A 113674-nucleotide genomic window follows, 5' to 3' on the forward strand; every position below is an offset into this window, starting at 1 on the left:
GCGACTGCCAGGGCAGCGGATAATGGTCGTTGCCGAGACCGAGAATGCCGCCGAAACCAAGCACGGCGTAAGACACCCGCCCGCTCTTCTTGTCGATCATCACCCGTTCGATCGAGCCGATCTTGCGCTCGTCGGAGCCATAGACCGCGGTGCCCTCGACCTTGTCGCTGCCGATCAGGTTTCCGACCTCCTTCTCGTCCATCGCCATGTCAATTCTCCATTGATCCTTCGACGCCAACGGTCGACCCGGGTCATCGTTCCTGCCGCATTGCCGCGATTGCTGCAGAGCGGAACGACGTTCAGCCCGTTGGAGGATCGCCGCGGTCGTCCGATGTCATGCCGGATCCCGGCGTCTTGTCGGCATCGTTCAATTTCGGATCACGCGTCGCTTCGCGCGCATTCGACTTTCGCGGGTCGGTCTTATGCGCGGCCTGCGCGCGCTGCTTGTCGGCCGGCTGCTCCTGCCCCTTGTTGTCTTTCACGATGCCCTGATTGGAATGTGCCATTGCTTATGTCCTTCTTGTTTCCTTGGCTGCCTTGCTGGAAGACATGAGGGCCCCGGCGATCAAATTCGCCGAGGCCCGTCACCGGAGTGGTCCACCGCCTTTCGGGGAGCAAAGCAGCGAACGCACGGGTGTTACGCAGAGCGCCGAAGATCGTTCCTGCGATCTTCGCGATCCCAGGTCGCGATCTTGGGTCGCGATTTCGGGGCGCGCGGTTTTTCAATTCGACCGATGTCATGGGTTAACGACGGCGTCCGGGGAACAAGCCTAGTATTGCTGTTCCAGCTCGGAGACGGCATGATCAAGAAGAAGCGCAACAGGTCGCGGCCTCCCGGATCGTTCGAAAACCGCTTGCAGAAATTCGCCGAAGATTCGCGCATTGCGGCGCGCAAGCTGCCGCCGGGACGGGAACGCGAAATGCTGATGAAGAAGGCCAGACAGACCGAGACTGTGATGGAAGTCAGCGAATGGCTGACGTTCCGCAAGTAGCCGCGAGTCGCAAAGGAGAGCTGCGATGATCGAGGAACGGTTTGACTCACGCACGCTCTTCGCCATGAACGCTGCGCTCGATCGCGTTTGCGCAGACGCAGCTCACGGCGAGGAACATGACACCCGCCGCCGCGTTGCCAGATACATCATCAAATGCGCCAAGAGCGGCAGGACGACGCTCTCCGAGCTGACCGAAGCCGGACAGCAGGCGCTGGCCAAGGCCACCGCCGCGGCGGGATAACCGGCGCAGCTGCCCTGTTGCCCTCGGCCCTCAGCAGAGGCAGCTACGCATGCGCATTGCGATCAGCATCGGCCTGCTGGCCTTTTTGGCCGCCGTCGGCGCCTACGCCTATGAAGGCCTGACTGTGGACGTCCCGGTGCCGACCTACGGCATCGTGGTGTTCACGATCGGCATTGCGGTTCTGGCTGCTGTTTGCATCGGCCTGATGGGCCTGTTGTTCTATTCCAGCCGCCGCGGCTACGACGAGCCGCCGCACATCAAGCGGTAGGTGTTCTCCGCTTGCGGCGCTATGGGTTGCTTCGCTTCGCGCGCAATGACGCGGGAGCTATCACCGTCACCTTGAGGAGGCCGCAAGGCGGCCGTCTCGAAGGGCGAGGGCCTGTCTGTGGCCGTGCATCCTTCGAGGCTCGCCCAGCGGCGCAATTGCGCCGCAAGGCTCGCACCTCCAGCGACAAAGGCTTCGCCTTTGCGCGGGGATGACGGGTCCAGCACTGAAAATCCCGTTCAATGCGAGCCAACCGCCGGTGCCCGGGCGCGGATCTCCGCGATCTTGCGCTTCAGCGCTGCCTGCCGCGGATCGGGCATGGTGGCGGCGCGCGCTTCCGCAATGGCGCCGGCAAGATCGGGAAGCACGAGCACGCCGTCGAAGGTCGGCTTGGCGAGCCCGTCGATGATCACGTGCCAGTCCGCGATGCCCTGGCGGTAGGGATCGCCGTAACCCTGGATCATGGTCGCGGTCTGCACGACCGCCGGGGCGGCGCCCGGCTGCTTGGTCAGGCTGCGGTCGATCATGTGCAGCCAGCGCTCGACCCAGACGCGCTCCCTGGCATAGCGTCCCGAGAACAGCCGCCAGCGCTTCAGGCCCGCCTCGATCCTGAGCCGGCGAACGCTGAAGCGGTTGTTGGCGCTGAAGCGAATCGAGACCCGGCGACGCCGCCAGCCGAATTGTTCCAGCACGCCGAGCACCGGATCGGCGACCACCGCCGGCAGGGCGTCGATCAACTCGTCAAGGCGAAACTTCTTGACGTCATCGGCCGAGCGCGCCGCAAGGCCGCCCACCGCATTGACTTCGCCGAGCTTGAGCTGCGCGATGCGGATCGCGTCCTCATACGCCATGCGCGCCGCCATCAGGCGGGCGATCTCGGCAAGCAGGGCGTCGTCGACGCCGCGGCGGCCGACGAAGCGCTTGAGCCGGTCGATATAGAGCTGGGCGTAGCTCGTGCCCTGATAGGCGATCAACAAGTCGATGGCCTTGGTGACGGGCGGCCCGAGATGGTCCGGGCAGGCGTCGGGCAGCACCGGCGGCCCCTCGTCCTCATCGCCGATGATGTCGGCAAAGAGGTAACGGAGCGAAGCCAGGAGACCGTCGTCATCCGGCACTGCGGCGCCTCCAGAACTCGTCACGGGGCTCATGCAGGTTTTGGCTCCGCAACCTGTGGGGTCGTGTGCTGTGCAAGTTGCTGCTCGAGCGTCGAGATATTCTGGAACAGACGGGCGCTGGCGAGGCGCAGAAAGTAGAAGCCGAAGGCCGGGTTCTGGACGTAAAGCTGCTCGACCTGGTCATAGGTCACTGACAGCACCATGCCGGTCTCGACGCACTCCAGCGTCTGGGTTCGCGTGTTCGACGGCGACAGCATGCCGAACTCGCCGACGAGGGCGCCGACCGGCAGCTCGATCCCCGATTCGACCAGGCGGAAGCGGCCGCTGACAATGTAGAACATGCTGTCGGCCTTCTCGTCCTTGTAGAACAGGACTTCCCCCGCGGTGCATTTGCGCTCCGTCGTGAACGGCCTGAGCCAATCCATCGACAGGTCGCTGTTGACCGATCTTTTCACGTTGCGGACAAGTTGCAGCATCTGGTGCAGCCGATAGGTGTTCACCGGCAGCAGCACGGCATGCAGAATCAGCGTCGCGTAATTGTGCGTCGGGATCGCGGTCGCGATCAGGATGATGTTGGTCAGGATGGCGAAGACGCGCAACGGGATCATGGTGCGCATTGACAGCGTGGCGACCACGAAAATCGAAGCGAAGAGACTCCCGGCGGCGCCGGCGTGCTGCGCGAGATGTGAGGTATCCATCGGAAACCAGCCAATTCTCAAGAAGTGAATAAGATCGTCTTATTAGTCGCTTCATTCCTGCCCTGGTTTGCCTGCCCGAATCGCCTGCCTAGTCACACAGGAGTCGCAGCGGCGAACCAGCATCCCTGATATACGGGGAAAAAGCGACGTTTTGTCCGATTTCTCACATTCGCGGGCGCAAAATCGGGCCAACATGGTTAGGCCTTTCGTCCAACTGATGGGTCTTTCGCCGCGAGCATCCCGCCACGGCCTGCGCGTTGACGGCCTCAACCGGGAGAGGCACGTTGTGACATCGGCTCCGCCGTTCGCAGGGCCTCAATTCCAGCAGTTCATCGACAGGCAAGCTCCGTTCCGATGTCCAAGCGGCTCGTCCTTCCGGCCTTGACGCGCTTCGTTTCCGCCACCGCCGGCCGCAACATGACCACGGCGGCCTATGTCGCCGTCGCGGCCGGTGTCGCGATGATGACGCTGCTGACGGTCGCGCCGGCCCATGAGGCGGCGCCGCGCTGGGTCGATGCGCTGCTGTGGGCCTGCCTTGCCTATTTCGTATTCGAATGGCTGGTGCGGCTGCGCCACATGGGGCGGCAGGGCAAATTCTGGTTCTACGCGCTGTCGAGCGCCGGCGTGGTCGACGCGATCGGCGCGCTGGCCGTGCCGGTCGCCTTGCTGTCCGGCGTCGAGCCGAAGACCGCCTGGCTGCTCGGCGTGCTCTGGGTGCTCAAGGTGGTGCCGGGCATTCCCGGCCTGCGCCAGCTCCGGCGCGTGCTGGTGGTGGAATCCGGGCCGCTGCTCAGCGTGCTCGTGATCTTCCTGATGGTGGTGTTCCTGGCCTCCGTCGCGGAATATTTCCTGGAGCGGGACGTCCAGCCGCAGACCTTCGGCAGCGTGCCGGCGGCGCTGTGGTGGGCGGTGGTGACGCTGACCACGACCGGCTATGGCGACGTGGTGCCGATCACCCCGCTCGGCCGCGTGGTCGCCGCCATGGTGATGATCTCGGGCCTCGGCGTGTTCGGACTGTGGACCGGTATCCTGGCGACCGGCTTTGCCGCAGAAACCCGTCGCGACAATTTCTTGAGAACCTGGGAGACCGTCAGCAAGGTGCCGTTCTTCGCGCATCTCGGCCCGGCCGCGATCGCCGACGTCACCCAAATGCTGCGGACCATGGACCTGCCGCCGCGCACCATGATCATCCGCAAGGACACCAATGGCGACTGCATGTATTTCGTCGCCGCCGGCGAGGTCGAGGTCGACCTGCCCGGGCGCAAGGTGAAGCTTGGCGAAGGCGAGTTCTTTGGCGAGATGGCATTGCTCGGCAACGCCAAGCGCGGCGCCAGCGTCTCGACCAGCAAGGTGACCAGGTTGTTGGTGCTTGACCTGGTCGATTTCCGCCTGTTGATGGCAAGGCATCCCGATCTCGCCGAGACCATCGACGCCGAGGCCAAGCGGCGCGAACGTGAGAATCAATAATGATGGAGACCAAGATGGCTGACGCGGCCGACACCGCCAGCGGACCCGTGCTCGAAATCGCGGGCCCGCGCGCAACGATCCGCCTCAACCGGCCGAAGCACCTCAACCGCCTGCAGGCCGAGGATCTCGGCGAGCTGCTGACATTGTTCGACCGGATCGAGGCCGATCCCGCGATCCGCGTGCTGGTGCTAACCGGAACCGGCCGCGCGTTCTCCGCCGGCTACGACCTCAACTCGGTCGCCGAGCGCGCGGTGAGCGCGAGCGAACAGCAGAGCGCGGGCTCGGCGTTCGAGGTCGTGGTCAACCGCCTCGAGGATCTCAGTGTGCCGACGATCTGCCGGCTCAATGGCGGCGTCTATGGCGGCTCGACCGACCTCGCGCTCGCCTGCGACTTCCGCATCGGCGTCGATACCGCCGAGATGTTCATGCCGGCGGCGCGGCTCGGGCTGCACTATTACAAGAGCGGCATCCAGCGCTACGTCACGCGGCTCGGCGTCGACAACGCCAAGATGCTGTTCCTCACCGCGCAGAAGATATCGGCGCCCGAGATGCTGCGGATCGGCTATCTCACCGCGATGGTATCGCTCGACCTGCTCGACGAGGAGGTCGACAAGGTCGCGACGATCCTGGCCGGCAATGCGCCAAAGGCGATGGCCGGCATGAAGCGCGCGATCAACGAATTCGCCCGCGGCGAGCTGGACGAGGCCGCCGCCGACGCCCGTCACCGCGAGAGCATGCGCGGCGACGAGATCAAGGAAGGCATCAAGGCCTTCGCCGAGAAGCGGGCGCCGCGGTTTTAGCGATTGGTCGCACGGCACACTCCCCTTCACCCTCCCTGGAGGGGGAGGGTCGGGTCACATGGAGCGCAGTGGAATGTGAGACGGGGTGGGGTGATCTCTCAGCACGAACGGTGCCCGAGTGGAGAGATCACCCCACCTCGGTTCGCATTGCATGCGAACCGATCCTCCCCCTCCAGAGGAGGATGAGAGCAGTGCCTCTTCACGCCCGCTTGCTCCGCATCGCGCGGACCTGCGCGATGTCGGGATCCGCGGCGAGTGCCTGGTAGCGCTTGCTGTCGACGGCGTAGAGCGCGATGCGCCCCTCGGCGTCGGCATGGACACCCCAGCCGAAGCGCTTGCCGAGCGGCGAGGCGCGCATGCAGGCCTGGCCGCGCGAGAAGAACGTCTCGCGGGCGAGGCAGCGCGCCTTCTTCGCGGCTTTCGCATCGAGCGCGCGGCCGGCCGCCGACGTCGCGAACACGACGTCGTCGGAGGTGTACTTGTAGGGCGCGCCCGCGATCATCCGGTATTGCAACACGGCGACCGTCGGCTGGCCGCCGCGCAACTGCGGCTCCTCGCCGCGCTGCGCCGGGCAGTCCTCCGCGACGCGGATCAAGGTGTTGAAGCAGTTGGTGCTGTGCAGGACTTTCGCCATCGGCCCGATCCGTATCACACTCCGGCGGCCGCGGCATGCTGCGCCGCCATCTCGTCGTCGGCCTTCGATATGCGCTGGAAGGCCGGGCGCGCGGCGATGCGCTCGGCATAGCGGACGAACACGTCCCTTTTCGGCACGATGCCCAACATCATGGTCCAAGAGAGCGCGATGCCCCAGAGGATGTCGGCCGCCGTGATCTCCTCGCCGAGCAGATAGGGCCCCTTTGCCAGCTGCGATTCCAGCGCGCCCAGCATGGTGTCGTAATCGGCATAGGGCGACTGCGTGATCGGCGCGGGCTCGCGCTTCATGAAATGGTCGATCACGGCCGGCTCGAACGATGAACCGTAGTAGGCGATCCAGCGCAGATACGGGCCGCGGCGCGGATCGTTCAGCGCCGGCGTCAGGCCGGCCTGCGGAAACAGATCGGCGAGATAGATGAATATCGCGACCTGCTCGGTGACCAGCGCGTCGCCGTGGCGGATCGCCGGCACCTTGCCGAGCGGATTGATGGTGAGATAGGCGGCCTTGCGCTGCTCGCCGGCCTTCATGTTCAGGACCCGCAGGTCATAGGGCGCGCCGAGTTCCTCCAGCAGCACGCGGGTGCCGGTGGCGCGGCTCTGCGGCGAATAATACAGCGTGACGCGGTCGGTGGGGGCAGCGGTGGTCATGATCGGGTCTCCTGGCGCCGTCGGGGCATGGCCTCCTTATGACTGCCTATACCTGACATCTTGTGTCAGGTATGATTTGGCCATGCGCGCGAGCCGGCTGTTTTCCATCCTCACCACCCTGCAGGCGCGGGGGCAGGTCACCGCACTTGAGCTGGCGGAAGCTTGCGAGGTCTCGGTGCGCACGATCTATCGCGACATCGACGCGCTGGCCGCCGCCGGCGTTCCGGTTTACGCCGACCGTGGCGCCGAGGGCGGCTATCGCCTGCTCGACGGCTATCGCGTGCGGCTCAACGGCCTGTCGCAGGGCGAGGCCGAGGCGCTGTTCATGGCCGGTCTCCCGGGGCCCGCCGCAGCGCTCGGCCTCGATGCCGCGATGGTGGCGGCGCAGACCAAGCTGATGGCGGCGCTGCCGGAGAACCTGCGGCCCAACGCGCGAGGGATGCAGCAGCGCTTCCATCTCGACGCGCCCGGCTGGTTCGGCGAGACCGAGGAGCCGAAGCATCTGCGCGCCATCGCCGGCGCCGTGCTGCGCGAGTCCATGCTCGAGATCCGCTACCAGAGCTGGAAGGCCGAGAAGCGGCGGCGCGTGGCGCCGCTCGGCCTCGTGCTGAAGGGCGGCAGCTGGTATCTCGCCGGCCTCGTCGACGGCAATGTGCGCACCTACCGCGTCGCCCGCGTGCTGGATTGCGCGGTGCTGGAGACGCCGTTCGCGCGGTCCGCGGAGTTCGACCTCGCCGCCTATTGGCGCGCCTCGATCGAGCGGCTGGAGGCCGAGCTGCATCCGAACGAGGCCACGGTGCGGCTGTCGCCGCTCGGGCTGAAACTGTTCGATGCGCTGGCCCACCCTTACGTGAAGGCGCGGATGCAGCTCGCTGATGGTACCGACGCCGACGGCTGGCGGCTCGCCACCATGCCGGTCGGCAAGACGGTGTGGCATGCAGCGACCGAATTGCTGCGGCTCGGCGCCGAGGCCGAAGTGGTCGCGCCGCCAGAGTTGCGCGAGAAGATGGCCGAGCTGACGGGCGCGATGGCCGCCCGCTATGCCGACGCGCCGGCCCGCCGCGCTGCCCGCCGTTAATACCGGCTATCGGAGCTGATGACGAAGCGATCGAAAAAATTGACCGGCAGGATCTCGAACTTGTCCAGCGTCAGCGTAATCCCGGTCACGAAGTCGACGCCCTTGATGGTGCCCTCAAGGTCGATCCGCCGGCCGCGGCGCAGGCCGCGGGTTTCCGGATGTTGCTCGATGTCGATATAGGCATAGATCGGATTGTCGAGCCGGGAATGGCGATGCCAGCCGCGCTGCAGGAAGCTGAATTGCAGCACCGAGCCCGCGCCCCAGTCGATCGCGTCGAAGAAGCGGGTCTTCCAGGCGACGGGCTGCCCCACATAATGCGCCGTGATGAACGCGTCGCGCTCGAGCGCAGGCAGACGGTGCAGCTGCCAGCTGATCTCCGCCGGCGTCAGGGAGGCGTTATTCGCCATTGTTGTTCTTGTCGTTTCTTCTTGTAGCTCTTCTTGTCCTCGGCGGGAGGGTGAACCGGCCTTCCCGCCTTGAGGAAACTATACATCGACGAATGTGACAGTATCTTCCACGGTCGCGCGCGACGTGCGGTAGCTGTTCACCTTGTGCGCATGATCGGCATAGCCGAACGAGATACCGCAGACAACCCGGCGATCGTCGGCCAGGTTGAAATGACGGCGGATCAGCCCGGAATGGCGCGCGATCGCCGCCTGCGGGATGCTGCCGAGGCCGAGCGCCTGCGCCGCCAGCATGAAGTTCGAGACATAGCCGCCGCAGTCGATCGCACCATAGATGCCGAGCGGCTCATTGGTGTGGACCACGGCAATGTGCGGCGCGCCGAAGAAATTGTAGTTCTCCAGCGCCTGTTTCGCGTAGGCCGGCTTGTCGCCGCGCGCGATGCCGAGCGTATTGTAGAGCTGGAAACCGCTTTCGCGGCGGCGCTCCAGATAGACCCCGACATATTCGCGCGGCGGCGTGAAGTCGTAATCCTCGCCGAGGCCGCGCGACGCCTCGGCATAGATCGCCTTGCGAAACCGCTCCTTGGCCTCGCCGGAGACGATCAGCACCTGCCAAGGCTGGCTGTTGCACCAGGATGCGGTGCGCTGCGCGGTCGACAGAATGTGCTCGATGACCTCGCGCGGCACCTCGCGCGGCTGGAACGCGCGCACCGAGTAGCGCTCGTTGAGCAATTCCTCGAGCGCGCCGATGCGGTCCTCGGTCGGGTAGCGCGGCTTGGTGGTGGCATCCATGCTCAGCGCCCCTTGGTCGGGATCTTGTTGTAGGGCACGTCCTTGTCGACGCGGATGTCGCCGGGCAGGCCCAGCACGCGCTCGGCGATGATGTTGCGCAGGATCTCGTCGGTGCCGCCGGCGATGCGCATCGAGGGCGACGACAGCAGCATCTGCTGGAACTGGCCGTTGGCCTGCTCCTCATCGGTGCCGGCGAGGCTGCCCGCCGCGCCCTCGAGGTCCATCGCAAAGGTCGCGATATCCTGCAGCATCAGGCCGGAGACGAGCTTGCCGATGGAGTTTTCCGGGCCCGGTCGCTCGCCCTTCGACAGCGCCGAGATGGCGCGGTAGCTGGTGTATTTCAGCCCGCTCGCCTTCACCGCCCAGCTCGCAAGCCTGGAGCGCACCGCCGGATCGTCGATCGCAAGACCGTCCTCCAGCATCAAATTGGAGCAGAACTCGAACATCTCGGGCACGCCCGTGGCGAGCCGCGCGCCGATCGACATGCGCTCGTTCATCAGCGTGGTCAGCGACACGCTCCAGCCCTCGCCGACCGCCCCCAACCGCTGGCTGTCCGGGATCACGACGTCGGTGAAATAGACCTCGTTGAACTCCTGCATGCCGTTGGCCTGCTTGATCGGCCGCACCTCGACGCCGGGGCTCTTCATGTCGAGGAAGAACATCGTCAGACCCTTGTGCTTCGTCACATTCGGATCGGTGCGCGCGATCAACAGGCCGTAGTCGGAGTAATGCGCGCCTGAGGTCCAGATCTTCTGGCCGTTGACGACCCAGTTGTCGCCCTTCTTCTCGGCGCGGGTGCGCAGCCCCGCGACGTCGGAGCCGGCCGACGGCTCGGAGAACAGCTGACACCAGATCTCCTCACCGGAGGCGAGCTTCGGCAGATAGCGGCGCTTGGCCTCCTCGCTGCCCCAGGCCATCACGGTCGGGCCGCACATGCCCTCGCCGATCTGGAACGGTTGGGTCAGCTTGCCGTAGACGCCCTCTTCCTGCTGCCAGATCACGCGCTCGATCGGGGTGGCGCCGCGGCCGCCATATTCCTTCGGCCAGTGCAGGCAGGCCCAGCCGCCCTCCGCCTTCTTCTTCTGCCAGGCCTTGCCGACCGCGACCATGTCGTGCCTGGCGAGCCGGATGCGGCCGAGCGACGACTTCGAGAGCTCCTCTTCGAACTCCTTCGGCGCGTTGGCCGCGATCCACTTGCGGGCGATGGCGCGGAATTCGGCTTCCTGCGGCGTGTCATCGAAATTCATGGCGGCTCCTTTTCTTTGTCATTCCGGGGCGCGCGCAGTGCGAACCCGGAATCTAGAAGTTATGTCGCTCGAGGTTCCGGGTTCGCCGCTTCGCGCCGCCCCGGAACGACGGTTAAGCTCTTCCCTTGGTCGGGATCTTGTTGAAGGGAACATCCTTGTCGACGCGGATATCTCCGGGCAGGCCCAGCACGCGCTCGGCGATGATGTTGCGCATGATCTCGTCGGTGCCGCCCTCGACGCGGGTGCCCGGCGCGCGCAGCAGCATCGCCTGGAATTTGCCGGCGACCTCGGCATCCTCAATCCCGCTCAGCGCGCCGGCCGCGCCCTGCAGATCGAGCGCGTAGGTCGCGACGTCCTGGATCATCGAGCCGGCGACCAGCTTGCCGATCGAATTCTCCGGTCCCGGACGCTCGCCCTTCGACAGCGCCGAGATCGCGCGCATGCTGGTGTATTTCAGCCCGCTCGCCTTCACGGCCCAGTTGGCGAGCTTGGAGCGCACCGCACGGTTCTCGATCGCGGGGCCGTCCTCCAGCATCAGGCTGTTGCAGAAGTCGAACAGCTCGGGAAAGCCGGTGGCGACGCCGGCGCCGATCGACATCCGCTCGTTCATCAGTGTGGTCAGCGACACGTTCCAGCCGTCATTGACATTGCCGAGCCGCTGCGAGTCCGGAATGCGCACGTCGGTGAAATAGACCTCGTTGAAGTCGGAGGCGCCGCTCGCCTGCTTGATCGGCCTGACCTCGACGCCCGGGCTCTTCATGTCCAGGAAGAACATGGTGAGGCCCTTGTGCTTCGGCACGGTCGGGTCGGTGCGGGTGAGCAGGATGCCGTAGTCGGAATAATGCGCGCCTGAGGTCCAGATCTTCTGGCCGTTGATCACCCACTCGTCGCCGTGCTTCTCGGCGCGGGTGCGCAGGCCGGCGACGTCGGAGCCGCCGGCCGGCTCGGAGAACAGCTGGCACCAGATCTTCTCGCCGGAGGCGAGCGGCGGCAGATATTTGCGCTTCTGCTCCTCGCCGGCGAACGCCATCATGGTCGGGCCGCACATGCCGTGGCCGATGATGAACATCGAGCTGAGGCGGCCGAACGGGCCCTCCTCCTGTTGCCAGATCACGCGCTCGATCGGCGATGAGCCGCGGCCGCCATACTCCTTCGGCCAGTGCAGGCAGGCCCAGCCGGCATCGGCCTTTTTCTTCTGCCAGGCCTTTGCGACCTCGAGGATATTGGCGCCCTTGAGCGCAACACGGCCGAGCGAGGCCTTGCGCAGCTCGTCCTCATATTGCTTCGGCGCATTGGCCGCGATCCAGGCTTTCGCCTCGGCGCGGAATGCGGCCTCCTGCGGGGTGTCGTCGAAATTCATGGTGGCTTTCTTTCCGTCATTCCGGGGCGATGCGCAGCACCGAACCCGGAATCTCGATTCCCAACCTCTGGATTCCGGGTTCGCGCTACGCGCGCCCCGGAACGACGAATCGTAGCGTTACGCCGCGTTCTTCTTGCGCATGCGGTCGATCAGCGCGTCTTCCCAATAGGACAGGCTGCCGAGACCGAGCGCCACGGCATTGGCGCGGCGGTAGTACATGTGGCAGTCGAACTCCCAGGTGAAGCCCATGCCGCCATGCACCTGGATGTTGTTCTTGGCGCAATGCTGGAACGCCTGCGTCGCGCTGATGCGCGCGGCGGCGGCCGCTTCCGGCAATTCGCCGGCATTGGTCGAGAGCGCCCAGGCGCCGTAGTAGCAATTCGAGCGCGCCAGGGTCGCCGAGACATACATGTCGGCCAGCATGTGCTTGACCGCCTGGAACGAGCCGATCGGACGGCCGAACGCGATACGGTCGAGCGCATAGTCGCGGCCCATCTCCAGCGCGCGGTCGGCGCCGCCGACCTGCTCGAACGCCGTCAATACGGCTGCGCGATCCAGCACCTGGGTGATGACGCTCCAGCCCTCGCCGGCCGCGCCGAGCGGCTCGGCCTTCGCATCCTTGAAGCTGAATTCGGCCTGGCCGCGGGTCAGGTCGATGTTGGTGAGCGACTTGACCTCGACGCCGCCGGCCTTGAGGTCGACGATGAACAAGGAAATATCGGACTCGCGTCCGCTCGAGCCGGTGCGCGCGGCGACCACGGCGAAATCGGCGATCGCACCATCCGGCACCGGCTTCTTGACGCCGTTGAGCACACCGCCATTGGCCGTGACCTTGATCGCCTTCGGCGACGGATTGCCCTTGCCCTCGAACAGCGCCAGCGTGCCGATGGCTTCGCCCGCGGCGATCTTCGGCAGCCACTTCTGCTTCTGCGCGTCACTGCCTGCGATCAGGATCGCTTCGGCGGCGAGATAGACGGTGGAGGAGAACGGCACCGGCGCCAGCGCGCGGCCCATTTCCTCCGCGATCACGCAGAGTTCGAGATGGCCGGCGCCCGCGCCGCCGAACTGTTCCGGGATCGCGACGCCGAGGAAACCCATCTCGGCGAGGCCCTTCCACAGCGCCTTGTCGTAAGGCGCCTTGCCGTCGAGCACCTCGCGCACGGCCTTCGGCGGGCACTGTTCGCTGAGGAACTTCCGCGCCTCGTCGCGCATCTGCTTCTGTTCGTCGGAGAAATCGAAATTCATGGCGCTTACCTTTTACTTGCTGTCATTCCGGGGCGATGCGCGGCATCGAGCCCGGAATCTCGACGTAAGGAACCTCTGGATTCCGGGTTCACGCTTCGCGTGCCCCGGAATGACGTGTTTGCTTTCGTATGATCAGTTCAAGATGATCACGTCGTCGCCGGGCTTGCCGGCATACAGCTTCTCCACCAGTGCGGCGCGGCGTTCGAGGCCGGCGCGCTGGTTGATGTAGCCCTTGTCGGTAAGCTCGTTGCCGTCGATCGACGGCGGCTCGACCATCAGCATCGCACGCGCGATGCGCATGCTGCTGCCGGTGGTGGAGGCGTTGTGCGCCTGCAAGCCCTTTCTGAGGCAGGCGACCACGTCGGGATGCCGGATCACGTCCTCATAGCTTGCGTCGGCATTGCCGACGAGCTGGCGGCAGGCATGCAGGTTCGGCCAGCACAACAGGCCGATGAACTCACGGTCCTGCCCCGCGACCAGCGCGTCATGTACGACCGGCGTCGCGGCGGCGATGGCATCGGTGCGCAGCGAGCCGACATGAACGAAGGTGCCGGTGGTCAGCTTGAAATCCTCGACCACGCGGCCGGCAAAGATGATGCCCTGCAGCGGGTCTTCGGGGTTCACGAACACGCCGGCATCGCCGATGCAGTAGAAGCCCTCCTCGTCGAACATCTTCGCCGTGAGGTCCGGCTGGCCGAAATAGCCGGGCGTGACGTTGACGCCGCGCAGCCGCAATTCGTATTTCGAGCCGCACGGCACCATCTTCAGCTCGACGCCGGGGAACGGCAGGCCGATCAGGCCGACGCGCTCGGTGTCCCAATAGGTGCCGGTCGAGGTCGGCGCGGTCTCGGTCGAGCCCCAGCCGGTGTAGAACACGATCCGCTCGCCGGTGGTCTTCACCGCCAGCGCCTGCATGCGGTCATAGAGATCGTCGGGCAGCCGGGCGCCGCCATAGGCCATGATCGAGAGGTTCTTGAAGAAGCTCGCGCACAGCGCCTCGTCCTTCTCCATTGCGGCCGCGAGCGCGGCATAGCCGGCCGGCACGTTGGCGTAATAGGTCGGCGACACCTCGCGCAGGTTCCTGATGGTCTCCTCGAGCTGGCCCGGCATCGGCCGGCCGTCGTCGATATAGAGCGTGCCGCCGTCGACCAGCACCGGATTGAACGCGGCGTTGCCGCCCATGGTGTGATTCCACGGCATCCAGTCGAGCACGGTCGGGATCGGTCCCTCCGTTTCACGCGGGCGCACCTGCATCATCATCGCCGCGTTGGCGCACATCATCTCCTGGGTGTTGATGACGGCCTTGGGCATCCCGGTCGAACCTGAGGTGAACAGCAGCTTGCCGACGGTCTTGGGCGTGATCTTCGCAATGGAGGCGCCGACCGCGGCCGTCACCGGCGTTGCCGCGAGATCGGCAAAGGCCGTGCTCTTGATCCCCTCGCAGGGACGCAGAACGTGGACGACCGTGATGCCGGTGAGATCGAGCGCTTTGAGCGCTTTCCCGAAGGTCGGGCCGTCCTGCACCATCACGACGGCCGGCTTGATCAGGTTGAACAGGTATTTGAGCTTGAGATGATCCTGGCTCATCAGCGAATAGGCCGGCGACACCGGCGCGGCCGGCAGCCGCGCCTGCATCGCGGCCTGCGTCATCAGCGCGTGCTCGATCGAATTGCCCGAGAGGATCGCGACGGGCCGGCCGTCGCCAACGCCGAGATCGAGCAGGCCTTGCGTCAGCGCATCGACGGTGCGCTTGGCTTCGCCATAAGAGACCTTGCGCCATTGCCGGTCGGGACCACCGCGTTGCGCAAGCCAGATCCGCTCCGGCGCCTGCGCCGCCCATTTGGCGAGATAGGCCGGAATATGCGTCTCGTAGGTCTGGAGCGGAATCCGCGACTTCAGGACGACCGTGCCGTCGTCGCGCTGCTCGACCGCGATGTCACGTGCGAGCCAATCCACCTTGCGAAAGGCAGGTTTCGTCAGCATCGCCGCGTCTCCATCCATTTTGCGTCTCCCGGAATTTCTGTCCTTAAAAGGATCTGTTCTCAGCGCCTGATATAGACAGGCTTTCGTTTCTCGAGAAAGGCCCTGATGCCCTCCTGGAAATCCTCCGAGCGGCTGCACAGCACCTGATTGCGATCCTCCATCGCAATCACGGCCTCGATCGAGCCGGCATCGACGCTCATGTTGATGCATTCCTTCGAGAGGCGGAGACCGACCGGCGAGGCCGTCATCATGGCCTCGACATAAGGATTGGCCGCAGCATCAAGATCGGCGACCTCGACCACCTCGGACACCAGGCCGACCGCAAGCGCGCGGTCGGCCTGGATGAAGCGCCCGGTGAGGATCAATTCGGAAGCAACCGACACGCCGACGAGGCGCGGCAGGAAATAGCTGGTGCCGATATCGCAGCCGCCGAGACCAAGCTTGATGAAGGCGCAGTTCATCCGTGCGTTCTTCGCCGCGATGCGGATGTCGGCCGCGAGCGCCAGCGCGAAGCCGCCGCCGGCGGCCGCGCCCTGCACGAGCGCGATGATCGGCTGCGGAGCGCGCCGCATCAGCATCACGATGTCGGCAATGCGGCGCTGCGAGTCAAGCGACTCGGTGACGCCGGACGGCTCGGTCTGCCCGCCGCGGCGCGCCATCGCGTGCTTGAGGTCGAGCCCGGCGCAGAAATTCGCACCGGCGCCCTTCAGCACCACGACGCGGGTGTCGCGATTGCGCTGCAGGCCCTGGAAATAGAGGTTGAGCGCGTCGATCAGCGAAGGATCGAGTGCGTTGAGGCTCTCGGGGCGATTGAGCGTGACCCAATCGACCCCTTCGTGATGTTCGATCAGCAGCGGCTGAGACACGCGCATGGTCCTCCCGACCGTCGTCCCGGCCAAGCAAAGCGCGAGCCGGGATCCATAACCACAGGCTGTTGTTGTCTTGCGCGGCGTCTGCCAGGTTTGCCTGTTACAGACGCCGCGGAGTGTGGGTCCCGGCTTTCGCCGGGACGACAGTCGAGCTTGTGGCTTAGCGCGGCGCCATGCGGATGGCGCCGTCGAGGCGGATGGTTTCGCCGTTGAGCATCGGGTTCTCGACGATGTGGACCGCGAGGTTGCCGTATTCCGAGGCATCACCGAGGCGGGCCGGATGCGGCACCTGGGCGCCGAGACTCTTGCGCGCTTCCTCGTTGAGACCCATCAGCAACGGCGTCAGGAACAGGCCCGGCGCGATGGTGTTGACGCGGATCTTCAGGCTGGCGAGGTCGCGCGCGGCCGGCAGCGTGAGGCCGACGACGCCGCCCTTCGAGGCCGAATAGGCGATCTGGCCGATCTGGCCTTCATAGGCCGCGACCGACGCGGTGTTGATCGCGACGCCGCGCTCCTCGCCGATCGGGGCTTCGGTCGCCAGCCGCTCGGCGAACAGGCGCAGCACGTTGAAGGTGCCGATCAAATTGACGTTGATGATGCGGACGAACTTGGCCAGCGGATAGACGCCGTCCTTGCCGACGATGCGCTGCGAACCGCCGATGCCGGCGCAGTTCATCAGAACGCGCGCGATGCCGTGCGCGGTCTCAGCCTTGGCAATCGCCGCCTTGATCGCGTCCTCGTCGGTGACGTCGGCATGCAGCGCAACGCCCTTCACCTCGGCGGCGACCTTCTCGGCATTTTCCTTGTTCTGGTCGATCACGCCGATCTTGGCGCCCTTGGCGGCCATGGCGCGCGCGGTTGCGGCACCAAGGCCGGAGCCACCGCCGGTGATGAGAACGGCAACGTCTTTCAACTGCATGGATACAACCTTTCCTTGGGCGTTTCTTCTCTAGACTTCGAACTTGTTATCCGGCGGCGACTGCTGCCGTTTCCTTATCGGGATTGAGCACGCCGCCGAAGATCAAGGCTTCCATATGCTTGATGTAATCGCGGCAGACCTCATCGGTGACCGGACCGACACCGACCGCGCGCGACATCGCGTGGCGGCCGAAAAACAGATGATCGCAGGCGCCGATCAGGCTGGTGTAGAACAGCACCGGATCGATCTTGCGGAATTCGCCGGCCTTGATGCCTTCGGCGAGCAGCCGGCGGTGAAAGTCCAGGAGCGGCGCGACGAAGAATTTCGACACCTCGTTCGCGGCGGCCGGCGAGCTCTCGTGCAGGAGGTAATGAATCAGCCGGTTCATATAGGGGAACTGGTGATAGGCGCGGATGATGCCGCCGATATGCAGGCGCAGTTTCGCGGACGGCGTGATCGGCTGGCTGATGAGATATTCGAGCTGCGACATCTCGGTGGCGGCGTCGCGCGCCAGCAGCGCCAGCAACAGCCCGTCCTTGTTGCCGAAATGATATTTCACCAGCGCGGCGTTGACGCCCGACTTCTGCGCGATGTCGGACAACGAGACCTCGATCGAGGCGCGCTCGATCATCAGCTCGCTGGCCGCAACCAATAGCTTGTCGGCGGTGGCATTTTTGCCGGCCGGAAGTCTCGTCGGTACGCTGGTATTCAACTGCGCTCTGGTCCCGCTTTAGGTCAGGGTTCGACGGTAAATCGAGGCCGCACATAAGCCCATGGCGGGGCCGCACTCAAGAGTTAATTGATTGATTGACTAAATGCTGAGCCACCCCTTAAATCCGGCCCAACTTTCAGACCGCCCAATCCGGAAACATCAGGGAGATCAGACATGGCCGAGGCATATATCGTCGCCGCCGCTCGCACCGCGGGCGGCCGCAAGGGAGGGCGTCTCGCCGGCTGGCATCCGGCCGATCTGGCTGCGACCGTGCTCGATGCGCTGGTCGAACGATCAGGCGCCGACCCCGCGCAGGTCGAGGACGTGATCATGGGCTGCGTGATGCAGACCGGCGAGCAGTCCACCAACATCGCGCGCAATGCGGTGATGGCCTCGAAGCTGCCGGAGAGCGTGCCGGCCACCTCGATCGACCGCCAATGCGGCTCCTCGCAGCAGGCGCTGCACTTCGCAGCGCAGGCGGTGATGAGCGGCACGATGGACTGCGTGATCGCCGCCGGCGTGGAATCGATGACCCGCGTGCCGATGGGCCTTGCCTCCTCGCTACCCGCCAAGAACGGCTTCGGCCACTACAAGAGCCCGGGCATCGAGGCGAAGTATCCCAACATCGTGTTCAGCCAGTTCACCGGCGCGGAGATGATGGCCGAGAAGTACGGTCTGTCGAAGGATGAGCTCGACGAATACTCCTATAACAGCCATCAGCGAGCGATCGCGGCGACGCAAGCCGGCCACTTCAAGGACGAGATCGTGCCGGTCAAGATCACCCGCGCTGACGGCTCGACCGACACCCATCACATCGACGAAGGCATCCGTTTCGACGCCAGCCTCGAAGGCATCAAGGGCGTCAAGCTGATCGCCGAGAACGGCAAGCTCACCGCGGCGAGCGCCAGCCAGATTTGCGACGGCGCCTCCGGCGTCATGGTCGTCAACGAGAAGGGCCTGAAGGCGCTCGGCGTCAAGCCGATGGCGCGCATCCATCACCTCACCATGATGGGCGGCGACCCCGTGATCATGCTGGAAGCGCCGCTGCCGGCAACCCAGCGCGCGCTGCAGAAGGCCGGCATGAAGATCGACGACATCGACCTGTTCGAGGTCAACGAGGCCTTCGCCTCGGTGCCGACCGCGTGGCTGAAGACCACCGGCGCCGATCCGGCCCGGCTCAACGTCAATGGCGGCGCGATCGCGCTCGGCCATCCGCTCGGCGGCAGCGGCACCAAGCTGATGACGACGTTGCTGCATGCCCTCAAGCAGCGCAACAAGCGCTACGGCCTGCAGACCATGTGCGAAGGCGGCGGCATGGCGAATGTGACGATTGTCGAGCGGCTGTAAGAAGCGCCTGACTCCTAGGAAGCGGTGAGAGGCCGCAAGAACCTCCATACAAAAGGTGTCGTCCCGGCCTTGAGCCGGGACCCATAACCACAGGTGCTTGTGGTTATGCCGGGCTGCGGCCCCAACTCATTCCAACAACACAAAGCGGTGGTTATGGGTCCCGGCTTTCGCCGGGACGACGCATCGCCTGAGGCAACACCCGAGGAAACGTCTGTGACCCATCCGTCCATCCACGCGCGCACCCATCCGAACAAGATCGCCTATCAGATGGCGGCGTCCGGCAAGGCCATCACCTATCGCGAGCTCGACGAGCTTTCGAACCAGGGCGCGCATCTGTTCCGCTCGCTCGGCCTGAAGGCGGGCGACCACATCGCGCTGTTGATGGAAAACCGGCTCGCCTTCATGGAGATCTGCTGGGCCGCGCAGCGCTCTGGTCTCTATTACACGGCGATCAGCCGCTACCTGACGGAAGAAGAGATCGCCTACATCATCAAGGACTGCGGCGCGAAGGTGTTCATCACCACACCGCAATGCGCCGACAAGGTGAAAGGTCTGATCAAGGGCGAGGTGGGCGAGCCGCTGTTCTACATGATGGACGAGCCCGCCCCCGGCTTCCGCTCCTATGACAGGGAAGCCGCCGAGCAGCCCACCACGCCGGTCGCCGACGAGGTCGCCGGCTATGACATGCTGTATTCCTCCGGCACCACCGGCCGGCCCAAGGGCATCAAGAAGGAATTCGAGGGCAACCGGATCGACGTGCCGAATCCGTTCCTGCGGATCCTCACCGCCGACATGTGCGGCATGAACGCCGACAGCATCTATCTGTCGCCGGCGCCGCTCTATCACGCGGCTCCCCTGCGCTTCAACATGATGGCGACCGTGCTTGGCGGCACCTCCGTCATCATGGAGCATTTCGACGCCGAGGAATTTCTGAAGCAGGTCGAGAAGCACAAGGTGACGCAGTCGCAGCTGGTGCCGACCATGTTCGTGCGCATGCTGAAGCTGCCCGACGAGGTGCGGAGCCGCTATAAGGTCTCGTCGCTGAAGGGCGCGATCCACGCCGCGGCGCCCTGCCCGGTCGACGTCAAGGCGAAGATGATCGAATGGTGGGGACCGATCCTGATCGAGTACTACGCCGGCTCCGAAGGCAACGGCGTCACCGTCTCGACCTCGCAGCAATGGCTGACCCATCGCGGCACGGTCGGCCGCGCGGTGGTCGGCAAGGTCAAGATCCTCGACGAGAACGACGAGGAGGCGCCGACCGGCCAGATCGGCCAGGTCTATTTCGCCGACGCGCCGGCGTTCAGCTACCACAACGATCCGGAGAAGACGAAGAAGGCCTACAACGCCAAGGGCTGGTCGACGCTCGGCGATGTCGGCTACCTCGACGAAGAGGGCTTCCTCTATCTCACCGACCGCAAGAGCTACATGATCATCTCCGGCGGCGTGAACATCTACCCGCAGGAGACCGAGGACGTGCTGATCACGCATCCCGCGGTGTCCGACGTCGCGGTGTTCGGCGTGCCGAACGAGGAGATGGGCGAAGAGGTCAAGGCCGTGGTGCAGCCGCACGACATCGCCAGGGCCGGCAAGGAGCTCGAGGCCGAGCTGATCGCCTTCTGCCGGCAGCATCTGTCGCCGATCAAATGCCCCAAGAGCATCGACTTCGAACAAGAGCTGCCGCGCACGCCGACCGGGAAGCTGGTGAAGCGCCATCTGCGCGACCGCTATTGGCCGAAGGCAGCAGCAAAGGCGTGAATCTTCGACCTTCCACCGGAGGTGCCTCTTATCCTCCCCTGGAGGGGGAGGATCGGTTCGCATGAAATGCGAACCGAGGTGGGGTGACAGCCTGTCGGCTCGGGCTCTGCCCGTGTTGAGAGATCACCCCACCCCGCCTCACATCTCGCTGCGCTCGCCGTGAGCCGACCCTCCCCCTCCAGGGGAGGGTGAAGGACGGACGACGCTTCCCCGTCTCCAATTCTGCCGTTATGCAGCACTACAAATCCTCCGCCGGTGCGCACGCGACCGATGCCACGGCACGCAGATGCAGCTGGCCGTGCTTGCCTGATGCCGTGGTGGTCCATTGCGCATCGATCTGCTGAAGATCTTCCGACAGCTTGCCGCGATGGCTGCCGTCGGTTTCGAACGCTCCGTTGCCATCGGGCGAGCGTTCGAAGATCTCGACCTCGAGATCGGACAGCCGGATGAACATCTGCACGCCGATCTTGGTCACGTGGCGGCCGACCTCATATGAACCGCAGCCGCGCGCTTCCGCGTTCTGCTCGTTCAGGGCCTGCACTTTGTCGAAGGTAATGACGACGTTCTGCACCGCGTTGTCGCCGTCCCACAGGAATTCGCCGACATAGGCGCGCGGCAGTTTCTCGGTGAGCTGCTTGATGTCGGCGGCACGCACCGCCGACATCAGCACCAGACTTGCCGCCACGATCATCACGCCGAGACGCGACATCCAGCCGGGCAGCTCTGCAATCCTCGCGTGGCGCATGCGGTATGCATCCCCTGGGCAAAATTGCTATCGTCAATCAATGGCCGCCAGCATACAGCCAAATGCGCTGGTTCTGCGGCGATGCCCAACAGGTGATCTGCACGATGGAAACGCTCCCCGACGTCCCGCTGCCCTCCACCATCCGCTCGCGTTATGTCGACGGGATCAACGGCCTGCGCATGCATGTGCTGGAAGCGGGCTTTGAAACATCCGGCCGGCCCTGTCTGTTGCTGCTGCACGGCTTTCCGGAGCTGGCATTTTCCTGGCGCAAGGTGATGCCGAAGCTCGCCGCTGCCGGCTATCATGTGATCGCGCCAGACCAGCGGGGCTATGGCCGCACCACCGGCTGGAGTGCGGAGTATGACGGCGATCTCGCGTCATTCCGCCTGCCCAATCTGGTGCGCGATGCGCTCGGGCTGGTCGCAGCGTTCGGCTACAAGCACGTCGATGCCGTGATCGGGCACGATTTCGGCTCGTCGGTCGCGGCGTGGTGCGCGCTGATCCGGCCCGACGTGTTCCGCGCGGTCGTGATGATGAGCGCGCCGTTTTCGGGGCCGCCGTCGCTGCCGTTCAACACCGCGAGCGCGCCGGCAAAGCCCGCGAGCGAAGACCCCGTGCATCGCGACCTCGCCGCGCTGCCGCGGCCGCGCAAGCATTACCAATGGTACTATTCGACGCGCCCGGCCAATGACGACATGCATCACGCGCCGCAGGGCGTGCACGATTTCCTGCGCGCCTATTACCACCACAAAAGCGCGGACTGGAAAGACAACAAGCCTTATCCGCTGCAATCCTGGTCGGCGGGCGAATTGGCAAAACTGCCGACCTATTACGTGATGGATCTCGCCAAGGACATGGCCGCTACCGTCGCCGAGGAGATGCCGTCACGCGAGGCGATCGCCGCCAACACATGGCTGCCGGATAGCGAGCTCGCTTATTACAGCGCCGAATATCAGCGGACCGGATTCCAGGGCGGGCTGCAATGGTATCGCTGCGGCACCTCGGGGGCGTTCGTCCCGGAACTACAGACCTGGAGCGACCGCACGATCGACCAGCCGTCCGCCTTCATTTCCGGCAAGCAGGATTGGGGTACCTATCAACGGCCCGGCGTGTTCGAGGCGATGCAGCGCAAGGCCTGCATCAACATGATCGGCTGCCATCTGGTCGACGGCGCCGGCCATTGGGTGCAGCAGGAGCAGCCCGATGAGGTGAGCCGGCTGCTGCTCACATTCCTGCGAGAGGCCGGCGCGCAGCGCTAGACGCCCATTCGGCCGTCGCGTCGCATCCCGTTGATCTCACGCGTGTTCCTCGCCCAATCCGCGCGGCTTGCCGGTGCTGCAGCAGCGAATCCGGGCCGATCCGGATTTGACCGGGTGCCAGCGCAACCCTATAGTTTAGAACTATTCTAATTCTAAACTCGGTGAACAAGGTGTTGCCGTGAAGAACTTTGCCGATCTGACCGAGCGCGAGGTGCTGGCGGTCGCGATCGCCTCCGAGGAGGAGGACAGCCGCATCTACATGACGTTCGCGGAGGATCTCGCCGGGCGCTATCCCGACACCGCCAAGATTTTCGAGGAGATGGCCGAGGAGGAGCGCGGCCATCGCCACCGGCTGCTGGAAACTTACGAGCAGCGCTTCGGGGCGCATCTGCCGCCGATCCGGCGCGAGGACGTCAAAGGCTTCCTGCGCCGCCGCCCGATCTGGCTCACCAAGAACCTGCCGCTCGACACTATCCGCAAGGAAGTCGAGACCATGGAGCTGGAGGCCGAGCGCTTCTATGCCAAAGCCGCCGAGAAGGCCGAGGATGTCGGCGTGCGACGGCTGCTCGGCGATCTCGCCGAGGAGGAGAAGGGCCACGAGAAGCTCGCGGTGAAGCTGACCGGCGAGATCCTCAAGCCGGACGTGCGCGCCGAGGAAGACCGCACGCGGCGGCGGATGTTCGTGCTGCAATATGTGCAGCCGGGTCTCGCCGGATTGATGGACGGCTCGGTCTCGACCCTGGCGCCGCTGTTCGCCGCCGCCTTCGCCACGCATCACAACTGGCAGACCTTCCTGGTCGGGCTTGCCGCCTCGATCGGCGCCGGCATCAGCATGGGCTTTGCCGAGGCGCTGTCCGACGACGGCTCGCTGACCGGCCGCGGCTCGCCCTGGTTGCGCGGCCTGACCTGCGGATTGATGACGACGCTCGGCGGGCTCGGCCACACCATTCCCTATCTGGTACCCGACGCCTGGCCGAACGCGTTCTGGATCGCGACCGCGATCGCCGGCATCGTGGTGTTCTTCGAATTGTGGGCGATCGCCTTCATCCGCGCGCGCTACATGGACACGCCGTTCCTGCAGGCGGTGTTCCAGATCGTGCTCGGTGGCGCGATCGTGCTCGCGGTCGGCATCCTGATCGGCGCAGCGTAGCAATTCCGATCAAACACAGCGGCCATGTCACGGCTACAGCGCTTGCGGGCGGCAGCCAAACTGCCCATCATCGCGCCAACAACAAACCGGGAGCACGCCGTGGCCAAATCGCAATACAGCTTCAAGACCGCCGTCGACCTGTCGAAGGCGCTGCGCAACAAGCAGGTCTCGGCGGTCGAGCTCGCACAGGACGCGATCGGCCGCATCGAGCGCCACGACGGCAAGGTCAACGCGGTCTGTGTGCGCGATTTCGAGCGCGGCCTCGCCGCTGCGCGCGCCGCTGATGCCGCGATCGCGCGCGGCGAGCACAAGCCGCTGCTCGGCATCCCCATGACGGTGAAGGAATCCTACAACGTCGCCGGATTGCCGACGACCTGGGGCTTCCCGCCGCACAAGGACTTCGTCCCGACCGAGGACGCGCTGTCGATTCAGCGGGTGAAGGACGCCGGCGGCGTCATCCTCGGCAAGACCAACGTGCCGGTCGGGCTCGCCGACTGGCAGAGCTACAACGATATCTACGGCACCACCAACAACCCCTACGACCTCGGCCGCACGCCGGGCGGCTCCTCCGGCGGATCGTCGGCGGCGCTCGCCGCCGGCTATGGCGCGCTGTCGCTCGGCTCAGACATCGGCGGCTCGCTGCGCGTCCCGGCGTTTCATTGCGGCATCTATGCGCACAAGCCGACCTTCGCGCTGCTGCCGTCGCGCGGCCACACCGCGCCGCCGGCGCCGCCCATCATCTATGAGCGCGACCTTGCGGTGACCGGCCCGATGGCGCGCGGCGCGGCCGACCTGTCGCTGCTGCTCGACGTGATGGCTGCACCCGATCCGCTCGATGCCGGCAGGGCCTATCGCCTCGACCTGCCGGCGGCGCGCCACGCCGGCCTGAAGGATTTCCGCATCCTCGTCATCGACACCGATCCGGTGTTGCCGACCGACAAGGCGGTGCGCGGCAGCATCGACAAGCTCGCGAGCCACCTCGACAAGGCCGGCGCGAAGATATCGCGTTCGAGCCCGCTGCTGCCGGATTTCGCGGCGTCCTCGCGGCTCTATATGCGGATGCTGCTGTCGTTCCTCGCCGCGACCTTCCCGCCGGAGGTCTATGCCGGCGCCTGCGCGGCGGCGGCCGCGCTGCCCGCCGGCGACACCAGCCTGCAGGCCGAGCGGCTGCGCGGCATCGCGCTCAGCCACCGCGACTGGGTGCAGGCGACGGTCGCCCGCTCGCGGTTGCGCGCGCAATGGCGCGAGCTGTTCAACTCGTTCGACGCGGTGATCTGCCCGATCATGCCAACGCCGGCCTATCCGCACGATCATGCGCCCGACCAGGAGCAGAGGCGGATTTTGATCGACGGTGTGCCGCACATCTACACCGACCAGCTCGCCTGGCCAGGCATCGCGACCCTGCCCGGCCTGCCTTCGACTGCGATCCCGACCGGCTTTGCGCCCGACGGATTGCCGGTCGGCGTGCAGATCGTCGGTCCCTGGCTGGAGGACCGCACGCCGCTCAAGCTCGCCGAGCTGATCGAGCGCGAATTCGGCGGCTTCGTGCCGCCGAAGATGTTCGATGATTGATACTTGCCATCGTCATTGCGAGCGAAGCGAAGCAATCCATATATCCGTCTGCGCGAAGGCGTGGATTGCGTCGTCGCTTCGCTCCTCGCAATGACGAGGGGAAACCGGGAGAAAGCCAATGAGCAATGACCTCGAGGAGCTGACGAAGCTCAACAAGGATTACGTCGATTCAGTTCAGAACTGCGACGTCAAGCGCTTCGATGAGATCCTGGCGCAGGACTTCTACTGCACCAATCCCGACAAGAGCCTGGTCGACCGCGCGGCCTTCCTGAAGCAGACGGCGATCCCGGTGAAGATCAAGGGGCTGAAGGCCGAAGACGTCAAAATCCGCATCCTCGGCGATTTCGCCATCATCCACGCCCAGACCAGCTACACCAACGCGGACGGCGAGCCGGCGCACGGCCGCTATACCGATTGTTGGGCGCGGCAGAACGGAAAATGGCTCGCGGTGTCCGCGCATGTGGCGCGGTGAGCGATTCAGGTGTCGTCCCGGCGCAGGCCGGGACCCATAACCACCGCAGCTTGTGGTGAGTAAAGAAAGTCGTCCACCCACGTGCCCAAAGCAAGGCCGCGGCGTATGGGTCCCGGCCCACGCCGGAACGACACACGCTCAGCTGTCGAACATGATCACGCTGCGCAGCGTCTTGCCGGCTTTCATGTTGGCAAAGCCCTCGTTGATCTCGGAGAGCTTCAGCTTGGCCGAGATCCAGTCTTCCAGATGCAGCTTGCCGCGCATGTAGAAGTCGACGAGGCGCGGCATGTCGACGCGGAAGTGGTTGGAGCCCATCGACGAGCCCTGGATGCGGCGCTCGCGCAGGAAGTCGAAGCCGTGCAGCTCGATCTTCTGGCCGAACGGGATCATGCCGACGATGGTCGCGGTGCCGCCCGCCGCCAGCATGGCAAAGGCCTGCTCGGCGGTATCCTTGCGGCCGAGCACCTCGAAGGAGTGCTGCACGCCGCCGCCGGTGAGCTCGCGCACCTGCTGGACCACGTCGCCGCGGGCCGGATCGACGATATCGGTGGCGCCGAGCTTGGTCGCAAGCTGCAGCTTGGCCGGATTGGTATCGATCGCGATGATGCGGCCGGCGCCGGCGATCTGCGCGCCGTTGATCGCCGCCATGCCGACGCCGCCGCAGCCGATCACAGCCACCGTCTCGCCGGCGGTGACCTTCGCGGTGTTCACCACGGCGCCATAACCGGTGATGACGCCGCAGCCGATCAGCGCGGCGAGATCGAGCGGCATCTCTTTCTTGATCTTCACGATGGCGTTCTCGTGCACCAGCATCTGCTCGGCGAACGACGACAGATTGAGGAACTGGTTGAGCTTCTCCTTCCTGCCCCATGACAGGCGGTTGGAGGCGCCGGGCAGCATCTTCACCGTGGTGTCGGTGCACAGCACGGTGCGGCCGGTGGTGCAATTGTCGCAGGTGCCGCAGAACACCGAGAGGCAGGTGACGACGTGATCGCCGGGCTTCACGTAATTGACGTCGGAGCCGACCTTCTCAACCACGCCCGCCGATTCATGGCCGAGCACCGCCGGCAGCGGGTGCGGATAGAGGCCTTCCATGAAGTGCAGATCGGAATGGCAGAGGCCCGCGACCGCGGTGCGGATCAGGACCTCGCGCGGCCCCGGATTGGGCACGCTGACATCCTCGATCACCAGCGGCTGATTGACTTCATGCAGGACGGCGGCCTTCATCGGGGTCTCCCTTGACGTTTTTGATTGTTTGAAAAGTTCGCTCGCGCAGCAGCCTATGCTGCGTCAAGCAATTCGCCAACCTCGGCCATGCCGACCGCGCGATCGCCGAGCAGGTGCCCGGTCATCCTGCGCTGAACGGTATTTTCCGTTAGCCGGAACGGATCGCCCGGCAGCACGCGGTGATCGACCACCATTCGCGACAGCAACAGCCGGCGCGCATCGCCGCGCATCTCATGGATGCGCCCGCCCTCCCACGCCAGCGCGACCGCGCTTGCGACATGATAGAGCAGGCTGGTGGCGCGCCGCGCGTCGCCCTCATTGTCGACGCGGCTCGCCACCTCGCGCGCAAACGCGACCGCGCGGTCGCTGAGGTCGCGCAGCCGGTTGCACCAGGCTTGCGGAACATTCGGGCTGTCATCGAGCCGCGCATGCAGATCGGCGGCGAGCGCATTGTCGGCGCCATGGCGACCGACCGCGCGCTTCAGCGCATCGATCGCGACGATGTTGCCGGTGCCCTCCCAGATCGAGCCGAGATGCGCATCGCGCAGCAGCCGCGGCGTGACGAATTCCTCGATGTAGCCGATGCCGCCCCGCATCTCCATCGCATCGCCGCAGACTTTTCGGGCGTCGCGGGTGGCGCGGAATTTCAAGGTCGGCGTCAGGATGCGAAGCAGCGCCGCGGCGTCCTGACTGCCGGCCTCGGCGCGGTCAAGCGCGTCGGCGGTCAGAAAGCTCATCGACAGCGCCTGTTCGGTCGGCAACATGATCTTCATCAGCTGCCGCCGCGCCAGCGACAGGTCGATGATGCGCTGGCCGAACACCACCCGGCCGCGCGCCACTGTCATTGCATCGTGCCAGGCACGGCGCATCAACGCAGTCGATTTCACGCCGTTGGAGAGCCGCGACGAGTTCACCATCTCGGCCATCTGCACGAAACCGCGGTCGAGCTTGCCGACGGCGTAGGCGATCGCGCCGTCGAACTTGATCTCGCCCGAAGCCATCGAGCGGGTACCGAGCTTGTCCTTCAGCCGCACGATCCGGTAATGGTTCTGCGAGCCGTCGTCGAGGAAACGCGGCATCAGGAACAGGCCGACGCCGCGGGTGCCTGGCCCTGCGCCTTCCGGCCGCGCCAGCAGCATCACCACCTTGGCATCGGCGTTGGAGCAGAACCACTTCTCGCCGTAGAGCCGCCAGTGATCGCCCTCCTGCACGGCGCGCGTGGTCAGCGTGCCGACATCAGAGCCGCCCTCCTTCTCGGTCATGAACTGGCCGCCCTGTGTCAGCTTGCTCATGTCGGTCTGGGTCAGGCCGTCGAGATATTTTGCCTTCAACGCCTCGCTGCCGAAATTCGCCAGCAGCTTGGCACAACCGTCGGTGACGTTGATCGGGCAGCCCATGCCGAATTCGGTCTGGTTGAACAGGAAGGTGAAGGCGTGCTTGGCGACGACAGGATACTTGTCGGGCCAGCCCATGATGCCCTTGCGGAGCGACAGCGCGTGGATGCCGAACTCGCCGAACGCGGCCTTCTCGATCTCGCGATAGGCCGGATGATATTCGATGTGCTGCACGTCGCGGCCGAACTTGTCGCGCTGATGCAACACCGGCGTATGCCGGTCGGCAAGCCGCGCGCATTCGTCGAGATAGCCTCCGGCCAATCCACCGAGGCGGTCGAGATGCGGCTCGATATGGCGGAACAATGCATCGGGCAGATGCAGCTTCAGAAGGTCGGTCAGCGCCGGATCGGCCCGGTAGAAATTCATTCCCGTCGTATCGGGCGCCAGCAGGCCCGGCTGGCTGGCGGCTGACGTTCTCGGATCCTGCTTGTGCGGCTGCATTGAATTCCCGGCTTCGGTGCTCATTTGTTTGGGCACGACTATCCTCCTCCGGCCGAGCAAAGGAAAGCCCAATGGATATTCCAAAATACAAGATCGCCCTGATCGTCGGCGCCGGCGAGGGCCTCAGCGCCTCGTTGACGCGGTTATTTTCGCGGGAGGGAATTCGCGTGGCACTCGGCGCCCGCAGCATCGAGAAGCTCGGCGCGCTCTGCACCGAAACCGACGCGCGGGCTTATGCTTGCGACGCCACCAAGGCCGAGGATGTCGAACGGCTGTTCGGCCTTGTCGAGCGCGAGATCGGAACGCCTGATCTCGTGGTCTACAACGCCTCCGGCCGCTCACGCGGCCCCTTCGTCGAACTCGTCCCTTCAGAGGTCGAGCAGGCGATCGCGGTCTCGGCGTTCGGCGGATTCCTGGTGGCGCAGGAAGCGGCGAAGCGCATGCTGCCCAACAAGAAGGGCGCGATCCTGTTCACCGGCGCCTCCGCCAGCGTGAAGGGTTATGCGCAATCGGCGCCGTTCGCGATGGGCAAGTTCGCCTTGCGCGGCCTCGCGCAGAGCATGGCGCGCGAACTGTCGCCGCAGGGCATCCACGTCGCGCATTTCGTGATCGACGGTGGCATCCGCAGCGCCGCCCGCACCGAGCCCGCCGACCGGCCGGACTCGATGCTCGATCCCGACGCGATCGCACTGAGTTACTGGAACGTGCTGCAACAACCGCGCAGCGCCTGGACCTGGGAGCTGGAATTGCGGCCCTGGGTTGAGAAGTTTTGAGATGACGGAGATCATGCAAGCAGCGTAGGCTGGACGCAAACCGCCGCTACATTCGTCATTGCGAGGAGCGAAGCGACGAAGCAATCCATTCCACCACTTGCGGCAGCATGGATTGCTTCGCGGAGCCTGTCATCCGGCGGCGCTCCACGCCGACCGGGTGGCTCGCAATGACGGATGGAACTGGGGAAGGAAAACATGTCGAACGAAATCAAGATCGAGACCGGCACCGACGAACTGCTCTGCGTGATCCGCGATCGCGTCGCCGTCATCACGCTGAACCGCCCGGATGCCCGCAACTCGCTGTCGGATACCTTGACACCGGCGCTGCGCACGATGATCAAGACCTGCGGAGAGAATCCCGAGGTCGGCGTGCTGCTCGTCACCGGCGCCGGCAAGGCGTTCTGCGCCGGCGGCAACGTCAAGGGCATGGGCGCGCATCGCGACAAAAAGAAGCTCGAAATGTCCTATGAGGACAAGGTCGCGGATTTGCAGGAGCGCCAGCGCCTGCTCACCGGCGCGCTGGCCTCGGTGCGCAAGCCGACCATTGCCGCCCTTCCCGGTCCCGCGGTCGGCGCCGGCCTCGCGATTGCGATGGCCTGCGACATCCGGATCGCGGCTCAATCCGCCTTCATCTCGACCGGTTACTTGCGCGTGGCGCTGAGCGGCGATTACGGCATGGCCTGGCTATTGACGCGGCTGGTCGGCACCTCGCGCGCCCGCGAGTTGATGTTCACCTCGGAGAAGGTCGATGCCTTAAGATGCGAGCAGATCGGCCTCGTCAACCGCGTGGTGCCGGACGAGACGCTGCAGGACGAAGCGTTCGCGCTGGCGAAGTCGATCGCCGAAGGCCCGACCCTCGCGCTGCGCTACATGAAGGACAATCTCGACGAGGCGCTGCAGTTCGACTTCGCCACCGCGCGCGACCACGAGGCCGAGCGGCTGATCCGCCTCACCACGACGGCCGATCACAAGGAGGCGGTGCAGGCCTTCATCGAGAAGCGCAAGCCGGTGTTCCGGGGGAGTTGATCCCCGTTCAGTGTCCCGTCATTGCCGGGCTTGACCCGGCAATCCATCCCAAAGGAATGCCTTTTTGTTTGATGGATGCGCGGGTCAAGCCCGCGCATGACGATCTCGTAGCCCGGATGCAGCGCAGCGAAATCCGGGATCGGTCTTACCGCGGACGCAGTCTCCCGGATTGCGCTTCGCTTCATCCGGGCTACGCAGGTCCATCCGGGCTACGGGCTGCCGCGCGAAAAATCCACGAACGCCCGCAGCGCGGCCGGCAACTGGCGGCGGCTTGGGTAATAGAGGAAGAACCCGGGATAGGCCGGGCACCAGTCGGCGAGCACGCGCACCAGTTTTCTTTTGGCGATCAGCGCCTCGACCTGCGCCTCGAACACATAGGCGAGCCCTGCCCCGTCGAGCGCCGCGTCGACCATCAGATCCTGGTCGTTCAGCGTGAGCGGCCCCGCGACGTCGATATCGACCTCGATGCCGCCGCGCTCGAACTCCCAGCGATAGATCGCGCCGGAGGTGAAGCGGTAGCGAATGCAGGGCAGGTCTTTCAGGTCGTGCGGCGTCACCGGCGGCTTGTGCGTCTTGAAATAGGCCGGCGAGCCGACCACGGCAAAGCGATGCCGCGGCCCGATCGGCACGGCGATCATGTCGGCAGCAATGGTCTCGCCGAACCGCACGCCGGCATCGAAACCCGCGGCGACCATGTCGATCAACGCGTCGTTGATCATGATCTCGACGCTGATATCAGGAAACGCCTTCAGGAAGCGCGTGACGATCGGCAGCAGCACCAGTTGCGCCGACTGGCGCGCCGCGGTGAAGCGCAGCGTGCCCGCCGGCTTGCCGCGAAAATTGTTGAGGTCCTCCAGCGCATCGTCGATGTCGCGAAACGCCGGACTGATCCGCGCGAACAAAAGCTCCCCGGCCTCGGTCAGCGCCACGCTGCGGGTGGTGCGGTTGACCAGGCGCAGATCGAGCCGCTCCTCGATGTTGCGCAGCGCATGCGACAGCGCCGAGGCGGACACGCCAAGCTCGGTCGCCGCCGCGCGAAAACTCTTGTGGCGGGCGATCGCGAGGAAGGTGGCGAGGTCCGAAGGATCGATCCGCATTGATGAATTTTACTCAGTAGCTTGAAGAATATATAGCTGATTATCTCAATTATGGCGAGCCGCTATCCCTTTGCCCATCAGCCCGGCAGTGCGCCGGGCCTTCCAGGAAAGGGCAAGATCATGCGTGTCTGGTTCATCACAGGAGCTTCCCGGGGGTTTGGCGCCCTGATCGCGGAAGCCGCGCTCAAGGCCGGCGATGCGGTAGTGGCCGCCGCTCGCGATCCCGCGACCGTCACCGCCCGCCTCGGCCAGCATGAGCGGCTGCTGGCCACAAGGCTCGACGTCACCAGCGAGGCCGAGGCCCACGCCGCGGCCGGCGAGGCGGTCAAAAAGTTCGGCCGCATCGATATCCTGATCAACAATGCGGGCTACGGCCTTCTCGGCGCGATCGAGGAGGCCAGCGCCGCGGAGACGCAGAGGCTGTTCGGCACCAACGTGTTCGGCCTGCTCGGCGTCACCCGCGCGGTGCTACCGCATATGCGCCGGCAACGTTCGGGCCACGTCATCAACATCTCCTCGGTCGGCGGCTACACCGGCTATCCGGGCTGGGGCGTCTACGGCGCGACCAAGTTCGCGGTGGAAGGCATCAGCGAGGCGCTGGCCGCCGAAGTCGCGCCGCTCGGCATCAAGGTGACGGTGGTCGAGCCCGGCTTCTTCCGAACCGACTTCCTCGACGAGAGTTCGCTGTCGCGCACCGCGCATCAGATCGAGGATTATCATGCGAGCGTCGGCAAGACCCGCGCCGTCGCCGCCGATTTCAACCACGGCCAGCGCGGCGACCCGCGCAAGCTCGCCGGCGCGATGCTCAAGCTCGTCAACGCCGACAACCCGCCGCTGCGGCTGCCGCTCGGCAGCGACACCGTGGAGCGGATCGAGACCAAGAATGCGTTCGTCGCGAGGGAGCTCGCGGAATGGCGGACGGTGGCGACGTCGACTGATTTTGCTGACGCAACATGAGACGACCGAACGGTCCTCTTCTCCTTCCCCCTGAAAGGGGGAAGGTCGGGATGGGGGTCAGCCACACGCGCCATTGCCGGGGAGAGAGAAGATCCCCACCCGCTTTGCTCTGACGAGCAAAACGACCTCCCCTTTTCAAGGGGAGCTGAGAACTCGTAGTCCGATGAAGCGAAGCGAAATCCGGGACAAGTCTCGCGGCGGTAGAGCGACCACGGATTGCGCTACGCTTCATCCGGGCTACGGGGTCTCAGCATCAGAAGGAAAAGGGCCCGGTTCTGGAGGGGCCAGAACCGGGCCAGTCAGTCAAACCGCAAGCGAGGACATCGCGGCCGAGCGGGAAGTGGCGGCAAGCCGCCAGCTGGCACAGGGAATGTCTTGCGGTTCGACGTGGATCTCTTTTGCAAAGCGCACCAGCTTCCAGTCGCCGGGGCTCGGCATGAAGGCGTAGCCCGACTTCCGGGCGAGGCCGATCATCGTCGCATTGGAACGCAGTGTGTCGCCGAAGATGCGCTCGGCTCCGAAGGACGCCGCACGGCATTCGAGATTCCTGAGCAGCGCCTTGCCAATGCCGTGGCCCTGCCACCGGTCATCGATCGACAGGCCGAACTCGACGCTCGAATTATCGGCATGGAAGGCGTAGCGGGCTTCGCCGACGATGGTCTCAAAGCCATCGACCAGCATCGTCGCGACCACCGTGAACCGGTCAGCCTCGCCGACATGGATGAAACGCTCGAGCTCTGTCTTCGGCAGCTCGCTCAACGCGCCCAGGAAGCGGTTGTAACGGGACCCCGCGGAGAGCGAGCGGATGTAGCTCTGCAGCTCCTCGCGGTCGCGCGGCTCGACGAAGCGCACCTTGACCTCGCTGCCGTTCTTGGCGCGCAGCACGTCAGAGTATTGCTTGAGATCGTCGAGATGCAGCGCAACCATGACACGCTCCTCGGGTGAAGAAATTGGCTGGCGTCCCTTGATCGAGGCGACGCCAGCGGTGGCGTCCTTCTCAGGCCCGCCAGAACGGCTTCTCGGTTTCGAACACGATGTCGCTGCGGGACATGCCGATGTCGTGCAGATCGCGCTCGGTCCACTGCGACAACTCGCGGCGGCGTTCGTAGCGCTCCCACCAGACGTGAAGGGTCTCGCCGACCTGGTTCAGCAGGCCCGATGCGTGATGATTTGGGGTATGATGATTTGTCATCGATTCATGCGTGAAAATGGACATCTGCGGCTCCTATCGGTAACCTGTTGGCGCTAATATCGGAGCTATTCAGCCCGCTCACAAACGACACTTTGTACCGTTTCGCATGAATTAAAGTCATGTATTTGGAGACACTCCAGGAATGACCAGCCGCCTGCCTTCGCTGAATGGCCTGAGGGCGTTCGAGGCCGCCGCGCGGCATATGAGCTTCACGCTGGCGGCTTCCGAACTGAACGTGACGCAGACCGCGATCAGCCATCAGATCCGGCGGCTGGAGGAGGAACTCGGCGTCCGCCTGTTCGTCCGCCAGAACCGCTCGCTGAGCCTGACGCCGGAGGCTGCCGAATACCTTCCCGGCGTCCGGGCCGCCTTCAACGACCTCAGGCTCGCCACCGATCGCCTGCTGCGCAGGGACGACGATCACGTGCTGACGGTCTCGACGCTGGCATCGCTTGCCGCCAAATGGCTACTGCCGCGGCTGTCGGCCTTCCAGGAGGCGCATTCCGGCATCGACGTTCGCATCACTACCTCGACCAGCCTGGTCGACTTCCAGCGCGACAAGGTCGATGCCGCGATCCGCTATGGCCGCGGCCAATGGGCGGGCCTGCGTGCAGATTGGTTGATGGCGGATGAGCTGTTTCCGGTGTGCAGTCCGTCGCTGCTGCAGGGAACCAGGCCGCTGAAATGCCCTGAAGACCTCAGGGATCACACGCTCCTGCACACCAGCAACGCCAACAGCGACGACTGGCGGCTGTGGCTGACTGCGGCGGGGCTGCCGACCGATATTTCCAAGCAGCCCGGCGTCACCTTCGACCTGCTGTTCGTGACGATCCAGGCCGCGATCGACGGCATCGGCATCGCGATGGGCCGCACCTCCTATGTGCAGGACGACATCGCCAAGGGTCGCCTCGTGGTTCCCTTCAAGATCGCGCTGCCGGCCGACGCCGGCTTCTACCTGGTTTCGCCGCAGGGACGCGCCGATACGCCAAAGCTCTCCGCGTTCCGAAGCTGGCTCGGCACAACGGCGCACGCCGCGCCCTGATGCGGCGCACGCGACGGCCGGGGCTTCGGTCCTACCAGAGCCGAAGCCCTAGATCGTTGTTTTGACGAGGTTTCTTCGCGCGAACCGGTATCCCCTTCGCTCGAAAGGCTCGCTGCGATTTCCATCTACGGCTTTTTTCCCATAGCCCCCCGCGCGATTCCGGGTTGGTCGAGCCGGACAGCCGTGCCAAATTGCCGCACATGGCAGTTAACTGCTTTGGCCGGCGAGACAATTTGCGCCGGCCGTTTTTGTCACGGGGAGGAAAGGGCGTTATGTCGCAGTCGAGTTCATCGCAAGTCCCGCAGATCAAATCGCGTCTTGGCGCCATCCTGCGCGCGACCAGCGGCAATTTCCTCGAGCAGTTCGACTTCTTCCTGTTCGGCTTCTATGCCCAGGCGATTGCGAAGGCCTTCTTCCCCTCCGAGAACGAGACCGCCGCCTTGCTCAACGCGTTCGGCGTGTTCTGGCTCGGCGCCCTGATGCGCCCGGTCGGCGCCGTCGTGCTCGGCGCCTATATCGACCGCATCGGCCGCCGCAAGGGCCTGATCGTGACGCTGTCGATCATGGCTATCGGCACCGTGGTGATCGCGCTCTGCCCGAGCTATGCGACGATCGGTATTGCGGCGCCGATCATCGTGCTGATCGCGCGCCTGCTCCAGGGCTTCTCCGCCGGCGTCGAACTCGGCGGCGTCTCGGTCTATCTCGCGGAGATCGCCACGCCCGGCAATCGCGGCTTCTACACCTCGTTCCAGTCGGCGAGCCAGCAGGTCGCGATCTTCGTCGCCTCGATCCTCGGCTTCGTCCTCAGCGAGAGCATGCCGGCCGCAACCGTTGCCTCCTGGGGCTGGCGCATCCCGTTCTTCGTCGGCTGCCTGATCATCCCGGTGATCTTCTTCCTGCGCCGGACGCTGGAGGAGACCCCGGCGTTCCTGGCGATGAAGAAGCATCCGACCGCAAGCGAGGTGTTCGCCTCGGCGATCGCGAACTGGCGCATCGTCGTGCTCGGCATGATGATCGCGGTGCTGACCACCACCACCTTCTACTTCGTCACCGTCTACACGCCGACCTTCGGCAAGACCGTGCTGAAGCTCTCGACCCAGGATGCGCTGCTGGTGACGCTGCTGGTTGCCGTGACCAACTTCATCTGGAATCCGGTCGGCGGCGCGGTGTCCGACCGGATCGGCCGCAAGCCGGTGCTGCTGGCGATCGCCGGCCTGTCCCTCATCACGGCCTATCCGGCGCTGCACTGGCTGGTGACCAATCCCTCGTTCGGCAAGATGCTGGCGGTCGAGATGATGTTCTCGTTCTATTTCGGCGTCTACAGCGGCACCATGCTGGGCTGCCTGGTCGAGATCGTGCCGGCACATGTCCGCACCACCTGCTTCTCGCTGGCGTTTGCACTTGCGGCCGGGCTGTTCGGCACCTTCACGCCGTTCGCCTCGACCTGGCTGATCCAGCGGACGGGCGACAAGGCTTCGCCTGGCTACTGGCTGATGTGCGCCGCAGCTCTCGGCATCGTCGCCGCGCTGATCGTCTATCGTGGCGGCCAGACCATCGAGCAGCGCGAGACCGTTGCGGCCTGATATTCCACTTCGCGGCCGGGCGGGCTCGCTGGGCATGACTTCTCCGGAAAATCGCGACACGCTTTTCCGGATCATGCTCATGCGCCCGGCCGTGTTGCTTTCCATGCCAACAACGATAACAAGAGCGCATGGTTGATCTGACGCGCAGGTTCGACGTGCTGGTGATCGGCGGCGGCAACGCCGCGCTCTGCGCTGCGATCAGCGCACGGCGCGCCGGCGCCTCCGTCCTGGTGCTGGAAGGCGCCCCGAAATTCTATCGCGGCGGCAACACCCGCCACACCCGCAACATGCGCTGCGCCCATGACGCGGCGACCGAGATCCTCACCGGTCCTTACACCGAGGAGGAATTCTGGAAGGATTTGCTGCTGGTGACCGGCGGCCAGACCGACGAGGAACTGGCCCGCTTCATGATCCACGAGTCCAAGGACATCCTGAACTGGATCGTCGAGCAGGGCGTGCGCTGGCAGCCGTCGCTCGGCGGCACGCTGAGCCTTGGCCGCACCAACTCGTTCTTCCTCGGCGGCGGCCGCGCGATGCTGAACGCGCTCTATCGCACCGCCGAGGAACTCGGCGTCGACATCCTCTACGATGCCGAGGTCATCGATCTCACGGTCGAGGACGGCATGTTCCTTTCGGCGCAGCTGAAGCAGCCGGTCGGCGGCAAGACCGAGGTCCGCGCCTCGACCCTGGTTGCGGCCGCCGGCGGCTTCGAGGCCAACATCGAATGGCTGAAGGAGTCCTGGGGCGATGCGGCCGACAATTTCCTGATCCGCGGCACGCCCTATAATCGCGGTACGATCCTCAAGATGCTGCTCGCGAAGGGCGTGCGGGAGATCGGCGATCCGACGCAATGCCATGCGGTGGCGATCGACGCCCGCGCGCCGAAATTCGACGGCGGCATCATCACGCGCCACGATTCGGTCGTGTTCGGCATCGTCGTCAACAAGCATGCCGAACGCTTCTACGACGAGGGCGAGGATATCTGGCCCAAGCGCTATGCGATCTGGGGCCGCCTGGTCGCCGCGCAGCCGGACCAGATCGCCTACATCATCTTCGACTCGACCGTGGTGACAAGCTTCATGCCGACGCTGTTTCCGCCGATCGCGGGCGCGACGATTGCCGAGCTCGCCGGCAAGCTCGAGCTCGACGCGGCCGCGCTGGAAAAGACCATCACCGAGTTCAACGCCGCGGTGCAGCCCGGCACCTTCGACCACACCATCCTCGACGACTGCGCTACCGAAGGCATCACGCCGCCGAAGACGCATTGGGCGCGCCGGATCGACACGCCGCCCTATCTCGCCTATCCGGTGCGGCCCGGCATCACCTTCACCTATCTCGGCACCCGCGTGAACAGGGAGGCGCGGATACTGATGAAGGACGGCAAGCCGTCGGCCAACATGTTCGCCGCCGGCGAAATCATGGCCGGCAACGTGCTCGGCAAGGGCTATGCCGCCGGCATCGGCATGACCATCGGCAGCGTGTTCGGTCGCGTCGCCGGCCGAGAAGCAGCCAAGAATGCCCGGAACTGAAGGCGGGACTGACGCGATGCACGGGACGAGGATCTTGCAGGAAGCCGACCGTCTGATGACGGTGTGCAATTCCTGCCGCTATTGCGAGGGCCTGTGCGCGGTGTTTCCCGCGATGGAGATGCGTCGCGCCTTCTCCGACGGCGATCTCAACTACCTCGCCAACCTCTGCCATAGCTGCGGCGCCTGCTACGCCGACTGCCAGTTCTCGCCGCCGCACGAATTCAACGTCAATGTACCGAAGACACTCGCGGTCGCGCGCGCCGAATCCTATGCCGCCTATGCCTGGCCGCGCGCCTTTGCCGGCGCATTCGCGCGCAACGGCCTCGTCATCAGCCTGATCGCAGCGCTCAGCGTCGCCGCCTTCATCTTCGGCTTCGCCGCGGTCAATGATCGCGGCGTGCTCACCGGCATCCACACCGGTCCCGGCGCGTTCTACAAACTGATGCCGCACAATGCGATGGCGCTGCTGTTCGGCTTGGCCCTGCTCTACGCGATCCTGGCGCTGGTGATGGGCGTGCGGGCGTTCTGGCGCGACATCGGCAAGCCGGTCGGCATGACGACGGATGCGAAGGCGCTGTTGCAGGCGGTCCGCGACGCCGGCGAGCTGCGCTATCTCGACGGCGGCGGTGTCGGCTGCTTCAACGAGGACGACCAGCCGACCGACCGCCGCAAGCTGTATCACCACTTCACCTTCTATGGCTTCGCGCTGTGCTTCGCTGCGACCTGCGTCGGCACGCTGTATCACTACCTCCTGGCGCGCGAGGCGCCCTATGCGTGGTGGGACCTGCCCGTCGTGCTCGGCACGCTCGGCGGCATCGGGCTCGTGGTCGGCCCGCTCGGCCTGCTCGGCGAGAAATGGAAGCGCGACCGCGTGCTGGTCGACGAGCAGCGTATGGGCATGGACACCGCGTTCATCCTGATGCTGTTCCTGACCAGCATCACCGGCCTCGCCTTGCTGCTGTGGCGCGAGACCGCCGCGATGGGCCCGCTGCTTGCGCTGCATCTCGGCGTGGTGTTCGCGCTGTTCATCACCATGCCCTACGGCAAATTCGTGCACGGTATCTACCGCTTCGTCGCGCTGGTGCGCTATGCGCGCGAACGGCAGATGATGGCGGAATGAATGGTGGTGGGTTAGCGGAGCGTAGCCCCGCTTACGAACTCATCCTGCATCGGGCTTTGTCGCCAGGGCACAGAACCACTCATTTGTCTCGACCAGCTGAACCCTCGTGAAGCCGGCTGCTGCCAGCCTTTCCGCGACCCCTTCCTTGGGCTGTCCGGAGTAGCGCGTAAAGCCGAGCGCGATCCTGCCGCTCGGCTTCATGACGCGCCGGACCTCCCGTAGCCCGGCGACGGCGTCCGGCCAAACTTGCATCGAGTTGATCGCCAGCGCCGCGTCGAAGCTGTCCGCATCGAATGGCATGCGTTCCACGGAGCCAAGCCGAAGCTCGACACGACCATCCTCGATCGCGGCCGCGTTCCGGGCGCGAGCTTGCCCGACCATCTCCTGCGACGGATCAATGCCCGCGACGCGTCCCGCCGGCACCAAGGTCGACAGGCGTTGAATGACGACGCCGGGACCAAACCCGACTTCGAGCACGCTGTCATCAGGTCCGACCTCGAGACGATCTGCGACCCACGCGCCGCAATCTGCATTGCTGCGTGCCATGATCATGCCGCCGAGCCTCCCCAAGAGGCCCCGAGGACGGCCAAACGCGCGCAAGACGATGCTTTGCATGACGCTCACCGATTGCCAACTCCGGTGAACAGGATTTCGGGACCGTCGCGGCTACAAATCCACCACCACGTAGTCGCTCTCCACCGCGACCTTGACGGTCTCGGCGACATACGGCCCCTTCACCACATTGGTGCCCGGCTCGACGCTGACCGGATAGGCGCGCACGCGGAATCGGCGCGGATCGCAATAGGACTGGCCGGTGCGGATGTCGAACTCCCAGCCGTGCCAGGGGCAGCGCAGGATCTCACCGAGCTTGGTGTATTCGATCTCGCCGGGGTCGGACGATGAGGCGAGCCCGATCAGCGGCCCCTCGCACAGCGCCGCGCCCTGATGCGGGCAGCGGTTCAGCAGGCCGAAGAACTCGCCCTTGACGTTGAAGACGGCGATCGGCCGTCCGTCGATCTCGAGGAATTTTCGCGAACCCGGCGGCAGTTCGTCCACCGGGGCGATCACATGCCGCGCCATCTTATGCGATACCGTACAGCTGCCTGGCGTTGTCGAGATAGAACGCCTGGCGATTGGCATCGCTGACGCCGGCCGGCAGCACGCGCGACGGTTCGTCGTAATCCCAATGCGGGTAATCGGTCGCGAACAACAGTCTGTCCCAGCCGATCCACTCGATGGTCTGGAACAGATGGTCGCGGCTCTCCGGATCCTCCATCGGCTGCGTCGTCCACCAGATGTGGTCGCGGATATATTCCGAAGGCTTGCGCTTCAGATGCGGCACTTCGGCATGCAGCCGCGAAAACACCTTGTCGAGCCGCCAGGCCAGTGACGGGGCCCAGCCGAAGCCGGCCTCGACCATCACCATCTTCAATTTCGGGAAGCGTTCGAACACGCCCTCGAGCACGAGGCTCGCCAGCGCGGTCTGCTGGCACTGCGAATGCCCGACCATCTCTTCGATATAGTAGCTCGGCCATCCCGACGCGGTGATTGGATTACCGCCGAAGCCGAAGGCGTGCACGCCGATCGGAAGGCCTGCTTCCTGCGCCGCCTCATAGATCGGCCAGTAACGGCGCTGGCCGAGCGGCTCGACATTGCGGCTCAGCAGCAGCACCTGGACGAAATTTGTGTCGCCCGCGCGCTTGCGGATTTCGGCGGCGGCCGACACGCCATCCTCATTGGCGACGACGACCGAGCCTTTCAGCCGGGAATCCTTGCTGGTCCATTTCTCGATCTGCCAATCGTTGATGGCCGCGCAGATCGCGCCGGCGAGATCCTGGTTGCGGATGCCCTGTCCGGTGTTGAGCGGGTTGAGCACGCCGAGCGCGACATTATTGGGATCGAGGTGCTGCTTCTGCATGAAGGACAGCGACGAGCCCTGCGGGCCGCCTTCCGGCGGATAGGCATCGCGGCGCGACGCATTCGGCTGCGCCTTCGGATAGGGCGGGCCTTCCATCATGCCCTGATAGGCATGGACGCCGAAGGTCTCGAGATGCGCATGCCAGCGCTTTTCGAGATAAGGATACAGTTCATCCTTGGTGGCGCGGGCAGGATGGATGTCGCAGTCGGCGATCGCGGTCTTGATGCTGGTCGGCGATGCGGTTTCGGGACGCTCGCGAAGCTGGATGTTCATGGCGTCTTCTCCTTCACCTTGAGCCGGCCATAGGTTGCATGCGGATTATCGATCATGATCTTGCGCACCAGATCCTGCGACAACCCCCGCGGCAGCACCTCGTCACCATCGAACTGCCAATGCGGATAGTCGGTGGAGAATAGGATCAATTCGTCCGACTGCATATGGTCGAACAGGCGGTTCAGCGTGTCTCCGTCCGGCGGCGCATCGACCGGCTGCAGCGAGAAGCGGATGTTGCTGCGCACAATCTCCAGCGGCGCGCGGTCGACCCACGGGGTCTCCATGCGCACGCCGCGCCAAAACTTGTGCAGCCGCCACAGGAATGGCGGCAGCCAGGTGAAGCCAGACTCCAGCATGACCATTTTCAGGTTCGGATGGCGCGCGAACACGCCCTCCACGATCAGGCTGGTGAGCTGGGTCTGAAACGCCTGCGCCTGCGCGACATAATCCTCGATGTGATAGGAGCCCCAGCCGACCGAAGTCGGCGGGTTGTGATAGGCGCTGCCGGCATGGATGCCGACCGTCAGGCCGAGCCGTTCCGCCGCGGCGTAGATCGGCCAGTAGTGCCGCTTGCCGAGCGGCATGTCGCCCATCACCAGCATCAGCACCTGCACGAAGCGCCTGTCCTGCGCACAGCGCTCGATCTCGGCGACCGCCTTCTCGATGCTCTGTACCGGGATCACGATCGAGCCGCGCAGGCGCTCGTCCTTGTCGAGCCATTCCTTGACCAGCCAGTCGTTCAGCGCGCGGCAGAACGCATCGGCCATGTCTTCGGAAAACACCATCTGCACACCATAGAGCGGATTGCAGATGCCGTAGGCCGCGCCGAACCTGTCGAGCGCCTGGCGTTGCATGTCCGCAAGGCTCGAGCCCGGCTTGCCTTGCGCGGGACGCCAGTTCGGCCGCGACGAGATCGGCGAATTGGTGGGATAGGATTGCGAGATCAGGTCGGTCATGCCGCGCGTCGTCACCTGGTCGCGCCAGTAGTCGTTCATGTACGGCAGCAGGCTGGTGAGGTGAGGCACGGCGGGATGCAGATCGCAATCCACGCCGCCCGCAATCGGCGACGTCATGATGTTTCCTCCGCGCACGCTCTCACCACAAGCTTGTCGGGCGGCGCTTGGTTCTTGTCTTGCATTCAATCAGGCCATGCCGCGGCCTGCAACTCGGCAAAAGCCTGCGTGGTGTGCTAGGAAGGCAGAACGCCCCACGGGATTTTCATGGCAGGCAACGAGAAAGAAGGCCGATGAACGCGCTCACATCCATCGCCGAACAGGTCGCCGCAAAACTGATCGCGAACAAACAGACGATTGCGGTCGCGGAATCCTCAACCGGCGGACTGATCTCCGCTTCGCTGCTCGCGGTTCCCGGCGCGTCGGCCTATTTCCTCGGCGGCGGCGTGATCTACACCCGCGACGCGCGGCGTGCGCTGATGGACATTCCCGACGACGCCATGCGCGGCATCCGCTCGGCATCGGAACCCTACGCGCAATTGCTGGCGCGGCAGATCCGCGAGCGCCTCTCGACCGACTGGGGATTGTCGGAGACTGGTGCCGCCGGCCCGACCGGCAACCGCTACGGCGATGCCGCCGGCCACAGCTGCATGGCGGTCGCAGGCCCGCGCCAGCAGGTGATCACGCTGGAGACCGCGAGCGGCGACCGGCAGGCGAACATGCAGGCATTTGCGAAGGCGGCGCTCGAATTGCTGTTGAAGAATCTGGAGCGGTAATTCCAACAGCGTCGTCCCGGCGAAAGCCGGGACGACGCGGGGCGAGAATCACTGAAGGTGCATAGCCCGGATGAAGCGAAGCGCAATCCGGGATGACTTCATCCGCTGCGCGACTGTTCCAGGATTTCGCTGCGCTTCATCCGGGCTACAAGAGCAGCGCGCGGCTACTTCTCTCGGAACGAGCGCATGAACTGGTCGCTCATCGGCTTCATCAGATAGGACAGCATGGTGCGGTCGCCGGTCTGCACGAAGGCTTCCACCGGCATGCCGGGGATGATCTTCACCTCGCTGCCGAGGCGCGCGACTTCTTCCGGCGGCATCGAGACACGGATGGTGTAATAGCTCTGCCCGGTGCGCTGGTCGGTGGTGACGTCGGCGGAGACGCGGGTGACGACGCCGTTCAGCTCCGGCGTGGTGCGCTGGTTGAAGGCGGAGAGTCGCAGCACGGTCTTCTGTCCGACCTGCAGCTTGTCGATGTCCTGCGGATTGACCTTGGCCTCGACCGACAGATCGTCGGCCTTCGGCACGATCATCATGATGGCATCGCCCGCCGTGATGACGCCACCGACGGTGTGCACGGTCGACTGCAGCACGACGCCGTCCTGCGGCGCGCGGATATCGATGCGGCGAAGCTGGTCCTCGGCGGTGACCTTGCGCTCGACGAACTCGCCGATCTTGTCGTTGGTCTCGCGCAGGTCCTTCGAGACCTCCGCCAGCATGTCCTTGTCGACCTGGATGATCTGCAACTCGGTCTCGGTGATCTTGCCCTTGGCCTGGGCGCGCGAGGCGATGTACTGAGCGCGCTCGCCGGAGAGCCGCGCCGCGTCGCGCTCGAGCGTGGTCAGGCGCGTCAGCTGCACCAGATGCTGCTCATAGAGCTGGCGGACGCCGACCAGCTCCTGCTGCACCAGCGCGATCTCCTTGTCCTTGGCGCTCTCCTGCGCCTGCAGGCCGGAGATCTCCTCGTTGAGTTGGGTGACGCGCTCGCGCAGCTGCGCCTTCTGGCCGGTGCGGCCGTTGACGCGGACCTCGAACAGCTTGGTTTCGCTCGCCATGATGTCGCGAACGTCCGGATCCTTGGCCTGCTCGAGCAGCTGCGGCGGGAAGGCGATCTTGTCGCGGCCCTGCTGCTCGGCCTCGAGCCGGGCCGCGCGCGCATAAAGACCGTTCAGCGTCTTGACCACGATCGCAAGGCTGGCCTTCACGACGGTCTCGTCGAGGCGCACGACGATGTCGCCCGCCTTGACCACGTCGCCATCGCGCACCCGCACCTCGCCGACCACGCCGCCGGTCGGATGCTGCACCTTCTTGACGTTGGATTCGACCACCACCGAGCCCGGCGCGATCAGCGCGCCCGAGATCGGCACCGTTGCGGCCCAGCCGCCGACGCCCCCGCCGAGAACCAGAACCACGGCGAGACCGACGATCAGATGCTTGCGGATCGAGCGATGTGCGTTGCGCGGTTGATCGGTCATGACTTGGCGGCTCCCGCATCCGCGACGATCTTGATCGGCGTCGGCACCGGCGGCGCGGCACGCTGCAGCACCTGCGCGAGCACTGCCTCCTTCGGCCCGAAGGTCTGCATGCGTCCGTCCTTCAGCACCAGCAGATGATCGACGCCCTCGATGCCGATCGGCCGGTGCGCAACCACAATGACAATCGCGCCGCGCTCGCGCGCGCCACGCACCGCACGGGTCAGCGCCTCGTCGCCTTCGCTGTCGAGATTGGAGTTCGGCTCATCCAGCACGATCAGGAACGGATTGCCGTACAGCGCCCGCGCAAGCGCCACCCGCTGCGCCTGGCCGGCGGAGAGCGCAGTGCCCTGTTCGCCGACCTGGGTGTCGTAGCCCTCGCGCATCTTGATGATCATCTCATGCACGCCGGCCTCCTTGGCCGCCGCGATGATACCGTCGGACTTGGCGTCGGGATCGAACCGGCAGATGTTCTGCGCGACCGTACCGGCGAACAGTTCGACGTCCTGCGGCAAATAGCCGACATGACGGCCGAGCTGGTCCGACGACCACTGGTCGAGCGCGGCGCCGTCGAGCCGTACCTTGCCCCGCGCCGGCACCCAGACGCCGACCAGCGCCCGGATCAGCGACGACTTGCCGGAGCCGCTCGGGCCGATCACGCCGACGCCGCTGCCGGCTTCGACGGCGAAGGTGATGTCCTGCACGATGGCGCGCTGGTCGCCCGGCGCGACCATGGTCACGGCCTCGACCGAGAGCTTCTTCTCCGGCGTCTGCAACAGCGTCTGCTCGGGCCGCGCCGGAATTTGCTGCAGCAGGCGGTTGAGCCGATGCCAACTTTGTCGCGCGGCGACGAAGCCCTTCCAATGCGCGATCGCGAGATCGACCGGCGCCAGCGCCCGCGCGCTCAGGATCGAGCCGGCGATGATGATGCCGCCGGTGGCCTCCTGATGGATCACGAGATAGGCGCCGACCGCGAGCACGGCAGACTGCAGCATCATGCGCAGCACCTTGGCGACCGCACCGAGCCCGCCGGTGACGTCGCTCGCACGCTGGTTGCCGGACAGATATTCCTCGTTGGCCTCGTTCCAGCGCCTGTTCATCCGGCCGGCCATGCCCATCGCCACCAGCACCTCGGCGTTGCGGCGGCTGGAGGCGGCAAGATCGTTGCGCCGCGCCGCGAGCGTCATCGCTTCCTTGGCCGGCGTGCGCGACAAGTATTCCGTGATCAGTGTCAACGTCACCAGGATGATCGCGCCGACCAGCGCCGTGACGCCAAGCAGCCAATGGAAGGCAAAGCAGATCACCATGTAGAACGGCAGCCAGGGCAGATCGAAGAACGCGCCGGGACCCATGCTGCCGAGGAAAGAGCGCACATTGTCGAGGTCGCGCAGCGGCTGCAGGCCTTCGCTGCGATTGCCGGCCATCAGCGGCAGCCGCACGACGGTGTCGAACACCCGCGCATTGAGCGCTTCGTCGAGCGAGGTGCCGACGCGGCCGAGGATCCGTCCGCGCAGCAGGTCGAGCACGCCCTGGGCGATGTAGAGGACCGCGGCGATGACCACGAGGCCGACCAGGGTCGGAACGCTGCGGCTCGGCAGCACCCGGTCGTAGACTTGCAGCATGAACATCGAACCTGTCAGGTAGAGCAGGTTGATCATGCAACTGATGAGGCCGACGCCGATAAAGGCGCTGCGGCAAGCGCGCAGCGCCTCAGCCAGTTCGGAACGCCGGACAGCGGGCGCGGCTGCCATAAAAACTGATCTCTGCAAAACAAAAGAGTTACGTGATCACCACGTTGTATAGACGTTTGCGACCACCGTCCATTTTAAGTCGCGTGAACCAAAGCATGGTTCGCGGCCTCATTTTGTGATCGCACCGACAGTTGACGGAATAAATTAGGGTTAACCGGCGGCGGAACCCTGGCCTCGCGCGGGCGCGCTTCCCGGAAGCGGCACGAGAATGACCGACATCGAGACCCGGCCGATCTCGCCATCCACATCGAGCAACACCCCGCTGCCGACGCCGAGCCCGGCCTCCGGGCGCCAGCGCGCATCGGCGCGAACGCCGATCCAGGCGCCCCGCGGTGACCGGAACAGCTGCACCGCGAGGTTCGGATTGGGGTCTGCCACCACGTTCTGGACCGGCCGCGCGATGCCGTGGGTCCAGTCAGCCGGGCCGAGCACCCGCGCCAGCGGACCGGCGCCCGCTATGACGGCGTGATGCAAGCGAAACCAGGCGGTATCGCCGCCGGCACGGGCTTCCATCGCATCCATGAACCAGCTGCGGCCATGGACGGCGTGTGGGCTGCGCAACGGAAATGCCGTGGGATCCACCGGATCGGCTGAGCTCCCGTAAAACCCCGGGACCTCGACGGCACGCTCGCGCGACAGCGTCACGCGCACCGTCGCGCAGGGTTGCTCCTCACCGGCCGGCCAGAGCGTGTTGTCGACGACGCTGACCCGGCCGCCTTCGGTCACCACGGTAACCTGCGTGCGCAGTTCCGTCATTGGTGTCGGCCGCAGGAACCAGGCCGCCGCCGAGATCGCGGTGCCCCAATTGCGCGCGCCGGCCATGGCCTCGACCTCGCCGGTCAGCAGGCTTGCGACCGCCCCGCCCTGAAGGCCTGTGAACGGCCCGGCCGCCAGCGCCGCCGGCTTCCAGTGATGGGGCGTGGCGAGCGGTTCGAAGATGGCCAAGGCGAATGATCCCCTGAGATGAGCAGGATTGAGCGTTCGGCCAATCTGATCCAAGAATAGCGGCCATGACAAAAGGCCATTCATCACTTCAGGTGAGCAGGATTCACCCATTGGATGCCCCCGATCCGCGCGTGATCCCACCGCTGCCGGCGCTGCTCGCCTTCGAGCGCGCGGCTACGCAACTCAGCTTCCGGCGCGCCGCGCGAGACCTGTCGCTGAGCCCGTCGGCGATCAGCCACCAGATCCGCGGGCTGGAAGAGCAGTTCGGCACCAAGCTGTTCGTCCGCGGCGCACGTTCGGTGCAATTGACCGACGACGGCGAGCGCTACCTTGCAAAAGTGTCGGCCGCGCTGGCGACGCTGCAGGAGGCGAGCCGTGACATGCTGCGGCAACGCGGCGAGGCCAGCGGCGAGCTCTGGATCAGCTCATTGCCGTTCTTCACCAGCGCCGTGCTGCTGCCGGCGCTGCCGGAGTTCAAGCGGCGCCATCCGCAACTGACGCTGCGGATCGAGGCCACGCACCAATATGCCGATTTCAACGGATCGCGCGTCGATGTCGCGATCCGCTACGGGCGGGAACATGCCACCGGGCTGAAGGTCGAGCCGCTGGTGCAGGTCAAAGGATTGCCGATCTGCACGCCGGCGCTGGTCAAGGCCGGTCTTCGGACCCCTGCGGACCTGTCGCGCGAGGTGCTGATCCATGTCACAACGCAGCCGCGGGCGTGGCCGGCCTGGCTGAGGGAGGCCGGGCTGCCGAATCTCGCTCCGCGCGGACATCTGTGGCTCGACAGCGTGCCGGCGATGCTGGAGGCCGCCGAACACGGGCTCGGCGTCGCGATTGCGATCGCGCCCCTGATCAAGGCGCGGCCGGGCTTTGGCAAGCGGCTGGTGGCGCCGTTTGCGTTCGAGGCCGCACACAGCGAGACGATCTACCTGGTCTCCCGCACCGAGCAGGCGCGGGACCGCCGCATCGCCGCGGTGCGGCGCTGGATTGCCGACGCGGTCGCACGGGCGAGCTAAAGCATGATCCGGAAAAGTGCGAAGCGGTTTTCCGAAAAGATCATGCTCAAACAAAGAGCGAAGGCGCGATGACGATTCAACCTAATCTCATCGCGCTTTAGACCGTGACGGACGCCGGCTCGGCCAGGATGCACCGTGCCAGGCGGCCGGGAGCGACCTGCACACTCGGCGGCAGGCTCTCGCTGCAGCGCGGCTCAGCGAACTTGCAGCGCGGTGCAAAGGAGCAACTGGCCGGCGCGTGATCGAGCGAGGGCGGAGTGCCCGGAATGGTTTCCAGCCGCTGGCCGCGCATCGCGCCGTGAATGGTCGAGGCCAGCAGGCCCTTGGCATAGGGATGCACCGGCGAGCGCACGATGTCGCGCAAGGCGCCCTGCTCCACGATCTGGCCGGCATACATCACCGCGACGCGGTCGCAGATTTCGATTGCGACACCGATGTCGTGGGTGACGAAGATGACCGACATGCCGAACTCGCGCTGCAATTCGCGCAGCAGCAGCAGGATCTGGATTTGCACGGTGGCATCGAGCGCCGTGGTCGGCTCGTCCGCGAGCAGGATCTTCGGCTTGCAGGCCAGCGCCAGCGCGATCATCGCACGCTGGCGCATGCCGCCCGACATCTCGTGCGGATAGGAGTCCAGCCGTCGCTTCGCGGAGGGGATCCGCACCACCTCGAGCATTTCGAGCGCACGCGCGGTAGCCTCGCGCTCGCTCTTGCCCTCGTGGCGCATCACCGTCTCCGCGATCTGGCGGCCGATGGTGTAGACCGGATCGAGCGCCAGCGCCGGCTCCTGGAAGATCATCGAGACGGTCTGGCCGCGAAATGCGGACAGCGCCTCGTCGTCCATCGCCAGCACCTCTTGTCCCAGCACCTTGACGCTGCCGGAGATCTGCGTGCGTTTCTTCGGCAACAGCCGCATCAACGCGCGCAACGTCACGCTTTTGCCCGAGCCGGACTCGCCGAGCAGCCCCAACACCTCGCCCTCGCCGAGCTGTAGGCTGAGATCGTTCACGGCATGGACCGTGCGATCGCCGGTGAAGCGGATGTTGAGGTTGTTGATCTCGACGAGGTTGGTCATGCGAGCTTGGGTATCCTGGCGTGGAAATCGGTCGCGCGCTGGAAGGCGGCGCCGATCCGAAGCAGAACCGCTTCCTCGAAGGAGCGGCCGATCAGTTGCATGCCGACCGGCAGACCCGCCTTGGTGAAGCCGGAGGGAATCGAGAGCGACGGCAGGCCGAGATAGTTGACCGGGCGGGTGAACCGCGTCAGGCGCTGCAGCACCGCGTCGGCGCCAGGACCATTGCCGACATCGCTCTCGGTAATCGTGGGTGCCGGCACCGGCGACGACGGCGCAATCACCGCGTCGACGCCGCTGACGGCTGCGTTGTGCGCAGCGAGCGCGGGGCCACGCCAGCGCATCGCCTCGAGATAGGTGACCGCCGGAATGGTCAGGCCGTTCTGCAGCCGCATCAAGACCTGCGCGCCGTAATCCTGCGGCCGCTCGATCATCCAGCGCTTGTGGAAGGCGGCAGCCTCGACCGCGAGCACCAGTTGCGATGCCGAAGAGAGCTGGCGCTGATCGGGCAGCTCGACCTTGACGATCTCGGCGCCCTCTTTCTTCAAGGTAGCGACGCTCTCGTCCAGGATACGCGCCACCTCGGGATCGAGGTCGTCGACATAGAACGCCGTCGGCACGCCGATCTTCAGGCCCTTCAGCGACTGTTTGGTCGCGGCCATATAGTCCGGCACCGGCTGCGTCGACGCCGTCAGATCCTCGGGGTCGGCGCCGGCCATCAGGCCGAGCAGCAGCGCGCAGTCTTCCGCGGTCTGCGCCAGCGGACCGACGGTATCGAGCGACTGCGACAGCGGCATCGCACCGGCACGGCTGACGCGGCCGACCGTCGTCTTCAGGCCGGTGACGCCGCAGAAATGCGCCGGCATGCGCACCGAACCGCCGGTGTCGGAGCCGAGCGCCGCGAAGGTGAGCCGCGCGGCAACCGCCGAACCCGAGCCCGACGAGGAGCCGCCGGTGATGTGTTCTGTGTTCCAGGGATTGCGCACCGCGCCGTAGTGCACGTTGTGGCCGGTCGGCCCATAGGCAAACTCGACCATCTGCAACGAGCCGAGGCGGACTTGTCCGGCATCCTTCAGCCGCTGCAGGGCGGTCGCGGTCGTCTTCGGTACGAAGTCGCGGCGAATCAGCGAGCCGCAGGTCACGACCTTGCCGGCGTCATAGTACATGTCCTTGTGCGCCAGCGGCACGCCGTGCAGCGCACCGCGACTATTGCCCCTGGCGAGCGCGGTATCGGCCTCCGTGGCGGCGGCCAGCGCCTGCTCGGACTCGATCGCCATATAGGCGTTGAGGCGCGGCTGCCATTCCGCAATGCGATGCAGCACGGCGCGCGTCACCTCATGCGAGGAAACTTTCTTGTCGGCAATCGCCTTGGCGACCGCGGTCAGCGTCATCAGGGCCGGATCAGAGCTCATTTCGACACCTTCTCAGTCTTCTGCGCGATCTGCGCCAGCAGGAAGCTCGCGGGTTCGAGATCGAAGGGCAGCGTGCCGGAGATCGGCGCGAAGCCGTCGAATGCCGGGCCGATCGAATTGGCGATGCGGGTGGCGACTTCGTCGTCGGCAGGCACGTCGGCGACGTGCGCGATCACCTTGACATCCTTGGGCGTAGGTCTGGTCATGCCGCGTTTTCTCCTTTTGCTTTTGCCGGCGCGCGGCTGTGCCCCGAGCCAGGAATGGCCATGTAGCACGCCGCTTGATGGCCCATTGTATCGAGATCGCTGAGTTTTGGCGTGTCGTTTGCGCAGAGCGGCTCCGCAAACGGGCAACGGGTGTGAAACCGGCAGCCCGGCGGCGGATCGATCGGATTGGGCGGATCGCCCGAGATCGGCGGCACCTCGGTGCGCTTGTCGGGATCGGATGACGGCATCGCCGCCAGCAGCGCGCGGGTATAGGGATGCGCCGGTGCATCCCAGACCGCATCAACGGGGCCGAACTCGACGACCTCGCCGAGATACATCACCAGCACGCGGTCGGAGATGTAGCGGACGACGTTGAGATCGTGGCTGATGAAGAGATAGGTCAGGCCGAATTCACGCTTCAGGTCAGCGAGCAGGTTGAGCACCTGGGCCTCGACCGATTTGTCGAGCGCAGAGACCGCCTCATCGAGGATCACGAGCCGCGGCGACAGCGCGAGCGCACGCGCGATATTGACGCGCTGCCGCTGGCCGCCGGAGACTTCGTGCGGATAGCGGTTGGCGAAAATCTCCGGCCGCAGGCCGACCTTGCCGAGCAGCTCGCGCGCCAGCGTCCGCGCCGTGTCGTCTGCCATACCGTGGACCTTTGGCCCGAACGCGATCGATTCCTCGATGGTGAGGCGCGGGTTGAGCGAGGCGTAGCTGTCCTGGAACACCATCTGCACGCCGCGTCGCAAATCGCGCAGCGAGAGTGACGGACCGACCTGTCGGCCGTCATAGATGATGTCGCCTGCATCGCGTGCCATCAGGTGCATCAACAGCCGCGCCGTGGTCGATTTGCCGCAGCCGGATTCGCCGACGATGCCGACGGTCTCGCCCTTCATGACCGCGAAGGTGACGTCGTCGACGGCGCGCACGGTCTTGCGCGGACTGAAAAGCCCGCCGCGCACCGGAAAATGCTTGGTCAGTCCCTTGACCTGCAGCAGCGGCTGCGCGGCGCCGCCGATGTCGGCGACCGGCTCCAGCATATCGACGGAGAGATTGGCGTCGCTCATGCTCTAATTCCTGATGTCCATGGCGCTGCGCATGCCGTCGCTGAGCAGATTGAAGCAGATCGAGACCGCGAAGATCATCGCGCCCGGCAGCGCCGCGACCCACGGATTGACGTAGATCGCGGTGCGCAGCGTATTCAGCATCAAGCCCCATTCCGGCTCCGGCGGCTTGGTGCCGAGCCCGAGGAACGACAGGCCGGCGGCAAGGATCATCGACACCGAGATCAGGCCGGTGGCGTAGACGAAGATCGGGCCGAGCACATTGCCGAGCATGTGGACGCGCATGATGGTGAAGGGGCCGGCGCCGGACGCGCGCGCCGCCTCGACGAAATCCATGTTGCGGACGCCGGTGGTGACGCTTTCGGCGACGCGGGTGATCTGCGGCACGAACACGATGGTCAGCGACACGATCGAATTGGTGATGCCGGCGCCGAGCGCGCCCGAGATCGCAATCGCCAGCAGCACCGACGGGAAGGCGTAGAACACGTCGACGGTGCGCATGATCGCGGTGTTGAGCTTGCCGCCGACATAGCCGGCGACGAGGCCGAGCGAGGTGCCGATCACGAAGGCGAAGATCACCGGCAGGATGCCGATGACCAGCGACAGCCGCCCGCCATAGATCAGCCGCGCCAGCATGTCGCGGCCGAGCTCGTCGGTGCCGAGCGGATAGCCCGGCGTGCCGATATGGCGAAGACGGCGGATCATCGAACCCTGATAGGGATCGGCGAGATGCAGCCACGGCGCCAGCAGCGCCGAGGCAAAGATCAGCACCAGGATGATGGCGCAGGCCATGCTGATCTTGTCGCGCCTGATGCGGCGGGCAACCGTCGCCCAGTAGCCGCGCGCCTTGGTCGCGGGGACGGCTTGCAATGCGGTATCTGACATCGCACTCATGCGCTCGCTCCTTGTTGGAGCATGATCTCCGCGCAAACGCGATCCGCGTTTGCCGCGAGGGAAAATCGGTTCCCACTTTTCCGGATCATGCTCTAACTCCGCTTGATGCGCGGATCGATCGCGGCCTGCGCGATGTCGACCAAGAGATTGAGCAGTACGAAGAACAGCGCCAGCACCAGGATCGTGCCCTGCAGCAGCGGCAGATCGCGCTGGAAGATCGCCGAGTTCAACAGCAGGCCCGAACCCGGCCAGGAGAACACGGTCTCGATCAGGATCGAGCCGCCCAGCATGTAGCCGAGCTGCAGACCCATCACCGCGAGCGCTGTCGGCGCCGCGTTCTTGATGACGTGGCGGAACACCTCGGTCTCGCGCAGGCCTTTTGCGCGCAACGCCTCGACAAAGTCCTGGCTCAAGATGTCGCCGGTCAGCGCGCGCACCGTGCGGGTGACGATGCCCATCGGGATCACCGAGGTTGTGATCGCCGGCAGCACCAGATAGCGCAGATGCTCCCAGTCCCACGCCCAGGCGCCGGAGCCGCCTGGCCCGGCACCGACCGCGGGCAGCCAGTTGAGCTGCACCGAGAAGATGATGACCAGCACCATGCCGAGCCAATAATGCGGCAGCGACACGCCGGCTATCGCAACCGAGGTCGCGACCTTGTCGACCCAGGTGTCGCGGAAATAGCCGGCAATCAGGCCGAACAGCAGGCCGAGCGTAAAGCCGATCATCGCGGCCGCGATCGCCAGCATCACGGTGTTGCCGACGGCGCGCATCACCTCGGTCAGGACGGGCCGCCCGGTCGCGATCGAATTGCCGAGATCGCCATGGATCGCACGCCACAGCCACAGACCGAATTGCACCGGCAACGGGCGATCGAAGCCATAGGCCGTACGCAATTGCGCGGCGAGCTCCTGCGAGGCATCGGCCGGCAGCACCGCGACCAGGGGGTCGCCGGGCGTGATGTGCACCAAGAGGAAGCACACCAGCGCCACGCTGAGCACGATCGGAATGACGTAGACGATCCGTCTGGACGTATAGGCGAACACGTTGCGTTCTTTCTTCCTTCTCCCCTTGTGGGAGAAGGTGGCGCGCCGAGCGCGCCGGATGAGGGTTTTCGATCCGCGGATACAATCATTTCATCTCAGGGAGGCGGTCCGCGGAGACAACCCCTCACCCGGCTTCGCTCTCGCGAAGCCACCCTCTCCCACAAGGGGAGAGGGTGCACCTATTGCGCGACTAGCGCCTCACGGCGCGACCGTGACCGGAGAGAAGTCGACGAACCAGCTCTTCGGCTGCACAAAGCCCTTGATCTTCGGGCTCATCGCGCGCGGTGCGACATCGTGGGCGACATAGAGGAAGGCCGCGTCGTCGACCGAGGCCGCATGCAGCTCGGCGAGCGCGGCGTCGCGCGCCGCCGGCTCGAAGGTCTGGCGGGCCTTCTTGACCAGCTCGTCGAACTTCGGGTTGTTGTTGAAACCCCAATTGTTCGACACCGGCGGCGCCATGCCCGACTGCAGGAAGCGCACCAGCGCGAAGAACGGATCCATCGCGGCATAGGTGACGTTGATGGCGTTCGAGCCGTTGGCGGTCGGATCCTTGGTGCCGCGCCGCCAATTGGTGAACAGCGTGTTCCACTCGATGACGTCGAGCTGCACATCGAAGTAGCACTCAGCCAACGCCTGTTGCAGATACTCGTTCATCGGCAGCGGCAGCATCTGGCCGGAGCCCGATGCCGAGGTCTGGATCTTGACCGTCAGCTTCTTGTTCGGACCGAAGCCCGCCTCCTGCATCAGCTTCTGCGCGGCCGGCTTGTCGTACTTGATCTGGAAGGTCGGGTTGCCGCGCCAGGGATGACCGGGCTCGAACGTGCCGGTCGCCGGCACCATCAGGCCGGCGAGCAGGCCGTCGCGCAGCCCCTCGCGATCGATGCAGAGATTGGCCGCCTTGCGGACGCGGATATCATTCCACGGCGAGCCCTCGACGCGCGAGAACTGCCAAGGCCAGACATGCGGCTCCTCGTTGGAATAGAGGTTGAAGCCACGCTGCTTGATTTCAGGCAGCGCGTCCGGCGCCGGCGCCTCGATCCAGTTGACCTGTCCCGACAGCAGCGCCGCGGTGCGGGCGTTGGCTTCCGGCATCGGCAGCAGCACCATCTTGTCGGCCTTCGGCACCCGTGCCTTGTCCCAGTAACTCTCGTTCTTCACCAGCTCGAGCCGCTCGCGCGGGGTGAAGCTCGACATCTTCCAGGGGCCGGTGCCCGACGCATCCTTGGCGAACGCGGCCCACGCGGCCTGCGACTTCGCCTTGGCATCGGCGCCTTCGGCCTTGTCGTAGAATTTCTGCCACTTGGCCGGGCTCGCCATGAACAAATTGGTGAGGTTGATCGGCAGGAAGCTGTCCGGCTCCTTGGTGGTCAGCTCCACCGTCATCTCGTCGATCTTGCGCGCCGAGACCAGCGTCGGCATGCGCGAGGCGGTGACGCCGACCTGGCTCGCATCGTACTGCGGCGCGTCCTGCTTCAGCACCTTGTCGACGTTCCAGACCACGGCGTCGGCGTTGAACGGCGAGCCGTCATGAAAGGTGACACCGGGGCGCAGCTTGAAAATCCACTTGGTCTTGTCGGCATCGTCGACCTTCCACTCGGTCGCGAGGCCGGGGATCATCGCGCTTGCCTTGTCGGACGAGGACAGGTCCCACATCGTCAGCGCGTCATACATCGTCAGACCCGTGAAGCGATTGCCCTCAAAACCCTGGTCGGGCTGGCCGAGCGTGCGCGGAATATCGGCAGCGGTCATGCCAATGCGCAGCACGGTCTCGGCGCCGGCAATCGCCGGCACGCCCGTGGCTATCGCAAGCGCCAGCATGATCGCCGTCGCATTGGTTTTCCTGTTACGCATCTGAGCAGCCCCTTCGAGTCTGGTGACGTTTTGGTGATTATTTCTTGGGCAAGCGTATGCAATGCCTGTGCCAAGGGGAATAGTTCATCAGCAAATAACCGCCGGGCGCGTCATTTCTTCCCACCTCGCGCCTGAACGAAGCGAAGATGCCTATTCTGGCATCATGCTTGCAGGATTTGGCTCCAACGTCTTTCCAACGGAGCCTTCATATGCGTGCGCGCAATTCGATCCTGATGGCGGCAATGACGCTTGCCTTGACCGCGGGCTGGCCGGGCACATCCGCGCAAGCAGAGTCCATTGTGCGCTACGGCATTTCGATGGCCGACATTCCGCTGACCACCGGCCAGCCCGATCGCGGCGCGGGCGCCTACCAGTTCACCGCCTACACGATCTACGATCCGCTGGTTGCCTGGGAGATGGATGTTGCCGACCGGCCGGGCAAGCTGGTGCCCGGGCTCGCGACCGAATGGAAGGTCGACGACAACGACAAGACCAAATGGCGCTTCACGCTGCGCAAAGGCGTCAAATTCCACGACGGCAGCGACTTCAATGCCGACGCGGTGATCTGGAATCTCGACAAGGTGCTGAACGACAAGGCACCGCAATTCGACAAGCGGCAGAGCGCGCAGGTCAAGACCCGCCTGCCTTCGGTTGCGAGCTACGCCAAGGTCGACGATTTCACCATCGAGATCACCACCAAGACGGTCGACTCCTTCTTTCCCTATCAGATGCTCTGGTTCCTGGTCTCGAGCCCCGCGCAATATGAAAAGCTCGGCAAGGACTGGGACAAGTTCGCCAGCCAGCCCTCCGGCACCGGTCCGTTCAAGCTGACCAAGCTGGTGCCGCGCGAGCTCGCCGAGCTGACGAAGAACCCGGACTATTGGGACAAGAAGCGGCTTGCGAAGGTCGACAAGATGATCCTGATTCCGATGCCGGAGGCGCTGACCCGCACCAACGCGCTGCTGGCCGGCCAGGTCGACCTGATCGAAACGCCCGCGCCCGACGCCGTGCCGCAGCTCAAGGCCGCCGGCATGAGGATCGTCGACAACGTGACACCGCATGTCTGGAACTATCACTTGAGCGTGCTGCCGGGCTCGCCCTGGACCGACATCCGCCTGCGCAAGGCGCTCAACCTCGCGATCGACCGCGACGCGGTGGTTGGCCTGATGAACGGCCTCGCCAAGCCGGCCAAGGGCCAGGTCGATCCGTCGAGCCCGTGGTTCGGCAAGCCGACGTTCGAACTGAAATACGACCTCGCGGCCGCGAAGAAGCTGGTGGAGGAAGCCGGCTATTCGATGGACAAGCCGCTGAAGACGACTTTCATCATCGCCCAGGGCGGCACCGGGCAGATGCTGTCGCTGCCGATGAACGAGTTCCTGCAGCAGAGCTTCAAGGAGATCGGCATCGATATCGACTTCAAGGTGGTCGAGCTCGAGACATTATATACGCACTGGCGCAAGGGCGCCGCGGACGAGATGAATGCCGGCATCACCGCCAACAACATCGCCTATGTCACGTCGGATCCGCTCTACGCCATCGTGCGGTTCTTCCACTCCGGCCAGGTGGCGCCGGTCGGCGTCAACTGGGGCGGCTACAAGAACCCGAAGGTCGATGCGCTGATCGACGAGGCCAAGCAGACCTTCGATACCACCAGGCAGGATGCGCTGCTGGCGCAGGCGCACGCGCTGATCGTCGACGATGCCGCGCTGGTGTGGGTGGTGCACGACACCAATCCGCACGCGCTGTCGCCGAAGGTGAAGACCTTCGTGCAGGCGCAGCACTGGTTCCAGGATCTGACGCAGATCGGGCTGGAGTAAATCTCCCTATCGTCGTCCCGGCGAAAGTCGGGACCCATACGCCGCCGCCGCCGCAATGGGCATGCGGCGAGACGATCTTCCGTCAACGGCCATTCGTGGTTACGGGTCCCGGCCCCCCGTGCGCAATTGCGCACTCGGCCGGGACGACATCGGGTTTGCGTCGGCTATTTCGTCGTCAACGCGAATGCGCCGTTCCAGTCGTCGGGCGGCGGCTCCTTTTGGAAGGCGTGGATGCGCGCCTCGTAGAGGCGGTAGAGATATTGCAGCGTCTGCGCCTCGTCGGTCTTGCGGCCGCGTTCGATCGCGGCGAGCGCGCCGTCCCAATCGCGGCCGCGGTAGCAGGCGAGCATCTCGATGGTCAGGTTGCGCAGCCGCTGGAAGCGGCCGGAGTTCGCGACATCCTCGCGGCCGGCGATCGCATAGATCACCTCGGGCTCCTTCTTGCCCTTGACCATGATGAAGTCGAGCTCGAGGATCGCAAGCTTCTCCTTCACCGCGAGCGCGGTCTTCGATCCCACGATGATCGGAAAGCCGTATTCCTTGGACTGCCCCTCGAGCCGCGAGGCCAGATTGACGCTGTCGCCGAACACCGAATAGTCGAAGCGCACATCGGAGCCCATATTGCCGACCACGCAGGAGCCGGTGTTGAGACCGACACCGATGTTGAGCGGCACATAGACGTGGCCGCCATCCTTCGCCTCCTGCTCGCGCTCACGGTTGAGGTCATCGACGCGCTCCAGCATGTCGAGCGCCGCATCGCAGGCGTTGAGCTGGTGCTGCTTGTCATCGAGCGGCGCGTTCCAGAACGCCATGATGGCGTCGCCCATATATTTGTCGATGGTACCCTTGCGGGCGAGAATCGCGTTGGAAAGCGGGGTGAGGAAACGGTTCATCAGCGCCGTGAGGCCCTGCGGATTGCTCTTGTAGGTTTCCGAGATCGAGGTGAAGCCGCGCATGTCCGAGAACATGATGGTCATCTCGCGTTCCTCGCCGCCGAGGACCAGCCGCTCCGGCGACTGCGCCAGTTGCTCGACCAGCGCGGGCGACATGTACTGCACGAATTGCGACCTGATCTGCCGGCGCTGCTGCTGCTCGCGCACGAAGGCGGAGAAGATCAGCGTGAGATAGATCGCCGTGGTCGACATCAGCGGATAGGTGAAATCGATCAGCAGCCGGTGCTGGGAATAGAAATACCAGGAGGTGCCGATCAGCACCGAGGCAAACATTCCGCCGACGGCGACCAGCGTGATCGGACCGAATTTCGGCGCGAAGGCGATCACCAGGAGTCCCATGATCAGTGCGGCGAAGAATTCGATGCCGATGCCGTAATTCGGCTGCGAAACGACATCGCCGGTTAGAGCGCTCTCCAGCACCTGGGCGTGGACCTCGACACCGGGCATCGCCGGCGTCACGGGCGTCGTCTTGATGTCGTTCAGCCCGGTCGCTGAGGTGCCGATCACGATCAGCTTGCCGGCAATTCGGTCCGGTGAGACGCGCCCGTCCAGCACATCGACCGCCGAGACATAGATCGAGGGATCGCGGCGGGCGTAGTGGATCCAGAGTTGGCCGTGGAGATCGGTCGGGATCGCAAAGCCCTTGAGACCCAGACTCTTGATACCGGCCTTGTCGGCCTTGATCAGGATCGTGCCCGAGCCGCTCGCCACCCGCAGCATCTCGAAGCTCAGCGACGGCATCGTGATGCCCTGCGCCACCATGATCATCGGCACGCGCCTGACGATGCCGTCGCGCTCCGGCCTGATCGTGAACAGGCCGCGCCCGGCGGCCGCCTCCTCGAGCACCGGTACGTTGCGAAGCAACCCCGGGAACATGAACATGAAAGGCTGCGGCTCCTCGCCGAGCATCGCAAGTCCGGTGACCGGAAGCTTTTCGTTGAGGTCGGCGCGCACGTTGGGTCCGCCGGATTCGCCGAGCACCACGCGCGAGTTCTTGATGGCTTCGGCCATGATGCTGTCGTTGCTCGGCAGTTGCCGCAGCCTGGCGCGCATCTCCTCATCGAGGCTGCTGAAGGTATCGGCGGCGATATCGGGGTTGAGACGATCCGGCTCGGAGAACACCGCGTCGAACGCGATCACCACGGCGCCGAGCCGGGTGAGATTGGTGACGATGTCGGCGAGCCGGGTCCGCGGCCACGGCCACTGTCCGAGCCGGGGATCGGCGAGGCTCTTTTCGTCGATGTCGACGATGGTGACGGGCCGCGCGGTCTTCTGGCGCGGTTGCAGCGCCTGGAATGTGTCAAACGTCCTGACGCGAAGCTCCTGAACCGGAGCCGGATCCACGATCCGCAGCGCGGCAATGCCGATCAACAGCGCCACGCAGACCAGCCGCGCGTAGCCGAAGCGCCGTGCGAACCACCTGCGTATCGCCTTCAGCCGTTTCATGCCATCTGGATATCACGCGCGCAGAATTGTTCCAATCGAGCAAGCACGCAGTGCACAATCAGCCGGACCAGACCCGCGGGGCACGGCCGGGCGTCCGTCACGGAAAATGAATGATGAAGTCGTTCTGGGACAGGCTCGCCTTCGCAACATTGTGCAATGTGATCGTGTCTGCGCCGTCGACCGTGATCAGCGTATCCGCCGAATTCGTCGGCGATGTCGCAACATGCTGATCGAACCAGGTACTGAAGGTGCTTGCCGAGACGACCGTGGACAGGTCGATCTGGTCCTCGCCTGGCGTGAAGTTCAGGATCGTGTCGTGGTTGAAGTTCGGCGCAAACACGAACTTGTCCTGATAACCCGACCCGAAGAACACGTCCTTGTCGCTGGTCCCCGTCAGTGTCACCGGCTGCGGCGGGTCCTGCTGGACGTTGAAGATCAAATTGACCGTATCGGTTGCGCCATGGCCATCGGTCGCCGAGAGCGCAATCTTGTCGGTCGCTGGAGCTGTCTGGCCGGGGTTGTAAACGAGGCCCGGCGATCCAAGCGCGGTGTTGATGCCGGAGAGAAGCCCCTCCTGCGACGAAGGCGCAACGCTGCTGCCCGCACCGGGCGTCGTCACCGCGGCCATGGAGAAGGTCTCGTCGGACGTCGCATCGGCGTCCGTCACGGTCAGGCCGGAGATCGTCTCGGTCCCGTTGGGATGTTCGGTGATACTGACGTTGTCGGTGTGGATCACGGGCGCGTCGTTGGCGCCGATCACGTCGATCGTCAGCTTCGCAGTCCCGATAGCGCCATGCGCGTCGATCGTTTCCACATCGAACGTGTCGGCATAGGTGCCCTTGCCGAGCGCGTTGATCGCGGCGGCATCGGGAACATAGCTGTAGGTGCCGTCCGGGTTGACGGTCAGCGAGCCGTAGAGGCCTGCGGTCTGCGTGACCGCGGCGTGATCCGAATTGAGTGCGGCATAAGTCAGCGTTGCGGTTTCGCCATGGTCGACGTCGTTGCCATGGAGCGTGCCGGTCAGCGTGCCGAATGTGTCGTTATCGGCGGTATCGGTGAGCGTGCCGGCACTGAAGTCGGCGAGTGTCGGCGCGTCGTTGGCGCCGTTGATCGTGATCGTCACGGGCTCGTTGACGACGCCGCCATGGTGGTCGTCGATCTGGATCGTGTAGGTCAGCGTCAGCGTCTCGCCGAGGGCGAGATAGTCGAAATTCTGGTCCGCGGCCGAGAACGTCCAGGTCGACGATCCGATTGAACCGCCAGTCGCGTCTGTCAACGTCCCCAGCGACAGCCAGTTCAGGATCGTGGACTCGTCGGGCAGGCCCGTGGTCGCCCCGGATTCGGCGACGCCGGTGATGGTCATGGTGTGGGTGTCGCTGAGATCCACATCGGTGAACGTCACGGTGCCGGATGCGTTGTCCAGCGTCGATGAACCGGTCGTATCGGGTTGTTCGGGGATGATGGCCGCCTGAGGCACCGACGTGACGATCGGCGCGTCATTGCTGCCGGTAATCGTGATCGTGACCGGTTGGCTGATCACGCCGCCATGATGGTCATTGACCTCGACCGTATAGGTCAGCGTCAGTGTCTCACCGTCGGCAAGATAATCGAAATTGCGGTCGGCGGCCGAGAAGGTCCAAGCCTGGGATCCGGCGATCCCGCCGGTCGAATCGGTCAGCATCCCCAGCGAGAGCCAGTTCAGGATGATGGACTCGTCCTCAGGCAGGCCTGTGGTCGTTCCGGATTCCGCGACGCCGGTGATGGACACGATATGGGTGTCGCTGAGATCGACGTCGGCAAATGTCACCGCGCCCTGGGCCACGTCGAGCTTGATCGATCCGGTCTCGCCGATCATCTCGGGGACCGTGGCGGTCGGCGGCTCCGACGTGAACGTCGGCGCGTCGTTGGTGCCCGTGATGGTGATGGTGACGGGCTGGGTGACGACGCCGCCGTGATGGTCGTCGACCTGGATCAGGTAAGTCAGCGTCAACGTCTCGCCGACAGCGAGATAGTCGAAATTCCTGTCGGCGGCCGAGAAGGTCCAGGCGCGCGATCCGGTTACGCCGCCGGTCGAATCCGTCAGCGTGCCGAGCGACATCCAGCCCAGTATCGTCGCCTGATCGGGAAGCCCCGTGGTCACGCCAGTTTCGGTGACGCCGGCCACGGTGACGCTGTGGGTGTCGCTGAGATCGACATCGACGAAGGTCACGGTACCGGATGCGGTATCCGGCACGACCGAACCGGTCGTCTCCTCGGCTTCGGTGATGGCGGCCGCCTGGGTCGGCGAGGTGATCACCGGCCTGTCGTCGGTGCCGACGATCGTGATGGTGACCGGCAGCGTGACGACGCCGCCCTGATGGTCGTCGATCTCGACCGTGTAGGTCAGCGTCAGCGTCTCGCCGGTGGCGAGATAGTCGAAGCTCCTGTCGGCGGCCGAGAACGTCCAGGAGCGCGATCCCGTCACGCCATCGGTCGAATCGGTCAGCGCGCCCAGCGAAAGCCAGGTCAGCACGGTGGCATGGCCGGCAAGTCCGGTGGTGACGCCGGTCTCGGTGACGCCGGTGATGGTGACCGTATGCGTGTCGGTCAGATCCGCATCGGTAAACGTCAGCGTGCCGTGCGCCGTATCAGGCTGGGCGGAATTCGTCGTTACTGCGAGTTCGGTGATCGAACCGGCCTGCGCCGAGGACGTCACCACCGGCGTGTCGTTGGTGCCGGTGATCGTGATCGTGAAGGTCTTGAACGTAGTCTCGTTGTTCGGCGCGAAATTGTTATCGACGCGCGCGACATAGGTCAGCGTCAGCGTTTCCCCGGCAGCCAGGAAGTCGAAGGCGCTGTCGGCAAGGTTGTAGGTCCAGGTCGCCGAACCGGCATTCTTGTTGTTCGGATCGGGCTCGAGCAGCAACGGGATCTCGACGGTCTTGATGGCCGCAAGCTGCGCTGCCGTCAACGATGAGGTCACGTCGCTGCCGTTGGCGTTCCGGTAGCTGAACGCGGAATAGTCGACCTTCGCACTCGGTATGTCACCGACATTGAGGTCCAGCCATTTGATCTGGCCCGTCGCAGTGTCGAGCAGCCCGCTTTGGGTCAGCCCCGGCCGCTCGGTAAACGCCGCGTCCTGGGTCACGACCTGCGGCGGCCCCGGGATGTGGTCGATCCTGCTGTTGGGAACGCCGCCGGCCTGAGGGCCGGTCGTGTTGACGAAGGTCAGCAGAATGATGATCGGCGCGCCACCGTCGCTGCCGGTGAGCTTGAAGCTGCTCGAAACCGGGACGACGCTGTCCGTGAAGTTGGTTGTGAGCTTGGTGTTGGGATTGTTATTGTCAGTGAACTTCAGCGCGAAGACGTCGGAGATCAGCTTCTGCGCATCGGTCGACAGTTGCGCCGACGAGACGAAGCTGACGCTGCCCTGGCCGTTGACGATGGTCTGGGTGCCGGCCTGATCGACGGTCGCGATCGGATTGAGCGTCGTCTTGTCGAACAGGATGTAGGAGCCGGTGGTGCCATCGGGCTCGACCAGCACCTGGAATTTGGCCGGCGGCACGCCGCCGGTGCCCTGCACGTCGAAATCGATCTCGACCAGCACCGCGGTGCCGCGGATGCCCATGGTCGCGACCGGCGTATCGACCTTCATGTCGCCGTGCTTGGCGGTCGCGCCGGCAACGAAGGAGATCGTGCCCGAGACCAGACTCATCAGCGACGTATTGCTCGAGCCGTTCGGGTCGTAGATCATTTCGTTCAGCACCATCTTGGCATTCGGTCCGAGACCGAACACGGTGCCGTCGATGAAGGTGATGCCGAGCGTCGAGTCGCCTCCGGACTGCACCACGTCACCCTTGTTGACGTTATCGCCCTGGTTCAGGACGATCGCGACGCCGTTGCGGATGGCCGTCGCGTTCCCGGTCAGCTTGGTGACATGGCCGATGACCTTGGCCGGCTCCGCCGCGCCGCCGGCCTGGGCATATTGGGCATAGCCGGTGAGTGCGTTGACGAGATCGCCGGTGAGATGCGCGCCGTCAGGCGACGCCAGCGGCGCGCGCTTTTCGCCCTTGAAGTAGTCGTGAAGGACAAGTTCCCGATCGTCCTTCGCGATGACGAGATCGAGCCCGGTCCGCTTGAAGTCGCCGGTGAACAGCAATTGCCCGTCGTCGACGATGATCGCGCCGGGCGGAGCATGCGTGGAAACACTGTCGACGTGCACGTATCCACGGGCATAAGCGTCCGTGTTCGGCAACAGGCCGTCGAATTTCTCGACAAAGTTCACTGCGGATCACCGCACGAGAGTTAATATTGTTAAAATATCCGAATGATTATGCCTGCATATCATCGGATAAAGCTTGACGAAACCACTCTGTGCTTGCGCAAGGTGGTCCTGTAGTGCGGTTTGACTGGATGTGACTTGGCTCACGCTGTGAAGAGCCGTGTAGTTCGGATTCGCTTGACGGTACCATAAGGTGGGATTTAAGCCAAGATACGTACTGAGCCACGTATTCGTGGTATTGATTGGCATTTCTGTACTTGCCTCTATTTCCCCTTAGCCCAGAGCGGGCATTTGACCCCAATTTCCCGGCCAAAGCTGTGACTTAGCTTACAAATCACAGCAGTCCCGTGCGCGGACCGGCCGGGTTAACCAGAAGGCAAGGATGAGTTGCAAAGCAGTGGAAAAAGGTTCGCCGCTTCCTTTCACGAACCGGTAAAGTTTTCGGGACCCCAAGCAGGCGCCCTTTAGCCTCTTCCCCTGATTCCCCACATCTTAAGTCGATTCGAAGGGATCGTTCGCCATGCTGCCCGGCATGAAACGATCCGGTCGCGTGCGCGGTGCAATATCCACCCGCCGATGAGCGGACAGGGGGTGTCAGATGAGATTCTCGCTTCGCCCGCTGGCGCTGCGCGCCGTCATGCTGGGCTTCGGCCTGGCGCTGGCCGCGCCGGTTGCCGAGCTCAATGCCGCTTCGCTGCTTTCGCCCGGCCCGGCGACGCTGATCAGAAAGTCGACCGAGCCGTTCGGCCTGACCACCAGCCTGCTTGCCGATGGCGGCCTGCACGACAAATGGCTCGGCGTGCAACGCCAGCTCGCCGACGAATTGGAGCAACTGGCAGCCTGCGAGAGCGACCGCGCCGGTTGCGCGTCGCCGGTGGCGCTGCGATTCCTGGCGATCGTCGATGCCGGACGAGCGCGTCAGGGTCGCGCCCGGCTCGGCGAGATCAACCGCGCGATCAACCTTGCGATCCGTCCGGGCAGCGATCTTGCGGCTTATGGCGAGCCCGACGTCTGGGCGCCGCCGCTCGCCACCTTCGCCCGCGGCAGCGGCGACTGCGAGGACTATGCGATCGCGAAACTCGTGGCGCTGCGCAAGGCCGGCGTGGCGCCGGAAGATCTGCGGATCGTCGTCCTGCATGACCTCGTCGGCGGCGAAGACCATGCGGTGGTCACGGCGCGGCTCGACGGCCGCTGGCTGACGCTCGACAACCGCCGCATGGCGATGATCGAGGACAGCGACATCAGGAGCTTTCGGCCGACCTTCGTGATCGACCAGCACGGCGTCAGCCGCTATGTCGATGCCCCGCTCGTCGCCGAGACCGCGTGGCGGCCGGCGGCGCGGACGAACTGATCGCGTCATTCCGGGACGATGCGAAGCATCGAACCCCAATTCGCAATTGCGAATTGGGGAATCTCGAGGCTTCCCGGTGCGCACCTGCGGTCCGGTGCTAACGCACCATCTCGGAATGGCGATCCCGAGAAATGCCGCTCAGAACATCAGATTGTCCTTCACCAGCACCCAGCGGCCGCCCTTGACCTGCTGCACTTGGGTGATGGTGTTGGCGAGATGATCCGTCTTGGAGAACTTGGTCGGCGGCGAGCTGAAGATGTCGAGGAATTTGTCGCCTGATTCCAGCGAGTCCAGCATCTTCTGGCCGGAGAGATCCTTGCCCGCCTTCTGCGCGTAGAAGGCGAAGGTCATCACCGCGTTGTAGCCGATGATCGCCTGGGTATTGGCGTCGGTATTGAACATCTTCTTGTAGTTCACCAGCCAGTCCTTCACCTTGCCCTTGGCCGTGTCCTCGTAGGGGATCTCGAAGCCCGACGCCGCATAGAGCCCTTCGACGGCTTCCTTGCCGAGCGCCGGCACTTCGAGCACGTTGGTCGGGGTGGCGCCGAGGAAGGTCACGTCCCAGCCGAGCTTCTTCGCTTCGTTCATCGCGCCGATGGTCTCGCGGATCACGGTGCCGAGCACGACGAGATCGCAGCCGTCGGCCTTCATCTTGGCGACCTGCGCCGAGAAGTCGGAGGCGCCGCGCTTGTAGCTCGTGACCGAGGCCGGCTGCACCTTCATCGCGCCGAGCTGCTGGGTGAAGCCGTCGAGCACGTTTTTGCCGTACTCGTCATCCTGATGCATGATGCAGGGCTTCTTGAAGTTCTTCCAATCCATCATGTATTTGAGCGCGGCGCGCGTGCTCTCGACATAGGGCAGGAGGTTGTTGAACTTCAACCGCTCCTGCGGCTTGGCGGGATCGAACTTGAAGGTGAATTCGGCGGCCGTCAGCGGGAACAGCTGCAGCACGCCGGCATCGAACAGGATGTCCTGCGCGGCGAGCACGGTCGGCGAGCCCATCGGTCCGATCATCGCGAACACCTTGTCGCGCTCGACCATCTTCTGCGAGGCCAGCACCGCCTTCTTCGGATCGTAGCCGTTGTCCTCCAGGATCATCTTGATCTTGCGGCCGTTGATGCCGCCGCCGGCGTTGATCTCCTCGACCGCCATCTTCATGCCGTTGGACACCGGAACGCCCCAGACCTTGATCGGGCCGGACAAGTCCTGATGCGTTCCGATCACGATCTCCGTCGGCGAGATGCCTTCATTGGTGACCTTGGTCTGGGCTGCGGCCGGCAGACAGGTCAGCGCCAGCGCGCTCACCGCAAGGCCCAGCGCCTTCAGCGATTTCGACATTGCAGTCTCCTCCTTACATGGCCCATGTTGAGCGAAGGGTCGGGCCGGCTCGCTCCCTCGCCAATTTCCTTCTCCTCGGCTATGCCACCGCCCGCTCGCCATACATGGCGTCGATCTCGGCGGCGTAGCGCTTGTTCACGAAGCTGCGCTTCAGCTTCATGGTCGGCGTCAGCTCCTCGTCCTCGGGCGTGAGCTGGCGCTCGATCAGATAGAATTTCTTGACGGTCTCGACGCGCGCGAACTTCACGTTGACCGCCTCGACCTCGCGCTGGATCAGATCCTGGATTTCGCGGGCGCGGCACAGGCTCGCGTAATTGGTGAACGGGATGTCGTGATCCTGGGCGTACTTCTCGACATTCTCCTGGTCGATCATGATCAGGCAGGTGAGATACGGCCGCTTGTCGCCGATCACGACCGCGTCCGAGACATAGGGCGAGAATTTGAGCTGGTTCTCGATCTCGGACGGCGTGATGTTCTTGCCGCCGGAGGTGATGATGATGTCCTTCATCCGGTCGGTGATCTTGACGTAGCCTTCATTGTCGATCGTGCCGACGTCGCCGGTGTGCAGCCAGCCTTTGGCGTCGATCGTCTCGGCGGTCCTCTCCGGTTGATTGAGATAGCCCATGAACAGGAAGTCGCCCTTGATCAGGATCTCGCCCTTCGGGCAGATCATCACCTCGCCCCACGGCGCGGCCTTGCCGACCGAGCCGAGCTTGATGCGGTCCGCCGGCATCATGGTCGCGACACCGCAATTCTCGGTCTGGCCGTAGACCTCGCGCATGTCGATGCCGAGCGCGAGATACCAGCGGATCAGATCCGGCGAGATCGGCGCGGCGCCGGTCAGCGCGATCCGGCAGCGGTCGAGCCCGAGCATGCGGCGGATGTTGCGGAACACCAGCCAGTAGGCCGCGCGGTTGGCGAGCCGCAGCGACAAGGGCGGCGTTTCGCCCTGCAGCCGCCACTCGGTCATCCGGTTGCCGATCGCGAGCGCGCGGGCATACATCCAGTTCTGGAACGGGGTCGCATCCTTCAGCGCGATGGTGATGCCGGAATAGAACTTCTCCCAGATCCGGGGCACCGCGAGGAACGCGGTCGGCTGCACCTCGCGCAGATTGTCCGGCACCGTTTCCGGGCTCTCGGCGAAATTCATCACCGATCCCAGCGCGAGCGAGAGGTAATAGCCGCCGACCCGCTCGGCGACGTGGCAGAGCGGCAGGAACACCAGCCGCTCCTCGCTGTCGGTCGAGGGGTAGAGATCGTTGGCGTGGCGCATCTGGTGCGTCACGCCGCGGTTGGAGTGCATCGCGCCCTTGGGCGGGCCCGTGGTGCCGGAGGTGTAAACAAGGATCGCGAGATCGGAGGCGGTGCGGCTGCCGGTCATCTCGTCCCACAGCGCCGGATTGCCCCAGGCATGATTGCGGCCGAGCGACGTGAATTCCGCGAGCGACAGCACCATTGGATCGGAGAAGCCGGAGAGGCCCTCCATGTCGAACACGACGATCTTCTCCAGCGTCGGACAGCGCGACCGGCAGGTCAGCACCTTGTCGAGCTGCTCCTCGTCCTCGACGAAGATGACCCGCGTGTGGGAATCGTTGATGAGGTATTCGACCTGCGCCGCCGAATCGGTCGGATAGATGCCTGAGGAGACGCCGCCGGCGCACAGGATGCCCATGTCGGCATAGACCCATTCGGGCACCGCGTTGGCGATGATCGAGCCAACGTCGCCGGGACGGAAGCCTGTGGCATGCAGGCCGTAGGCGATGTCCTTGGAGATCTGCAGCCATTCGCGCCAGCTGGTCGGTTGCCAGATGCCGAACTTCTTCTCGCGGATCGCGGGCCTGTCGCCACGCGTTTGAACCGCGAGCAGAAAGCTCCTCGCGATCGTGTCGGCAACCGTCAGCACCGCTGGTCCTGCCATGCGCGCTCCCTCCTCTGCCGCCCGTCTCACCCGCCGGCCCTTCGTGCCGGCCTTGTTGGCGAAACGGGCCTGAAATCTAGCTCCAACTCTCTTTCAGTGCCAAACCTTCCTCGGCGCCATTGCCAGCGCCCAGTCATTCTCAACGCCACGTCTTCTTTTTTTTCCAGCGCCGCTCGCCGCGCGCGCCGGCTTCCTTGGCGCCGAGATAGAACTCCTGGATATCGGGTGAATTCATCAGCCGTTCGCTGGTGTCGTTCATGACGACGCGGCCGATCTCCAGCACATAGCCGTAGTGCGCCGTCTCCAGCGCGATCTTGGCATTCTGCTCGACCAGCAGGATCGACATGCCCTGCTCCTCATTGACGCGGCGGATGATGGTGAAGATCTCCTTCACCAGGATCGGCGACAGCCCGAGCGACGGCTCATCGAGCAACAGCAGCGTCGGCCGGTTCATCAGCGCCCGCCCGATCGCCAGCATCTGCTGCTCGCCGCCCGAAAGCTGCCCGGCCGGCTGGCCGAGCCGCTCTCTCAACCGTGGAAAATAGCCGTAGACGCGATCGAGGTCCTGCGCCACACCGTCGCGGTCCTTGCGCAGATAGGCGCCCATCATCAGGTTTTCGCGCACCGACAGGAACGGAAACACCTCACGCCCCTCCGGCACGTGGCTCAGGCCGAGCCGCACGATCCGGTCGGCCTCCATGCGCTGGATCGGCTTACCGAGGAATTCGATCGAACCCTTCTGCGGGTCGAGGATCCCGGAGATCGTCTTCAGGACCGTGGTCTTGCCGGCGCCGTTGGCGCCGAGCAGCGTCACGATCCGGCCGCGCGGCACCTCGAGGCTGATGCCGCGGATCGCCATGATCGGCCCGTAATAGCTTTCGATGTTGGAGAGTTTCAGGATGATGTCCGCTGTGCTCATGGCATCATCCTCATGCGCCGAGATACGCTGCGACGACGTCGGGATGGTGCTGCACCTCGGACGGCGAGCCCATCGCCAGCACGCGACCGTAGTTCAGCGCGATGACGCGGTCGGAGACGCGGTTGACCAGCGTCATGTCGTGCTCGACCATCAGCACGGTGATGCCGAGCTCGCTCTTCATGTCGCGGATCCAGAACGACATGTCGTCGGTCTCCTCGACATTGAGGCCGGAGGACGGTTCGTCGAGCAGGATCAGCTTCGGCTCCGAGCACAGCGCCCGCGCCAGCTCGATCACCTTGCGCACGCCGTAAGGCAGTCCCGAGATCAGCTTGTCGCGGTAGGGCTCGAGATCGAGGAACTCGATCACCTGCTCGACGCGGCGGCGATGCGCCTTCTCGCCGGCGCGGACGCTCGGCAGGAACAATAGCTCCTGCCACAGCCGGGTAGTGGAATGGCGATGGCGGCCGACCAGGAGATTGCTCAGCACGGTCGCGTTCTCGAACAGCTCGATGTTCTGGAAGGTGCGGGCGATGCCGAGTTTCGCGATGTCGTAGGCCGGCTCCTGGGTGATGTCCTGATCCTCGAAGAAGATCTTGCCGGAGGTTGGCGGATAGATCCGCGAGATCAGGTTGAAGATCGAGCTCTTGCCGGCGCCGTTGGGCCCGATGATCGAGAGGATCTCGCCCTTCTCGACCGCAAAGCTGACCGCATCGACTGCCTTGAGGCCACCGAAATGCAGCGACAGGTTCTCGGCGCGGAAATAGCTCATCTGTTCCGCTCCGATTTCACATAGATCTTCTGCCGCTTGAAGGTGGCGCGCTTGTAGAGCGGGAACAGCTGGAAGAAGAGCTTGATCTTGAGCCAGCGGCCGTAGAGTCCGAGCGGCTCAAACAGCACGAACAGCACGATGATGATGCCGTAGATCGCGCCCTTCAGTCCGTTGGCGGAGGCGAAGGCTGCGACCGCGTCCTGGATATGGCCCGCGCGCTCGGTGCCGGCGCCGAGGGTCGCAGCCATGCCGCCGATCACGCCCGGCATATCGTCCTTCAGATAGGTCAGGAACGGATCGATCATGACCAGGAAGATCGCACCCAGCACCGCACCGTGCAGGCTGAACGTGCCGCCGATCAGGATCACGATGATGAACTCGATCGAAAGCTGCAGCGTGAACATCTCGGGCGAGATGAAGGAGAGCTTGTGCGCGAACAGCACGCCGGCAAAACCGGTGATCGCTGCCGAGATCGCAAACGACTTCACCTTGTAGAGCGCGACATTGATGCCCATGCTGCGCGCCGCGGTCTCGCTGTCGCGGATCGCGACGAAGGCGCGCCCGGTCGGCGAGCGCAGCAGATTGAGCGTGCCGACGATGGTCAGCACCAGCACCGCAAGGCAGAGGTAATAGAAGGTCGGGCCGTCGCGCGACACCGTGGTGCCGAGCAGCTGCATGGTCTTGACCCGCATGCCCTCATTGCCGTTGGTGACGCTTTCCCAGCGCGCCAGGATCTCCTCGACGATGAACGCAAAGGAGATCGTCGCGATCACCAGATAGATGCCCTGCAGCCGCAGCGCCGGAAACCCGACCAGCGCGCCGACCGCGCCGGTCAACAGGCCCGCGGCGAGGAAGTAGACCGGGAACGGCACATTGAACTGCTGCAGATAGGCCGCGGTATAGGCGCCGATCGCAAGAAACGCGGCATGGCCGAGCGAGGCCTGTCCGGTGAAGCCGGTCAGGATCAAAAGCCCGACGCCGACGGTCGCGTAGATGCAGACGAAGACGAGCTGGCTCATCAGATAGCTCGAGAGCACGTAGGGCGCGATCAGCAGCACCGCCAGCAACAGGCCGTAGGAATAGATGTAGCCCGAATGCGGGAACAGCTTGATGTCGTCTTCGTAATCGGTCTTGAAGAGAAACCGCATCCGTTGCTCCTCAGACTTTCTTCCGGACGTGAAGGCCGAACAGGCCCTCGGGCTTGAGCAGCAGCACCGCGAGCAGCACGATGTAGGGCGCGACGTCCTTCCATCCCTGCGGCAGATAGAAGCCGGCCATGCTCTCGATCACCCCGATCAGGACGCCGCCGACGACGGCGCCCGGGATCGAGCCGAAGCCGCCGAGCACCGCCGCCGGAAACGCCTTCAACCCCAGCACCAGGCCGACATTGGAATGAATGAAGGTGATCGGCGCCAGCAGCACGCCGGCGCAGGTCGCGACCGCGGCCGAGATCGCCCAGACGATCGAGACCACCCGCTTGACCGGAATGCCCATGTAATAGGCAGCCAGCATGTTCTCGGAGCTGGCGCGCATCGCGGTGCCGAGCGTGGTCCGGTTGAAGAACAGATAGAGCAGCGCGCACAGGATGATGGTCGCCGCAATCACCGACAGCTTGTCGTAGGCGAGCACCAGGCTGCCGATCCGAAGCACGCCCTGGCTGAACGGCGTCTCGATCTTGAAGTCGTCGGTGCCCCAGATCATGCCGGAGACCGAGCGCAGGAAATAGCCGAGCCCGATCGTCGCCATGATGATGGAGAACTGCGGATAGCCGAGGATCGGCCGCACCACGAGCCGCTCGGCCAGCATGCCGAACAGCGCCATGCAGATCACCGCGCCGGCGAACCCGACCCAGTAATTCAGCCCGAGCATGCCGATGAAGGTGAAGGCGAAAAAGCCGCCCAGCATCATCAAATCGCCTTGCGCGAAATTGACGACCTCGGTTGCCTTGTAGACCAGCACGAAGCCGAGCGCGATCAGGCCGTAAACGCAGCCGAGCGCGATGCCGCTGACGAGCTGCTGAACAAAGTCCAGCATCGTTCCCTCCCCGATGCCCGGCGATTCTTATCCGATCGCTCGTTGCATCCCGCCTTCACGCCCTTGTGTCTGGAGCGCCGAAAGCCGCCTATGTCCGCCCCGATTGAGCCAAAAGGTCCGATCCCTGTCAACAAACCGCTGTTGTCGCTGTATCATCACATTTGCGGAGATTTGCCGCAGCACGGACTAATACGGATATCACCTTTGATTTGCCTCGTGCGATTCACTGCACCGAAACGGTTTTTGTCCAAGCTTTGCGCAACCGACGAGCGAAATTCCGGATCGCCACCACGCCATGACACCTGAACTGTCCGCACTCACCGTGCGAGGGTTAACCAAGCGTTTTGACCGCCCGGCGGTCGATGCGCTCGATCTCACGATCCGTGTCGGCGAGTTCTATGCGCTGCTCGGACCGAACGGCGCCGGCAAGACCACGACGCTGCGCATGGTGGCGGGGCTATTGCGGCCCGATGCCGGGTCGGTGTCGATCCTCGGCATCGACGCGCTCGCCGATCCGGTCGCCGCCAAGCAGATCATGGCCTGGGTGTCCGACGAGCCGATGATCTACGACAAGCTGACGCCGCTGGAATATCTCGAATTCGTCGCCGGCCTGTGGGGCATCGATCCGCGCACGTCGGAGAGCTCGGCGCGCGATCTCCTGGTGTCGCTCGGGCTCGAGCCGCATCTCAACGAGCGCTGCGAAGGCTTCTCCAAGGGCATGCGCCAGAAGGTGGCGCTGGCCGGCGCGCTGGTGCACGATCCCCGCCTGATCATTCTCGACGAACCGCTGACCGGCCTCGACGCGCTGTCGGCGCGTCACGTCAAGGGACTGCTGCAGGAGCGCGTCCGCGCCGGCTGCACCGTGATCATGACGACCCACATTCTCGAAGTCGCCGAGCGGATGGCCGACCGGATCGGCGTCATTGCAGCCGGCAGGCTGATCGCCGAGGGCACGCTGGCCGAGCTGCGCGCGCAGAACGGCCGCAACGACACCACCCTCGAGGATATGTTCATCGCGCTGGTCGATACCGAAGCGGCGGCCGCGTGAGCTCGGTCGCCCACCTCACCTGGTTCGCCCGCCACGAATTCCGCCTGGCGTGGCGCGAATGGCTGGCGATGATGACCGGCGGCCGGCGCCGGCGCAAGCGCGCCGTGATCGGCCTTCTGATCTTCGCGGCGATCCTGCATCTGCCGGCTTATGCCGTGGTCAACCGCTATGCCAACTTGCGGTTTCCGCTCGACCCGTCGTCGCTGATCGTGCTGACCGCGACGATCTTCCTGGCCTGGGCGCTGATGCTCTCGCAGGCGATCGAGTCGGTGACGCGCGTGTTCTACGCCCGCGCCGATCTCGATCTGATCATGTCGTCGCCGGCAAAGCTCACCAACATCTTCTCGATCCGGATCGCCGCGATCGCGCTGACGGTGAGCAGCATGGCGCTCCTGCTGTCGACGCCGTTCATCGACGTGCTGGTCTATCTCGGCGGCCCGCGCTGGCTCGCCGGCTTCGGCGTCGTCCTTGCGATCGGGCTGTCGGCGGCCGCCGCCGCGATCGCCGTCACCGCGTTCCTGTTCCGCCTGATCGGGCCGAGCCGGACGCGGCTGGTGGCGCAGGTCGTCTCCGCCGTGATCGGCGCCGGCTTCGTCATCGCGCTGCAGGTCGTGGCCGTGCTGTCCTACGGCACGCTGTCGCGCTTTGCCTTTCTGACCTCGGAAACCGCGGCGCGAATTGCCCCCGCTGCCGACAGCCTGCTGTGGTGGCCGGCCCGGGCATCGCTCGGCGACCTCGAAATCATGATGCTGTTGCTCGCCGCGGCGCTGGTGATGCTCGGCGGCGTGATGGCGCTATTCGCACCGCGGTTTGCCGATACGGTCGCCAGCGTCGCCGCCAATCCGGCTGCGGTGACGCGGGGACGCGCCCGCGCGTTCCGGGCCGGCTCGCGGCAGCAGGCGCTGCGGCGCAAGGAATTCTTGCTGCTGCGCCGCGATCCGTGGCTGCTGTCGCAGAGCCTGATGCAGATGCTCTATCTGTTGCCGCCGGCGCTGATGCTGTGGCGCAGCTTCTCCGGTACGTCGACCGCGATCGTGCTGATTACGCCGGTCATCGTGATGGCCGCAGGCCAGCTCGCCGGCGGGCTCGCATGGCTGACCATCTCCGGCGAGGACGCGCCCGATCTGGTGGCGACCGCGCCGCTGCCGCCGTCACGCGTGACCCGCGCCAAGGTCGAGGTGGTCCTGATCGCAATCGCCGTAATCTTCGCCCCGCTGGTGGCCGCGCTGGCGTTTGCCTCGCCAGGACAGGCCGCAGTCACGGCGATCGCAATCCTCATCGCGACCGCATCCGCCGCCGCGGTCCAGCTCTGGTTCCGCGCGCAGGCCAAGCGCAGCCAGTTCCGCCGGCGCCAAACCTCCTCCCGTATCGCCACCTTCGCGGAAGCCTTCTCCTCGATCGGCTGGGCCGCAACCGCGGCGTTGGCCCTGACAATCCCGACGGCTGCGCTGGTCAGCGGCATTCTGACGCTGCTGACGCTTGCCATCGCCTGGAAGATCAGCCCGCGGCGCTAAAGCATGATCCGGAAAAGTGCGAAGCGGTTTTCCGAAAAGATCATGCTCAAACAAAGAGCTAAGGCGCGATGACGATTCAACCTAATCTCATCGCGCTTTAGCCTTCACCACCTCGATCACCGCCGCGGCGAACGCCTCCGGCGCTTCCTGCGGCAGGTTGTGCCCGGCATGCGGAATCAGGCGATGGGCCAGGCGGCGGGTGTACTTTGCCGCGGTGCGACTGCCGTCGGTCGCGAACGTCACGCCGTCGTCGGCGCCGTCCAGCGAGATGGCGGGGACCTTGATGACAGGCAATGTGTCGAGCCGCCGCTGCAAATCCTCATATTGCGGATCCCCATCGACAACGCCGTAGCGGTGCCGATAACTGTGGATCACGACGTCGACATGATCAGGATTGTCGAACGCGACCGCAGTCCGCTCGAAGCAGGCGTCGTCGAACGCCCAGCTCGGCGACCATTGCGACCACAGGATTTTGGCGATGCCGCGCCGGTTGGCGGCGAGCCCCGCCCGCCCCCGCTCGAGCTGGAAGTAGTACTGGTACCACAGCGCGACCTCGCGATCCGGCTGCGCCGGCACCATCGCATGCGCGATGTCCTGGATCATGTAGCCGTTGGTGCAGACGAGTCCGATACATCTTTCCGGCCACAGCGCCGCACCGATCGATGCGGCGCGGCCGCCCCAGTCATAGCCGGCGAACACCGCGCGCTCGATGCCAAGCGCGTCCATCAGCGCCATCATGTCGGCGCCGATTGCCGCCTGCTCGCCCGAGCGTGGCGTCGCCTTGTCGCGGAACGCCGTCGGTCCGTAGCCGCGCAGATAGGGCACGATGACCCGACAGCCTTGCGCCGCCAGCACGGGCGCGACGTCCACATACGAGTGGATGTCGTAGGGGAAGCCATGCATCAGCAGCACGGCCGGCCCATCGGAGGGGCCCGCTTCGTAATAGGCGATGTTGAGCACACCGGCGTCGACATGGCGCAATGGCTCGAGCCGTTTGGTCGAAGGCGCGCGCTGCGAAGAGACGGTATCAGTCACGCAGAACTCCCTGATCTCGATCGTTTGCGCGGCATCCTAGCGTGTCCCGACGCAATAATCGCCCGGCTCGTGTTGCAGCCCGCGCCATGGAGCGATGCACGGGCCTCATCATGACGGCACGCCAATTGCGCGCTACTCTTCCGTCCGCGGATGCCGCCGCAGACGGAACAGGTCATGCTGAGATTGCTCGCCGCGCTTGTCTTGCTGGGACCATTGACCGGTCACGCCTTCGCGCAGGACGCCCAGCGCAGCGAATGCCTGGCGATGGCAAATGCGCCGCCGCGCGCCGTTCCCGTGAGCTACCGCCGCGTCGCGGCCAAGACCGCGACCAAGTCCGACGAAGTCGCGATCACCTATGCCGGCCATTCGACCTACTATATCGACACGCCCGGCGGCATCCGGATCGCGACCGACTATAACGGCGTCTATCGGACCGGGCGGCTGCCCGACGTCGCGACCATGAACCGGGCCCACGCGACCCATTACACGCTGTTTCCCGACCCCAAGATTCCCCACGTGCTCCATGGCTGGGGCGAGCGCGGCCAGGCCGCGCATTACGCCGAGCGCATCGGCGACGTCTATATCCGCAATGTCACCACCGACATCCGCCGCTACTGGGGCGAAGACTCCGGCGGCGAGATGATCAAGGACGGCAATTCGATCTTCATCTTCGAGGTCGCCGGCCTCTGCATCGGCCATCTCGGCCACCTCCACGTCAAGCTCGACGACAGCCATTTCGCCGCGATCGGCCGGCTCGACATCGTGATGGTGCCAATCGACGGCACCTATACGATGTCGCTCGACGGCATCTCCGAGATCACCAGGCGATTGCGCGCCGCCGTCGTGCTGCCGATGCATCGCTTCGCCACCCCGCTCGACGAGTTCATGCGCCTGATCGGCCAGCAGTTCGAGATCGATCGCCGCGGTGGCGAGCGCACCTTGCGGATTTCGCGCGACACGCTGCCGGCGACGCCGACGGTGATCATCCTGGATGGGGTGTGAGGCTCAACGCACTCATTCCTCCGCCGCCTGGCTGCGCCGGTAGTGCCGCCGCGATTTGGCAAGATTGCCGCAATCGCCCATCGAGCACCACCGCCGGTTCTGGGTACGGCTCTCGTCAACGAACAACCAACCGCAGCCCCGCTCATCCTGGCACTGCTTCGATCATCGCCGTGCTGCTCGGCACGCTGATTCTGGGCGAGCCGTTTTCCGTCACGATGTTGTTCGGAGCACTTCTTGTCATCGCCTCGGTCATCATCACCTGGCGCACCGAGCAGGCATCTCCGGCGTCGGCGAGGCAAGCTCAGTCGATGACATGGTCGCGACCGGCAATACGGTCGGGTTGACCGGCACGCGCAGACGTACGCATGCCTCCTCAGGTAGAGGTCAGGCAGAGGCCCGGGTTTGACGCGCTCCTCCGCGGCTCGTTATCCTTCCCAAAGCCGACATCGTATCGGCGGCCGACAAGAGCAAGAACAGGGAGTATTATCCATGGCCAGCACTCTGCCCGCCTCCGCCAGCGGGCTCTATGCCAATCCGCGCGAAGACTGGCTCGCCCAATACACCGAGGAGATCATCGATCCGGCCCGGCCGATCGTCGATCCGCATCACCATCTCTGGGATCGCGGGGGCTTGCGCTATCTGATCGAAGAGATGCGCGACGACATCGCGTCCGGCCACAACATCGTGGCGACCGTCTATGTCGATTGCCGGTCGATGTACCGCGCCGACGGCCCGGAGGCGTTCCGTCCGGTTGGCGAGGTCGAGTTCGCCAACGGCGTCGCGGCGATGGCGGCGAGCGGCGGTTACGGCAAGGCGGCGATCTGCGCCGGCATCGTCAGCCACGTTAACCTTCTGATCGGCGATCAGGCCAAGGCGGTGCTGGAGGCGCAGATTGCCGCCGGCAACGGCCGGTTCCGCGGCATCCGCCACTCCTCGGCCTGGGACGAGGATCCCAACGTCGCGCATATGTACGCGAACCGGCCGAAGGGCATTCTGCTGGACTCCACCTTTCGTAGGGGGTTCGCCTGCCTGGCACCGCTCGGCCTCAGCTTCGATGCCTGGTTGTTCCACCCGCAGATCGGCGAGCTGACCGACCTCGCCCACACCTTCCCCGATACCCGGATCGTGCTCGACCATTCCGGCGGGCCGGTCGGCACCGGACGCTTCGCCGGCAAGCGCGCGGAGACCTTTCCGGTCTGGCAGGCATCGATCCAGCAGATCGCCAAATGCCCGAACGTCGTGGTCAAGCTCGGCGGGCTGGCGATGTGCCTGCTCGGCTACGACTTCCACCTCCGCCCCAGGCCGCCCTCGTCGGAGGAACTTGCTGCCGCCTGGCGGCCTTATGTCGAGACCTGCATCGAGGCGTTCGGTCCGGACCGTTGCATGTTCGAGAGCAACTTCCCACCTGATAAGGGGCAATGCAGCTACCAGGTCATCTTCAACACCTTTAAACGGCTTGCATCACAATATAGCGAAGCCGAAAAGACGGCGTTGTTCTTGAAGACGGCAAAGGATGTCTATCGGCTCGATATCGGGTAAACTCTCGACTCATGGATGACGGCATCACCATCCGGCCGCTTCGAGAGGCTGATGCGGAAGCGGTGGTCGAACTTTACGCAAAGGCAGCCGCGGTGGAACCGCGGCTAGGCCCTGTCACGCTGCCGCAATGGGACCAGTTCCTGAAGCTGCCGCAGAACCGCGGCGGGCGCGGCTTTCGTGTTGCCGAGCGCGATGGCGCACTCGTCGGCCTCGCCGAGTCCTCGTTGCGCGACCAAGGCGCGCATCACACCCGATTCCTCAAGATCGTCGTGGCGCCCGAGATGCGCCGCCGCCGGATTGGCCTCGCGCTGTTCGACGAGGTGCTTGCGATCGACGCCGACGCCGATCTCGCCGTTCAGACGCTGGTGAGCAGCGACTGGCCTGCGGGTATGGCCTTCGTGGCCGCCTTCGGCTTCGTTCACGTCGAGTCCGAGATTGGAATGAAGTGCGTCGAGCCGCTGCAGCCGGCGCGCACGCTCGCGGCCGCGCGCGCCACCATCGAGCAGGTCAGCGACGTCACCGCCTGCGCGGGCGAGGTCGCGCGCATCCACAATGCCGCCTATGCCTCGGACGCCGCCTTCCGCCTGTATTCGCCGGAGGAGATGGCGCAGGTCCTGACCGAGAGCGAGGTCTGGATTGCGTCGGAGGATGGACAGATGTCAGGCTTCTGCCTGACCGAGCCGGAGCGGAACTCGATGTGGATCGAGTCGGTCGCCGTCGACCCGGCGCGGCAGGGACGCGGGCTCGGCCAGCTGCTGGTCTATCGCGTGCTGGCCGCACACGACGTCTCGGTCGAGCACCCCTGCTGGCTCAACGTCTCGAGCCGCAACGCTCCCGCGCTGAAGATCTATCGCCGGCTCGGCTTCCGGCCGCAATACGAGACCTGCCGCTTCAGCGCGCCACGCGGCGATCTGCTCGCCGCGCGGGGGCGGAGGTTTCAGTAGAGCGCGAACTGCGCTCCCTCGCCCCGTTTCTTACGAGGTCGGGACAAGCGAAGCTTGCTCTTAAAGGGATGCGGTGAGGGGCCGCCTTCGCGCATTCGATGATATCTGTGTTTGCGGAGACTCCCCTCACCCGGAACGCATCTGGCGATGTGTTCCGACCTCTCCCCGCACGCGGGGCGAGGTGAAGCAGAATTCACGGGCGGCCTTTAAGCCCACTCGCCCTTGCGGAACACCGGCACGCTACGGCCGTCGGCATGGATGCCGTCGATGTCGGTGTGGGCGGAGCCGATCATCCAGTCGATGTGGATCAGGCTCTTGTTGCCGCCCTGCTCGGCGATCTGCTGCGGCGTCAGCTTGTCGCCATTAACGAAGCATTTCGAGTAGCACTGGCCGAGCGCGATGTGCGAGGCGGCGTTCTCGTCGAACAGCGTGTTGAAGAACAGCAGCCCGCTCTTCGAAATCGGCGAGGAGTGCGGCACCAGTGCGACCTCGCCGAGGCGGCGCGCGCCCTCGTCGGTGTCGAGCACCTTTTTCAGCACTTCCTCGCCGCGCGAGGCCTTGGCCTCGACGATGCGGCCTTCCTCGAACTTGACCGAAATATTGTCGATCAGCGTGCCCTGATAGGACAGCGGCTTGGAGCTGACGACGTGGCCGCTGACGCGGCGGCAGTGCGGGGTGGTGAAGACTTCCTCGGTCGGGATGTTGGCATTGCAGACGATGCCGTTCTTGGCGGTCGACGCACCGCCTTCCCATTCATGACCGTCGGCGAGGCCGATCGTGAGGTCCATGCCGGGTCCGGAATATTTCAGCGCGTGGAAGCGCTGGCCGTTCAGCCATTCGGTGCGCTCGCGGAGCTTCGCATTGTGCTGTGCCCAGGCGGCGACGGCGCCATCCTGATCGACCCGGGAGGCGGAGAAGATCGCATCCGCAAGCCTGGCCACCGCGACCTCCTCGGCATCGTCGGGGAACACCTGCTTGGCCCAGGACGCGCTCGGATAGGCGATGATGTTCCAGTTGGTGTCGAAATTGACGATCTTCTCCAGTGCCGGCTGGTAGGCGATCGAATTGGCCTTGCTGGCGCGCGCCACCTTGACCGGGTCTTCGCCCGACAACAGCATCGGATTGTCGCCGACGATCGCAAGCCGCGCGGTGCTCGCGCCGAACGCCTTCGCCATGCCCTCATAGAGCCAGCTTGCGGCGCGATCGAAACTCGCATCGTTGGCGTAGCGGTAGCGCGCCAGCGTGAGCTCTTCGTCCGAGAAGAACGGGGTCACGAGACCAGCACCGGCCTTGTAGGCATGCTCCGCCACCCGCCGCACCAGCGGCATCGCCGCGGCAGGCGCGGTCAGCAGGAGATCCTGCCCCGGCTGCAGCTGCAGGCCGACCTTGATCGCGACTTCGGCGAGCCGATCGAGCTTGACGGGATCGATCGAGGCGGAAAGGTTGCGTTGATGTGCGGTCATGAAGCGCCGTGTCGTTTGAGGAACTCTCGGGATTCGTAGTCCAATTCGATCCGCATTCGCAAGGTTCCTGGCCGGCGCGCGCGATCACGCGACGGCGAGCAATTGCCTCGAATCTTACCGCTTCACCGAGGCCAGCACCCGGTCGACCATCTGCGGCGCGAGGCCGAGATAGTTTTTCGGCGCGGTGAGGCGGTCGATCGTCACCCGATCGATCCGGCTGGCGACGCGATCATCCGCCGCCAGCGCCTCGGCCAGCGTCAGGCCCTTGTCGTTGGCGAGGCGGCAGGCGTCATAAACCACGTCATGCGCCTCCTGCCGGCCGATCGCGGGCGCGAGGCCCATCATCACGGCCTCGGCCACAATGAGCCCGCGGCTGATGTCGAGATTGTCGGCCATCCGCTGCTCGTCGACGATCAGGCCGCCGAGCGCAAACCTCGCCTGGTGCAGCGCGCCCGCGGTCAGCACGAAGCTCTCCGGGATCGCCATCCATTCGGCGTGCCACGGACCGGTGGCGCGCTCGAAATCCTGCACCATCGCATCCAGCATCAGGCCGGCATGCTGGCGCACAGCCTTGGCGGCCGCGAGCATCAGTTCCGACGAGATCGGGTTGCGCTTCTGCGGCATGGTCGAGGAGGCGCCGCGCCCCTTCACGAACGGCTCGTAGACCTCGGCGAACTCGGTCGAGGCCATGATCATGATGTCGAGCGCGATCTTGCCGAGCGTGCCCGTGACCAGCGCGAGGAAATTCACCGCTTCCGCCAGCCCGTCGCGCGCGACATGCCAGGTGGAGACGGGCACGCCGAGACCGAGTTCCTCGCACAGCGCCTGCTGGACCTCGAATCCCCTGTCGCCGAGCGAGGCCAGCGTGCCGGCAGCGCCGGCGAACTGGCCGACCAGGACGCGCGGCTTCAGCTCCGCAAGCCGCGCGTCGTGGCGATCGAACGCGGCGAGCCAGATCGCGGTCTTGTAGCCGAACGTCACCGGCAGCGCCTGCTGCAGATGGGTGCGGCCGGCCATCGGCGTGTCGCGGTATTTTTTCGAGAGATCGGCGAGGATGCCGCGCAGCGCGCCGATGTCATCTCCGATGATCTTCAGGCCATCGCGCAGTTGCAGCACGACGGCGGTGTCCATGATGTCCTGCGTGGTCGTACCCCAATGGACATAGCGGCCGGCCTCGCCGCACTGCTTGGCCATTTGATGCACGAGCGGCAGGATCGGGTAACCGACGACGTCGGTCTCCTGCCGCAGCAGATCGAAATCGAGCGCGGTCACATCGGTCCGTTTTGCGATCTCCACGGCGGCCTCAGCAGGAATCACGCCGCAGCGCGCCTCGGCCTTCGCCAGTGCGACCTCGACCTCGGCGTAGCGCTCGATCAGCCGCAGGTCGGAAAACACCTCGCGCATCTCGCGCGTGCCGAAGGCATCGCGAAACAATACGGAATCGAGCACGGTGGTCGAGGTCGGGAAGGCGGACATGGGCAGATCCTGTTGCCGGTCGCGGTCGGCAACGTCCCTATCACGGCAGAGGCCGGTGCCCTACCCCTCCGGGGGCACCTCGCCGAACACCTCGGCCGCAATCTTGCTGGTCTCGATCGCGGCCGGAATGCCGCAATACATCGCCACCAGCAGCAGCACGTCCTGCACCTGCGCGGCGGTGCAGCCATTGGCCAGCGCGCCCTTGGCATGCACGCGGAACTCGGCGGGCTTGCTGCTCGCCGCGGTGATGCCGAGCATCACGAGGCTGCGGATCTGGTCGGACAGCCCGCTGCGCTCCCAGACGTCGCCATAGACATAGGCGTTGATGATGTTCTGCAGCGGCGTGCCGAAGTCGCCGGCGGCGGCCATCCGCTTGGCGACGTCGACCTCGCCGAACATCTTCTGGCGCCGGCGCAGTCCGCGCGCTTGGAGATCGCTGATGTCCACCATCTTCGTCGGGCTCCCTAGATGGGCTATTTATACGGATAAATATGACGCACCTCAACATTGCAACAGGCCGGACGCTTGCCTTTCTAAGGTATTTGTCCGTATAAATTTGCAAAAGCAGACACGGGAGGGGATCGGGATGAAGTTACGGCTGGGGCTGCTCGTCGTCCTGCTTGCGACGCTTTCGGTCCTGCCGGCTTTCGCGGCGGACGATTTCCCGCAACGCCCGCTCAAGATCATCGTGCCGTTCCCGACCGGAGCCGGTCCCGACAACGTCGCGCGGCTGATCGGCCAGCATCTGCAGGACGCGTTCGGCCAGACCGTGCTGATCGAGAACCGCGCCGGCGCGCTCGGCAGCATCGGCGCCCAGGAAGTCGCCCGCAGCGCGCCCGACGGCTACACGTTGTTGATGGGCACCAACACCACCCATGCCAGCAACGTCGCGACGCTCAAGAGCCTGCCCTACGACCCGGTGAAGGATTTCGCGCCTGTGATCCGCACCACAACGACGGCGATGGTGCTGTTGGTCAATCCGAAGCTCACGGCCAGGGACCTGCCGCAGTTCCTCAGCTACGCCAAGGCCAATCCCAACCTGACCGCGGGCTACGGTTCCGGCGCATCGCAGATCTCGATCGCCCAGCTGCAATCGCGCGGCGGCCTGTCGCTGGTCGCGGCGTCGTATCGCGGCGTGCCGCAGGCGATGACCGACGTGATGGCGGGGGTGATCGATCTCACCTTCGGCGACTTCTCGGTCGCGATCCCGCAGATGCAGGGCGGCACCTTGCGCGGCATTGCCGTGACGTCGGCGACCCGCAACGATCTGACGCCCGGCCTGCCCGCGCTTGCGGAAGCGATGCCGGGCTTCGAGGCCACGATCTGGTACGGGCTGTTCGCGCCGGCCGGCACGCCGGAACCCATCGTCAGCAAGCTCTACGCCGAGTGCGCGAAATACCTCGCGATGCCGGAGACGAGGAAGAAGCTCGCCGATGTCGGCGTGATGGTGGCGCCGCTCGCGCCCGCCGAGTTCGGCACCTTCGTCAGGAGCGAGGTCGCGCGCTGGTCGGCGGAGGTCAAGGCGGCCGGCATCCAGCCGCAATAAAGCGAGTCGGCGTCGCATCATGGCTCACGAGACACCTGTCGGCATGATTGGCCTCGGGCTGATGGGATCGGCGCTCTCCGCGCGGCTGATCGACGCCGGCATCGGGGTGATCGGCTTCGACATCGACGCCGCGAAAACGGATGGCCTGAGAGCCAGCGGCGCCGAGTTCGCGGCCTTCGCCGCCGACGTCGCGGCGCGCTGCCGGACCATCGTCATCGCGGTGTATGACGCGGCCCAGGTCAAGGGATTGCTGCCGGAGTTCGCCAACACGACAGTGCCGCCGCGCATCATCTGCACCACCACCTGCGCGCCCGGCGAGATCGTGACAATCGCCGAATTCGCCTCCCGCTCGCGCCTCGCCTTCATCGAAGCGCCGATCTCGGGGACCAGCGCCGAGGTCCGGGCGGGCACGGCCACCGCGCTGGTCGCCGGCGATGCCGACATCATCGACGCCGCCGCGGCGACGCTCGATATCCTCTGCCCGCAGCGGGTCAATGTCGGCGCGATCGGCAATGCCGGCCGCACCAAGCTCGCCATCAACCTGATCCTGCAGAACAACCGCGCCGCGCTGGCCGAGGGCATCGCCTTTGCGGAAAGCCTCGGCCTCGACGGCGCGACGTTCCTTGCGACCGCGCGGCAATCGGCGGCATATTCCAAGGTGATGGACAGCAAGGGGCCGAAGATGCTGGCGCGGGATTTCTTGCCGCAATCGCATATCGCGCAGACCTTGAAGGATGCCGAACTGATCCTGCAGGAGGCCGGTCGGGGCGGCCTGCCCTTGCCACTGACCTCGGTGCAGGCCGGGTTGCTGCGCGCGGCGATCGCGCTTGAAGGCCCGGACAGCGACAGCGCCGCGGTCATCGAGGCGATCCGGGCCGGCCGCGGCCACGGGGAGGGACAGTCATGATCAACTGCGCGATCGCGGGCCTCGGTCGATGGGGCCGCGCACTGGTCGGGGCCGCGCGCAACGAGCCGCGGCTCAGGATCGTCCGCGCGGTGGAACCCGACGCCAACGGCGCCGCCGGCTTTTGCGAGGCGCACGGCCTCTCCGTCGCGGCGAGCCTGGACGATGTCCTCGTCGACCCTCGCATCGATGCCGTGCTGCTGGCGACGCCGCATTCGCTGCACAAGAGCCAGGTGATCGCGGCAGCCGGCGCCGGTAAGCAGGTGTTTTGCGAGAAGCCGCTAGCGCTTCGGCGCGCCGATGCCGCAGAGATGTTCGCGGCGTGCCGCAGCGCCGGCGTGGTGCTCGCTGTCGGGCATAACCGCCGGCTCTGGCCGTCGATGCAGGCGCTGCGCGCGATCACGGCCAGCGGCGAGCTCGGCACCATCCTGCATGTCGAGGGTCACAACAGCAACGAGAACTCGCAGAGCATCACGCAGGGCTGGCGGCTGTCGCCCGAGGAATCGCCGGGCGGCGGGCTGACCGGCGCGGGGCTGCATGTGCTCGACGGCTTCGTCAGCCTCTTTGGTCCTGCCCGACAGGTCTATGCCCGGTTGAGTGCGCGCGAGGCGGGACCGCCGCCGCTCGACACTGCAACCTTGGCGATTGAATTTGTGAATGGCGTGAGCGCAACCCTTGCGACAATTCGCGCAACACCGTTCTATTGGCGCGTGCATGTGTTCGGAACGAAGGGATCCGCCGAGGTGCTCGACGAACAGACGATGGTGCTGCGGAAATCCGGCGAGGCGCCTGCGACGACGCGCTATCCGGCGATCGACACGCTCACCGCGGAACTATCGGCCTTTGCCGACGCCGTCGAAGGCAGGCAGCCGTTCCCGGTGCCTGAAGCGGACGTGCTGGCGACGCTCGCCGCGTTCGAGGCTGCGCTGCAGTCGATGCAATCGGGACATCCGGTCGTCTGCCATACGGCATACCAGTGATCCGCCATGTCTGAACAACCGGACCGAGCGCGATCGTCCCGCTACCGCGACATCGCCACCGGACTGCAGAAGGACATCCGGCTCGGCACCTACGCGGTCGGCAATCTGCTGCCGACCGAGACCGAGCTGATGGCGAGCTATCAGGCCAGCCGGCAGACCGTGCGCGAGGCGCTGCGCATCCTGATCGACCAGGGCCTGATCGTGCGCCGCGCCGGCCTCGGCTCGGTGGTGATCGCATCCGAGCCGCCGGTGCTGTTCACCCACAGCGTCAAGTCGCTCGGCGAGTGGCTGCGCTATTCCAACGAGACCTACCGCGAGGTCGTGGCCAGCAGCGACATCGTGGCCGACCGCAAGCTGGCTGGCCTGCTGAAATGCGAGCCCGGCAAGAGCTGGTTCCTGATCGAGGCGGTGCGCCGCTCCGACCAGTTCGCCGCGCCGCTCGGCTGGGCCGAGATCTACGTGCTGCGCCGGTTCGCCGATGTCGTGACCCGGCCCGATCACGGCCGCACCCCGGTGCATGAGCAGATCGCCAGGATGTACGGCCAGGTCACCGAGCGCGCGCAGATGGAAATCTTCGTGCGGGGCATGCCGGCGCCAATCGCCAGGGCGCTCGGCGTCAAGACCGGCTCGCCGGCACTCACCGTGGTACGCCGCTACTACGGCCAGCGCGAGGAACTGTTCGAGGTCACCATCACCACGCACCCCGAGGGGCGCTACACCTACACGATGGACATGCAGCGCTCGCTGCGGCCGAAGCTCTAGCGCACCCGGGCCAGATGGGTGCTGGCAGAGGTATGTGCCGTCTGCGGGGTGCCGCTCACGCCCCAGATCGCGACCGCAATCAGCGCGGCCGCCCAGACATAAGGCACAGCATTCAACTTCTTCATTTCCGGGATCATCCCCAACGTCTCAGCAGGACCGACTGACCTTGCGACCCAGGTCGTGAATCTCACCACCGCGGTCCTCAGCGTCTCACCAGGCAGCCGTCCTTCACAACGCTACTAAGGTTAGACCTTGTCGGTTTCAGGACGCCTTCGTGCGAATCCGGAAATGATTTCGTCGGAACCGGGCTCTCTCATCCGAATTGATGAGACGGCGGGCCGAAGGGGTCCGGCTCCATTCGAGGCAACACTTAAGAGAATTTTCTGCCCAAATTTGAGTCAGACACACAGCAAACCTTCCAAAGATGCGCCCACTGAATTCTTTTTGATTGTCGCCCCGACTCCCGCCGTGCGATCAGGGCCTGTGACACTGTGATGACAAGGGTTTCTCCCGTGACTGCCGAACCGGCCAAACCGCAAGGCGACTCCCGTCGCCGCTCCAAGGAAACCCAGGACGAGGTCGCACGGTCGCTGGAACGGGAATTGAAGCTGCTGACGGAAGAGCGCCAGGAGCGCGCGCTCCGGTTCGGCCTCGATATTGCGGGCAAGACGCCGAAGGTGGACCAATAAGGTCGCCGCCAAGACAATTCCCATTTGTGGTTATGGGTCCCGGCCCCCGTGCGCAATTGCGCACTAGGCCGGGACGACAGCGAGTTTGTTGCGCGAGCTGCCAGTCACACATCCGCATTCTCGCGGCGCGTTTCGCCCGAGCTCTGCTCTTCATTCCGCCCTCTCATCAGCAGAGGGCGCAGGGAAAGCCGGGTGTCGATTGCACCCATGTGCCCCGAGCAATGGGTAGTAGGCTCGGGGGTAGGACCACAGGTGTAACCGGAGCAATCCGCTTTCCCTGCGCGATGGCTTACGGCTTATACGTGCTCTCCCCGGCGAGAGCGGCCCGCGCTTGAGCTATCGCGCGCCCGGCGCGTCAGCATCGACCTGCACGACACCGCCGAAGCGATCCTTGCCGCTGAGCCTGGCCTTGCCACCATCGAACGACAGCAGCCATCGGCGGTCGGTATCGCCGCCGACCAGACGCAGGTCGATCGCGAATGTCTGGTTGTCCTGCCACGTTCCTCTCAGCGCCATCACGCCGAGCGCCGTTGGCTGACCGAGACGGTACGCACCGTCGAGCCCGATCGGTCCCGCCAGTGTCGTCACCGGCGTCGCCGTTTCCAGTTCGTAATGCGCGGGCTGATCCGTCAGATGCAGCGTTAGTGCCCGCAAATTGAAGCCATTGGCCGGGAAGCGCCAGGTCTTGCCGGAGATGGCGGCGGCCGTCTCGGGCACGGCACCAACCGTCGACAGCTTTTCGGTTGCGATATCGCGCAACGCGCTCGCGAGCTGATTGCCGCCGACGGAGTTCACCGGCAGCGCCGTGTCGGATTTGACCGCGCCTGAAATCTCGTCGGCCATTTTGCCGAACGAGCAGTAGTCGCGCGCGGTCACGACCGTGACGATGTCGAGCGCGGGAAACAGCATGACGAGCTGACAGCGGTCGCCGACCGCCATGACAACCTGCCGCTGCGGCATGACCCAGAAGAAATTGGCGTAGCGCAACGATGGGTCGGACGAGGCGTGCATCTCCGTCGCCGCGTGCCTGATGCGATCGACCCAGCCGGTCGGCAGCAAGCGCTGCCCGTCCCATTCACCGTCATGCAGATAGAGCAGGCCGATCCTGGCCGCGTCGCGCGGCGCGAGCTGAAGCCCGCCGCCGCCCTGCGTCAATCCGGGGCCGATGCTGTGCCAGTACGGCGCGGCTATCCCGAGCGGGCGAAACAGTTTCGTCACCGCATAGTCCCGCGCGCTCATGCCGGTGAGCTTGTTGATGATCGCGGCCAACAGCTGCGCATTGCCGGTGTTGTAATAGAACGCCTCGCCCGGCGCCTTCGCCATCGGGCGGTCGAGGATGAACTGGATCGCATCAGGGTTGCGGCCCCACTCGATCAACGAGTCCGGCCGAGCACCCTCGACGCCTTCGGTCCAGGCCATTCCCGAGGTCATGTCCAGCATGGACTGGACCGTGATTGCCCGCTTGCGGTCGTCGAGATTGGCGATGGTGCGATCGCCGAAGAAATCCACCATGCGATGGTCGAGGCTGTCGAGCACGCCATCCCTGAGCAGCATCGCGACCAGCGTGCCGGTCACCGCCTTGGTGACGGAATTGAACAGATGCGGGATCTCCGGCGTGTAGGGCGCATAGTAGGCGTCGAGCACGATCCGGCCGTGCCGCGCGATCAGGAGGCTATCGAGACTGTGGGCCGTGCCATCATTGACGAGCCGCGCCAGCGCGGCGGAATCCATCCCCTGCTCTTCCGGCGTCGAGGTCTGCCACTGCCAGGCCTGCCACTGCGAGGTCGGCCGCACCGGCTCGGCGGCACCTTGCGCCTGGACAGCGCCCGACAAAGCCGAAGCTGCAAGCACGAGCCCTGCAAGCATCGGCAGCGCCAAACGTTGAACTTGCATCGGCGTCTCATTGCGACACGGCGGGGAGCCGCACCATCCGCGATGCCTCGCATGCTTGTCAATCGTCGCCGCGACCGCGCGCCAATCAGGACGTCGGCAAAGCCGTCTAGCGCTGCCGCTGCGCGAGATAGAATCCGGCCAACACGGCGGCCAATCCGGCCGCCTGCAGCGTGGTTGGTGGCTCGCCGATCAGCAGCCATCCCAACAGCAGGGTCAGCACCGGCACGGTCGCAGGAAATACGGCTGCGCGGGCAACGCCCAGGCGCTGGATCGACACCGCGAACAGATACATCGCCGCGGGCCCGGCCAGGATGCCCTGGGCGATGGCCTGCAGCGTGTTTTCATGCAGGCCGATGGCCGCATCGCGAGCGAGCCCACCCGAGGCGGCATACAGTGGAAACAGCGAGAGCGACAGCACGCTGATGACACTGGCCACGGAGAAGGCCGAGACACGCCAGTAGCGCACCAGCGTGGCGAAGCCCGCGAACATCAATCCGGTCGCAACGAAGATCAAATCGCCCATCACGGCGCTCGGCCCCATATGGCCGATCGACTCGCTGCCGATCACGGCGAGGCCGACGACGATGACGATAGCGCCGGCTGCCCGCGAGAGCGAGACCGATTCCTTCAGCAAGACGACCGCGAGAAACAAGCCACCCAGCGTCGCGCAGGACGGCTGGATCACGCTGCCATGCCCCAGCGGCACGAACATGAAGCCGACATAGCTGATCAGCGACATCACCGGCCCGCCCAGCAGCATCAGCGCCATGCCGCGGCCCCAGCCGATGCCGCAGAGATCGCGGAGGCCGGCGCGCACAACGAGCGGCAGGAAGACGATGCCCGACCACAGGAAGCGATGCATCAGCAGGTCGACGGGCGTGAACCCGACCTTCAGGCCGTGTCGGGTCGCCACGAAGCCGAGCGCCCAGCACAGCGCCGCACCGAGGCCGCATGCGACCCCGAGCAGGATGGCTTTCGTATCCGGAAGAGCTGCAGCCTTGGCGATGGCCGGACGTTCGTTCATCGCGAACGACTACGTTAGCTACCGAGGCGGATCAACCCACTGGTATGCACGGCTGGTTGGCGCAAGCCCTTCAAAAGCCGCTTGGGCCAAGCTGTGACTTCATTCCGCGCCGCCGCCATGCCCGCTTTGCCTAAAAGGCGACCTTGCGGGCCGTTTCACCCTAAGCGAAGCTGACCTTCACAGACAAGAAGTGGGGACTTACTTCCGCGGCTCGACCACCGTCTTTGTCGATCCGTCCGGCGCTGCCTGCATTCCCGGCGGGCTTTGACCTTGCGGGCTTTCCGGCGGCGCACCACCTGATTTTGTTTCAAGCGGCCCGGTCCAACCTTGTGGCTGTGGTTGACCTTTTTCTTCCGGTGCCGAGCGCCCGGTTGCCGTGTTCACGTCCTTGTTGGGATCGGCCTGGGCTATCGCAAATCCACACGACAACGCCCAGCCAATCGCCGTCATCAGAATGATCCGCATTCCGACCTCCCTTGGCTAATCGTAGCAAACAGGCGGGGCCGGCTTCAGTTCCGTTTGCCATAGGAGAACGACCAAAACTGGCGGCAAACGATGCCCGCTATGGGTCAAAAGGCAACATCATGCCTTGCCGCCGCGACGTCCGCTTCGGGCCAGCAGCGGACGTTCGGATGTGGAGCATCAATCTCAAGCCGCAGGCGAGCCGCTGCGTTGAGGAAACAGCCGAGGTGCGCCCTCAGGAAGTAACCCATAAGCCTGAAGCACGCCGTAGACGAGCGCTGCTAGAATGATGAAACCGACAATGCGATTGAGTTTGAACACCAAACCTCGAAGTTCTTCGTTGCCAAGCGCTATATTGCCTGAGATGCATCACTCGCAGCAAGAGCACCGAGGCCACGAAGATCAACGCGGCCCATCATGCCGCGATGATCGAATGTTTGTGCAACTGGGCCACTAACGTAAACAAAGGCCCTTCGGAAGATCAGGCGGCGCTATAGCCGCCGTCGACCACGTGCGATGCGCCGGTCATGAACGACGCCTTGTCCGAGCACATCCAGACCACGGCTTCGGCGATTTCCTCGGGCACGCCCAGGCGACGGACGGGCACCTTGGCGATGATCTCGTCGTAACGCTCGTCCATCGTCTCCTTGGTCATCGGTGTCTTGATGTATCCGGGATTGACGCAGTTCACGCGGATGCCGTCCTGGGCATATTCGATCGCGGCGGACTTGGTCAGTCCGACGACACCGTGCTTGGTCGCGACATAGTGGCCGGACGTCGCGAGGCCGACCAGGCCTGCGATCGAGGCGGTGTTGACGATGGCGCCGCCGCCGCCCTGTTTGAGCATTTGCGCGATCTCGTATTTCAGGCACAGGAACACGCCCATCAGGTTCACCGAGAACATCTTGGCCACCGAGGCTTGCGTGAGTTCATGAATGCGCTGGCCGGGCGGGCCGACGGAGCGCCCGGCAACGCCGGCATTGTTGAACGCACAATCGATGCGCCCGAACGCCGAAACCGTGCGGGCCACCATGTTCGCGACCTCAGCCTCGTCGGTGACGTCGCCCTGGATCGCGATCGAATGGCCGCCGGCGGCATTGATCAGCGCGACGGTCTCCTCGATGCCGTCCTTCGAGAGGTCCGACACCGCCACGCACGCGCCTTCGCGCGCCATGGCAATTGCCGTCGCCCGGCCGATGCCGGAGCCGCCGCCCGTCACCAATGCGGCCTTGCCGTCCAGAATGCCTGCCATGAGAAACTCCTCGAGCGCGGTGAGAGTGCGATGAAATTGGGCTGAATCATTAATGCGCATAAGCTCTTTGTTTGAGCATGTTCTTGTCGGAAAACCGCTTCGCACTTTTCCGGATCATGCTCTAGCGCTTGCCTTCGATTGCGATCTCGACGAGGTACGGCCGCTGCGCTGCGACAGCCTTTGCGACTGCACCGGCAATGTCGTCGGCCTTCTCGACCCTGACCGCCTCGACGCCCATGCCGGCCGCGAGATGCACGAAGTCGAGCGCGGGGCCAGTGATATCCATGTTCTGGTAGGGATGCTGGGTGCCGGCTTCGAAGTTCTGCCGCCAGACATCCACATTGTGCTTGAGGATGCGGTACTCGCGGTTGGCCAGCACCACGAACACGATCGCAAGCTTGTGGTGCGCGGCGGTCCACAGCGCCTGGATCGCGTACATCGCCGAGCCGTCGCCGGAGATCGCAACCACCGGACGATCCGGCATCGCGACCTTGACGCCGATCGCGCCGGCGAGGCCCTGGCCGATGCCGCCGCCACGGCCGCCGAAATAATCGCCGAACCCGCGATAGTCGAAGGCGCGCGCGAGATCGAGGCTCGCGGTGATGCTTTCATCGACGATGACGACATCATCGGGCAGGCCGCGACGAAGCTCCGCGGTGACACGCGGCATCGCGGTCGGCTGCCGGTCCCAGCTTTTCTCGACGCGCGCGCGATAGGCCTCCTTCTCCTTCGCCTGCAATTCGGCCAGCGCGGCATTGCGGTTCTGCGCGGCCTGCCTGAAGTCCGCGCTGGCCTTCGCATGCACCGCTTCCGACAATGCACTGACGCTGACGGCGATGTCGCCGACGATGCCGGCATCGAGCCGGTTGTTGAGCGCGAGGCGCTCGGCCGAAGCTTCGATCTGCAGCACGGAGGCGCCGTCGGGAATGTGGCCATCGGGCGCAAACCAGATGTCCTCAAAGAACGGACCGCCGATCAGCAGCACGAGATCGGTATCGCCGAGCGCCTTGCGCACCTGCCGGGCGTCGCCCGGAAGCGACTGACGATAGTTCGGATGGCTGGTCGGGAACGGCGCGTGATGGCGGAGCCCCTCGAACCGCACGGTGGCGCCGATCACTTCCGTGAGCGCCACCAGCGCCTGCTCGCCGCCCGATCGTGCCACGTCGTCGCCGGCGATGATGGCCGGCTTCTTCGACTTCAGAAGCAGCGCGACAAGCGCTTCGATGCCGGCCGGATCGGGGCGCGTCGAGCGCCACAAATTGTCCGGCGCCAGAGCATCGACCGCGGTCTCCTGTTCCATGACGTCGATCGGCAGCGACACGAACACCGGCCCCTGCGGCGCATCGGTCGCCACCTTGAACGCGCGGCGCATGATCGGCGCGATCTCATCGGCGCGCTCGATCTGCACGCTCCACTTGGTCACCGGCGCCGCCATCGCGACGAGGTCATGGCCGAGCAGCGGATTCTTCAGCCGCATTCGAGTATCCTGCTGGCCGGCCGTCACGACCACGGGCGAACCCGCCTTCAGCGCGCCGTATAGCGAGCCGATGCCGTTGCCGAGGCCGGGAGCGACGTGCAGGTTCGCGACGGTGACACGCCCCGACGCCTGCGCGTAGAAGCTGGCGGCGCTGACCGCGACACCTTCATGCAGCGCCATGATGTATTCGAGTTGCGGAAATGCCGGCAGGCTATCGAGCAGCGGCGTTTCGGTCGTGCCGGGATTGCCGAAGATATGACGCACGCCGTGCGACACGAACGATTCCATCAGCACACGACGCCCGCGCATTCGCTCCCTCTCGATTGTTCTGATCCGTTTTGCGCATCATCGGCCGGGGAGCGCCCCGTGGCAACCGTGCGAGACGGCCAGCATCCGCGCGGCCGGCTGCGTCTTCCGCATGGCTTCAAGGCGCGGCCGCGCGCCGCATCACGGCGTCGAACCACTGGGGCAAGCGCTGTCGTGGATCGCGATAGCCGCGGGACGCGCCGACCTTGATCCTAGTTGCCGTGGAGCGCATCGCGAACGAATTGCACGATATCAGGTCGAGGAGTGTGCTCTCCCGCAAACCAGCCCCGCGACCAGCCTGCTCTTCCCAAAAGCGGCGGAATAGACGGAACCCGGAAATACGGCGCCTCCCAGAACGAGATCAGTTCGCTGCCTTGTTCTGAAACGAGCCGGAGTTCGAGCGTGCTGCTCGCGAAAACCGTTCTGTCGATTTCGCGGTGGGACGGCGCATCCCGGTCGGCAAGCAAGCGCAGATGCGTCTCCGCAATTTGCGGAGCGTTCAGCCGAAGAGTGTCCCGCCGCTCGATTTTCGTGAGCCTCATGCATGGGTTGGGTTCGTTCGGATTTCGGTTGCGGATGGCACGCTCATCCTTGCCGGCGTCGACGCATGCCGCACTGTTCACGCGCTCGACGCTGTACCAGTCGTCACCGATCACGCCATACGCCTTCTCGAACAGGCCGAGCGCAACCATCGTTTTCGGGACATACCCGTCGATCCCCCACGTGGTGAGGAAAACCCGGGGTCGGTTTTCGCGCGTGATGCTTATGCGCGGCCAGGATGCCACCTCAGCATGACGCGCCGGCGGCGCCATCACTCTCGCCTCGACATAGGCGTAAAGGTAGCTCGCGAGCGGAAGCGTGGCGACCGCGGCCAGCACCAGCGCTCGCCCGCGCCGGCCGTTGCGCGCCGCGACGCTCGCGGCCCAGGCGAAGCCGATGATAAAGTCATAAAGCGGAAGCTGGCTCAGAACAACGATCGTGTAGATGAGGCCCACCGGCTTGGCACCCTGTCTGCGGATGCCCGACCCTAGCCGGAAGTGCTTGCCGATCCGGTAATCGATTGCGTCGAGTTTCCCGGCGGCCAATCGTTAATGGAGGATTGATTGCAGCTTCCGCAAGGTGCCGGAGCGACACCGGAGCCTTGCCTATCGCGCGGCCGAACCAGCCAAAGAAAAGGGCCACCGTTTAGGTGACCCTTTTGCTTATTTCTTGAGGTTGGCGGCAAACAGCTTTGCGGCTTCGGCCTTGGATTCCTGATCGGCCTTGGCGTCGTATCTGAGCGGCAGGTTGAACTTCTTGCCGAGCTCGGTGGCTTCGGGGTTCGTGAACGCGTGCACCGCGCCGGGATACTCGACGATACGGTAATCGGCCTTCGCCGCGTCGAAATCCTTCTTCAGCGCATCGTACTGCTCGCGCTTCACGAACGGATCGTCGGCGCCGTTCAGGATCAGGATCTTCGCCTTGACGGTGCCCGGCGCCGGTGCGGGGGTGTTGAGACCGAGCGATGCGTGGAAGCCCGCGACGGCGGCGAGATCGGCGCCGGTGCGCGCCATGTTCAGCACCACCGCACCGCCGAAACAGTAACCGACGGCGCCGATCCGCTGCGGATTGACCGTGGCCTGCTTGGCGAGTTGCTCGCGTGCGGCATTGAAGCGCTGCTCCATCGCCTTCGGGTTCTTCATCACCGACCCCGAGAGCGCGCCGGCATCCTTCGGGTTGTCGGCAGTCTTGGCGTCGCCGTACATATCCGCGATGAAGGCCACGTAGCCCTGCTCCGCGAACTTCCGCGCCTCGCTATGGATATGCGGGGTGATGCCCCACCATTCATGCACCATGACGATGCCGGGTCGCTTGGCCTGGGTCGCGTCGTCGTAGACGACGAAGCCCTTCATCGTGGTCTCGCCGTCGGTATAGGTGACCGGCTCTTCCTTGACCGCTGCGTGTACGCTCGCGACCATCGCGATGGCGCAGAGTGCTCCCACTATATTCGTTATGATCGTTCGCATGCTGACCTCCTGCGGGTTTGGCACGATGCGACATTGGCATACCAGCGAATCCCGCGCTAGGCTTGGAAAGCGGAGCCGCTTTGCTTCGCGGGCTGCGCATCATCTCTCGAGCGCACGGGCGTCCGGCCCGAGGCCGAGCGCGCCGACATTTCTGTCGGTTGCTGATCTGTGAACGATGTTGCGTCAAGGTCAGCGCGTCGCCGTTGCTGAGCTTGTCGCGCTATCGATGAACGCAACCGGCGTCCCCTTCGCGACACCGGCCGCGACGCGCTGCGCGTCCCAGTTGGTGAGCCGGACGCAGCCGTGGGACTCCGCCTTGGAGACCTTGCCGGGATCGGGGGTGCCGTGAATGCCATAGCCTTCTCCCGAGAGGTTGATCCAGACCACACCGACCGGGTTGTTCGGACCGGGCCTGATCGTGAACGGCGTCTTCGATCTGACGCCCTTGAACGCGTATTTTGGATTGTAGCGATAGGTCGGGCTCTTGTTGATCGCCGTCACCTTGAGCGTTCCGCTCGGCGTCGGCTTATCCGCGCTGCCGACCGTCGCAGGATAGAAGCCGAGCAGCTTGCCTGCTGCATCGAACGTGCTGAGCGCCTGCCGCGTCTTGTCAACCTCAACGCGCGCGACCGACGGCGGCTTCCCGGGGTCGTCGACATTGGCAACGGAAATGGTCTCGCCGGCCTTGTCGAACTTCTGCCCCGGATTGAGCGCCTGAAGCAGCGCCTCGCTCATGTGGAATTTTTCCGCGAGCGCTTCACGCGGACTGGTGTAGCCCAGCGCCGGCAGGCTCTTCATGCTCTCCATCCTCGCGGGGATCCTCTTCGCGAACGGCCCCTTCACGTCGGCATCGGCGATCGTGTAGCTGACGATCGCAGGCCCGTCGCTGGCGGCTGTGAGCCCGCTCCAGAGCTCCGGCGTCACCGCCTTGTCGAAGGACAATCCATTGGCGTCGGCAAACGCCCGGAGCGCCTTCTGCGCGTTGTCGCCCAGCTTGCCGTCGATCTCGCCGGGAGAAAAATGCGCGCGGTCGAGCAGGATCTCGAGCCTGGCAACGAAGGCGTTGAGCTGACGACGGTCCGGCAACTTCGCCGGCGGCGCCGCCACGTCGTTGATCGCGGCCGCATCAAGACCCGCGGCCACCGCCGGCGCGGCCGACACAAGCAAAAGTGCAATGGCAAAGCGCGCAACGGAAAACGGTCGGAACATCGTGCATCCCAACGTGGCTACCTTCCGTAAAGCTACGGAAAGCGTCGAAGTTCCAATGCGAACAGCGGCGAAGTTCCGCGGCGGAACAGCTGATTTCGCGGCTTCGCCGCAATCGACCCGCTAAAAAGTCGTGATCCGAAGTGCATTTGCGCGCAACTCACATCACAATTCAGGTCTCACGAAGCAAATGCGATTTGTCATCGCGGCGCTTGCCGCGTTTCTTGTCTTGATGCTCGACTTCGATCGTTCGTCCGGCTCGATCAATGCCTCAACCCAAGCCCCGACATTCTCGCGCGACGCGACATCCGACGCCGTTCCGTTTGCCGCACGCTTTATCGAAAGCGCCGATGCCAGCGAGGCGCCCGCTGCGACGGACGCGGACAAGACGCCCGCGCCTGCGGCGCAGCCGAGCGATGCCGCGGCCGAGCCGCAGCTGTCCGCGATCGACAAATTCTGCCACAGCCTGAAGGACGCGGCGCAGGCGAGCGAAATCCCCGTGGCGTTCTTTGCGCGCCTGATCTGGCAGGAGAGCCGCTTTCGCGCGAACGAGATCAGCCATGCCGGTGCGCAGGGCGTCGCGCAGTTCATGCCGGAGACGGCGGCCGAAGTCGGGCTCGACGATCCCTTCGATCCGTTGCAGGCGTTGCCCGCATCCGCAGGACTGCTGCGCAAGCTGCGCGACGATTTTGGCAATCTCGGTCTGGCGGCGGCCGCCTACAATGCCGGCAGCGGCCGCGTCCAGAAATGGCTCACCAGGCAGAGCGAGCTGCCGCGCGAGACCCGTGACTATGTCCGGATCATCACCGGCACCAACGCGGAGGACTGGATCGAGCGTGCCGACACGCTCGCCATCCGCATCGACTTGCCGAGCGAAGCGCCGTGCGAAGGCATAGGCGGCCTCTCGAAGGCGAAGGATGTCGCCTTCGTTGCGGCGTCGCCGGCGTCCGCGGTGACGACGATCATCCGCAAGGCCGAGGCCGCGCGAGAGGCGGCAAGGTCGGTCGCCGGCCGCGCGCGCAAGCGGCTCGCGCTGCTGCTCAGAAAGAGCTCGCCGGGCGCGGCCCGGCTTGGCAAGGCGCGCCGGACCGTCGTCGCCGCCTGGGCAAAGCCGGCGAAGGGCCGGGCCGTTCACGTCGCCTCGCGCGCTCGTTCGTCGAGCTGAGGCCGCGTCACGACGCGTGCACCGCCGCAAGTGCGGGCCGGCCACATTTCCGCTCAGGAAACTGAGCGCACTGGTGTATGTTGCCGGTCGTTTTCAGATCGGATTGCTTGCAATTCATTTCCCAGTGGGCGTTGTCATGACGTTGATCGATGGTTTGGGTTACCTGGCTTCTGCACTTGTGTTGCTGACGTTCTGCATGAGCACGATGTTGAGCCTGCGCGCTGTCGCGATATTCAGCAATTTGGCATTCATCAGCTATGGATTGGGCGACCGGATCTACCCGGTGCTCATCCTGCATATCATTCTGCTGCCTCTGAACGTGGTGTTGCTGTTCCAGATGGTTCGGCTGCTTCGGAAAGCGAAGCGTGCCGCAGCGACGGACCTTTCTCCGAATTGGCTGCAACCGTTCATGCAACCGAAGCATCTCAAGGCGGGAGAAACGATCTTCCGGAAGGGCGACGACGCCGACCTGTTGTACATGGTCGTATCGGGCGAGGTCAGGTTTCCCGAGATCGATCGCGGGGTATCTGCGGGTGAACTGTTCGGCGAGATCGGGCTGTTTTCGCTCGAGCGCCGCCGCACGCAAACCGCTCAAGCTGCGACCGATGTGGAGCTGCTCTGGATCAGCGACGGCGCGCTGAGGAAGCTGTGCGAGCGCAACCCGGGACTGTCGCTGTATTTCCTGCGCCTGACGGCGACGAGGATGACGGAAAACGCAGCGCGCGCAATCGCGGTCGGCGCGGCGGCGCCCAGTCCGGCGTAGAGCGCGCCGCCTCGTTTGCCGGCGTTACGGCGCGGACGACGCCGTAAGGCTCGGCAGCGGCGCAAACTGCATCTCTGCAACGGCCGAGCCGGCATATGCACTGGCGATCAGGATCATGACTCGAATGGCGACGAACATGGTGCCTCCTCAGTCTTTGTTGTTGGCCTTTCAATGCCAGAGACTTCTTTCCCGCCGGTGAGGAAAGCTGGTTGCCGCAACCTTGAAGGCATTGGTAAGCGGGCCGTTTACGCAAGCCCGTTCATGAGTTGGGAACCGTATCGGCCGATCGGCCTCGGCGCTAAACGCGCGGTTCACCGTCACCGGGCATTGTTCGCCTCAATCAAGAAGGCGCAAGCACAATGCCGATTTTCAGGGCGATCCTTGTTGTCGTATCGATTTTTCTTGCCGGTTTGTACGTCTACGACAGCTGCCACAATGATGGGCTCGCAATGCCGGTTTCGGTAAACGAAATCCTTGCACGGCGCTGGCCGGAACCGGACGCGTTTCGTCCGACGGCGGCCCCGGTGTCCGCGGCCGCCGGCACCGTGACGCCGGCCGCGCGCGTTAGGGAAACGTTTGCGATGTTCATCCCCAGGGATGCGCGACGCCATCCGATGCAGCGCAGCCTTTAGCGGCCTCGAGTCAGCCCAGCGATGCGCCGGCCTTGGCGCGGCTTATTCCGAGCGTCACGATGCGCTGCAAGAGATCCGGATAGTCCAGCCCGTCATGCCCGGCGGCCGTCGCGAACTCCTGGCTCTTGGCGATTTCGGGGTTGGGATTGGCCTCGATGAAATAGGGAACGCCATTGGTCGACAGGCGGAAGTCGATGCGCGCATAGCCATCGAGCCCCAGGGTCCGGTAGATGCGCTTCGCCAGCCGTTGAATATGGGCGGATAGTTCCGGCGTGAGATCCTCGGCCGGGCCGTCGACGATCCCGACGCGTTCCTGATAGCTGGTATCGTGCTTGACCTTTTCGGTGGCGATCTGGCGCGCAGCGGGGCCACCCATGCTGCCGAATTTCAGTTCCCACACCGGCAGCACCCGCAGCCGGTTGTTGCCGAGCACACCGACATAGAGCTCGCGTCCCTCGATGAACTGCTCGGCGATCGCGGCCGTTCCGATCCGCTCATGGATGAAGGCGACGCGCTCGGCGAGCTTCTCGTCGGTATCGACGATCGACGCCTGCGAGATACCGAGCGATCCGTCGCTGCTCAGACTCTTGACGATCAGCGGCAGCTCGAGACGCGGCGGCCGCTTGACCTTGCGGCGCATCGGAAACACCGCGAAGGCCGGCACCGGAATCCGGCGATGGTGCACCAGCGTCTTGGACAGATCCTTGCCGCGTGCCAGGATCAGGCCGCGCGGATTGCACCCGGTATAGGCGATCTTCATCAGCTCGAGATAGCTCGCGATGTGCTGGTCGTACACGACGTCGTAGTGAAACTCCTCCAGCAGCGTGAACACGACGTGCGGCTTGAAGCCCTCGATCTCGTCGCGCACCGGCTTGATTTCCTCCTGCACGCCGAGCGGACGAACCTCATGGCCGGCCGCGCGCAGGGTGCTCACGACGTCGTATTCCGTCTTCCACTCGTTGATCTCCCGCGCGCTGTATCCATCGCTGGAGTCGGGCGGCACACAGTCCGGGTGCATCAGCACCAGAATGCGAAGCTGTTTCATAGCGCGATCCATTTCCGGCGCGACGGGCCGAACAGCGCGTGCATGGTCTTGGCGGTCAGCAGAATGGTGAAGTTTGTCACGAGCTTCTGCTCGGGGCCGACGGCACGCAGATTGAGTTCGCGGCAGCGCGAGATCATGTCGTCAAGCACGGCATCGAGCGTCAACTGGTTCTCGCCCGTCCACCGCGCCACCAGCTGCCTGATCTGGGCGCGGTGCCGCCTGATGAAGGCCGCGGCCGGCGGACGCCGATAATGCCGCGGATCGGCGGAGAACAGCTTAGAAAGATCGCGGTCGTAGGTCTTCGGCGGCGTGAAAGCGTAGAATGCCTGCTTCTTCCGGTAGTGCTCGGCGAGCGTTTGCTTGAGCGTATGCAGCGGATCGACCCGTTCGCGCGTCGCGAGCTGCGGCCGCTTGCCGGCGATCTCGCCCATCAGCTCGTCGACATATTCTAGCTTCTTCAGCGCGGGCCAGCCGGCATAGCGGGTCCGCCAGTTCGAGCGCGGCCGCAGCCACACCGCGAAGGTCTCGGCGAAGTCCTCGTCCGGATGGCTCTGCGCGTACCAGAGCCGAAGGTGCTGGACATAATTGCGGCTGGCCGGATTGGGCCGGTAGTAGCGCGGGTAGTGCTGCGACGACGGACCGAACAGCTGCTGCCAGCGCCGGCGGCGCTGCAGCTGGTAGCCGTGCTGCACGGCGTGCCCCGCCTCGTGGCGGAGAATGGCCATGCACTCGGACCACGAAGCGCCCTCGACGTCGAGCATCATCTTCTTCTCGAGCTTCATCAGGCGGGGATGGGCGAGGTAGAACGGGATCGCGATGCCGGGCACATCCGCCGGGCTGAACCATTCGCTCGAGATCCATGTATGCGGCCGCAACCGGATGCCGCGCTCCTCGAGCTCCTCATAGAGCGTATTCACACAATCGGCGAGCCAAGTGCCCTCGACGGCAACCCTCAGACGGTTGAGCGGTTGCGCGAGCAACTGCTCGTCCGTCAGCTTCTCCCAGGCAAATTTGCGGCGCGGCATAAGCTTCCAAAGTCTAAAACAAATCGGACTCTGGATGGTGTCATAGGTTGCCGCCGGCAACAACCGCCGGGCCTTCGCGGCGGGCCCCGGCCAATGCCGGCGTCGGGCCGGCCCGAGCGCCGGCCATGGACGGTGGACGGCGCGGCGAGCCCGATTCGCCGGCTCAAGGCGCCCGCTCATCTTGCATCCTAAGGTTTGACCCAGCGTTGCACGGCCGCGGCGGTATCGGCCGGCCTGGTGTTGAAGCAGATCGCGGCATGGGGGGCGAGCCGGTGCACCAGATTGAGGATCGTCTCGAACAGCAAGAGCCGCTCCGGCGGCTCGCGCAGCCCGGCACCAATCACGACGCAGTCGTAGCGGCGCGCGTTGAGGGCCGCCGCCGTCACGGCTTCCGCGGTATCGCCGAGGTCGATCAGGCAGCTCTCGACGTCGTAGCCGAGCGTCCGCAGGCCTTCGATCTGCGCGCCGAGATAGCTGCGCACCAGTTCGGGCGTGAACTGCGGCATGACGGACAGATCGACGAAGGTCGGGTCGAGGCCGATCGCCAGCACGGATGGCTTTGTCATGGTGGCAGTTCCCGGTCCAAAAGAATTCGTCCGAGCATGCCGCAGGTTTGAGTCGAAATCGCGGACACGACGACCCGCAGCAACCTTGTAGCCCGGGTGAGCGACGCGACACCCGGGGTCGCCCTTCGCAAAGACCCGCATGTCGCTTCGCTCATGCGGGCTACGTGGTCTCGCTCCGTCGAAATCGCGGAGCCGTCAGCGGCAGCCATGATCCTGCGCGGCACGCGCGGCGATCGCGGCGCGCCGCTTGAGGAACTCACGCTCGCGCGAATTGCCGGCCAGCGCGGCGGCGGCCTCGAACGCAGCATGCGCCTCCGCGAAACGGCTCAGCTTATGCAGCAGATCGCCGCGCACGCTCGGCAGCAGATGATAGGATTTCAGCGCCGGCTCACCCGCGAGACCGTCGACGATCGCGAGCGCGGCGAGCGGCCCCTCGGCCATGCCGATCGCAACCGCGCGGTTGAGCTCGATCACGGGAGAATCCAAGAGCGCGGCGAGGTCGCCGTACAGCGCGGCGATGCGGTGCCAGTCGGTCGCATCAGGCGTGCCGGCCTCGGCGTGGCAGGCGGCGATCGCGGCCTGCAGCACATAGAAGCCGCCGGCGCCGCCGAGCTCGCGGACCCGCGCCAGCGCGAGCTGCCCGCGGCGGATCTGCAGGCGATCCCACCGCGCGCGGTTCTGGTCCATCAGCAGGATCGGCTCGCCGGACGCATCGGTACGTGCCGCCATCCGCGAGGCGTTGAACTCCATCAGCGCCAGCAGCCCGTGCGCCTCCGGCTCCGATGGCGCGATCGAGGTCAGCGCGCGGCCCATGCGCAGCGCCTCGTTGCAGAGCTGCGGCCGCAGCCATTCGTCGCCGCTTGCCGCGGTATAACCCTCGTTGAAGATGAGGTAGACGACCTCGAGCACGGAGGCGAGCCGCTCGGACAGTTCCTCGCCGCGCGGCGTCTCGTAGGCAAGGCCTGACTCCGACAATGTGCGCTTGGCGCGCACGATGCGCTGGGCAATGGTCGCCTCCGCCTGCAGGAAGGCGCGCGCGATCTCCTCGGTGGTGAGGCCGCAGATCATCCTGAGCGCCAGCGCGGCGCGCGCCTCCCGCGACAGGCGCGGATGGCAGGCGGTGAAGATCAGCCGCAGCAATTCGTCGCCGATATCGTCGTCGAGCGCGGAATCGAAGTCGGGCATGGTCTCCTGCTCCCGCGCCATGTCGTGCGCGATCACGCCGTGCTTCTCGGCCAGCATGCGGTTGCGGCGCAGATGATCGAGCGCGCGGCGCTTGGCGGTCGCCATCAGCCAGGCACCGGGCTTTTCCGGCACGCCATCGGCCGGCCAATGCTCGAGCGCGGCGACCAGCGCTTCCTGGGTCAGGTCCTCGGCGAGTGGCACATCACGCAGCATCCGCGACAGGCTGGTGATCAGCCGCGGCTGCTCGATGCGCCACACACCGAGGATGGTGCGCTTGACGTCGTCGACCGTCATGGCGGCCACCGGCATCCGGCTGAGGAGGCCGTCAGCACTCCATGAAGGGGCGAACCTCGCATGACAATTCCCAGTCCGGCATGTGGTCGAGATGAAGCTGCATGAACTCGACGCCGCGCGCCACCGCCTCCTCCTTGTCCTTCAGCTCGAAGATGGCGTAGCCGCCGACTACCTCCTTGGCTTCCATGAAGGGACCGTCGGTGACGGTGAGCTTGCGATCCTTGATCCGCACCTCCGCGCCCGCCGTGCGCGGCAGCAGCGCGCCGGTATCGAGCATCCGGCCGGCCGCGATCTCGCGTTCGGCCAGCTTCCGGATCGCCTCCCTCAACGCGGGATTCGGCAGCATCGGCTTCTCGGCCACCAGGACATACATGAAGCGCATCGCTTGTCCTCCGCTTACGCACCGCACTGGCCGGCGAAACCTGCAAAGGCGCGAACCTCGCAGGTGCCTTCCCAGCCCGGCATGTGAACCTTGTGCAGCTGCATGAACTCGACCGCGAGCGCGATCGCTTCCTCCTTGCTGTGGACGTCCGAGATCGCGTAGCCGCCGATCACTTCCTTGGCCTCGACGAAGGGACCGTCGACCACGCTGAGCTCGCCGCCGACCAGGCGGACCTGCGCGCCGGTGGCGAGCGGCATCAGGCCGGCATTGTCGATCATGCGGCCGGCCTTGATCTCGCGGTCGGCGAGCTTGTGCATGGCCTCCAGCAGCTCCGGGGTCGGCTGCTGCGGCGGCTGGGACGAGGTAACGATCGACATAAAGCGCATGAATTGCTCCTGTTTCAGGCAAGCCGCGGGACGGTCGCGGTGAAAAATCGGCTCGCTATGGAGGACGACGATCCGGGGCGGCCCGGATCGACAGGGGCAAGGGAATTATTTTGGAGCTGTGAGGGTGCAGATCGAAAGCCGAGACGGCTCCACCCCGATCGTCGTCCCTGCGAAAGCTAGGGACCCATAACCACAGGGGTGAGTTGCCGAAACGAGCTGTGGCCACAGCGTTGCAACCAACCTGCATGGTGGCTATGGGTCCCTGCTTTCGCAGGGGCGACAGCGGTTTTGTGGCCCGGCCAACGGACCCGCCACGTCGCTCCGGATATGTGTGAGCAGCGACCTACTGCTCCCGCAGCATGATCAGCGGGTCGGCGCTGTCGGGGACGCGGCGCCACTGGGCGTTGTCGTCGGCCTCGAACTGCCAGGTCTGGCCCTTGGCCGACATCAGGATCATCTGGCCGTGATCGAGCCGCCACATGGTCGGGTTGAAGGCCGCGACCGCGGGATCGCATTTGCCTTTCAGGAACACCTGGAAATTGTCGTTGCCGGCGTCGGTGTTGGTCAGCACCAGCGTGCAGATCGCCTGGCCGTTGCCGCGGACCATCGACCAGTCGCCGATCATCTGGTCCATCGATTTGGCGAGCGAGCGCGCCGCGGCAAGGTTTTGCAGGATGTAGACGCCCTCATTGGTGCGCATCCCTTCGAAGATGCCGGTCTCGACTTCGGTGAAATCGATCACGGTCTCGCCGGCGGCATTGTGCAGCCGCACGATGTCGCCGAGGCCCTTGATGCTCCAGCCGGTGATGTCCTTGGTGAAGGGCAGCGCGGCCGCGCAGGCGGGCTCGAGCTCGAGCTTGAAGCCTTGCGGCGCCGTATCGCCCTTCAGCGTCACGACGCAGGTCTTGCTGCGCTCGGTGGTGGCGAGCTCCCACTGCCCGATCATGTCCTTCTTCAACGTCGTGACGTCCTGCGCCGCCACCGGACCGCACGCGGCCAGCAGCAGACACAGCACGGCGTTGAGGCGGGACAACGACATCAGCGATTGTTGACAGGCGTTTCGGCAACCGGCGTCAGCGGCGGCTTGCCGGCGAACCAGTTCTTGATGTTGTCGACCACGAGCTGGTCCATCGCGTTGCGCGTGACCACCGAGGCCGAACCGATATGCGGCAGCAGCACGACGTTCTGCATCGCCTTCAATTCGTCGGGCACGTTCGGCTCGGCCGCGAACACGTCGAGACCTGCAGCCAGGATGGTGCCGGACTTCAGCGCCGCGACCAGCGCCGGCTCGTCGACCACCGAGCCGCGCGCGACATTGATCAGCACACCGCGCGGGCCGAGCGCCTTCAAGACGTCGGCATTGATCATCTTCGCGGTCGAGGCGCCGCCCGGCACGATGACGATCAAGGTGTCGACCGCCTTCGCCATCTCGATCAGATCGGGATAGTGCTTGTAGGAGACGTCCTTGGACGGATTGCGCGAGTGATAGGACACCGGCACCCGCGACGCATCCAGCCGGCGCCCGATCGCCTGGCCGATCCGGCCCATGCCGACGATGCCGATCTTGCGGTCGCGCAGCGAGCCGACGCTGAGCGGATAATTCTGGGTCTGCCACAGCCCGGAGCGCACATAGCGGTCGGCCTTGACGAATTCGCGCAACGTCGCGATCAACAGGCCCATCGCGACGTCGGCGACCTCCTCGGTCAGCACGTCGGGCGTATTGGTGACCACGATATTGTGATCGCGCGCATAGGCGGAATCGACGTGGTCGTAGCCGACGCCGAAGCTGCCGACGATCTCGAGCTTCGGAAACATCGCCAGCGCGGTCTTGTCGGTCGCCATCGTGTGGTAGGTGACAGCGATGCCGCGGATCTTGGCCATCGTATCGGGCGTCAGCCGCTCGAGGTCGCCGCGGCTCTCCGCGCGGTGCAGCACGTATTGATCGGGAAAGCCGCTTTCGAGGATTGGCCGGATCGGTCCATAGATCAACAGATCGATCTTTTCGGAAGAAATCGGGGCCATCAACTGTCCTTTCCTAACGCGCTTTCATGCCAACGTCGCAGCAACAGGTGCGAAACTAGCGCCAGCAACCCATAAATGACAATCCCGGCCAGCGATAGCAGCAGAAGTGCCGCGAACATGCGGGGAATATTCAGCCGGTAGCCTGATTCAGCGATCCGGAAGGCGAGGCCCGAGCCGGCGCCGGCGCTGCCCGCCGCGATCTCCGCCACCACGGCGCCGATCAGCGACAGCCCGCCGGCGATGCGCAGACCGCCGAGGATATAGGGCAGCGCCGCGGGCAGCTTCAGGAACAGCAGCGTCTGCAGCTGTGAGGCGCCATAAAGTTGAAACAATCCGGCGAGGTTGCGATCCACCGAATTGAGGCCGAGCGTCGTGTTCGACAGCACCGGAAAGAACGCCACGATCCAGGCGCAGACGATCACCGCGGTCTGCTGCTGCAGATAGATCAGGAGCAGCGGCGCGATCGCGATGACTGGCGTGACCTGCAGCACCACCGCATAGGGAAACAGCGAATACTCCAGCCATTTCGACTGATTGAACAATAGCGCCAGCACGATGCCGCCGATGGCCGCGGCAACGAAGCCTTCGAGCGTGGTCAGCAGCGTGACGCCGAGCGATTGCGACAGCACCGGCCAGTCCGCAACCAGTGTCTTCAGCACCAACAGCGGGCTCGGCAGCACATAGGGCTGGATGCCATAGCCGCGGACGATGGCTTCCCAGAGCACGAGGCCAGCGGCAAACACCGCGACCGGAAGCAGAAAACGGACGAGGTCTTGCGGAGACTTCATGCGCCCGCCTGCCCCGCATAGGATGGCGCCAGTGCATTGGAGACCTCGCGGCAGAACGCGGCATATTCAGCCGAGGTGCGGAACTCCTCACCGCGCGGTTCCGGCGAGCTGATGCGAAACTCCGCGCCGATCCGGCCCGGGCGGGCGGTCATCACGATCACGCGCTGCGACAGATAGACCGACTCGAACACCGAGTGCGTCACGAAGATGACGGTCTTGTGCAGGGTGCGCCACAGCGACAGCAGGTCGTTGTTGAGGCGAAACCGCGTGATCTCGTCGAGCGCCGCGAACGGCTCGTCCATCAGAAGGACATCCGGATCGGTAACCAGCGCGCGCGCCAGCGACACCCGCATCTTCATGCCGCCGGACAGTTCGCGCGGATAGGCGTCGGCAAACTCCGCAAGCCCGACCTGATCCAGCGCCGCATCGATGCGGGCGTCGGCGTCGGTCGCAGGCAGCCGGGCGAGCTTCAGCGGCAGGCGGACATTGTCGCGCACGGTAGCCCACGGCATCAGGGTCGGCTCCTGAAATACGAAGCCGATGCGGTGGCTGCCGCGCTGCTCCGCGCCATGATGCGAGACCTCGACCGTGCCGGCGTTTGGCGTGGCGAGACCTGCAATGAGCCGCAGCGCAGTGGACTTGCCGCAACCGGAGGGCCCGAGCAGCGAGACGAACTCGCCTCGCCGCACATCGAGGTCGAGCGGCCCGAGCGCCCTCACGCCACTGTCATAGGTCTTGCTGACGCCGCGCAGGCGCACGGCCGACGCTGCATCAGATCCAGACAACGCAGGTCCCGCCATCGCCCGTCCGCACCCGTCAGTTCTTCGGCCGGAGCTCGGCGCCGACCGCCTTGTTGACGAAGCGCAGCGTGTAGCCCTGGCGATAGTCGATGGCGCTCTTGACCACGCCGGCCCGCACCATCTTGTCGAAGAAGCTCGCCATCCGCTCGTCGGTCATGGCGCCGATGCCGTTCTTGATGGAATCGCCGGAATCGACGATGCCGTGCTCGCGCATCTTGGCGACGCAATAGGCGAGCAGCTCGTCGTTCATGTCGGGATTGAGCTTCTTGATCATCGCATTGCCGGCCGAGTTGTCGCCGTAGACGTAGTGGTACCAGCCGACGATCGAGGCATCGACGAAGCGCTGCACGAGGTCGGGCTTCTTGTCGACCAGGTCGCGGCGGGTCTCGATCAGCGTCGAGTAGGAGTTGAAGCCGTAATCGGCGAGCAGCAGCACGTTCGGCTTGAAGCCAGCGGCTTTCTCGACCGCGAACGGCTCCGAGGTGACGTAGCCCTGCATCGCGGTCTGCTTGTTCACGATGAAGGGCTGCGGGTTGAAGGTATAGGGCTTCACCTTGTTCTCGTCGAAACCGTATTCGGACTTCAGCCACTGGAAGTAGCTGGTAATGCCCTCCTTCGAGATCAAAAGCGTCAGCGGCTTGAGATCCTCGATCTTCGTGGCCTTGACCTCGGGATGGGTCAGGAAAACCTGGGGGTCCTTCTGGAACATGGCGGCGACGGCGACCAGCGGCACATTGTTGGTGACGGCGTCGAAGGTCTGCAGCGAGTTCGCGCTCATGAAGAAGTCGAGCTTGCCCGCGATCAGCAGCATGCGGTTGTTCTCGTTGGGACCGCCCGGCACGATAGTGACGTCGAGGCCGTATTTCTTGTAGGTGCCGTCGGCGAGCGCCTGGAAGAACCCGCCATGCTCGCCCTCGGCGACCCAATTGGTGCCGAACGAGACCTTGTCCAAGGTCTTGTCCGAGCTCTGTGCCCGCGCCGGGGCAAGCGCCGCGGCAACGCAAAGCGTGGCGGTCAGAAGGCTTGTGGTTAACGCTCGCAGCAAAAAGGCCGGGATCATGGTTGGACTCCGTCGATCATTATGGCCCATGATGGAAGGCGGGAAGACGTGGACCGCGCCCGGAGACGCGAACCCGTTATGATGTTAAACAAACTAGCCTGCAAATCCATCCCGTGAAACGCTTGTATTGAAACGACCGGCTTGATGACTTCTCAGCTTCCGCCCCGCGACTGGACCGCCATCCACTGGCCCGATATCGCCAAGGATACGGCCGCGCGCTGGATCGCGGTGCTGCCGCTGGCCGCGACCGAGCAGCACGGGCCGCATCTGCCGCTCGGAACCGACGTCATGATCGGCGAGGCCTATCTTTCGCGGGTGCGAGAGTTGCTGCCGGCGACCACTCCCGCCACGTTCCTGCCGTTGCAGCCGGTCGGCATCTCAACCGAGCACATCGATTTTCCGGGTACCTTGACCTTGCCGACCAACGTGGCGCTGAAGAGCTGGATGGCGCTCGGCGAGAGCGTGGCGCGCGCAGGCGTCAGGAAGCTCGTGATCGTGACCAGCCATGGCGGCAATTCCGCCGCGATGCAGCTGGTGGCGCAGGATCTGCGCGCGCACCATCAGATGCTGGTGGTGACCACGAGCTGGTCGCGCTTCGGCGCGCCGGACGGACTGTTCGACGCCGGCGAATTGCGCCACGGCATCCATGGCGGCGCGGTCGAGACCTCGATCATGCTGGCGAAATATCCGCACGCCGTGCGCAAGGACGCGATCGCGGACTTCAAGCCGGCAAGCGTGCAGATCGAGAAGGATCACCGCTTTCTGTCGACGCAGCGGCCGGCGCCATTCGCCTGGCAGGCGCAGGACCTCAATCCGAGTGGTGCGATCGGCGATGCGACCCAGGCCTCGGCCGAGAAGGGTGACAAGCTGATCGAGCACGGCGCGCACGCGTTCTGCGAGCTGCTCGCCGACGTCGACAGGTTCGATCCCGGCGTGTTTCGCGGCCACTGACCGAGAGCGTTTTCGAGCGAAGCGGGTACCGGTTCGCGTGAAGAAAACGCGTCGGGATCAGAACTGCTTCGTCCGGGCAGACGCGACGAAACAATTCGCGAAACCATATTTCCACCCCGATCTTCGAACCGGAACCGGACAGCCTCCGTCCAACGGGCATGCGGACCACACCGGCGCCGCCCCACACAGGATGGAGTATTCCATGTCGATCAAGACCAAGTTCGCCGCCCTCGCCCTCACCGCGCTCGCCGTGACCGGCACCATCGCGTCCACGACGTCGCAGGCTGAAGCGAAGCCCTATGGCTGGGGCTGGGGCGTTGGCGCAGGTCTCGTCGGCGCCGCCGTCGTCGGCAGCGCGATCGCGGCCAGCGACGGCTATTACTACGGCGGCGGCTATCGGCGCTGCGGCTGGGTGCGCCAGTTCGACGCCTACGGCAACTACATCGGCCGCGTGCGCAGCTGCTACTACTGATCGACACAATTCCTGAGGTTGCGGATCCTGTGTTCGGCACGGGTCCTCATCCACCCCGTGTCGCAACCGACCCGTCCGGCCATCCCCCCGGGCGGGTCAATTCTTGAACACGTCCATCACAGATACTTCGCGACCAGCCTGAAATCACGCAGCACGGCGCGGCCCTTCGGCCCCGATGCCTTCAGCGTCTCCTCCAGGCTGTGACCGATGTGATCGTGGATCAGCGCCTTCTTGGCGCTCTCGATCGCGCTTTCCACCGCCTGCAATTGCTGGGCGATCTGCGCACAGGGCCGGCCCTGCTCGATCATCTCGACGATGGTGTCGAGATGGCCGTTGGCGCGCTTCAGGCGCCGGGCGATCGCAGCGTGTGGATGGTCGTCGGACATCTGGGTCTCCTATCCTCCCCGGAGGATAATCATGATCCTCCCCGGAGGATAGCGGAATCGGCTTGACAGGCCATTGTCGCGGGCGTAGTGCCCGATGACCGGAACGTTCGTTCCGCGCCGGGGGTTCTATCTCCGGAGGCAAGTCGATCCACGAGCCAGCACAGAAGGCACATGGGCAGTAGCAACTCAGGCGACAGTAGTCCGGCGATGCCGGGACTGGTGACGCCGCAACACAGCAAGACTGATCGCGCAGATCTCGCCTGCGTGGACGGGTGGTCGCGCCCAAGCTGACCACTGCTCCTCACCGGCCTGCCGCGACCAGCGGAAGTGGAGGTGAGCGATGTTCGAAAAGCTCGCAAAATTCCGGCAAGCAAGCCCGCGGCACGTTGTCGAGCCGCGGCGCATGCCACCGCCGGCTGCCATTCATTGCAATGACAACCTGCCGGGCTTTCGCCGCCTGGCGGGCCGCCGCCGGCGTCCAACCCCGGCCTGTCATTGGGTCCTGATCGACGGCCGCCTGGAATGCCGGTGGACCATCGACGACACCGGCGGCGATCTCGATCAGCAGCGACGCGCGGGCCAGCGTTTCGGCCCGCGCGCAACAGCCACACGCCACGCCGCGGCAAAGCCGCGGCTGTGCGCTTAGGCCGACCGTGAGGGCGGGCTTGATAACGACGGTGCTGCCGCTCCCTCTCCCCGTTCTTACGGGGAGGGTTGGGGTGAGGGGCCGTCTCCGCGCACACGGTGATAGCTGAGTTCGCGGCTCCCCCTCACCCGGATCGCATCTGACCATGCGATGCGACCTCTAAGAGCGAGCTTCGCTCGTCTCGACCCCGCACGCGGGGCGAGGTGAAGCGGCGCCCGCTGCTCGGTCGGAAGTAGTCGTCCTGGTTTAGGAGGCCGACATGGACGAAGGACCTAGTTGCCCCGTTGCGCAGCATTCAGGCGCGGCAACGGGATTCTCGATCTGCATCACATCTGGAAATGCCGCTGCTCACGGTAGCGGAGACGTGCGCGCCTGACGACGCCCGCGTCCCTCCCGCCGTGCCGAAAGGCGGCGAGGAGACGCGAAATGACCGAAAGCAAGACCACACAAACCGCCATTCTCGATAGCGCGCATGCCGGCGACATCCACGGCGCGCTCGGCAGCATCGCTCGCGACGACACCGCGCCGCGCGCGACCTTGCTGGCCCGGCTGAAGACACTGCTGGCGATCGTCGGCCCCGGCCTGATCGTGATGGTCGGCGACAACGACGCCGGCGCGTTCGGCACCTATACCCAGGCCGGACAGAATTACGGCACCACGCTGCTGTGGACGCTGCTGCTGCTGATCCCCGTGCTGTACGTCAACCAGGAGATGGTAGTGCGGCTCGGCGCGGTCACCGGGGTCGGCCATGCGCGGCTGATCTTCGAGCGCTTCGGCAAGTTCTGGGGCGCCTTCAGCGTCATCGACCTCTTGGTATTGAACGCGCTGACCATCGTCACAGAGTTCATCGGCATCACGTTCGCACTTCGTTATCTCGGCGTCTCGCAGTTCTGGGGCGTGTTGGCCTCGGCTGTTATCGTGATGCTGGCGGTCTCGACCGGCGACTTTCGCCGCTTCGAACGCTTCGGCATCGTGCTGGTCGCAGGCAGCCTGCTGCTGGTACCCGTGATCCTGATGGTGCATCCGCCGCTCGGGCAGATCGCGGCGGACTTCTTCGTGCCGAAGATGCCGCAGGACGCCAAGCTCAGCGAGGTGATGCTGCTGATCGTCGCCATCGTCGGCACCACGGTGGCGCCGTGGCAATTGTTCTTCCAGCAGAGCTACATCGTCGACAAGCGGATCACGCCGCGTTTCATCCGCTATGAGCGGATGGATCTGTGCATCGGCATCGTGCTGGTGGTAGTCGGCGCCGTGGCGATGATCTCGTTCTGCGCGGCAGTGTTCGCAGGAAAGCCCGAATTCGGCAACTACACCGACGCGCTGGGGACCGCCGTCGGCCTCGAGACATATGCCGGCCGGCTGCCGGCGATGCTGTTCGCCCTTGCGCTGCTCGATGCCTGCATCATCGGTGCTGCGGCAGTCTCCCTCGCGACCGCTTATGCGATCGGCGACGTGTTCGCGGTGAAGCACTCGCTGCACCGCAAGCCGTGGGACGCGAAGGGCTTCTACAGCGTCTATTGCGGCCTGATCGTGCTCGCGGCGGTGCTGGTGCTGACGCCGGGCACGCCGCTCGGACTATTGACCAACGCGGTGCAGACGCTGGCCGGCGTGCTGCTGCCGAGCGCGACCGTGTTCCTGCTGCTGCTGTGCAACGACCGCCACATCCTCGGGCCCTGGGTCAATTCGACCAAACTCAACCTGTTCACCGGCGCGGTGGTCGCGGGGCTGGTGATGCTGTCGGTGATCCTGACCGCCGCGGTGCTGTTCCCCGATCTCGGCGAGACGTGGATCATCGGCATCCTGATCGGCGGCAGCGTGCTTGCGCTCGCGATCACGGCGGCCGTCAAGCTGTACGAGCTGTCGTCGCGCCGCAACGCGTCGTTCCGCTTCAAGCGCAAGCCCTCGCTGGTCGACCCCGACAGCTGGCGGATGCCGCCGCTCGAC

At 65.0% G+C, this 113674-nt stretch carries 110 protein-coding genes (2 of these 110 running past the window's edge); 41 read left to right on the forward strand and 69 right to left on the reverse strand.

Annotated features, from left to right (window positions below):
- Nucleotides 1–208 carry the 5' portion of a PRC-barrel domain-containing protein gene (locus QA639_RS39500; protein ID WP_016847466.1) on the reverse strand. 155 nt of this gene lie to the left of the window's left edge, so 208 of the gene's 363 nt are visible here — the first part of the coding sequence; the start codon lies at nt 206–208; the stop codon falls past the left edge of the window.
- 91 nt (nt 209–299) lie between these two features.
- Nucleotides 300–506, reverse strand: a complete 207-nt coding sequence (locus QA639_RS39505) for a hypothetical protein (protein WP_016847465.1) — start codon at nt 504–506, stop codon at nt 300–302.
- Between the two features lie 186 nt (nt 507–692).
- On the opposite strand from QA639_RS39505, the gene QA639_RS39510 reads away from it, so the two are divergent.
- Genes QA639_RS39510 through QA639_RS39520 form a run of 3 tightly spaced genes read left to right on the forward strand, consistent with a single transcriptional unit; the run spans nt 693 to nt 1501 of the window.
- Nucleotides 693–992, forward strand: a complete 300-nt coding sequence (locus QA639_RS39510; RefSeq protein WP_244978454.1) for a hypothetical protein — start codon at nt 693–695, stop codon at nt 990–992.
- Between the two features lie 25 nt (nt 993–1017).
- Entirely contained in the window at nt 1018–1233 is a 216-nt protein-coding gene (locus QA639_RS39515; protein ID WP_028336553.1) for a hypothetical protein, read from the forward strand.
- Nucleotides 1234–1282: 49 nt separating this feature from the next.
- Nucleotides 1283–1501 carry a hypothetical protein gene (locus QA639_RS39520; RefSeq protein ID WP_028336554.1) on the forward strand — a complete coding sequence of 73 codons (219 nt, stop codon included), beginning with the start codon at nt 1283–1285 and terminating at the stop codon, nt 1499–1501.
- A gap of 236 nt (nt 1502–1737) precedes the next feature.
- Here the strand turns inward: QA639_RS39520 and QA639_RS39525 are convergent, their stop codons facing one another.
- Together QA639_RS39525 and QA639_RS39530 are read right to left on the reverse strand one after the other, a co-directional pair.
- Nucleotides 1738–2613: a DUF6537 domain-containing protein gene (locus QA639_RS39525; RefSeq protein WP_028336555.1), complete on the reverse strand. Its 876-nt coding sequence runs from the start codon at nt 2611–2613 to the stop codon at nt 1738–1740.
- 29 nt (nt 2614–2642) lie between these two features.
- Nucleotides 2643–3311 carry a Crp/Fnr family transcriptional regulator gene (locus tag QA639_RS39530; RefSeq protein ID WP_028336556.1) on the reverse strand — a complete coding sequence of 223 codons (669 nt, stop codon included), beginning with the start codon at nt 3309–3311 and terminating at the stop codon, nt 2643–2645.
- Between the two features lie 354 nt (nt 3312–3665).
- Here QA639_RS39530 and QA639_RS39535 point away from each other — a divergent pair, with 354 nt between their 5' ends.
- Together QA639_RS39535 and QA639_RS39540 are read left to right on the forward strand one after the other, a co-directional pair.
- On the forward strand, nt 3666–4778 hold the full coding sequence (locus QA639_RS39535; protein ID WP_050382580.1) for a cyclic nucleotide-gated ion channel: 1113 nt from the start codon (nt 3666–3668) through the stop codon (nt 4776–4778).
- Between the two features lie 14 nt (nt 4779–4792).
- Nucleotides 4793–5578, forward strand: a complete 786-nt coding sequence (locus QA639_RS39540) for an enoyl-CoA hydratase/isomerase family protein (RefSeq protein ID WP_157342303.1) — start codon at nt 4793–4795, stop codon at nt 5576–5578.
- Nucleotides 5579–5777: 199 nt separating this feature from the next.
- On the opposite strand, the gene QA639_RS39545 is transcribed toward QA639_RS39540, so the two are convergent.
- The gene (locus QA639_RS39545) at nt 5778–6212 is read right to left on the reverse strand and encodes a DUF6157 family protein (RefSeq protein ID WP_028336559.1); all 435 of its coding nucleotides are present in this window, start codon (nt 6210–6212) and stop codon (nt 5778–5780) included.
- Between the two features lie 14 nt (nt 6213–6226).
- A complete protein-coding gene (locus QA639_RS39550; RefSeq protein ID WP_157342305.1) occupies nt 6227–6880 on the reverse strand; it encodes a glutathione S-transferase family protein in 654 nt (217 codons plus the stop codon).
- 82 nt (nt 6881–6962) lie between these two features.
- Here QA639_RS39550 and QA639_RS39555 point away from each other — a divergent pair, with 82 nt between their 5' ends.
- Nucleotides 6963–7958 (forward strand): helix-turn-helix transcriptional regulator, encoded by a 996-nt coding sequence (locus QA639_RS39555; protein WP_157342306.1) that lies wholly within the window; start codon nt 6963–6965, stop codon nt 7956–7958.
- Here the strand turns inward: QA639_RS39555 and QA639_RS39560 are convergent.
- From QA639_RS39560 to QA639_RS39600, 9 genes are all read right to left on the reverse strand, one after another.
- A complete protein-coding gene (locus QA639_RS39560) occupies nt 7955–8365 on the reverse strand; it encodes a hypothetical protein (RefSeq protein WP_157342309.1) in 411 nt (136 codons plus the stop codon). The two genes, QA639_RS39555 and QA639_RS39560, sit on opposite strands and share 4 nt — an antisense overlap.
- A 78-nt stretch (nt 8366–8443) precedes the next feature.
- Nucleotides 8444–9154 (reverse strand): nitroreductase, encoded by a 711-nt coding sequence (locus tag QA639_RS39565; protein WP_157342311.1) that lies wholly within the window; start codon nt 9152–9154, stop codon nt 8444–8446.
- Between the two features lie 2 nt (nt 9155–9156).
- Complete coding sequence (locus tag QA639_RS39570; protein ID WP_157342313.1) at nt 9157–10401, reverse strand: acyl-CoA dehydrogenase; 1245 nt, start codon at nt 10399–10401, stop codon at nt 9157–9159.
- Nucleotides 10402–10513: 112 nt separating this feature from the next.
- Nucleotides 10514–11761: an acyl-CoA dehydrogenase gene (locus QA639_RS39575; protein ID WP_050382567.1), complete on the reverse strand. Its 1248-nt coding sequence runs from the start codon at nt 11759–11761 to the stop codon at nt 10514–10516.
- Between the two features lie 117 nt (nt 11762–11878).
- The gene (locus tag QA639_RS39580) at nt 11879–13006 is read right to left on the reverse strand and encodes an acyl-CoA dehydrogenase family protein (protein ID WP_157342317.1); all 1128 of its coding nucleotides are present in this window, start codon (nt 13004–13006) and stop codon (nt 11879–11881) included.
- Between the two features lie 132 nt (nt 13007–13138).
- On the reverse strand, nt 13139–15007 hold the full coding sequence (locus QA639_RS39585; RefSeq protein ID WP_157342319.1) for an AMP-binding protein: 1869 nt from the start codon (nt 15005–15007) through the stop codon (nt 13139–13141).
- Nucleotides 15008–15048: 41 nt separating this feature from the next.
- Nucleotides 15049–15855: an enoyl-CoA hydratase/isomerase family protein gene (locus tag QA639_RS39590; protein WP_283088755.1), complete on the reverse strand. Its 807-nt coding sequence runs from the start codon at nt 15853–15855 to the stop codon at nt 15049–15051.
- Between the two features lie 163 nt (nt 15856–16018).
- Nucleotides 16019–16777 carry an SDR family NAD(P)-dependent oxidoreductase gene (locus QA639_RS39595; protein WP_157342323.1) on the reverse strand — a complete coding sequence of 253 codons (759 nt, stop codon included), beginning with the start codon at nt 16775–16777 and terminating at the stop codon, nt 16019–16021.
- A gap of 46 nt (nt 16778–16823) precedes the next feature.
- Nucleotides 16824–17489, reverse strand: coding sequence for a TetR family transcriptional regulator (locus QA639_RS39600; RefSeq protein ID WP_050382560.1), 666 nt, complete (start codon nt 17487–17489; stop codon nt 16824–16826).
- Between the two features lie 174 nt (nt 17490–17663).
- Between QA639_RS39600 and QA639_RS39605 the strand changes: the two genes are divergently transcribed.
- Both QA639_RS39605 and QA639_RS39610 read left to right on the forward strand, forming a co-directional pair.
- Nucleotides 17664–18836, forward strand: a complete 1173-nt coding sequence (locus QA639_RS39605) for an acetyl-CoA C-acetyltransferase (protein WP_028336570.1) — start codon at nt 17664–17666, stop codon at nt 18834–18836.
- A gap of 213 nt (nt 18837–19049) precedes the next feature.
- On the forward strand, nt 19050–20594 hold the full coding sequence (locus QA639_RS39610) for an acyl-CoA synthetase (protein ID WP_283088756.1): 1545 nt from the start codon (nt 19050–19052) through the stop codon (nt 20592–20594).
- 238 nt (nt 20595–20832) lie between these two features.
- Here QA639_RS39610 and QA639_RS39615 read toward each other — a convergent pair whose 3' ends face one another.
- A complete protein-coding gene (locus QA639_RS39615; protein ID WP_050382556.1) occupies nt 20833–21339 on the reverse strand; it encodes a hypothetical protein in 507 nt (168 codons plus the stop codon).
- Nucleotides 21340–21443: 104 nt separating this feature from the next.
- Here QA639_RS39615 and QA639_RS39620 point away from each other — a divergent pair, with 104 nt between their 5' ends.
- The 4 genes from QA639_RS39620 (at nt 21444) to QA639_RS39635 (ending at nt 25792) form a co-directional block, all read left to right on the forward strand.
- On the forward strand, nt 21444–22598 hold the full coding sequence (locus QA639_RS39620) for an alpha/beta hydrolase (RefSeq protein WP_157342491.1): 1155 nt from the start codon (nt 21444–21446) through the stop codon (nt 22596–22598).
- 178 nt (nt 22599–22776) lie between these two features.
- Entirely contained in the window at nt 22777–23748 is a 972-nt protein-coding gene (mbfA, locus tag QA639_RS39625; RefSeq protein WP_057016287.1) for an iron exporter MbfA, read from the forward strand.
- A gap of 99 nt (nt 23749–23847) precedes the next feature.
- A complete protein-coding gene (locus tag QA639_RS39630; RefSeq protein ID WP_283088757.1) occupies nt 23848–25320 on the forward strand; it encodes an amidase in 1473 nt (490 codons plus the stop codon).
- A 118-nt stretch (nt 25321–25438) separates the two neighbouring features.
- Nucleotides 25439–25792 carry a nuclear transport factor 2 family protein gene (locus tag QA639_RS39635; RefSeq protein ID WP_028336576.1) on the forward strand — a complete coding sequence of 118 codons (354 nt, stop codon included), beginning with the start codon at nt 25439–25441 and terminating at the stop codon, nt 25790–25792.
- Between the two features lie 138 nt (nt 25793–25930).
- Here QA639_RS39635 and QA639_RS39640 read toward each other — a convergent pair whose 3' ends face one another.
- Nucleotides 25931–27019: a Zn-dependent alcohol dehydrogenase gene (locus QA639_RS39640; protein WP_018269116.1), complete on the reverse strand. Its 1089-nt coding sequence runs from the start codon at nt 27017–27019 to the stop codon at nt 25931–25933.
- Nucleotides 27020–27072: 53 nt separating this feature from the next.
- Nucleotides 27073–28854 (reverse strand): acyl-CoA dehydrogenase family protein, encoded by a 1782-nt coding sequence (locus tag QA639_RS39645; protein WP_283090694.1) that lies wholly within the window; start codon nt 28852–28854, stop codon nt 27073–27075.
- A 71-nt stretch (nt 28855–28925) separates the two neighbouring features.
- Here QA639_RS39645 and QA639_RS39650 point away from each other — a divergent pair, with 71 nt between their 5' ends.
- Entirely contained in the window at nt 28926–29627 is a 702-nt protein-coding gene (locus QA639_RS39650; RefSeq protein ID WP_283088758.1) for an SDR family NAD(P)-dependent oxidoreductase, read from the forward strand.
- A 195-nt stretch (nt 29628–29822) separates the two neighbouring features.
- Nucleotides 29823–30653, forward strand: coding sequence for an enoyl-CoA hydratase (locus QA639_RS39655; RefSeq protein WP_283088759.1), 831 nt, complete (start codon nt 29823–29825; stop codon nt 30651–30653).
- A 209-nt stretch (nt 30654–30862) separates the two neighbouring features.
- On the opposite strand, the gene QA639_RS39660 is transcribed toward QA639_RS39655, so the two are convergent.
- A complete protein-coding gene (locus QA639_RS39660; protein WP_028336580.1) occupies nt 30863–31750 on the reverse strand; it encodes a LysR family transcriptional regulator in 888 nt (295 codons plus the stop codon).
- A gap of 120 nt (nt 31751–31870) precedes the next feature.
- Here QA639_RS39660 and QA639_RS39665 point away from each other — a divergent pair, with 120 nt between their 5' ends.
- Nucleotides 31871–32707: an oxidoreductase gene (locus QA639_RS39665; protein WP_283088760.1), complete on the forward strand. Its 837-nt coding sequence runs from the start codon at nt 31871–31873 to the stop codon at nt 32705–32707.
- A gap of 303 nt (nt 32708–33010) precedes the next feature.
- Here the strand turns inward: QA639_RS39665 and QA639_RS39670 are convergent, their stop codons facing one another.
- Nucleotides 33011–33634 carry a GNAT family N-acetyltransferase gene (locus QA639_RS39670; protein WP_028336582.1) on the reverse strand — a complete coding sequence of 208 codons (624 nt, stop codon included), beginning with the start codon at nt 33632–33634 and terminating at the stop codon, nt 33011–33013.
- A gap of 70 nt (nt 33635–33704) precedes the next feature.
- Entirely contained in the window at nt 33705–33923 is a 219-nt protein-coding gene (locus QA639_RS39675) for a DUF1127 domain-containing protein (protein WP_176937012.1), read from the reverse strand.
- Between the two features lie 118 nt (nt 33924–34041).
- On the opposite strand from QA639_RS39675, the gene QA639_RS39680 reads away from it, so the two are divergent.
- The 4 genes from QA639_RS39680 to tcuB all read left to right on the forward strand — a co-directional run bounded on the left by QA639_RS39680 (nt 34042) and on the right by tcuB (nt 39173).
- Nucleotides 34042–34941, forward strand: coding sequence for a transcriptional regulator GcvA (locus tag QA639_RS39680; protein ID WP_028336584.1), 900 nt, complete (start codon nt 34042–34044; stop codon nt 34939–34941).
- A 272-nt stretch (nt 34942–35213) separates the two neighbouring features.
- Nucleotides 35214–36524: an MFS transporter gene (gene tcuC, locus QA639_RS39685; protein WP_028336585.1), complete on the forward strand. Its 1311-nt coding sequence runs from the start codon at nt 35214–35216 to the stop codon at nt 36522–36524.
- Between the two features lie 128 nt (nt 36525–36652).
- Complete coding sequence (gene tcuA, locus QA639_RS39690) at nt 36653–38053, forward strand: FAD-dependent tricarballylate dehydrogenase TcuA (RefSeq protein WP_428841122.1); 1401 nt, start codon at nt 36653–36655, stop codon at nt 38051–38053.
- A 16-nt stretch (nt 38054–38069) separates the two neighbouring features.
- The gene (gene tcuB / locus QA639_RS39695) at nt 38070–39173 is read left to right on the forward strand and encodes a tricarballylate utilization 4Fe-4S protein TcuB (RefSeq protein ID WP_050382542.1); all 1104 of its coding nucleotides are present in this window, start codon (nt 38070–38072) and stop codon (nt 39171–39173) included.
- Nucleotides 39174–39212: 39 nt separating this feature from the next.
- On the opposite strand, the gene QA639_RS39700 is transcribed toward tcuB, so the two are convergent.
- The 4 genes from QA639_RS39700 to QA639_RS39715 all read right to left on the reverse strand — a co-directional run bounded on the left by QA639_RS39700 (nt 39213) and on the right by QA639_RS39715 (nt 42437).
- Nucleotides 39213–39725: a class I SAM-dependent methyltransferase gene (locus tag QA639_RS39700; protein ID WP_283088761.1), complete on the reverse strand. Its 513-nt coding sequence runs from the start codon at nt 39723–39725 to the stop codon at nt 39213–39215.
- 114 nt (nt 39726–39839) lie between these two features.
- Entirely contained in the window at nt 39840–40253 is a 414-nt protein-coding gene (locus QA639_RS39705) for a Rieske (2Fe-2S) protein (RefSeq protein ID WP_157342336.1), read from the reverse strand.
- A gap of 1 nt (nt 40254) precedes the next feature.
- Nucleotides 40255–41364: an amidohydrolase family protein gene (locus QA639_RS39710; protein WP_283088762.1), complete on the reverse strand. Its 1110-nt coding sequence runs from the start codon at nt 41362–41364 to the stop codon at nt 40255–40257.
- On the reverse strand, nt 41361–42437 hold the full coding sequence (locus QA639_RS39715) for an amidohydrolase family protein (RefSeq protein WP_283088763.1): 1077 nt from the start codon (nt 42435–42437) through the stop codon (nt 41361–41363). Before QA639_RS39715 ends, QA639_RS39710 begins: the two co-directional genes overlap by 4 nt.
- 173 nt (nt 42438–42610) lie before the next feature.
- On the opposite strand from QA639_RS39715, the gene QA639_RS39720 reads away from it, so the two are divergent.
- Nucleotides 42611–43093, forward strand: a complete 483-nt coding sequence (locus QA639_RS39720; protein WP_157342342.1) for a CinA family protein — start codon at nt 42611–42613, stop codon at nt 43091–43093.
- Nucleotides 43094–43257: 164 nt separating this feature from the next.
- Here QA639_RS39720 and QA639_RS39725 read toward each other — a convergent pair whose 3' ends face one another.
- From QA639_RS39725 to QA639_RS39735, 3 genes are all read right to left on the reverse strand, one after another.
- On the reverse strand, nt 43258–44568 hold the full coding sequence (locus QA639_RS39725) for an HlyD family type I secretion periplasmic adaptor subunit (protein WP_028336592.1): 1311 nt from the start codon (nt 44566–44568) through the stop codon (nt 43258–43260).
- Complete coding sequence (locus QA639_RS39730) at nt 44565–46316, reverse strand: type I secretion system permease/ATPase (protein WP_028336593.1); 1752 nt, start codon at nt 46314–46316, stop codon at nt 44565–44567. The genes QA639_RS39725 and QA639_RS39730 overlap by 4 nt, the downstream gene beginning before the upstream one ends.
- 150 nt (nt 46317–46466) lie before the next feature.
- Nucleotides 46467–47261 carry an acyl-CoA thioesterase domain-containing protein gene (locus QA639_RS39735; RefSeq protein ID WP_050382531.1) on the reverse strand — a complete coding sequence of 265 codons (795 nt, stop codon included), beginning with the start codon at nt 47259–47261 and terminating at the stop codon, nt 46467–46469.
- 110 nt (nt 47262–47371) lie between these two features.
- On the opposite strand from QA639_RS39735, the gene QA639_RS39740 reads away from it, so the two are divergent.
- Nucleotides 47372–48280, forward strand: a complete 909-nt coding sequence (locus QA639_RS39740; RefSeq protein WP_283088764.1) for a LysR substrate-binding domain-containing protein — start codon at nt 47372–47374, stop codon at nt 48278–48280.
- A 97-nt stretch (nt 48281–48377) separates the two neighbouring features.
- Here the strand turns inward: QA639_RS39740 and QA639_RS39745 are convergent, their stop codons facing one another.
- The 7 genes from QA639_RS39745 to QA639_RS39775 form a co-directional block, all read right to left on the reverse strand.
- Nucleotides 48378–49355 (reverse strand): ABC transporter ATP-binding protein, encoded by a 978-nt coding sequence (locus QA639_RS39745; RefSeq protein WP_028336596.1) that lies wholly within the window; start codon nt 49353–49355, stop codon nt 48378–48380.
- Complete coding sequence (locus tag QA639_RS39750; RefSeq protein WP_283088765.1) at nt 49352–50764, reverse strand: amidase; 1413 nt, start codon at nt 50762–50764, stop codon at nt 49352–49354. The genes QA639_RS39745 and QA639_RS39750 overlap by 4 nt, the downstream gene beginning before the upstream one ends.
- Nucleotides 50761–50970, reverse strand: coding sequence for a hypothetical protein (locus tag QA639_RS39755; RefSeq protein WP_028336598.1), 210 nt, complete (start codon nt 50968–50970; stop codon nt 50761–50763). The genes QA639_RS39750 and QA639_RS39755 overlap by 4 nt, the downstream gene beginning before the upstream one ends.
- The gene (locus tag QA639_RS39760) at nt 50967–52040 is read right to left on the reverse strand and encodes an ABC transporter ATP-binding protein (protein ID WP_283088766.1); all 1074 of its coding nucleotides are present in this window, start codon (nt 52038–52040) and stop codon (nt 50967–50969) included. Before QA639_RS39760 ends, QA639_RS39755 begins: the two co-directional genes overlap by 4 nt.
- A gap of 3 nt (nt 52041–52043) precedes the next feature.
- Nucleotides 52044–52931, reverse strand: a complete 888-nt coding sequence (locus QA639_RS39765) for an ABC transporter permease (RefSeq protein WP_038377791.1) — start codon at nt 52929–52931, stop codon at nt 52044–52046.
- 92 nt (nt 52932–53023) lie between these two features.
- Entirely contained in the window at nt 53024–53977 is a 954-nt protein-coding gene (locus QA639_RS39770) for an ABC transporter permease (protein WP_050382524.1), read from the reverse strand.
- A 198-nt stretch (nt 53978–54175) separates the two neighbouring features.
- Nucleotides 54176–55828, reverse strand: coding sequence for an ABC transporter substrate-binding protein (locus QA639_RS39775; protein WP_050382519.1), 1653 nt, complete (start codon nt 55826–55828; stop codon nt 54176–54178).
- Between the two features lie 209 nt (nt 55829–56037).
- On the opposite strand from QA639_RS39775, the gene QA639_RS39780 reads away from it, so the two are divergent.
- Nucleotides 56038–57645 carry an ABC transporter substrate-binding protein gene (locus QA639_RS39780; protein ID WP_028336603.1) on the forward strand — a complete coding sequence of 536 codons (1608 nt, stop codon included), beginning with the start codon at nt 56038–56040 and terminating at the stop codon, nt 57643–57645.
- Between the two features lie 164 nt (nt 57646–57809).
- Here QA639_RS39780 and QA639_RS39785 read toward each other — a convergent pair whose 3' ends face one another.
- Together QA639_RS39785 and QA639_RS39790 are read right to left on the reverse strand one after the other, a co-directional pair.
- The gene (locus tag QA639_RS39785; protein WP_028336604.1) at nt 57810–60044 is read right to left on the reverse strand and encodes a CHASE2 domain-containing protein; all 2235 of its coding nucleotides are present in this window, start codon (nt 60042–60044) and stop codon (nt 57810–57812) included.
- A 97-nt stretch (nt 60045–60141) separates the two neighbouring features.
- A complete protein-coding gene (locus tag QA639_RS39790; protein ID WP_283088767.1) occupies nt 60142–64308 on the reverse strand; it encodes a VCBS domain-containing protein in 4167 nt (1388 codons plus the stop codon).
- A gap of 595 nt (nt 64309–64903) precedes the next feature.
- Here QA639_RS39790 and QA639_RS39795 point away from each other — a divergent pair.
- Nucleotides 64904–65656: a transglutaminase-like cysteine peptidase gene (locus QA639_RS39795; protein WP_028336606.1), complete on the forward strand. Its 753-nt coding sequence runs from the start codon at nt 64904–64906 to the stop codon at nt 65654–65656.
- A gap of 138 nt (nt 65657–65794) precedes the next feature.
- On the opposite strand, the gene QA639_RS39800 is transcribed toward QA639_RS39795, so the two are convergent.
- The 6 genes from QA639_RS39800 to QA639_RS39825 form a co-directional block, all read right to left on the reverse strand.
- Nucleotides 65795–66994, reverse strand: a complete 1200-nt coding sequence (locus QA639_RS39800) for an ABC transporter substrate-binding protein (protein WP_028336607.1) — start codon at nt 66992–66994, stop codon at nt 65795–65797.
- A 79-nt stretch (nt 66995–67073) separates the two neighbouring features.
- Nucleotides 67074–68912, reverse strand: a complete 1839-nt coding sequence (locus tag QA639_RS39805) for an AMP-dependent synthetase/ligase (RefSeq protein WP_283088768.1) — start codon at nt 68910–68912, stop codon at nt 67074–67076.
- 139 nt (nt 68913–69051) lie between these two features.
- The gene (locus QA639_RS39810; RefSeq protein ID WP_028336609.1) at nt 69052–69831 is read right to left on the reverse strand and encodes an ABC transporter ATP-binding protein; all 780 of its coding nucleotides are present in this window, start codon (nt 69829–69831) and stop codon (nt 69052–69054) included.
- Between the two features lie 10 nt (nt 69832–69841).
- On the reverse strand, nt 69842–70600 hold the full coding sequence (locus QA639_RS39815) for an ABC transporter ATP-binding protein (protein WP_028336610.1): 759 nt from the start codon (nt 70598–70600) through the stop codon (nt 69842–69844).
- Nucleotides 70597–71748, reverse strand: a complete 1152-nt coding sequence (locus tag QA639_RS39820; RefSeq protein WP_283088769.1) for a branched-chain amino acid ABC transporter permease — start codon at nt 71746–71748, stop codon at nt 70597–70599. Before QA639_RS39820 ends, QA639_RS39815 begins: the two co-directional genes overlap by 4 nt.
- Nucleotides 71749–71758: 10 nt before the next feature.
- A complete protein-coding gene (locus QA639_RS39825) occupies nt 71759–72634 on the reverse strand; it encodes a branched-chain amino acid ABC transporter permease (protein WP_028336612.1) in 876 nt (291 codons plus the stop codon).
- 295 nt (nt 72635–72929) lie between these two features.
- Between QA639_RS39825 and QA639_RS39830 the strand changes: the two genes are divergently transcribed.
- Together QA639_RS39830 and QA639_RS39835 are read left to right on the forward strand one after the other, a co-directional pair.
- On the forward strand, nt 72930–73682 hold the full coding sequence (locus QA639_RS39830; protein ID WP_157342367.1) for an ABC transporter ATP-binding protein: 753 nt from the start codon (nt 72930–72932) through the stop codon (nt 73680–73682).
- On the forward strand, nt 73679–75196 hold the full coding sequence (locus QA639_RS39835; protein ID WP_028336614.1) for a hypothetical protein: 1518 nt from the start codon (nt 73679–73681) through the stop codon (nt 75194–75196). The genes QA639_RS39830 and QA639_RS39835 overlap by 4 nt, the downstream gene beginning before the upstream one ends.
- An 87-nt stretch (nt 75197–75283) precedes the next feature.
- On the opposite strand, the gene QA639_RS39840 is transcribed toward QA639_RS39835, so the two are convergent.
- Nucleotides 75284–76231, reverse strand: coding sequence for an alpha/beta fold hydrolase (locus QA639_RS39840; protein WP_283088770.1), 948 nt, complete (start codon nt 76229–76231; stop codon nt 75284–75286).
- A gap of 174 nt (nt 76232–76405) precedes the next feature.
- On the opposite strand from QA639_RS39840, the gene QA639_RS39845 reads away from it, so the two are divergent.
- The gene (locus QA639_RS39845; protein WP_283088771.1) at nt 76406–77233 is read left to right on the forward strand and encodes an MBL fold metallo-hydrolase; all 828 of its coding nucleotides are present in this window, start codon (nt 76406–76408) and stop codon (nt 77231–77233) included.
- 12 nt (nt 77234–77245) lie between these two features.
- On the opposite strand, the gene QA639_RS39850 is transcribed toward QA639_RS39845, so the two are convergent.
- On the reverse strand, nt 77246–77359 hold the full coding sequence (locus QA639_RS39850; RefSeq protein ID WP_283088772.1) for a CGNR zinc finger domain-containing protein: 114 nt from the start codon (nt 77357–77359) through the stop codon (nt 77246–77248).
- A gap of 44 nt (nt 77360–77403) precedes the next feature.
- Between QA639_RS39850 and QA639_RS39855 the strand changes: the two genes are divergently transcribed.
- The 3 genes from QA639_RS39855 to QA639_RS39865 all read left to right on the forward strand — a co-directional run bounded on the left by QA639_RS39855 (nt 77404) and on the right by QA639_RS39865 (nt 79716).
- Nucleotides 77404–77577: a hypothetical protein gene (locus tag QA639_RS39855; protein ID WP_283088773.1), complete on the forward strand. Its 174-nt coding sequence runs from the start codon at nt 77404–77406 to the stop codon at nt 77575–77577.
- Nucleotides 77578–77722: 145 nt separating this feature from the next.
- Nucleotides 77723–78772 carry an amidohydrolase family protein gene (locus QA639_RS39860; RefSeq protein ID WP_283088774.1) on the forward strand — a complete coding sequence of 350 codons (1050 nt, stop codon included), beginning with the start codon at nt 77723–77725 and terminating at the stop codon, nt 78770–78772.
- 11 nt (nt 78773–78783) lie between these two features.
- Nucleotides 78784–79716, forward strand: coding sequence for a GNAT family N-acetyltransferase (locus QA639_RS39865; RefSeq protein ID WP_283088775.1), 933 nt, complete (start codon nt 78784–78786; stop codon nt 79714–79716).
- 206 nt (nt 79717–79922) lie between these two features.
- Here QA639_RS39865 and QA639_RS39870 read toward each other — a convergent pair whose 3' ends face one another.
- The 3 genes from QA639_RS39870 to QA639_RS39880 form a co-directional block, all read right to left on the reverse strand.
- Nucleotides 79923–81179: an aminopeptidase gene (locus QA639_RS39870; protein ID WP_283088776.1), complete on the reverse strand. Its 1257-nt coding sequence runs from the start codon at nt 81177–81179 to the stop codon at nt 79923–79925.
- A 114-nt stretch (nt 81180–81293) separates the two neighbouring features.
- Nucleotides 81294–82655, reverse strand: a complete 1362-nt coding sequence (locus tag QA639_RS39875; RefSeq protein WP_283088777.1) for a class-II fumarase/aspartase family protein — start codon at nt 82653–82655, stop codon at nt 81294–81296.
- A 60-nt stretch (nt 82656–82715) separates the two neighbouring features.
- The gene (locus QA639_RS39880) at nt 82716–83105 is read right to left on the reverse strand and encodes a carboxymuconolactone decarboxylase family protein (protein ID WP_028337576.1); all 390 of its coding nucleotides are present in this window, start codon (nt 83103–83105) and stop codon (nt 82716–82718) included.
- A gap of 136 nt (nt 83106–83241) precedes the next feature.
- On the opposite strand from QA639_RS39880, the gene QA639_RS39885 reads away from it, so the two are divergent.
- Genes QA639_RS39885 through QA639_RS39900 form a run of 4 tightly spaced genes read left to right on the forward strand, consistent with a single transcriptional unit; the run spans nt 83242 to nt 86847 of the window.
- Nucleotides 83242–84201 carry a Bug family tripartite tricarboxylate transporter substrate binding protein gene (locus tag QA639_RS39885; protein ID WP_283088778.1) on the forward strand — a complete coding sequence of 320 codons (960 nt, stop codon included), beginning with the start codon at nt 83242–83244 and terminating at the stop codon, nt 84199–84201.
- Between the two features lie 19 nt (nt 84202–84220).
- Nucleotides 84221–85108, forward strand: coding sequence for an NAD(P)-dependent oxidoreductase (locus tag QA639_RS39890; RefSeq protein ID WP_283088779.1), 888 nt, complete (start codon nt 84221–84223; stop codon nt 85106–85108).
- Nucleotides 85105–86085, forward strand: coding sequence for a Gfo/Idh/MocA family protein (locus QA639_RS39895; RefSeq protein WP_283088780.1), 981 nt, complete (start codon nt 85105–85107; stop codon nt 86083–86085). The genes QA639_RS39890 and QA639_RS39895 overlap by 4 nt, the downstream gene beginning before the upstream one ends.
- 6 nt (nt 86086–86091) lie before the next feature.
- Nucleotides 86092–86847, forward strand: a complete 756-nt coding sequence (locus tag QA639_RS39900; protein ID WP_028337580.1) for a GntR family transcriptional regulator — start codon at nt 86092–86094, stop codon at nt 86845–86847.
- Here the strand turns inward: QA639_RS39900 and QA639_RS39905 are convergent.
- Nucleotides 86844–86972, reverse strand: a complete 129-nt coding sequence (locus QA639_RS39905) for a hypothetical protein (protein WP_016847287.1) — start codon at nt 86970–86972, stop codon at nt 86844–86846. The genes QA639_RS39900 and QA639_RS39905 overlap by 4 nt on opposite strands.
- 387 nt (nt 86973–87359) lie before the next feature.
- On the opposite strand from QA639_RS39905, the gene QA639_RS39910 reads away from it, so the two are divergent.
- On the forward strand, nt 87360–87536 hold the full coding sequence (locus QA639_RS39910; RefSeq protein WP_162832420.1) for a hypothetical protein: 177 nt from the start codon (nt 87360–87362) through the stop codon (nt 87534–87536).
- 336 nt (nt 87537–87872) lie between these two features.
- Here the strand turns inward: QA639_RS39910 and QA639_RS39915 are convergent, their stop codons facing one another.
- The 8 genes from QA639_RS39915 to QA639_RS39950 form a co-directional block, all read right to left on the reverse strand.
- Nucleotides 87873–89429 carry a serine hydrolase domain-containing protein gene (locus tag QA639_RS39915; protein ID WP_283088781.1) on the reverse strand — a complete coding sequence of 519 codons (1557 nt, stop codon included), beginning with the start codon at nt 89427–89429 and terminating at the stop codon, nt 87873–87875.
- A 106-nt stretch (nt 89430–89535) separates the two neighbouring features.
- A complete protein-coding gene (locus tag QA639_RS39920; RefSeq protein ID WP_283088782.1) occupies nt 89536–90453 on the reverse strand; it encodes a DMT family transporter in 918 nt (305 codons plus the stop codon).
- 198 nt (nt 90454–90651) lie between these two features.
- The gene (locus QA639_RS39925) at nt 90652–90918 is read right to left on the reverse strand and encodes a hypothetical protein (RefSeq protein WP_152977378.1); all 267 of its coding nucleotides are present in this window, start codon (nt 90916–90918) and stop codon (nt 90652–90654) included.
- Nucleotides 90919–91396: 478 nt separating this feature from the next.
- Complete coding sequence (locus tag QA639_RS39930; RefSeq protein ID WP_283088783.1) at nt 91397–92167, reverse strand: SDR family NAD(P)-dependent oxidoreductase; 771 nt, start codon at nt 92165–92167, stop codon at nt 91397–91399.
- Nucleotides 92168–92288: 121 nt separating this feature from the next.
- Nucleotides 92289–93953 carry a thiamine pyrophosphate-binding protein gene (locus QA639_RS39935; protein ID WP_082190434.1) on the reverse strand — a complete coding sequence of 555 codons (1665 nt, stop codon included), beginning with the start codon at nt 93951–93953 and terminating at the stop codon, nt 92289–92291.
- A 209-nt stretch (nt 93954–94162) separates the two neighbouring features.
- Nucleotides 94163–95035, reverse strand: a complete 873-nt coding sequence (locus QA639_RS39940; protein ID WP_157342398.1) for a hypothetical protein — start codon at nt 95033–95035, stop codon at nt 94163–94165.
- A gap of 117 nt (nt 95036–95152) precedes the next feature.
- On the reverse strand, nt 95153–95956 hold the full coding sequence (locus QA639_RS39945) for a dienelactone hydrolase family protein (protein WP_244978457.1): 804 nt from the start codon (nt 95954–95956) through the stop codon (nt 95153–95155).
- Between the two features lie 189 nt (nt 95957–96145).
- The gene (locus tag QA639_RS39950; RefSeq protein WP_198400120.1) at nt 96146–97165 is read right to left on the reverse strand and encodes a L,D-transpeptidase family protein; all 1020 of its coding nucleotides are present in this window, start codon (nt 97163–97165) and stop codon (nt 96146–96148) included.
- A gap of 187 nt (nt 97166–97352) precedes the next feature.
- On the opposite strand from QA639_RS39950, the gene QA639_RS39955 reads away from it, so the two are divergent.
- The 3 genes from QA639_RS39955 (at nt 97353) to QA639_RS39965 (ending at nt 99722) form a co-directional block, all read left to right on the forward strand.
- Entirely contained in the window at nt 97353–98327 is a 975-nt protein-coding gene (locus QA639_RS39955; RefSeq protein ID WP_157342399.1) for a lytic transglycosylase domain-containing protein, read from the forward strand.
- Between the two features lie 136 nt (nt 98328–98463).
- The gene (locus QA639_RS39960) at nt 98464–99090 is read left to right on the forward strand and encodes a Crp/Fnr family transcriptional regulator (RefSeq protein WP_157342401.1); all 627 of its coding nucleotides are present in this window, start codon (nt 98464–98466) and stop codon (nt 99088–99090) included.
- 359 nt (nt 99091–99449) lie between these two features.
- Complete coding sequence (locus tag QA639_RS39965; protein WP_157342403.1) at nt 99450–99722, forward strand: hypothetical protein; 273 nt, start codon at nt 99450–99452, stop codon at nt 99720–99722.
- 10 nt (nt 99723–99732) lie between these two features.
- On the opposite strand, the gene QA639_RS39970 is transcribed toward QA639_RS39965, so the two are convergent.
- The 11 genes from QA639_RS39970 to QA639_RS40020 form a co-directional block, all read right to left on the reverse strand.
- Nucleotides 99733–100767, reverse strand: a complete 1035-nt coding sequence (locus QA639_RS39970; RefSeq protein ID WP_050382451.1) for a D-alanine--D-alanine ligase family protein — start codon at nt 100765–100767, stop codon at nt 99733–99735.
- Nucleotides 100764–101792, reverse strand: coding sequence for a putative zinc-binding metallopeptidase (locus QA639_RS39975; protein WP_028337591.1), 1029 nt, complete (start codon nt 101790–101792; stop codon nt 100764–100766). The genes QA639_RS39970 and QA639_RS39975 overlap by 4 nt, the downstream gene beginning before the upstream one ends.
- 188 nt (nt 101793–101980) lie before the next feature.
- Complete coding sequence (locus QA639_RS39980; RefSeq protein ID WP_050382449.1) at nt 101981–102358, reverse strand: hypothetical protein; 378 nt, start codon at nt 102356–102358, stop codon at nt 101981–101983.
- Between the two features lie 195 nt (nt 102359–102553).
- Nucleotides 102554–103837 carry an RNA polymerase sigma factor gene (locus tag QA639_RS39985; protein ID WP_283088784.1) on the reverse strand — a complete coding sequence of 428 codons (1284 nt, stop codon included), beginning with the start codon at nt 103835–103837 and terminating at the stop codon, nt 102554–102556.
- Between the two features lie 31 nt (nt 103838–103868).
- On the reverse strand, nt 103869–104219 hold the full coding sequence (locus tag QA639_RS39990; RefSeq protein ID WP_050382448.1) for a YciI family protein: 351 nt from the start codon (nt 104217–104219) through the stop codon (nt 103869–103871).
- Between the two features lie 14 nt (nt 104220–104233).
- A complete protein-coding gene (locus QA639_RS39995; protein ID WP_028337595.1) occupies nt 104234–104605 on the reverse strand; it encodes a YciI family protein in 372 nt (123 codons plus the stop codon).
- Between the two features lie 343 nt (nt 104606–104948).
- A complete protein-coding gene (locus tag QA639_RS40000; protein ID WP_050382446.1) occupies nt 104949–105644 on the reverse strand; it encodes an AprI/Inh family metalloprotease inhibitor in 696 nt (231 codons plus the stop codon).
- On the reverse strand, nt 105644–106627 hold the full coding sequence (locus tag QA639_RS40005; protein ID WP_283088785.1) for a 2-hydroxyacid dehydrogenase: 984 nt from the start codon (nt 106625–106627) through the stop codon (nt 105644–105646). The genes QA639_RS40000 and QA639_RS40005 overlap by 1 nt, the downstream gene beginning before the upstream one ends.
- On the reverse strand, nt 106627–107415 hold the full coding sequence (locus QA639_RS40010) for an ABC transporter permease (RefSeq protein WP_028337598.1): 789 nt from the start codon (nt 107413–107415) through the stop codon (nt 106627–106629). The genes QA639_RS40005 and QA639_RS40010 overlap by 1 nt, the downstream gene beginning before the upstream one ends.
- Nucleotides 107412–108215 carry an ABC transporter ATP-binding protein gene (locus QA639_RS40015; protein WP_038377988.1) on the reverse strand — a complete coding sequence of 268 codons (804 nt, stop codon included), beginning with the start codon at nt 108213–108215 and terminating at the stop codon, nt 107412–107414. The genes QA639_RS40010 and QA639_RS40015 overlap by 4 nt, the downstream gene beginning before the upstream one ends.
- 16 nt (nt 108216–108231) lie before the next feature.
- Nucleotides 108232–109275, reverse strand: a complete 1044-nt coding sequence (locus QA639_RS40020) for an ABC transporter substrate-binding protein (RefSeq protein WP_028337600.1) — start codon at nt 109273–109275, stop codon at nt 108232–108234.
- Nucleotides 109276–109419: 144 nt separating this feature from the next.
- Here QA639_RS40020 and QA639_RS40025 point away from each other — a divergent pair, with 144 nt between their 5' ends.
- A complete protein-coding gene (locus QA639_RS40025) occupies nt 109420–110226 on the forward strand; it encodes a creatininase family protein (protein ID WP_157342409.1) in 807 nt (268 codons plus the stop codon).
- A gap of 202 nt (nt 110227–110428) precedes the next feature.
- Complete coding sequence (locus QA639_RS40030) at nt 110429–110698, forward strand: hypothetical protein (RefSeq protein ID WP_018269139.1); 270 nt, start codon at nt 110429–110431, stop codon at nt 110696–110698.
- Between the two features lie 116 nt (nt 110699–110814).
- Here QA639_RS40030 and QA639_RS40035 read toward each other — a convergent pair whose 3' ends face one another.
- Nucleotides 110815–111084 carry a metal-sensing transcriptional repressor gene (locus QA639_RS40035; RefSeq protein WP_016840607.1) on the reverse strand — a complete coding sequence of 90 codons (270 nt, stop codon included), beginning with the start codon at nt 111082–111084 and terminating at the stop codon, nt 110815–110817.
- A gap of 340 nt (nt 111085–111424) precedes the next feature.
- On the opposite strand from QA639_RS40035, the gene QA639_RS40040 reads away from it, so the two are divergent.
- Both QA639_RS40040 and QA639_RS40045 read left to right on the forward strand, forming a co-directional pair.
- On the forward strand, nt 111425–111730 hold the full coding sequence (locus QA639_RS40040) for a hypothetical protein (RefSeq protein WP_028337602.1): 306 nt from the start codon (nt 111425–111427) through the stop codon (nt 111728–111730).
- Nucleotides 111731–112156: 426 nt separating this feature from the next.
- Nucleotides 112157–113674, forward strand: partial view of an Nramp family divalent metal transporter gene (locus tag QA639_RS40045; protein ID WP_028337603.1) — the 5' portion only. Its footprint extends 126 nt past the window's final position; only the first 1518 of its 1644 coding nucleotides appear in the window; the start codon lies at nt 112157–112159; the stop codon falls past the right edge of the window.

Origin of the sequence: Bradyrhizobium pachyrhizi (assembly GCF_029714545.1) — a bacterium.
Classification (GTDB): Bacteria; Pseudomonadota; Alphaproteobacteria; order Rhizobiales; family Xanthobacteraceae; genus Bradyrhizobium; species Bradyrhizobium pachyrhizi.

Coding starts and splice junctions, on each gene's coding strand:
- QA639_RS39570 (WP_157342313.1), bottom strand. CDS start 10,401: ATGAATTTCGATGACACGCCGCAGGAAGCCGAATTCCGCGCCATCGCC.
- QA639_RS39980 (WP_050382449.1), bottom strand. CDS start 102,358: ATGACAAAGCCATCCGTGCTGGCGATCGGCCTCGACCCGACCTTCGTC.
- QA639_RS39825 (WP_028336612.1), bottom strand. CDS start 72,634: ATGCTGGACTTTGTTCAGCAGCTCGTCAGCGGCATCGCGCTCGGCTGC.
- QA639_RS39540 (WP_157342303.1), top strand. CDS start 4,793: ATGGCTGACGCGGCCGACACCGCCAGCGGACCCGTGCTCGAAATCGCG.
- QA639_RS39755 (WP_028336598.1), bottom strand. CDS start 50,970: ATGACCAGACCTACGCCCAAGGATGTCAAGGTGATCGCGCACGTCGCC.
- QA639_RS40035 (WP_016840607.1), bottom strand. CDS start 111,084: ATGTCCGACGACCATCCACACGCTGCGATCGCCCGGCGCCTGAAGCGC.
- QA639_RS40000 (WP_050382446.1), bottom strand. CDS start 105,644: ATGTCGTTGTCCCGCCTCAACGCCGTGCTGTGTCTGCTGCTGGCCGCG.
- QA639_RS39745 (WP_028336596.1), bottom strand. CDS start 49,355: ATGACCAACCTCGTCGAGATCAACAACCTCAACATCCGCTTCACCGGC.
- QA639_RS39605 (WP_028336570.1), top strand. CDS start 17,664: ATGGCCGAGGCATATATCGTCGCCGCCGCTCGCACCGCGGGCGGCCGC.
- QA639_RS39985 (WP_283088784.1), bottom strand. CDS start 103,837: ATGACGGTCGACGACGTCAAGCGCACCATCCTCGGTGTGTGGCGCATC.
- QA639_RS39650 (WP_283088758.1), top strand. CDS start 28,926: ATGGATATTCCAAAATACAAGATCGCCCTGATCGTCGGCGCCGGCGAG.
- QA639_RS39950 (WP_198400120.1), bottom strand. CDS start 97,165: ATGTTCCGACCGTTTTCCGTTGCGCGCTTTGCCATTGCACTTTTGCTT.
- QA639_RS39620 (WP_157342491.1), top strand. CDS start 21,444: ATGGAAACGCTCCCCGACGTCCCGCTGCCCTCCACCATCCGCTCGCGT.
- QA639_RS40010 (WP_028337598.1), bottom strand. CDS start 107,415: ATGAAGTCTCCGCAAGACCTCGTCCGTTTTCTGCTTCCGGTCGCGGTG.
- QA639_RS39860 (WP_283088774.1), top strand. CDS start 77,723: ATGGCCAGCACTCTGCCCGCCTCCGCCAGCGGGCTCTATGCCAATCCG.
- QA639_RS39535 (WP_050382580.1), top strand. CDS start 3,666: ATGTCCAAGCGGCTCGTCCTTCCGGCCTTGACGCGCTTCGTTTCCGCC.
- QA639_RS39580 (WP_157342317.1), bottom strand. CDS start 13,006: ATGAATTTCGATTTCTCCGACGAACAGAAGCAGATGCGCGACGAGGCG.
- QA639_RS39815 (WP_028336610.1), bottom strand. CDS start 70,600: ATGAGCTATTTCCGCGCCGAGAACCTGTCGCTGCATTTCGGTGGCCTC.
- QA639_RS39780 (WP_028336603.1), top strand. CDS start 56,038: ATGCGTGCGCGCAATTCGATCCTGATGGCGGCAATGACGCTTGCCTTG.
- QA639_RS39845 (WP_283088771.1), top strand. CDS start 76,406: ATGCTGAGATTGCTCGCCGCGCTTGTCTTGCTGGGACCATTGACCGGT.
- QA639_RS39750 (WP_283088765.1), bottom strand. CDS start 50,764: ATGAGCTCTGATCCGGCCCTGATGACGCTGACCGCGGTCGCCAAGGCG.
- QA639_RS39800 (WP_028336607.1), bottom strand. CDS start 66,994: ATGTCGAAATCGCTGAAGGCGCTGGGCCTTGCGGTGAGCGCGCTGGCG.
- QA639_RS39975 (WP_028337591.1), bottom strand. CDS start 101,792: ATGCCGCGCCGCAAATTTGCCTGGGAGAAGCTGACGGACGAGCAGTTG.
- QA639_RS40025 (WP_157342409.1), top strand. CDS start 109,420: ATGACTTCTCAGCTTCCGCCCCGCGACTGGACCGCCATCCACTGGCCC.
- QA639_RS39530 (WP_028336556.1), bottom strand. CDS start 3,311: ATGGATACCTCACATCTCGCGCAGCACGCCGGCGCCGCCGGGAGTCTC.
- QA639_RS40015 (WP_038377988.1), bottom strand. CDS start 108,215: ATGGCGGGACCTGCGTTGTCTGGATCTGATGCAGCGTCGGCCGTGCGC.
- QA639_RS39505 (WP_016847465.1), bottom strand. CDS start 506: ATGGCACATTCCAATCAGGGCATCGTGAAAGACAACAAGGGGCAGGAG.
- tcuB (WP_050382542.1), top strand. CDS start 38,070: ATGCACGGGACGAGGATCTTGCAGGAAGCCGACCGTCTGATGACGGTG.
- QA639_RS39700 (WP_283088761.1), bottom strand. CDS start 39,725: ATGATCATGGCACGCAGCAATGCAGATTGCGGCGCGTGGGTCGCAGAT.
- QA639_RS39920 (WP_283088782.1), bottom strand. CDS start 90,453: ATGAACGAACGTCCGGCCATCGCCAAGGCTGCAGCTCTTCCGGATACG.
- QA639_RS40005 (WP_283088785.1), bottom strand. CDS start 106,627: ATGGCCCCGATTTCTTCCGAAAAGATCGATCTGTTGATCTATGGACCG.
- QA639_RS39705 (WP_157342336.1), bottom strand. CDS start 40,253: ATGGCGCGGCATGTGATCGCCCCGGTGGACGAACTGCCGCCGGGTTCG.
- QA639_RS39945 (WP_244978457.1), bottom strand. CDS start 95,956: ATGCGAACGATCATAACGAATATAGTGGGAGCACTCTGCGCCATCGCG.
- QA639_RS40020 (WP_028337600.1), bottom strand. CDS start 109,275: ATGATCCCGGCCTTTTTGCTGCGAGCGTTAACCACAAGCCTTCTGACC.
- QA639_RS39960 (WP_157342401.1), top strand. CDS start 98,464: ATGACGTTGATCGATGGTTTGGGTTACCTGGCTTCTGCACTTGTGTTG.
- QA639_RS39935 (WP_082190434.1), bottom strand. CDS start 93,953: ATGCGCGGGCGTCGTGTGCTGATGGAATCGTTCGTGTCGCACGGCGTG.
- QA639_RS39955 (WP_157342399.1), top strand. CDS start 97,353: ATGCGATTTGTCATCGCGGCGCTTGCCGCGTTTCTTGTCTTGATGCTC.
- QA639_RS39785 (WP_028336604.1), bottom strand. CDS start 60,044: ATGAAACGGCTGAAGGCGATACGCAGGTGGTTCGCACGGCGCTTCGGC.
- QA639_RS39660 (WP_028336580.1), bottom strand. CDS start 31,750: ATGCGGATCGATCCTTCGGACCTCGCCACCTTCCTCGCGATCGCCCGC.
- QA639_RS39715 (WP_283088763.1), bottom strand. CDS start 42,437: ATGACGTCGCCGATTGCGGGCGGCGTGGATTGCGATCTGCATCCCGCC.
- QA639_RS39555 (WP_157342306.1), top strand. CDS start 6,963: ATGCGCGCGAGCCGGCTGTTTTCCATCCTCACCACCCTGCAGGCGCGG.
- QA639_RS39865 (WP_283088775.1), top strand. CDS start 78,784: ATGGATGACGGCATCACCATCCGGCCGCTTCGAGAGGCTGATGCGGAA.
- QA639_RS39730 (WP_028336593.1), bottom strand. CDS start 46,316: ATGGCAGCCGCGCCCGCTGTCCGGCGTTCCGAACTGGCTGAGGCGCTG.
- QA639_RS39635 (WP_028336576.1), top strand. CDS start 25,439: ATGAGCAATGACCTCGAGGAGCTGACGAAGCTCAACAAGGATTACGTC.
- QA639_RS39640 (WP_018269116.1), bottom strand. CDS start 27,019: ATGAAGGCCGCCGTCCTGCATGAAGTCAATCAGCCGCTGGTGATCGAG.
- QA639_RS39655 (WP_283088759.1), top strand. CDS start 29,823: ATGTCGAACGAAATCAAGATCGAGACCGGCACCGACGAACTGCTCTGC.
- QA639_RS39890 (WP_283088779.1), top strand. CDS start 84,221: ATGGCTCACGAGACACCTGTCGGCATGATTGGCCTCGGGCTGATGGGA.
- QA639_RS39875 (WP_283088777.1), bottom strand. CDS start 82,655: ATGTCCGCCTTCCCGACCTCGACCACCGTGCTCGATTCCGTATTGTTT.
- QA639_RS39585 (WP_157342319.1), bottom strand. CDS start 15,007: ATGGATGGAGACGCGGCGATGCTGACGAAACCTGCCTTTCGCAAGGTG.
- tcuA (WP_428841122.1), top strand. CDS start 36,653: ATGGTTGATCTGACGCGCAGGTTCGACGTGCTGGTGATCGGCGGCGGC.
- QA639_RS39765 (WP_038377791.1), bottom strand. CDS start 52,931: ATGAGTGCGATGTCAGATACCGCATTGCAAGCCGTCCCCGCGACCAAG.
- QA639_RS39550 (WP_157342305.1), bottom strand. CDS start 6,880: ATGACCACCGCTGCCCCCACCGACCGCGTCACGCTGTATTATTCGCCG.
- QA639_RS39565 (WP_157342311.1), bottom strand. CDS start 9,154: ATGGATGCCACCACCAAGCCGCGCTACCCGACCGAGGACCGCATCGGC.
- QA639_RS39710 (WP_283088762.1), bottom strand. CDS start 41,364: ATGAACATCCAGCTTCGCGAGCGTCCCGAAACCGCATCGCCGACCAGC.
- QA639_RS39805 (WP_283088768.1), bottom strand. CDS start 68,912: ATGGCAGGACCAGCGGTGCTGACGGTTGCCGACACGATCGCGAGGAGC.
- QA639_RS39810 (WP_028336609.1), bottom strand. CDS start 69,831: ATGAGCACAGCGGACATCATCCTGAAACTCTCCAACATCGAAAGCTAT.
- QA639_RS39970 (WP_050382451.1), bottom strand. CDS start 100,767: ATGAAACAGCTTCGCATTCTGGTGCTGATGCACCCGGACTGTGTGCCG.
- QA639_RS39645 (WP_283090694.1), bottom strand. CDS start 28,854: ATGCAGCCGCACAAGCAGGATCCGAGAACGTCAGCCGCCAGCCAGCCG.
- QA639_RS39905 (WP_016847287.1), bottom strand. CDS start 86,972: ATGAAGAAGTTGAATGCTGTGCCTTATGTCTGGGCGGCCGCGCTGATT.
- QA639_RS39665 (WP_283088760.1), top strand. CDS start 31,871: ATGCGTGTCTGGTTCATCACAGGAGCTTCCCGGGGGTTTGGCGCCCTG.
- QA639_RS39915 (WP_283088781.1), bottom strand. CDS start 89,429: ATGCAAGTTCAACGTTTGGCGCTGCCGATGCTTGCAGGGCTCGTGCTT.
- QA639_RS39885 (WP_283088778.1), top strand. CDS start 83,242: ATGAAGTTACGGCTGGGGCTGCTCGTCGTCCTGCTTGCGACGCTTTCG.
- QA639_RS39990 (WP_050382448.1), bottom strand. CDS start 104,219: ATGCGCTTCATGTATGTCCTGGTGGCCGAGAAGCCGATGCTGCCGAAT.
- tcuC (WP_028336585.1), top strand. CDS start 35,214: ATGTCGCAGTCGAGTTCATCGCAAGTCCCGCAGATCAAATCGCGTCTT.
- QA639_RS39870 (WP_283088776.1), bottom strand. CDS start 81,179: ATGACCGCACATCAACGCAACCTTTCCGCCTCGATCGATCCCGTCAAG.
- QA639_RS39995 (WP_028337595.1), bottom strand. CDS start 104,605: ATGCGCTTTATGTCGATCGTTACCTCGTCCCAGCCGCCGCAGCAGCCG.
- QA639_RS39830 (WP_157342367.1), top strand. CDS start 72,930: ATGACACCTGAACTGTCCGCACTCACCGTGCGAGGGTTAACCAAGCGT.
- QA639_RS39515 (WP_028336553.1), top strand. CDS start 1,018: ATGATCGAGGAACGGTTTGACTCACGCACGCTCTTCGCCATGAACGCT.
- QA639_RS39925 (WP_152977378.1), bottom strand. CDS start 90,918: ATGCGGATCATTCTGATGACGGCGATTGGCTGGGCGTTGTCGTGTGGA.
- QA639_RS39675 (WP_176937012.1), bottom strand. CDS start 33,923: ATGTCCATTTTCACGCATGAATCGATGACAAATCATCATACCCCAAAT.
- QA639_RS39720 (WP_157342342.1), top strand. CDS start 42,611: ATGAACGCGCTCACATCCATCGCCGAACAGGTCGCCGCAAAACTGATC.
- QA639_RS39760 (WP_283088766.1), bottom strand. CDS start 52,040: ATGAGCGACGCCAATCTCTCCGTCGATATGCTGGAGCCGGTCGCCGAC.
- QA639_RS39575 (WP_050382567.1), bottom strand. CDS start 11,761: ATGAATTTCGACGACACCCCGCAGGAGGCCGCATTCCGCGCCGAGGCG.
- QA639_RS39520 (WP_028336554.1), top strand. CDS start 1,283: ATGCGCATTGCGATCAGCATCGGCCTGCTGGCCTTTTTGGCCGCCGTC.
- QA639_RS40030 (WP_018269139.1), top strand. CDS start 110,429: ATGTCGATCAAGACCAAGTTCGCCGCCCTCGCCCTCACCGCGCTCGCC.
- QA639_RS39725 (WP_028336592.1), bottom strand. CDS start 44,568: ATGACCGATCAACCGCGCAACGCACATCGCTCGATCCGCAAGCATCTG.
- QA639_RS39545 (WP_028336559.1), bottom strand. CDS start 6,212: ATGGCGAAAGTCCTGCACAGCACCAACTGCTTCAACACCTTGATCCGC.
- QA639_RS39795 (WP_028336606.1), top strand. CDS start 64,904: ATGAGATTCTCGCTTCGCCCGCTGGCGCTGCGCGCCGTCATGCTGGGC.
- QA639_RS39595 (WP_157342323.1), bottom strand. CDS start 16,777: ATGCAGTTGAAAGACGTTGCCGTTCTCATCACCGGCGGTGGCTCCGGC.
- QA639_RS40040 (WP_028337602.1), top strand. CDS start 111,425: ATGTTCGAAAAGCTCGCAAAATTCCGGCAAGCAAGCCCGCGGCACGTT.
- QA639_RS39615 (WP_050382556.1), bottom strand. CDS start 21,339: ATGCGCCACGCGAGGATTGCAGAGCTGCCCGGCTGGATGTCGCGTCTC.
- QA639_RS39560 (WP_157342309.1), bottom strand. CDS start 8,365: ATGGCGAATAACGCCTCCCTGACGCCGGCGGAGATCAGCTGGCAGCTG.
- QA639_RS39820 (WP_283088769.1), bottom strand. CDS start 71,748: ATGCGGTTTCTCTTCAAGACCGATTACGAAGACGACATCAAGCTGTTC.
- QA639_RS39965 (WP_157342403.1), top strand. CDS start 99,450: ATGCCGATTTTCAGGGCGATCCTTGTTGTCGTATCGATTTTTCTTGCC.
- QA639_RS39880 (WP_028337576.1), bottom strand. CDS start 83,105: ATGGTGGACATCAGCGATCTCCAAGCGCGCGGACTGCGCCGGCGCCAG.
- QA639_RS39670 (WP_028336582.1), bottom strand. CDS start 33,634: ATGGTTGCGCTGCATCTCGACGATCTCAAGCAATACTCTGACGTGCTG.
- QA639_RS39680 (WP_028336584.1), top strand. CDS start 34,042: ATGACCAGCCGCCTGCCTTCGCTGAATGGCCTGAGGGCGTTCGAGGCC.
- QA639_RS39900 (WP_028337580.1), top strand. CDS start 86,092: ATGTCTGAACAACCGGACCGAGCGCGATCGTCCCGCTACCGCGACATC.
- QA639_RS39895 (WP_283088780.1), top strand. CDS start 85,105: ATGATCAACTGCGCGATCGCGGGCCTCGGTCGATGGGGCCGCGCACTG.
- QA639_RS39775 (WP_050382519.1), bottom strand. CDS start 55,828: ATGCGTAACAGGAAAACCAATGCGACGGCGATCATGCTGGCGCTTGCG.
- QA639_RS39930 (WP_283088783.1), bottom strand. CDS start 92,167: ATGGCAGGCATTCTGGACGGCAAGGCCGCATTGGTGACGGGCGGCGGC.